We start from the raw sequence: 115,343 nt of genomic DNA, 5'->3' as shown, positions 1-115,343 counted from the left end.
GGGTTCAATGCTGCACCTTGTCCAGCTACTGGGCCTACTTCAGGCTGCTGCGCCTGTTCATTTTCCCTCATTTTTGCATCTTTTACTTTTTTCATAAAGTCAGAGGCTTCTTGCGTAAGACTATCTCCTGTTAAGATTTCTTTCCCAGGGTTTTCCCCTTTCTTTTTCTCAACATATTTTTCGACAGCCTTTGAAGTCTCAGCTTGTGATGCAGATTGATCAATTACCCCCCGTTGTTTTAGCGCTTCAGCCAAACGCTCCTCCGGTATTAAGTGCTCATCTATTGGTAGAGATGATGTTGGTGTCTCAGCATACGCTGCGTGACCTCCAAAAGCAAACGTACTACTTAGTACTGCTGCTGTTGTTAATACCGCTAATGGTTTTAATTTCTTTTTCTTTTTCAATGTATTTCCTCCCCAGTGTCTGCAAATTATCGTTTTTTGCCGATAACAACATAATATTCGTTATAATGCGAATATTCAATCTTTTTCAACAAATAAAATGTTGAGAAATATTTTTTTATGCAGGGTGAAATACATAAGATATAAAAACAAACAGACTCTCCTATAAATAACAGTGAACTTTTATATGTTCTTAGTTACAATCAAAATCCAGTAAATCTGGGATTCATACTTTTTTAATAAAAATAAGAATTAAATATTTTCTATACTATTTAATCTATGGATTACCATATTACTCACTATTCTCATTATTACAAGCTAATAGTGGTTCGTACATCATTATAGCGTGATTCTCTGTTACATATTGATCTTCTATTAACTGTTTCTGTTGATTATATACTTTACGTTGAATCACATTATGTCGTATATAACCGCCCCAGTATGCAGGTTGAATTGAGTGTTCTTTCTCATACACTTCATATTGATAAAGTTGCGGATAGACTGTTCTCCATTCACCAACTAAATGTTCATCTGTCATATAAAGGTGAAGTTGATACGGTTGGTCCGTTTCATTTTTAATTTGTAAATCCAAATAGTTATAGGAACAAGTCGCCCCACTCCCAAACGGTTGAGTTCGCCTAGAGTCAGGAAAGACATCAAAGCTATGACGATATCGTTCTGTTACTGTCAGTGGTGTATGTAAAGTCATCCAATATATTAAATTCGAAAGCTGACAAAGACCTCCTCCAATACCTGTTTGAAAAGATCCGTAATGTAATACCATACCTTCTACATACCCTTTTTTCCTCGTTGGCTTACCTATTAAACGCCAGTAAGAAAATGTTTCTCCCGGTCTAATGACGATACCATTTAGTTTTTTAACAGCAATTTTCAAATTAACAACCTTATTCTGTTGATACCACATATCTACATCTTTTAGCTTACGAAGTAATATCGTTCGGTGCTGAATTGCTGTACAAGGTAGCTTTTCTTGTTGGAACCTTTTTGCATATGTTTTTCCGTCTGCCAACCACTGAATGTACCTCTTTGTAGAGTAATACCACTTCCCTAGCATAATGCGATACTTAGACCGCTGTTTAGGACGTAAGTGCACTATATTCATTTTATTCCCTCTCTCTTTCTTCAAGTAAATTCTAATATATTTCTAATTCAATAAACTACAGTTTTCTTAGCTGCATAATAATTTCCACAAAAAAATAATAAATTTACTCTAGTGGAGATTTTATTTTGATGATTGCTTTATAATTATATAAAACTGAGCTTCAATACAATAAATTGAAATAAACATATTATAAATATAACGGATAACCTTAAATAAAAAATAATGAACATTAAAGAAATTCTAAAGTATTAATATATTTTTCGTAAATATTAATTGATAACACATTAAACTTTACTATATGTATAACTTCTTATTCTACAAAATGAAATTTTTTAATGTAAGAAAAAAATATAATTTCCCTTTAACATTTATACAAGTCTCATATAAAAAAATTACAAAACAATTCGAGCCCTTATATTTAGAATAAACACAAAAAATTGCCACCAGTTAGCTTAACTGGTTGGCAATTTTTTAACGAGAATGCTTTACAAATAGTTGAATTGCTTCTTCTGGTACATAGTACTTTCCATTACTCTCTACAATAATACTTCTTAATTCATACCCTTTACCATTGATACGAATTATATTTTTGTTACCAAATAATTGTGCTTCTACTTTATTATGTTTTACTACGAGTAACGGGTTTGCTCCTTCGGTTTTGTCGGCTGTTACAGTTGCACCGATTTTCTTAAAGGCTTGTTCACTCTCTAAAAATATTTTATTCGTTACTTCTTCTAAGTTAAAGCCCATCGCTTTCGCCATCGTCTTCGCAATGTCTGTATTTTGGATTAAGCCTTCTGGTTTTTGAGGTCCATAAGAATGTAAGAATACATCCTCACCTGTATGTCCTCCTGTCGTAAAGCCGATATTTGCACGATTAGCCAATAATGTAGTAAAAATTCGTCCTACATCCATTTTCTTTTTTGCCACTTTTAATTGTTCTTTTTCATCATGAGTTAGATTATCCAAACCGTATAGTTTAGCTACATCTTCTACATTTGATAAATCAGATTTCAGTTTATTTATAGTTCCTTCAAGTGTCATTTTCGCCTTTTTCAATGGATCAATGTATACAGAAACCGGTGTAGTATTGTATCCTTTTGTCGTATTCCTATTCCCTATAGAGATGCCGCTGTTACCATGATCAGTTAAAGCGATGAGCATCGTATCCCCATCTTTCTTCGCAAATTGTAACGCCTTTGCTACCGCTTCATCAAATGCTAATACATCACTAATCATCCCAATTGGATCATTAGCATGAGCTGCCCAATCAGGCTTACTACCTTCTACGAATAAAAAGAAGCCATCTTTATCTTTTGATAATGTTTGAATTGCTTTTTCTGTCATTTGAGAAAGTGTTGGTTGTTCTGGATTTGTTGCTATACGATCCATATCAAACGCAAGAGCATGATGTGAGAAAGAGCCCCAAATTTTATTAGATTTGGAGTTCAATAACGCATCTTTCGTTTCAACGAAATCGTATCCTTTGTCTTGAATCACCTTTACTAAATTTTCACCATCTTTTCGGATTCCATTACTTTTCATAGGTAACAGCGCCGCTTTTCCCCCGCCTAATACGACATCTATATTTTGATATACTTGCTGCTTCGCAATTACGTCAAAATGTTTGCGATTGACATGGTGAGCAGAGAATCCGGCCGGAGTAGCATGCTGAATTTCAGATGTAGCAACAATGCCAGTTGCACGACCAGTACATTTTGCGCCTTCTAATACGTTTGCGACCGGCCGTAACTTTTCTTCTTCTTTTATTGGCTGTAAGCTAGGCGAACTTACAATAGAAGGTAATATACCTACATATCCTGAATTCGATTTATTTCCAGTTGCTAAAGCTGTTGCTGCTGGCGCTGAGTCTGTAATAGCTGATTCCGCCGAAAACGTACGAACACCTCCTGTTACAATTTGATCTAACGTAAGCGGTGCCCCTTTATACCAGCGAGCCAATGTTGTCGCCGTTGAACTCGTTCCGTCCATAACCATCATAATTATATTTTTAGGCTGGTGTTCTACTTTTTTCACCTTAGCTTTGGCCGCATGATAATTCATCATACTTTCCGTACTTAATACGCTTACTATTATAGCTCCCACTAATAGTAACTTTTTCATCTTCACACCATAATTCAACATGATTGTTCCTCCATAAACTTTGCATTCATTTCAATACACCTTATTTCCTTTTCCATACCAAAACCTACATATGTTTTATTAGTTCCCAATTCTCATAAAGCTAACAATAGTTACTTTCTCTTTCTTTAATTAAATATCGATATGTATCATTTATCTTATAAAAAAGATTTAACATCCTTTTCATTAATTACTTGTTTAACAATAAATCCTCGATTAAAAGAAATAAAAATTTATTGTTAAACAATAAATTTCATGTTAAATTAATAAGATATTAAATAAATGAGGTGCTTTTTATGAAACAAGGATCCACACTCTTTTTAAAGACCGTTGTAATTCTAATCGGAATCCCCGTTCTTGCTATGTGCATTTTTTTAGTCCCTAAAATAGGAAATTTTGCCGCAGAATTATATCCAGACATTGCATATATTAAATATCTTGTATTTATCAATTTATACGCAACAGCAATACCTTATTACTTCGCACTGTACCAAACATTTAAGCTTTTAAACTATATTGATAAAAATAACGCATTCTCAGAGCTATCTGTTCAAGCTTTAAAAAATATTAAGTACAGCGCATTGGCAATTAGTGTATTATATGTATTAGGTATGCCACTTTTTTATCTCGTGGCAGAGAGAGATGATGCCCCTGGCATTATTATTATCGGAATGATTATGATTTTTTCTTCAATGGTCATCGCGGTCTTTGCTGCCGTTCTCCAAAGACTATTAAAAGATGCTATAGATATAAAATCAGAAAATGATTTAACGGTCTGAGGTGAATAATATGGCAATTATTATTAATATTGATGTAATGTTAGCAAAAAGAAAAATGAGTGTAACAGAACTTTCGGAGAAGGTTGGAATTACAATGGCTAACCTTTCTATCTTGAAAAATGGAAAAGCAAAAGCAGTCCGTTTTTCAACTTTAGAAGCAATATGTAAAGCATTAGAATGCCAACCGGGGGATATTTTAGAATATCAACCTGAAGATACCGAGTAAAAAGAGTCCTTCATATGAGTAATGGGTTCAGTGTAGGAAGAGAAAAATGCTAATAACCATTAGAAATAACAAACTAAAACGCTCAGAAGATATTCTGAGCGTTTTTATTTCCTTATTCAACTAAAGCACCAGTTAGTGTAAAAAGCTATTTCACCATTTGTATGGCTAACTTATCTTTTAACATTGACCTATATGAGTCAATTTCATATTTTGTATTATTGATTTTTTCTTTTTTCATTTTTAACATATCGAATATTTCTAATTCTAAATTCCTTCTAGCTTCAAGAACTTTTATCGCTCCTTCTATACCTGAATGGTTATGTTCTTTTCCATAGCCTTGGTTAGTGTAATAGTCAATAATTCCTGTGGACCATTCTGGAGTTCTTTCTTTTAACGCCTTCCTAAATGAAAATTCAAGATTATCTTGTTCTACATACAATAACATTGGATTTAAATTCTCTATGATTTTTGCAACTTTCATTATATAATTTATTATTTTTTCTTTTTGTTCACCATATTTAATCATCCCAATAGTTAATGGATTTTGTATGAAACAACATTCAAAGATATAAACCTTATTGTCTTCTAGAGCGGTTTCAGCAAAGTCATTCCATTTATTAGCAATTAATTCAACATTTTTATCGAATGGTAATTCGTATATATCATTTTTAGAAATAATGTTAAATAATTCGTCCGAAAACTGGTCACCAAACTCATTTTTTATCTTTCTGTATGGTAATAAATAATTGCTTCCTTTTTTTAGAACTTTCTTAAGGAGCACTTCTTTAAAATCCCCACTGTTAGATAATAATCTATCGAACTCAAATTTATTAAAACAAGATACACCATCATAGTCGGCTGGGTGGTTCAAATTTCCTTCTAAAAATAGTTCAACTTCAATTTTATTTTGGCTTAGAATTTCATTTATTAGCTTTGCAGTGGTTGATTTTCCAAATCCAGGTAACCCTTCTACTATTATTAGTTTTGTATTCATAGTTATAAATGCCTTCCTTCAAAGTATTTAACTAAGATTAAAAAAATCACTTACTCCACTGCAATCACCCCTTCAAAATATGATATTTACCATTTCCTTTGAAAAAACCTTCTTAAAGTAACCTGACTGTTAGTTTAAGAACATTTTTTCATAATCTCTACAACTATTTTAACATAAATTTTCCATTTATCTTTTTATTTAGAACACTATTTAACTATATAAAAGTGCTTAAACACTATAATAACAATAAAAAAAGGGTGCTAAATCATATGTGATTTACATCCCTAATTTGTGTGTTATTTTATATTTTCTCTCCCGTAACTGAACCCGATATCATACGAGAAGGACTCTTTTTATTACACATTACGGCGCAAAACTAATTTGACCAGTAAACAATAGGATAATTGCTATGATCCAAAATATAAAAAATGATGAGGACAGTATTAATGAAAGAATAGCAATTCCCTTCTTCTCTGTTCTTTTCGTCATTGTGATTATTGAAAGCATGATACCTACACCTGTAAGGGCAATTGTAATATAATCCCCAACTATATTACCTGCATTGGCTATCCTTGTTGGCGTTATAAAAACGAATAGAAAACACAGAATGCCGATGAGTAAAGATACATAGCTTATTATACTGTACTTCTTTTTAGGAACTATTTCAGTTTTCATACTAACCCCACCCCTTCTATATAGCTATGAGTTCATATTAACATGAATAACCATAATTTAGTTAAAATAAACTGGCCACTTCCTTAATAAAGATGGACGATTATCCTTTAATCTCTAGTAATTATTATATACAGAAAATAAAGTGAAACTTTAATCAGTGGAGGTTTTGTTCACCCTCCACTGATTATTAGTTGAAGCAATCAGGCTGCCCGTTAATGCGGAATAAAATGAAAGAGTTCTAAAAAATAAAGACTGTACCTTTAAAATAAAAGATTCAGTCTTTATTAATAACTTCTTTTATAAAGAAAACTCTCTATCACTCACTACCTTAAAAAACTCCGAGTAATGTGATAAAGAATAATCCGCTACATCACAATTACCTTGAAACATACATGTTGAAATACCTAATTCTTTTGCAGGTAATAAATCTAATTCTCTATCTCCAATAGCTAAATCAATATTATGCTTTTTATGTAAATGATTATAAGCTAAAGAGTTGGGCTTTCGGGGAAAGCCATCGTCAATTGTAACCATATCTACAAAGTATTTTTCCCAGCCGTAATATTTTAAAATGTCCATAACTCCTGCCCTATGTTTATGGGTCATAATCACATTTTTATCTGCAAATTTCAAAACCTCTTCGACACCTGCAAAAGGTTTCATATCTTTTGGCGTGAATTTTCCCTTCAAAACTTTAATCTTTTCTTCCTGCTCGCATGAAATATTATAATACTGAATTGCATGAGAGTATGATATTTTTAAGTTTTTGTATATTTCTTGTTTTTCTACTGAGTCACCTAATATTTCAGAAAGCATTATTGTATATGCAGGATACGTATCAAATAACGTCCCATCAAAATCCCATAAAATATTCATTCTATTCACCTTCTATTTTCAAATCATTGGATGACTAAATCCGCCCTATCCCTCGGCAATTCCGTTTCTAAGTAATAATCCTCTGCTTTCCAATACCTATTTTCAAACTTTGAAAGGTTCTTCTGTGTCTCCTCACTCTCACGTAGAAACCTTGTCTCTCTTGGACAGTCCAAATAGACCATATAATGAAAGAAATCTCTCCATTCTTTTCGCTGCAGAAAAACTCCTTCAATAACAATTACGCCTACAATAGGAATCTGTACTTTTTCCATTTCACATATATCTGTTTCTTCATGAAAAAAAGGTAATTTCAATTTTGTTTCGTGTTGTAGCTTTTGAAAAAATTTCTGCCTTAGCCATTCAATGTCCCATTGTAAATAATAATACTCGTACCATTCTTCATATCCAGTATGATATCGTTTATTACGCTCCACTATATGATCATCAATATGGAAAATATGAAACGGAATGCCTTCTTGTTTCATATTTTCTTTTAAATTGGCTACAAATGTTGTTTTTCCAGATCGACTTAAACCATCTATACCTAAAATGAATCTATTTTCCCTATGCTTCTTCATAATCGTTATAAGTTCGTTTGTACTCATTACTTCTTCCACTCTTCTTTTAATAAAGAATATAAAATGGTATCATGAGCAACTCCATTTTGAATCATATGTTTTCGAAGTAATCCTTCTTCTTGAAATCCTGCTTTACTTAATAATTTTTGAGAAGCTTTATTTTCTACATATACAACAGCAGCAACTCTAATAAGTTGCAATGTTTCAAACCCGTAAGTTAAAATTGCCTGTAACGCTTCCGTTGCATACCCTTGTCCCCAATATGTATCGTCTAATTCATAACCAATTTCAGCTCGTTTATGATGATTATTAATTAAATGAAATCCGCACGTTCCGATTAATTGGCCCGTCCCTTTTTTCTCGATTCCCCAGCGAAATACACTGCCCTCTTCATAACGATTTTTAAACGTTTGAATCGTTGTTTTCGCTTGCTCAATATTTTCAAAAGAATCCATTCCGAAATAACGTATAACTGATTCTTTCGAGAAATATTGGAACAGCGTTTCTGCATCTAATAGTGTAAGTTCTCTTAGTCGTAAACGTTCTGTTTCTAGTTTCGGAAATCCCATCTCTCTTTCTCCCTCTATTCTAATGAACTGCAAATTTCAATATAATTTCCATCTGGATCAGCAATGTAGGCAATTGTTTGTCCCCACGGTTTTACAATAGGTTCAACTAAAATCTTGATTCCTTGTTCTCTAAATTGCTCAATCGTTTCTTGTACATTCTCAACAACGAATCCTAATTCGAAATGAGAAGACTGTAATTCACCTTCTGTAAGCGGTAGTCCTGTTAATTCTTTCACATCTTGCCGCGTATTCATCGCTAAAATGGTAGTTCCAGTATTAAATTCAATATATGTTCCGTGCTCTGCTTTTATAGGTAACTGTAAAATATCTTTATAGAACCTTAAACATGCCTCAAACTTTTCTACATATAAAATGATGTACTTCATTTTCAAATTCATTTTACATCCCCCTTTGTATCTATTCCTAAAATTTCGACAAAAGTCTCATAAAAACCTTGTTCCTTGTAGTAATGAGCAAAAAAAATGAGGCCGATTTCTCGGCCCCCCAGCTTATTGGCATAAAACAGGAGATTTGGTTTGGACATAACCAGTTCGTACTTTTATTATATTTTATTTTTTCTGAATTTTAAATACATTAAACACCTATTTATATTGAGAAAGTTTTTTGCTTGCATAAAATTAAAGATTTTAAGAAATGATACAAATGGAGGTGTATACATATGGAACCAATGCTATGTCCAAGTTGTAAAACAAACCGTACCCGCTTTAATATTCTTGAGCAACAAGTAAAACCAGTCAAATTAAATCCACAAACTGGTCAAGTAGAAGAAGAATACACAAATGAAACGATGAATGCTTTTCATATGGCCTATCAAGGACCTACATACCGTGTCCAATGCGCTGTATGTGGGCTTGTTGAAAACCCAGAACAATTTATTAAACCTGCTCAAAATCAGTCTTTCTAATAAAAACATGATTATCCCTTATAGAAATAGATTTTTCTATAAGGGATTTTTTCGTTTAATAAGTTAATTAAAAATGGATTTCTTCCTTATTATATGTTAAACTTCGCACTATTTTGCTAATATTCAAAAAAGGGCAATACATCAAGTAATATTAATATTTAGGATTTCGGATCATTTTAACTAGTGGTTTATTATTAAGAATCATTTCTTATTCATTTATGATTTTTATTTGGTTATAAGATTTTAATACTTAACTAGTAGTTCTACACCTTAATTGCATAGTTTTTATTATGTAAAAAAGAGTGAGCAAATTACGTTTATATAGAAACAAAAGAAGTTGATCTCGGTTTTCCCTCTCATCAACTTCTTTTAAACTCCACTCTTTATTATAATATTTCACTTTTTAATTTTCTGATTTTCCAAGAGAGTCTTATAAAAAAGTACATCCACATACAACCTGAAAGACCTGTCGTAACTTTCGCCCACATTGGCAATCTTGATTCCATCGGGCTTAAAAATAGGTTATACATTGATGGTAATATACTTGCTGATATAATAACAAGGAATAGCAATAATTCATTTAGTTTTTGTATCCTCGTCTCTTTTTCTGAGTAAATATCAGGCAATTCATTAACCTCTTCTACCTCTTTACAAAAATAATTCCATCTTGTGAAACTTGTTACGCGTTTCCAACCTGACATTTCGTATATTTCGAAATACTCTTGTTGTTGTTCTTTCGAATCTCTATAAACCAATCTAAAATCAGCTTTGTATATTACATCTTTTGGCTCAGTTTTCTGAAACGTATACATTAAATTATATTTTTGTAATGCCCAACCTTGCTGATGCATCTTTCGTAAAAAAGCTTCTTCTTTTTCTAAATTCCATGCCGTAAAAAATTTAAATACCCTTTTTGTCTCCATCTTCCATTCACTCCCCTAATATACTATTTCCATTCCTTACAGATCTCTGCAATCTGTTATATTCTAGCTCTAACACTTCTCTCCCAAACGCCGTTAACTCATAGCACTTCTTTCTATCTGTAGAGGCAACTTCAACAATTAATTTTTCTTTAAGTAATTTCGTCGTATTCCCGTATAAAGTACCAGGACCGAGCTTTACTTCCCCATTTGTCATCTCTTCTACCATTTGCATAATTCCATATCCGTGCATTGGTTTCACTAGTGATAACAATATGTAATATGTCGCCTCAGTTAACGGAATATATTTTTGCGCCTTCCCATTCATTATAACTACCTCCGATACATCGCCTTATGATATATCGACCTACGATACATCGTATATCGATATTGTATAATCATATTCCAAAATATGCAAGAGTAATTTAATAATTAAATATCCATTTCTTTGAATTAAAAAACCATACAAATTTTCTGAATAATTTGTTAAAATATAGAAATATTAGCTCTTTTATAATGAAAGGAATGGTACATATGATAAATAAATTGAAAGAAAACATCGGATCTGTGTTTGTTGGGAAAGAAAATGTTATTGATCTACTGCTCGTTTCACTTCTTGCTGATGGACATGCACTACTCGAAGACGTGCCTGGTACTGGGAAAACGTTACTGGCGAAAACCATTTCCAAAAGTATTGGTGGTAGTTTTTCTCGCGTTCAATTCACCCCCGATGTACTTCCAAGTGATATAACAGGTATTGAATACTTCAACCCAAAAACAAGCGAATTCGAATTAAGAATTGGACCAGTTATGACAAACATTTTGCTGGCAGATGAAATTAACCGTGCAATGCCGAGAACGCAGTCGAGTTTGTTAGAAGCGATGGAAGAACGACAAGTGACGCTCGAAAAACAATCTACGCCTCTGCCGAAACCGTTCTTTGTTATTGCGACGCAAAACCCAATTGAATCACAAGGGACTTTCCCTCTTCCAGATGCACAGCTTGATCGCTTTTTAATGACGATTTCAATCGGTTATCCTACTCCTGAAGATGAGCTACAAATGATGCGACGTTTTCGGAACGATTTACCATTAGAAAGTGTCACATCTGTCATCTCATTAGAAGATATTTTAGAATCTCAAAAACGAGTAAAAGAAATATTTGTTTCGGAACCGTTAGAACATTACATTATTAAACTTGCTCATGCTACAAGAAATCATGATTATATCGCTAACGGTGTAAGCCCACGTGCCACATTAGCTTTAGTACGTGCTGTTCAAGCTTTAGCCTTTTTACATGGGAGAGAATATTGCACACCAGAAGATATACAATTGTTAGTTCCTTCTGTTTGGAATCACCGTATCGTCTTATCAATGGAAGGTGCCCTGCGTACGACAAAAAATGATATTATGAAAAGTATTTTAAAAGAAGTTGACGTACCTGTGGAGATTGAGCAAGCATGAATGGACAGCGTGTTGTAACTGTGCCTTTATTTTTTCAACTCCATATTATTCAACTAACCGTTCCAATCGCGTTACTTTTCACATTCTTTTTCCCGCAACGAATGCTTATGTTTCTCTTTTTCTTCTATTATATATTTGCGATTTTTATTTATAAATATGTCGCTTTCATAGAGAAGAAGTTTCAAATCATAAATGAGAAACAAACTACACGGCTTTTTCCTGAGGAATCTGGACAGTTTTTTATTCATTTAAAAAATGGAGCCAGCATACCGCTCGTTAATGGTGTTTGTTACTTTCATTTAAATTCGTCCCTTATACCGCATAAAGAGCAAGGCATTGAACAAATATCAAAAACATTATTCTCTTTCCCATTTTCACAACCTGCACATTCGGCACAAAAATGGGGTTTAACATTAACCGCAACGAAGCGTGGTGTGTTTCAAATTGAACAGTTTGAATGTGTATTAAAAGATCCATTTCATCTATTAACTGTACATTTACCTGTTTTTGATAAATTAAGGACTGAAATTATTGTGTATCCTTCTCCTAAAGAAGTAGCAGGTTTGCAAGAACTTCAGCAACTTTTGAATGGATTTTATCGAACGAATTTTTCTTTTTACAATGATGAAACATCTATTATCGGTGTAAAGCGATATGAGCGTGAGTCTTTCCGCTCTATTCATTGGAAGGCATCTGCTAAAATGCAACAATTACAAGCGAAGCAATATGAACCTGTAAAAAATTATAGTTGGACGATTTGTCTTTCTTTAGCTGCCGATCGTGGATTTGGTTGGAAAGATAATGTAGAAGAACTTATTTCATATGCAACATACATTTTCCAGTACACAACGAAGCACCACATTCCGTTTGAATTGTTTATTAGTGTATTAGCAGAAGGCGGTGCATTACATGTACCGTTAAATGAAGGACAAACACAATATGCAAAAGCTTTAGAAGAATTAGCCCGTATTTCAGATGATAGTACGTTACTTCCGAAACAAGGATTCCTTCATTATGTAAAGAGAAAGAGAGAACGATCGTCTACAATGATATACATTGGTTTACAAAGAAATGAACTCCCTCTTCTCTCGCAGCCAACGTTTCTCATTACTAGTGAAGGGATGGTGGAACCAGTTGAAAACTTGGCTATATCACATTCATGATTTCATTCTGCTCCTCCTGCTTTCATTATTAACAGAAAGAGATGAACTAATTAGTATTGCAATATTTTTAACAACAGGCTATATTGGAGTATTTCTTATTCATAAATTTATGCAGAAAAAAACAACAGGATTTGTAATACTTTTAGTTCTTCAAATCGTTCTTTTCTCTTTATTTTTACCTTTTTCTCTTTTTGGCACAATCATATTACCACTATTTTTCTTTATCGTACATGTGGTCGGATCTGGATATCCAGTTCAAAAATCTTTAGGTGGTATTGTATGGTTTGTCGTTTCAGCTATATTTTATGCACCCTTTCCACCGTTGTGGAAACTATTAATGTTAGCCTTGCATCTTATGATTACATTTTGGTTAACCGGGGCAAATCGCAAACAACAACTATTACGTTTTGCTTCTATCATTACGATTGGCTTAATGAGTATATTAATTGTTCAAGTATTTCCTTTCATTCGACTTATTTTTGGTTTTATAACGGAAGTAGTCGCATTAGGCGTCGGCTATGCTTTAATGCCATTAATTAAAGCAGCGGAATTAAAAGATACTGAAGATGTTTGGGCAAATAAAGGACATCTCTTAAAACCCAAAATTGAAGACGGAAAAAAATTTCCTGATTTTGATCCAATACTCATAAATAGCGCTACAATAATAGTCTGTACAGCTATCGCTATTTACGTCGTTTGGAAAATAGTAAAAAAACGAAAACATTTAAGTTTACCAAATATGCCCGCCTTCGAATCTACTATCATTACTGATAAAGAAGGAATGAGCCAAAATCGTTTTAAACGAAATAAACCGCCGCATAACGAAATTCGGAAGGAAATTTTCAAGCTAGAGAGTAAGTTAACCCCTCCTTTAAATAGAAAACGGGGAGAAACTGTTGAGGCTTGGCTAGAAAGAATAAATGATAAAGAAGATGTAAATATTCAAAGTGATATTATTATAGATGCTTATAATACGGTGCGTTATTCAAATGGTAAAAGCATTGTACTTCTGCATGAATTTAAGGAAGAGGTTCATAAGCTTTATGCCTATCAGAAAAGTTTGAAGAAACGAAAGAAATAACGTAACAAAAAGACTCCTATATTCATAGGAGTCTTTTTATACTTCTACGTTGCTTTTTAAATGGAAGCATTCTTCCCTGCTTCAATTTCTAATGACTCTTCATGCCACCAAAGTGTTTCTTCAGGATCTTCTTTAGCGATTTGGTGTGCTTCTTTTTTCGTTTCTACTGTAGGATATGAACCTTTTAGCGCACGCCCTGAAGTCGTAACGAATAGTACACTAAATACAACTAATCCAATAATACTTACACCTGCTAAATAAAATGCCGGTGCGAGCGGGTTACCAGTTGCATGAACTAAGTATGAACATACGAGCGGTGTTGTTCCACCGAATATCGATACAGAAATATTAAATGAGATCGAAAGTGCTCGATAACGTACATCAGTGAAAAAGAGTGATGGTAATAATGAAGGTAATGTTCCTTCATATACACTTAAGAAGAAACCTAGTACGAAAATACCTGCAAATATAGCTGCAATATGTCCGTTACCTATTAGTAAAAATGCTGGAATTGCAAATACAGTTAAACCAAGTAAACCAATTTGCACAACGCGTTTATTACCAATTTTATCACTTAATTTACCGAAATATAGTGCTAGTGGAATCATAAGTGCCATCGTAATAGAAATAATTAATAAGCCTGTTGTTTCTTCGACTTTAAGTACTTGAGTTAGATAAGAAGGAATATACGAAAGAATCATATAATTTGTAATATTAAAGAAGGCGACAATTACTGTGCTTAATAAGAAGTCTTTTTTGTGATATTTAATAATATCCATAAATGAAAATTGTTCATTGTCTTCAGATTCCTCTTGTGCTTTTTCCATCTCTTCAAAGATTGGAGATTCATCTAGATGACGGCGTAAGTATAAACCGACCAAACCAATTGGTGCAGCTATTAAGAACGGAATACGCCATCCCCAGCTGAGCATTTGCTCATCTGTTAACAATAACGTCAAAATGGTAACAATTACCGATGCAGCAATGTAACCTGAGAGTGTTCCAATTTCAAGACCACTACCGAGTATACCACGCTTTTTATCTGGAGAAGATTCTGCGATATAAACCATTGCTCCTGAATATTCGCCGCCTGTAGAGAAGCCTTGAATCATTCGGGCAACTAAAAGTAGTATTGGTGCCCATACACCAATTTGTTCATAGGTTGGTAGTAATGCGATGAATAATGTAGAAAGTGCCATTAAAATAATAGTAGTACTTAACACGATTTTTCGGCCGTACTTATCTCCTATTCTACCAAAGAATACACCTCCGATTGGTCGAACGAGAAAGGCTGCTGCAAATGTACCGAATGTAAGTACAAGTTGCAATCCACTATTATCAACACCTGAGAAGAATAATTGACTTAAAATTACCGCTAAATACGCGTATAATCCGAAGTCAAACCACTCCATTGCGTTCCCTATACCAGTAGCAATTACTGCTTTCCTGGCTTGTTTAGGATTGACAATATTAACGTCTTGAGGTTCAAAATTTAAATCATTATTTTGTTGCATATAATAAAACAGCTCCTTATTTAATTTAACTTCTTTAAGCACACCTTCTCTTATTGAATAAAATTAATTCGAAGCACTTAAGGAAAAACAACGTCTCCTTATCTGTTATTATTATTTCACATAATTAATTATTTGTCCAATTAAATGCTCTTTTTATATAAAATTAAACCCTGTTTAACTTGTTATAAAATGACGTTTAGCTTATATAATATATACCTTTACACTACAAATGAAACTTTCATTTATTTATATTTATAACGTTTCTATAATTGCTTCCTCTAACTTAGAAATCAGTAACTTTTACTTAAGATTTGCATATATTTAAAAAGTGAACTCATTAACTCGAATTCTGTTTTATTACATTTAACTATAATATTATTATAGTTTTAAAGGAGGCTCTTTTATGTTGGAAATAATACTTTTACTTACTACTGTTTCTTTTCTCTTCATTATTTCTGGATTTTTCATTACCTTAAAACAATATAAAGAAATAAAAAATATAAAGACTATATTAACTACAAAAAAAGAAAATGAGAAAACTACATCCGAAAACTCAATCCCTATGCAATTAGACCTTAGCGTTCTCAATAATTTACTCGCGTCTGGAATAAATAAAGGTTCCAATTCAAGTAATGAAAATTCTAAGTCTGATAAAACTAAATAGTCGTTACGTATATAATAAAATATATATCTCCTATTTTATCTAACCTTATTAATAACTACCTCTGATTAAAAAGGAGACTACTTATGTGTAAAAATCCAATTTCTATTATTATTCGTATACAGCATAACATAAAAGTTTTACCTGAAATTTTGAAAGCCTGTGAACAACTACAGCCTTTAGAAATTATCCTTACTATTAACGGATGTATCGATGATTCCATTGATATTGCACAATCTTACAATTGTAAAATTATCACATTAGAAGAACCGACAGAATCAAATAATTGTTATGTAATTGGTGCCAAAAAAGCAAAAGGTGAGTACCTCTTATTTTTAGATGCAAATTACAATATCCCCCCTTCCTTACTTAAACAATTTCTTCAACCATTACTAGATAAATCAGCTGACTTAGTATTAAACAATTTAGATGATTTTTTTTATCAAAAGCAAAAGCCAACTATAGAAATGATTTGGCAGCAAGTTACGAATCATTTCTTTCATCGTCCAGATTTACATGTTAACTCACTATTATTTCCTCCCTACGCGGTAACAAAGAAAATTCTTGAAGCAATTACTCCAGAAAGTTTATTAAATCCGATATTAGCACAAATGAAAATTATTAAAAATAATTTTCGCATTAGCAATCATTTTAAAATTTCTATACCGCAAATTCCCTCCTTCCCCTCAAAACAACTCATTCGTTATCACCTAGAAGCAATTGAAAATTGGGTAAATATATTACAAGATTCAAGAGGAAACCATACTGATAATAATCGAAGGCGGGATATTATTTTAGAACTTCAAAACGGCGAACAAAGAGCTATATCCAAAATAATTACAGGTAAAGAGTTTTATTCAAATACTTATGGAAATAAACAATTATCCATCATTATCCCTGTTCAAAATGAAGAAAAAACGATAGAATCTATCATTTTTGAGGTGCAGAAATTAAAACCTTTAGAAATCATCATTATTGTTAATGGATCAACAGATAAAACAGAGGAATTGGCGAAGAATTGCGGTGCAACAGTTATTACTTACAAAGAAGCACTCGGCATTGATACCGGACGTGCCGTTGGTGCATATTTTGCAAAAGGTGATATATTATTATTTATTGATGGTGATTTCTTAATTCCTAGTTCTGATTTATTACCATTTGTACAATCTGTTCAAAATGGAACCGATTTAGCTTTAAATAAATTAGAGCACTACTACATGTATCGTGTTCCTTATACTATCGTAACTGCATGTAAGCATGTTGTTAATTTAGCATGTAATCGAAAAGATTTAGGTATGGGCTCCACAACTGCTGTCCCTCATGCTTTTAGTCGAAAATGCATTGATACAATTGGGTTTGCTTCTCTTCTTTCACCAACCTTAAGTCAAGTTAAAACAATTTTAGCAGGATTGCATGTACAAAATGTTCATTCTATCGACGTTGACAAGATAAATCGAGTTCGACCAGAAAAACACTTCTCGCAGGAAGGCTACCTTTCATTAGCAACGCAACAAATCATTGGTGATCATATAGAAGCAATTTCTTACCTCATCGAACAAAAAAGAAACACTGAATGCTTTTAATTGTATATTCTTACCACCAAATAATATATGAATTTATTTTAAATATATAGCAAAATAAAAAAGATGGTTGTAACCATCTTTTTTATTTTCACATTAGATCAAAAGAAAAGTAGCAGGCAGGCTTTTCATTTCTGTATCTTTCTTAAGAAGTTTGAAAATAGAGGCTTGTTAATGAAGAGTCAACACTTAAATCATCTTTTAGTGCAATTGAGAAACATGCAACTAATGGTAAAGTAATAACAATTGATCCACTAGGACTAATTACAATAGTAGGACTTGTCCCACATGTGCCTCCACAATCGACTACTGCATCAATTCCACTACCAGGGGTAATTGTAATTTTAAGACACACATCTAAACAAACATTATTCGTAGTACATGCCATAACTCTCCCTCCTTTCTTTTAACAATATATGCAGTTAATCAAATTCGGACACGACTCTCTTACTAAGTCTTGTAAATTAGATGCTATTTTACTATTCGTTTTATAGGCAATTAACGTTTTATTAAACTATCTAAATCAACTAAAAAACTCAAATCATCCTTTACTGAAATAGAAACACATATAATAAACGGTATTACATTAAAATTAGATAAACATTCATCATTGCACCTTACGAATATTTCTGCCCCACCATTTGGATTGACTTTAGTTTCTAAAGAAATATTAAAACAACTTTTATTGATGCAAGACAAAATATTCCCTTCTTTCTTATATCTAATGTCTATTTATCCAAAAATAAAAATACAACTTTATTTACCCTTTACCTTCCATACTTAAAATAAAAAAGATAAAAGCTTCTTCATATATAAAGAAGCCTTTACCTTTTAGTTACTTGTTCATTTACTATCAGTCAGTGAAACATGCTCTTCACTTGTACCTGAGCTAAAAATAATAAAAATTTTTGATTTTAGTTTCATTGCAATACTAAATATCGTCAAGTTGCATAAATGAAATGTTTAAGTTACTCATTCAATAGACAAATTTACCTTTTAAAATAAATCTTTAAAATCCTTATTCTTCAATAAATATGAAAGTCCTTCTAAATGATCCCCAGCAATTCTCAATGCAGCTGGTGGATGTCCTATCGTCGCAAAATGCTCTTGTGGCCGAATACGATTTGGTTTCATTACATCTACAAAATGGACACATCCGACTTTATACCCTTCTAATATTGCCTTTACTTGTGCAACACACGCTGTGTGAAGAGTGTCCCAGCCAATTCCCTCTAAACATTTTCTACTAATAGCATGGGGAACAGCAATTGTAGATCCTACCCCTAAATCTTTACGGTTACAAGCAATATTCAAAATATATTTATATAAACTTACAATATATAGAGGAAATCTAAGATTTAAATTTAAATCATTTAAAACCATATCAACACCATCCGCAACAGCTTGCGTTAACGGATGAAGATCTTTTGCTGGAATAGCAAAATCAGCATCAATAAAGAGAAGTATATCCCCTGTGGCTTCTTGTGCACCAATTGCCCGTCCTACATCATGCCCTAATCTTTCTTCATAAACAATGACTGTTGCCCCTGATTGCTTAGCGATTACTTCTGTCTGATCTGTTGACCCATTAATGACAACAATTATTTCTTTCGGTTCAATTTTTCTTGCCTCAAGAATAACTTCTTTAATCGTTGCTTCTTCATTTTGTGCTGGTATAATAATTGATAACTGTTTTCCATTATAAATTGATGAATTCATTCCCCATCCTTTATGGAAACGTGAATAATTCTTTTGTTTTTTTAACTGCTCTATAATTTCTCTTTTTCTTCCTCCATCTGTATAGTTACCTCTATCATCTTTTCGTTGTAACCAACTCTCCAAAGCTTTTATATTTTCTTTAATCTCATATACTTCTAATTTAGTTAATTCATTTTTATAGAAAGAGGTTTCGTTTGCGGGCATATTATTCAAGGAGGTGTTAGTGATGGCTGACGAGGATTGTAGTCGCCACCCTTTCTCAATAAGAGTGACTTGGGACAGAATAGGGTTCTGCAAGATATCATATCCAATGTCTTCAATTGCTTTTTTAGTAATAGCATATGGCATAGATAACATCGAATCATATTTTAAATCCATACGCCCCAATACATCGTTTACTATTTTTCTATACACCATAGCAATACTTGGCCATTCTACTCTCATCTTTTCAAAACATACGGAGTCTATGTTATTTAAGATTACATCCTGTTCCTTTTTCAGTATCGGTTCTATAAATCGCTCTAATTCTACCGAAAAAATAACATCTTCCCCATCTAAAAATAAGACTACATCACCATTGGCGATTTTTGCCCCATGAACTGGTGCTTTCCGTTTACTTTTCTCCTCAATCACAACAACGTTACTTTCAACAAATGTTGGTATAGATTGTATCGCACTCATTCTATCATCAGCTACAATAATAATTTCTATTGGTTTTATATGCTGCACTTTATTTAAAATTTGATTCAATTTTGATTTTTCTTCTCCTAAAACTATAACGACTGATAGGTCCACTTCTTTTTGTTCTTCTTTTACAGTCTGATTAGGTTTTACTTTTTTTATATATTCAATTGTTTCACTCTTCCCTACAGCTGCATGTCCTGCTTTTTTATCAAAATATAAGTCAATTATAATTTGATTTACTTCCGTGTCTTTATCAAGTTGCTCTAATTCGGAAATAAATGGTAGCAAATGATTTTGCACATCAAATTCACACGCGAAATTTTGCAAAAAATAAATATTCGGTACATATTTAATGTGATTAAAAAATTTCACAACATTAATTCTTTCGCCAAATTTCTCCTCAACTTCTTCTCTTGATAAATTTGGATAAGACAAATCGAAAACTAGATTTATTGGTACAGGTATCCATTTTAATAAATTTGTTTGAGGATTATTAATTAAAGCTGTGGAGCCCTTAACGAATCCAGCTAAAATTAAAGACATAAATCCTCCCCCGGAACTGCCATAAAACAACACATTTTTCGAATCAACTTTTAACTTTACAAATACTATTTCTAAAATATTTGCTATATCTTGTAAATAAAATCTATTTAACTCTCCCTGTCCCCAGCCTAAAGATAATTTTCCAAGATATAACGTAGGGTCATTATAATATATAACAGTATCTTCAAATTCATCCATCCAAGAATGTCGATGAAAAATAGGTGGACCAATTGGCTGTTCTTGAAACCCACCTGCTCCGGATCCAAAAACAATAGTGTTAGAAGCATCGGGCTTAATACGAATTAAAAATTCATACGTTACTTTATCCCAATCAACCTTGAGTATAAATGGTTCTGTAATTTGAAAATCCATTTGCCATAATTGTTCATATGAAATGTTAATTTTTTTGTACTGGTCTAACAGTTTAATCACCCTTTCCATCTATTTCAAGATGTTCTATTAAGTAAGAGAGAGCTTCAACGTGATCACCAATTATTCTTAATACTGCTGGAGGATGTCCATTGTGACTTACATTCTCCATTAAACGAATTCTATTCGGTTTTACAACATCAACGTAATGTACACATTCTACTCTATACCCTTGTAATATAGCTTTTACTTGTGCAAGACTAGGGCATAGTAAGCTTTCCCAGCCTATTGCATCTAAACATGATCTACTCATAGCATGTGGAATTGCTACTAATGAGCCATTGCTTAATTCTGGACGATTATATGCTAAATTAAGCATATATTTTACGACGTCTACAACATAAAACGGAGGATGTAACATCGGATTCAAATCATTTAATGCTATGTCTACACCAGCTGAAACTGCTTTTGTAAAATGATGCAAATTACTTCCTGAAACACTAAAATCACCATCAATAAATAAAAGAATATCTCCTGTAGCTTCAAGCGCTCCAATAGCACGTCCAACATTATGACCAAGTCGTTCGTTATATTCAATAATAGTAACACCAAGTCTTTTAGCAATATTAGCCGTTTGATCTGTCGAACCATTTACAACGACAATTATTTCTAGTGGTTCTATTTTTCTCGCCTCAAGTATTACTTGTTCTATAGTCTCTTCTTCATTTTGTACTGGTATAATGACAGAAAGTTGTTTCCCGTTATAAATTGAAGAATGCATTCCCCAGCCTCGATGATACGAAGGATACTGCTTGCTTTCACCTAATCTTTGAATAATATCTCTTCTTTTTCCTGCATCAGTAAATCCTACTCTTCTTCCCTTTTTCTCTATCCATTTGGATATACCAATTAAATATTTTTCCACTTTCTCTTTTTCATTTTCTAATAATTCTTTTTTAAATAAATACCCTTCTTCTTCTAACATTTCATCTTTAGATAACGTTCTTATTGCATATTGATTGTTAATCCGCCAGCCTTGATTCACTATGTTCATATGAGCTAGAACGATATCTTCCATATAATTAAAGCCGATGTTTACCACTACTTCTTTCGTAAGTGCATATGGTAATGAAAGTATTGAATTGCTTTTTAAATCTGGTCGACTTAAAATTTCATTTAACATTTTTCTCCAAACAATATCCATATTCGGACATTTACCAACTTCTATAAATTTATCTATTTTGTTTAATACTACATCCGCCTGATTTGTAACAACTGGCTCAATAAAATTCTTCATTTCAGTTGAAGATAATAAAAAATTACTATCTAAAAATAACAATACATCTCCTTTTGCTGCCTTTACAGAAGCTTCATACCCATCATAATACGTACTATATTTATCCATCAAAACAATATGGCATTTATGTTTCTTTGCTATTTCATACAAATTACTTCTATCGTTAGGAACGAAAATTATAATTTCAAGAGGATTTAACTTCCATATAGATTGAATTGACTCTTCTAACATTTGCTCTCTTTCACTGTACAAAATAATAACCGTTAACGATTTCATTACACGCCCCCTTTACACATTATGTGACATAAAATATTAAGTATTACCATTTCCTATGAATTTGCTACTTTATTAACATATTCAAAAGTGAATTATACTGTGTAAAAACAACCGTCTATTTTTAAAAATATAAGTTCTGCACTTACCTCCTTTCTCTTATCATTGTTTGTTACAACTCTCACCATAAAAAACAAAAAAAGTCCTAATTTCTTTAGGACTTTTTTAAATAAATTTATCAATATTATTAATTTTATATACTACCTTTTTCCATGTTATACCGCGATCTTTTGTAGTAAATATTTCTTTTTTATTACACGCCCAACCTTTACGCCGATTAAAAAAATGCAAACAAAATACATTTTTTAATAATGGATTGCTTGATACTTTAATCCATTTTGCTCCTTTTTTTATTATTTGATACACACTCCCATTTTCACTATTTATAACCCAGCCATAATAGGAACTAAAAAACGAAACAGCCACTTTACTAGTATTCATTGTTTTATTTGAAATATGCCACGAATTCCCCTTATCAAATGAGTAATTCATTAAAAATACATCATCATTCATTTTAGTTGGTATTACTAATAAGTTATTTTTATAGATTGCTTTATAAGCCATAGCAGTCCCATTATTAATTCCTTCAAGACTTGGAATATCTTTTATAGGATGCCAACTTTCCCCACCATTTATTGTTTTAAATACCGTTGATGTTTCATAATGTTTTTGTAGTGAAATAAACCCAATTAGATCGTTTATAAATGTTATCCCTGAAATACTATCACTAATACTTATATTTTTTATTATTTTCCATAATTTTCCTTTCGTTTTCAAATAGTATAAATTATGTTCAAATTTATTTGATGCAAGCTTTCTAGATAATACAATCCATATACTATCCATATTCGTAGCATGCAATTGAACTTGAACATCAGTCGATTTCTCCCAATCTTCTTCAACCGGTAAAATAAACTCACTCCATCTTTCTCCTCTATTAACTGTATAAAATATAGCTGGCAATAAATCGTCATTCTTTTTTGTTAAACCATATGCCCAAGAGCTTCGAGCGTTTATTGGATACCCAAATAATACAATTGAATTAAGAGGATTGACAACATCCCATTCTACTCCTCCGTTTCGAGTATATAAGATAGCCTGCTTTTTATTTGTATATTGAATACTAGCCCAACCATATTTATCCGTTCTCATTTGTAAAGAAGTAAATTGAATATCATTATTTTCCAATATATCACCTCATTCTTATTATTTATATATTCGTATGCTACTATTTTCAAAACGTTCTATCATTAGTTATTTAAACCACCCGCTTTATCTACTATCTTTATACTTACTTTCCCTTTTCTTCACCACTCAAATATAACGAAATTCCTTCTATTTTTCCGTTATCATATACAAACGACTGTATTTTACAAAATTCAACTATAAAAAATGCACCCCAATTGTAAACTATCCCCAACAATTAGAGTGCACTTTATATAAAATATAGCTTTTAATTTTTAAGCACTTACTACAGTAGCAACCTTATCCATACAAGTAATAAATTGAGTAATAAATGCATCAATTTCCTCTTTTGTAATAATATACGGCGGAAGTAATCGAATAATATTCCCTTGTGTTACATCGACTAACATTCCTTTATTCATTAGCTCAACCTGTAATTTCTTCACATTTTCATTCGTATCATTCAGACTAATTCCAAACATCATGCCAGCATGACGCACTTCCTGAATATAATAAGAATTTTCTTTCTGAATGTCTTGCAGTTTGTCATTCAAATATAGTGACGTTTCATAAGCTTCTTGCATTAACCCCTCATCAAGTAATGTATTTAATACAGTTAAACCTAAAGCTGTTCCCATTGATGAATGAGCAAATGTTGTTCCATGATCTCCAGGTGCAAATACATCACATAGCTTTTCACCTACAATAATTCCTCCTAGCGGTATCCCGCCTCCTGCTCCTTTACCAATTTGAATAATGTCCGGTGTGATATTAAAATTTTGATACGCAAACAGTTTCCCGGTTCTCCCCATACCACTTTGAATTTCATCAACGATAAGTAGTAGATTGTATTTCTCACATAAGTTTTGAACGCCATGTAAATATTCACGCGATAAAGGATAAATCCCCCCGCTTCCTAAAACCGGCTCTAGCATAATCGCAATTGGATTTTCATGAATAATTGTTTCTTCTAATTGCTCTATATTTTCGCGCTCTACTTCATATACAGGAATCGATGTTTTAGGGAAATTTTGATATACACTTTCTTGTCTCGTAAAATGAAGTGCCCCTAACGTACGCCCATGGAAACTATTCTTCAGCACTACAATTCCTTCACGTTCTTCATTCGTATTAGTTCTATATTTATCAATTAATTTCAAAGCTGTTTCTGTCGCTTCCGTACCAGAGTTTGTAAAAAAGACCTTTCCGTTTTTTAATGAGCAATCCACTAATTTCTTTGCATACTCAATCGCAACTGGGTTTAAAAAATGAAACGGCAGATGCAACGATTTTGTAACTTGCTCCATTGTCGTTTGTACAATTTTAGGATGATTGTATCCTAATACATTTACTCCTACGCCAGAAAATAAATCTAAATACTCTTTACCATCTACATCATATAGTTTACATCCTTCTCCTCTTTCTATCGCAACCTTCGTACGACAATACGTAGACATCATATATTCTTTATCTAATTGAAACCAATCCGACATGTTAAATTCCTCCTATTTATTTTCCCTGTTTATTTCTGTTCATTCTCTATAAACTCATGTATAAATTCATTTTTCAGATTAAAATTTTAATAGTAATTTTCTTCACGATATTCATTTTTCCATAATTTCTTCTATTTCAACAGGTCCACTACATACACGTTTTTTTCATCTAGCGGTCTGTTACTACTTTGCATATCATACATAATCAAGATTATAAAATCATATTTAGTAACAATAGACGAAATAAATTTGGAGGCTATATCGATGAATGAAAACTATGATAAACAGGGGCAATCTTTACTAGGGAATCACTTTAATAAAAAAGGCGAACGTAATGAACAAGCTACCCTTCACTCACAAACAGTTGGTTCACGTGGACCTGTTCTAGAGCAAGATAGTGTACTTCACGAGACGTTACAAGAATTTATTCATGAAAAAATTTTAGAAAGACCTGTTCATGTAAAAGGATTTGGTGCGTTCGGTTATTTTCAAACGATATATTCGATGTCTGAACATACTAAATTAAGTTTTTTACAAAATTCTAATGAGAAAGTTCCTGTTATGGTGCGATTTTCGTTAGCTGTTAGTACGAAAGGAACACCGGATACTGCTAGAAATGTACGCGGTTTTTCTACAAAATTTTATACAAAAGAAGGCATTTTTGACCTTTTATGTAATCACATTCCTGTTTTTTCTGTCCGTGATCCGATGCGTTTCCCTGAAACGATTCAAGCATTATTGCCTTCACCTAAAAATAACTTAATAGACCCTAATAGATTTTGGAGTTTTGTCGCTAAAGCACCTGAATCTATTCATTTTGTTGTCCGTTTATACTCTAATAATGGTACGGCCAAAAGTCTTCGCCACATTCCAGGACATAGTGTTAATACATATGTATGGAGAAATGCGGAAGGTAATCGAAAGTATGTAAAGTATCATTGGTACCCGTTTGAAGGTGTACAGTACATTACTAGTAAAGAAGCAATTAAACTAGCTGCCGAAAATCCTGATTATAGCGGGAAAGATTTATATGATGCTATTGAAAATGGTAAACCAGTGGAGTATGGTTTATACGTCCAGCTCATGGATCCGAAAGATGAAGCGCACCTTTCTTATGATCCTTTAGATGACACAAAAGTATGGGATGAACAGACGTATCCTCTCATACCAGTCGGGAAAATGGTATTAAATAAAAATCCTGAAAATTTTATGGAACAAGTAGAAAAAGTCGCATTCTCTCCTTCTAATTTACTGGATGGTGCAGAACTATCAGATGATAAAATGCTGCAAGGGCGCGCTAACATTTACAGTGATTCACAAAGAAGAAGAATTGGTCCAGAATTTCGCAAATTAACGATTAACCAGCAGCAAGATTGGACACCTGCTAATCAAATTACAACCGGTGAAGGAAGGTACGTTGAAGGTAAACTTGAAAGAGCTTCTATAACGAAACAGGATGACTTTACACAAGCTGGTGAATTTTATACGAAGTTACAGCCAATAGAAAAAGAACATCTCGCTGAAAACTTAGCCAGTGATTTGAAAGTTATATCCGATGATATTAGGGAGATTGTTTTGGGGTATTTCAATCAAGTATCAACTGATTTGAAAACAAGCATTGAGACAAAAATGAAAGAGCATTAAGAAGATTAAAACATGCTTTACGAATGAGAATTCAGATGTATATTAATTATTTTCTTATCAAAATCCAATGAGGTTATTTAATTTAAAAATATAAAGCCAACATATCCCTGTTCTATAATTAGAACAGGGATATGTTGAATTAGTTTAATGTTTAACATTAAATACTTTATTTCGCTACAAAATGTAATAAGTAGCCTTTCAAAACAAACTATAGTAAACTATTTTACTTGTACCGTATAATTCCCTGTTCCACCACCATACTTATATACACTTAAGTAATATTTCCCTGGCTTTGCATTATAATTTCCAAGCAATTTGTTTCCATCACGTTTTGTTGCATAAGCTACATAATTATTTAAATCTGATTCAGAATATAATACCCAGTTCAATCCAAGATTTTGTTCGTTCGTAACAGAAATTTGTAAATCTTTTTGATCCTTTACATCAATAACAAATTTATCCCCCTGATCTTGATCGCTCAAGGTTCCTCTTAACAAAATATTCAAAGATAGTGGGTTTGCTGTTTCAAATGAATTATTTGGTTCTTTTTCTACAGCCGTACCTTCTTCCGTATTCACTCCGCTAAACACAACATCATATTCAAATTGCCCAGCATTATTTACACGGTAATTTACAAAATAAGCAGTCAATGTTTTATATCCAGTCCACTCTTTTCCTGAAAGACGTTTCAACATATCATTCGTTGCTTCATTCATCACTTTCCAGTCCTCAACTTCTCCTTTAGCCGCACTTCCTGTATATGTCCCCTGTAGTGTAAATGTATTAAAGAATTGTGATTTATTCTTTGTTACTTTCACATCTTTTAATTTCGCTTCATTCGTAATATCTGAAGTAACGTCCGAAAGCGATTTTGGATCATGCTGAGTTAAATACTCATCTGATACTTGTGGAATTGTATACTTATCACGATTATCAATAAGCATTTGCATATAAGATTGATATTCTTCATTTAACTTATTATCTTTGCTTAATGTAGCACGGTATTCATCGTAACTTGAAACATCATTTGCGCGAATTAAATCATGTACTTTATCGAACATTTCTGGGCGCTTATTATACATATATGATTGCAGTGCAAACGAATAATTATAAAAATCCCACGTTCCATATTTCGCATTTAATGTTTGTGATGCTGTATAACGTTTTGCAGGATCATTAGATAACCCACCAATTATACTTTTTCGTGGTACTACACTATCTAATCGCGTTGCACCTGCAAAGAACTCTGCATTCCCTTCTTCAAACCATGTTAAACGTTCATTTTGATACATTTCCCCTTGGCCCCATAATCCCTGAACTTCGTACCTTCCCTGTAAGTAGTGCGTAAATTCATGGCGGAACAATTCTTCCAGACTATAAATACTTTGCTCTGGTGTACGTTCATATGTAAAGAAAGTCCCTGTCCCTTCAATATAAATCCCACCATTATTCGTTTCATATCCGTACAGTTGACGATTAAATTGATACTCATCTGGGCTATTATAAATAACCATCGTTAACACATCATCAGCATGTCCACTTTCAAGTGGTTTATCGCTACCAACTGTACGATAAAATTGAGAACGCACCTCTTTTGCCGCCCAGTATAGACGTTTAATTTTCTCTTCGCTAACTTTATCCCCAGCTTTAAAGACAATTGCACCATCATCAAACGTATACGTTTTCGGTAAATATTTCTTTTTCCCCTCTTCTCGAATTTGATCTAAATTTACAGTTTTTCCATTCGCATCTATTCCTCCATAATTTGTAGTAATTTGTTCTGCCGCAACAAAGTATTGCTCTCCTAAATATGGATAAATTCGCATTGTATCTGTAACAACTTGTTGTCCTTTTGTGGGCGTGCTATGAAGCTTGCCCAATCGGCCAGCATAGTAAATTCCATTATTAATTAACCATCCGTTTTTATTTGTTACTGTACCAAGTAGTGCAAAACGATTTATTTCATTAATAAAGTTATCAATATTTCGAAACCACATCGTATCTTTTGGCTCTTTTCCAGTCGTGTACATATCCGTCTGAATATCAAAGTCAATTCCCTTCATCAACTCATATATAGCGTCTCCTTTTGTTCGGTCTTCAATGAAAGTTGCAAGATTATCGTTATATTGTTTAAAAATTTCACCTGCATATAAAACCGTTTCAACATCTGCTGATGCATTTCCAATTAATTTTCCATATGATGCAATTACTTTATTTTGTTCTGATGTACCAAGTTTGAAATTTGGATTTTTTGCAATTGTTTTTAAAGCTGGTAAACATTTATCATGGTAGCTACGCTCATTTAGTTTGCTTAATTCATCATGGTAAAAACCTAAATAAAACGCTGCACGTAGAGCTTCTACTAATGTTTCAATCCCTTTTGAATCATCTTGCGTATAAGCTTGTCCTTGTTCTGCTAGTTTATTAATAATCGCTTGCATTCGGCTATCATCTTGATAGAATTTAAGACTATCACTATTAAACTGAAATAATTCCGGAATTTGATACCATTTAATTGTCACAAGAAGGTCAGTTAATTGTTTATTATTTAATTGATTTAACTCAGCCATCGAATACTTTTTTTCTTCACCTAACGGCTTAATATTATCGGTTGGTGCTAGTGGACGCTGCGATAAATCCGCTAATTTTAACCGTTTTGTAAAAGATTCATTTTCTTGTACTTTTGAAGGGTGCGCCAATTCATCAACAGATTTCTGTATTCCTACCGGCTCCATTTGTAATACGTTCTTCACATTTTTCTCTTTTGTCTCTGCTTGAATTTGCAAACCATTACATGTTATTGTCACTAGTCCAACACCAAGAATCCACTTAGAAATTTTCGAATATTTAACCATACCATTGCCCCCTAATGATTTAAATGAAAATTCAGAATTTTAAAATCAAAAAAACCCACTTATTTGTATGTATTTACAGTTCCCCTATAAATACAACTATGATTAATAATGCAATAGTAGCTTGTTTTATACTATTACGAGTACAGATTCCTTACATACAATCTCCCTTCCTTACATGTAATACAAGCAAAAACCGTGCCAATCATATTTCTTATGAATAGCCAACATTCTTTTATAAATACTGTAGAATAAAATATACATAGGTGTTTCGGCAATGTATAAATCATTTGACACAAAATCTAATGTTTATGAAGAACAAATTCATTGAATGTTATAAATTCATTAGGCAGTAAATAATCCCCAATTATTAAATCTCTCAAAAAAAGGTAAACAAACATATTCCATAAAGCTAATATGTTCGTTTACCTTTTTCTATTTCAAATCAACAGCAAAATATCGTTGAATAAAAACAGCATGAATAAGTATTTTGTTATTCATTTCTCTTTTTCATATAATCTTTTTCACATTGCAACGGCTTAAATTTCACTTTTTTCCCTTTCTTCTTTTTCGTTTTTATAACGAGCCATTCCCCTTTTTCAACGTCTAGTTTTAGGCGTTTCATTACATTGATATTATCTTTTTCTTTATAAAGTAAAAATGCTTCTTGCGCCCTCACAAATAGGCTGGGCTGTTCGCTAAATCCACCACTATCATAAATTTTAGTTAGCGAAGTATAATAAGAATCATTTTCCTTTCCACCATACATCAAATGAGCAGCCTCCAGATCTCTTTTACTTACTTCCCAAAAACTATGTTCATCAATATTTAAATTAAATGTGGATTTAATGTCCTGTATTATATTCTTCACATACTTTTCATCTCTAACTTTTCTTTCTTCGAGACAATCCGAAGATAACTCTGGTGCGTCTGATTGGGAATGTACAACGTGTTGTATCGATACACACAGAATAAATACGCTTAAAATGTAAAATATTTTTTTCATATTTACATATCACCTCAAATGATTTAGATACTATATCATTTGAGGCTTACAATATTCTTATGCTAATAATAAGAAAGATCCTATAAAATAAAATTTTTATAGGATCTTTCCTTTTAATATTGCTTTATCAAATTCACGGGCGGGGCAACTACCTTACTACTTTTCACATCATATAATCCTATAGGTGTTACTCGTATAAAAGGCAAGTGCGTCGCAGAAAAGAATAAAATTGTAAATGCTGGATCATCATACGCGTAGCCACGCTCTTGTAGTAATTTCACCATCTGTTTCTCTTCCTGTATTAATTCTCTCATTTTTAAATTAGACATAATCCCGAGCAATGGTAATGCTATTTCGTGTAACACTTCATTGTTTTCTACTATGACCATTCCACCACCGAGCTCTTTTACTCTACGAAAAGCTGTAAGCATATCTTCTTTTCTTTTTCCGATAAGAATGATGTCACCTGTACCAGAATAAGAGCTAGCAAGCCCACCTAGTTCTTTTGCAAAACCTTTGACAGCTATATTCACTTGCCAACTGCCATCACGAGCAATCATCATAAGGAAACATTCATCATGATCTGTGGACAATTCATCACAGTCTATATTGATTTCACTAGTGTATGGTTTTGTAATAACGTTATTTAATAAGTGTATCCCCGTTTTATTAGAGAAAATCATATCCTCTTTTTCTATTGACCAATCTAATGATAATTGAGTTACTTTATGTTTACTCCAGTCTATATGTAATGCCTCATGTGTATTTACACCGTCACGCTTCACCCATTTCCCCTTTGCAAGGACACTAATTGGTACTGGGTTTTCTTTACTTTCTAAAATATTGATATTAGCAATTCTACCTGTCGCAATCGAACCATGTACATGTTCCATATTATAATAACGAGCAATATTATAACTTGCCATATCGTATGCATCTATTACTGGCACTCCTTGTTTTATCGCGGTAGAAATCATAACGTTTGTCATTCCATTCTCATAAAACGAAGGATGTGAGCCGTCTGTTGTAAAAAAGAATCTATCAAACTGCTTTACGCCTAGTTCCAACAATTCTTTCAGTAAAACTTCTAAATCTGGGCGGATTGAAGAATTTCTTAGGGAAACAGTGTAACCTTGCATAAGACGAGTAAAAGCTTCCTGCCCTGTCATCGCTTCATGATCACAATCTGTACCTAACAGTTTTAACTTCGCTAAAGTCGTTTCAGATGCACCTGGAAAATGTCCTTCTACTTTCTTCTGCAATCGCTTCGTTTCCTGCATCCAAGTTAACATTTCATCATCGCCATGTAATAGTTTTGGCCACGCTGTTAGTTCGCCGCCTTGAAGAACTGCTTTATGCTTAAGCCATTCTATTATTTCTTCACGATTAAATAAAGTTTCCCCGTTTTGCAATTCAGTTTGTCCATCAAAACGACACCACCAATACATACTTGCTGGAATCTTTTCAAATTCATCTAATAAACGAAATGCTTCTTCACGCTTTAATGTGAAAAATAAAGTTAAATTATCATTAATAAAAGTTGTTGTCCCAAACTGCATCGCATGATTCGCTAAAGTTTCAGGATTATATAATTGATATGGATGTGCATGAGGTTCTATGTAACTTGGAACTACATACTTTCCATCACAATCAATGACTTCACATTCATGCAGTTGCACTGGCAGCTTTTCCCCTACATAAACAATCCGGTCATCATAGATCCAAATATTTGCTTGCATCCACTCGCGCATATAGGAATTTAAATAAGTTGCGTTCTTACATAAAATGTGCGGACTTCTTTTACCATCTATTACTTCAACATGCTCTCGTAATTGTTTATTACTCCATTTATAATGATTTTCCCCCATTGTATTCAACTCCAAATCAACTCATAATTATTTTGATTAAAACGAGAAATACTTAACTAACTAAAGTATTTTCCATTCATAACTCCCCAATTGGCGCCCCTATATCCTTCATTATATTTAATAATTTTAAAAATAACAATTTTCAGAACTACATACATACCTTTTTTATCCAAAATAAAAAGAATGTCATGTAACTGACATCCTTTTTATTTTTATCGTAAGCATTAAGATTGATTTTCACTTTGAAATACACTTGATTCCATATCATAAATGCAACTACTGTCCATAGTTGCGAACTTAAAAAAGCACCTCTTTTAAATATAACTATAACAAAATTCCATTCACTTTCTTTTCATCTATTTATTAAATTCAATTTGCATCATTTTATTAAACTGCGGAACAATATCGACCCCACCTATAGAGTTGAGACTGATAGCCAATGTATGTTTGCCTCCAATTACTCCCCCAGCAAAAGTTGTAAATCCAGGAATTCCTCCTCCATGCCCCCAAACTGAAACACCGTTTGGAAGTTTAGTCTCATAGATTCCAAGACCGTATGCGTCACCAACCCCTTTTCCTTCTATAGGAACTGTAGTAAGCATTTCTTTTAGCTCGCGTTCCTTCAGTAACTTACCACCGAGTAAAGATGAAAAGAACTTATTTAAATCATCCGCATTAGAAATCATATCTCCAGCTGCATTAGCTAAACTTGGATTATAATACGTAATATCTTTCAACTCGCCTGTTCCTTCTATTTTCACATATCCACGAGCATGATTCTTTCCTGGGATGACGGGTGAATTTCCTGGTAAAAACGTATTTGATAGGTCCAAAGGTTCAATAATTCGCTTTTCGATTTCTTCCGCATAACTATTTCCAGTTATTTTTTCAATAAGCATTCCTAGTATTACGTATCCTGTGTTTGAATACAACCAGTCTTTTCCCGGCGAAAAATCTGGAGGCAGCGAAAGACCTATTTTCACTATTTCTTCTGCTGTATACGTTTTTTTCGAATTCATTATGTCCGCGTCTTTTGACTTTAAGTATTCAGCGATACCACTCGTATGATTCAAAAGTTGTCGTATCGTAATTTGATTACCATCATACCCATTTCCTTGCACGAGACCTGGTAGCCACTTTTCAATTGGATCGTCAAGTTGTAAGCGATTTTCTCCTACTAATTGAAGCACAGTCGTCGCAGTAAACGTCTTCGTCACACTACCAATTCGAAAGCGATAATCCGAATTCACCGGTTTCTTTGTACTTAAGTCCGCCACGCCAGCAGTAAAACTACTAGTTTTTCCGTTGTTAGACGCCTTAGCTAATATTCCTACAGCACCAAGCTGTACTGTTTCCTGCATTACTTGTTTCCAGCCATTACGATTCTTTTGATCATGTACTTGTGACGAACTAGAAATATTTTGAGTTGACTCTGCAGTCACAGTAAAACCAGGTGTAAATAGAGCAGTACCCGCTAATAAAACTGCAAAACTTGCTAACTTAATTGAATTACATTTTTTCATAAGGCTTTCTCTCCTCCATTAATATCGGATTGATTCAAGCTATACTTTCATCCTATATGATAAATCTCTCTTTTTTCTTATCCATTCCTTACGAAATACTTACGTTTAAATTTAAATACGGTAAACTGAGGAAGAGTTATGCATGCAAATAAAAAGAGAACATGTTTTCATTTTTTATGTAAACATGTTCTCTTAAACATTTAAAATTCTATATCAACTTTTCATCCTATTCTTTACACAACTAATTTATATTCCTTTTTACCAGCCCGCACTAGCATTCATACCATTTCCAATAATAGAAAGTAATAGCGGCCATAATACTGGTCCTAGTGTAAGAAATACATTTAGAAGTATGAGCATTCTATATCCAACGGTGAAATTGTGATTTTTACGATTAACAAATACTAAACTGATTAATGATATTATAGTTGTTAAAAATAATACTAACATTAGCAACCAATACCACACCATTAAACTAAGACTCCATGGTGTTAATAGCTCATGTATGATACAAAATGAGATTCCTAATACAGAAAAACTAAAACTAGTCACCGCTGTTTTTATAAGCCATTTATTTATTTTTTTATCGTATGTATTTTTACAATATAAATCTATTAAAGTATATAAAGATAAATATGCCATTAATACACCTATCCAAGACAATAACCAGTCTCCGTCCCCTTTGAATAATACGTACAGTAACCAACACATACCTACTGCTGAAAAAACAAAGGAAATAAGTATGCTTTTTAATACCGATTTCATTACATTTTCACACCCTTAAAAAATCAAAAATTAATTATAATTTATAAAAATTAAGTATAGGTTAACATGTAATGAAGTATAAGTAAATAAAGTTAATTTTGTTTATCTATTTAAATACGGTTTCATATAAGAAAATAATTCATGTTAATCAAATTTCCATATAAAAAAGAAAAGGTGAATATTTATATATCCACCTTCCCATCTCCCTCTACCCACTTCATTATTTCTTCCACATCTAAATCCGTATACGTCTTTTCACCATAACGAACAGACTCATATAACGAGATAATATCCCTTGTTCTACAAATTCTTTTTAACCATTGTTGCATCGTTTCATAGGATCTTCTCTGTTCATGAAATGGTAATGTTCTTTCCCATTCAACTAACGTTTTTCTTATCTTATCTGTCGGTAACGGCTGTTCTAACTGATGAATGACTTTTTCATTCTTTATGCTTCTTACCGCAGTGTGCTTTGTAACCAATTCTTTCTCCTGTACTATTTCTGTTTTCGTCAATTTTTTCCTAATATACTTGTAGATGGCATATATAATTGATATTGCAATTATCACATAAAAAGCTATAGTAATCCATATATTTGAAAGAACAGAAAGCACGTCACTCCATAGACTTTCTCTTTCGAAAGGTTGAAATTTTTTACCCGTTTTCGTTCTTATACCTGTATCTTCTACTTCTTCATATTCATCTTCATCTATTTTGGAATCATCGAAATTTTCACCTATACTAGTAAAATCATAATTTCTTTCCGATATTGTCTTAGTCTTACTGAAAAAACGCTCTTTTACTATGTCTTGTACATACACAACACCTTGTGATAACGTTATCGCACTAATCGCAAAGAAAAGTATGATTAAAGTTCTTACACTCCATAACTTCACTTTCATATGCCGCTTCTTATTCACCATGACATAAGCCCCTTCTTATTCTTTCATTACAATCCATTTATTCGTTCTACTGTATTTCTTTGGTGAAGTACCGATAATTAAAGGAACCGCATCCAGTTCCTTTCGACGAAAGCCTGCTGTGTAAAAGTAAGAAGAAGATATAGGCGTATCTTGGTCTGATATCGAGGCAAGTACCTTTAATACATTTTGCAAATGTTTCCGATTATCCCCATTTTTTATATGTAGCAAACCGTTATCTTTTACACTATTGATCCATACTTCAAACGAACAGTTTTGCATAAGAAGTTGTTTGCATATACCTGCTGTTAATTCAATTAGTTCCTCTATATCATTTCGCAAAGAAACACCACTTTTATTTTGCAAGTTGAGATAAATCGCGTATTTATCACATTGTGTTCGCTCATACTTTTTCGCAGTTATCGTCCCCGTTTTCGCTGTTGCACTCCAGTGGATGGAACGAAAATCTTCATTTTCATAAGACTTTACTCCCATTACTTTCGTTTCATCATATAAGGGTGAAGACATCGCTTTTCGAAATCCTCGTGACCATTCTTGTAATTCAGGAACTTGTATTTTCGGAACAGCTGGTAAGACTAAATAAGAGGGCGTATCAACTTGTTTATATGTTATATGGTTCGTTATAAATCCAAAGAGATCAGTAATAACAATTTCAACTTCTTCCCATTTCGCGATGCCTCTTTTTAACGCTACAGCTTGCAAATCAAATGAAACTGACTCCCTTCCTTTTAAATTAAAATTCATATAATAATTTGAACCTGTACTATGATTTTTGTTTATTTCATCATGATTCCAAGTTAGCTTATTTTCACATTTAAATCGAAATACGATATTAAGAATAGGAAATATCGACTTGTTTGAAATTTTCATTTTGCACATATTCGTTTCACCTATAAAAACGTTCGAATTCCCTTGACTGTATTCCCATTCAACACGAGATACTTTACGTATATATACATGCATAGCACCTATTAAAATTACATATAAAAATACGAGAGATAAAAACAGTAGATTACTTGAAAATACACTTAAAATAACTGCTACAACTGACATAACCCCCATTACGAAAGGCTCCGCTAAAGATGTATACGCAAGCTGTTGATTCATCGTACATTCTCCACTGGCACACTAATCGTATGAAGAATTTCTTTCATAATTTGTTCTTTCGTCGTTTTCATCTCTCCCTCAATCGTTAACGTTAAACGATGAGCACAAACTGATGCAGCGAGCGTCTTAATATCATCTGGCGTACAGTAATCTCTTTCATTTAATATTGCCCGTGCTTGAATTGCTCTCATAAATGCCAACGTTCCCCGAGGGCTTACACCAATTTCAATTAACTCATGGTTACGAGTTGCTTCAATAATTTCAAGGAGATAATCTTGCACATCATTCCCTACTAACACTTCTCTTGCACGCTTTTGCATCGTAATAATTTCTTCACTTGAAATAATAGAATGTAACGTTTCTAATGGATCATTCATTTGAAACCGATTCATCATTTCCTTTTCAGCTTCTCTCGTAGGATAACCTTGGCGTATTGTGAGTAAAAACCGGTCTAACTGAGCATCTGGTAACGGAAATGTGCCCGCTGATTCGAGTGGATTTTGCGTTGCTATAACTAAAAAAGGTTCTGGTAATGAATGTGTCTGTTTCGCAATTGTAACAGTACGCTCTTCCATAACCTCAAGTAACGAAGATTGTGTTCTCGGTACAGCTCGATTAATTTCATCCACTAATACGATATTTGCAAAAATCGGTCCTAACCTTGTTTTAAAATCCGATTCCTTTACATGAAAATATTCAAGACCAATAACATCTCCAGGCAAAGTATCCGCTGTAAATTGTATTCTTTGAAATTTAGCGTCCACACTTTTAGCCAAACTTTTCGCTAATGTTGTTTTTCCTGTCCCAGGTACATCTTCTAATAAAATATGTCCCCCTGCTATTAGAGCAATGGCTGCTAGTTCTATCGATTCGTCTTTTCCTATAATAACCTTCGAAATATTATTAGTAATTTTCTTTAATGTACTCATATAGTAATCTACCACCTTTTAATCATCTAAAAATTAAGAATATATTTTTTCCAAATTATAACATGTAATTCGAAGATGAAATAGAGTGAAAATAAATCTTTTATTTTTTCTTCATTGCACGCAAAAAAGCACCTATTGTCGTATATTGACAATAAGGTGCTTAACTCAATCCAACAGCCTTCTTTCCCTCTAATTTTTAGTAACAATACATCCTTTTTTCTGCCACGCATGCATTGTTTTCAATTAACTAGTAAAATGCATTCTAATATTACATATAATAAAAACCATTTCGATTTGCTCGTTATAGAACTTCCTCTACATCGACACTCTCAATCTTCACTTCATACATATTTGGGATGTTTGCTTCTTTTGGTACCCATGCATAATAATTTTGATCATTCTCTAAAATAAATTGAATTAACTTTGTTTCTGATCCATTCCAGAAATTTTTAAGATTATCAATGTAGTCCTCTAAATCCTCTTTATAATCCAATTGTAATATATAATCTCTTACCGTCAGGGCAAACACAATTAAACTTCCTAATAGATTTTTTTGTTCATTCTCTTCTTCATACTCTTGTGGTAAAAACCATACTTGACCTATTCCTATCGTTTTTTTGTATTTTTCATAAAAACTACTATCATCCATATTCTCATAATCATGTATTAATTCATTGACCAATGAATGCCATCTTGGCGGAATAATATTTTCCAATGTAGGATTATGTTCAATTCCTTCTACTATATCCTCGATTTCTTCTGTCTCATCTTCATAGTGATATTCACTTAGGTCTATATGCTTAAATTTCATTTCATTTTTATAATGTGCCAAATCATATGGATAATGGTTATTACCTTTTAAACTTGTATCATCAAGTCCGAGTATCTTTACTATTGCAGCTGTCTCAAAGCTCCAATACCCCACATATCCAGGTTCTTTATGGGCATTTTTCCATTCATAATCATAATGACCTTTAAACCATTCTTTCTCCATGTACGTTTGTAATCTTTTAGATGCTTCTCTTTTATCTGTTTGTGCAAGTTCTATAATCTCTTTCGTTTTTGCATATGGATTTTCTTTATAATATCTGTTCGTCATTTTTGTGTATCCGATATCACTAGCGCATAAGAGGAAATCGATTACTGCGTCGTTCATATTTTCCTTCTCAACTAGCTTGGCTAAACTTACAAGATTCTTTTTATCCGTTTCTAATAAAATCCCTAGAGATATCATCCAAATTAGATTTAAATATCCAACTTCTCTTTCCCCTATATGCCCCAAATCAATAAGAGCGTTGTCAAAATCTCCTTCTATTGTATGGATAGCTTCTCCTAGGGAATATTTTGCAATAATATCCTCTAACTCATAATTAAAGCTTGATAAGTAGGTTCCTTCTATAATACTATTATTATCCTTAGAATATCTTTGAATTCCCTTTTTCTCATCTTCTTCTAAACTTTTAATATCCTCTTTATTTTCTTGAATAAACTCTTTATTATATTCAATTCCTTCTCTACATTTTTCTTCTATAATTAAATAATCTCTCATTCTATTTGATTCCTCCTAGCTTCTAAATTATGGCCATTCTCCAATAATATTTCCCTTTGCATCTAATCTATATGTTTTTACTTTTCCGGTACTATCGACTTGTGATAGTACTCTTTCTACTTGATTTCTTTCCAGCGCTCTTTTAATCTTATCTGCCAATTTCTTATCTCCATCAACAGCTTTAAATATTCTACTTTTTTTGGTCTTCGCACCATTCAACCAATCATTTGACATTTGTCGTCCATCTTTAGTTTTCCCCAATTGTGAACTACCAAACTTAGCTTCATCTATAACGTATTTGATCTTTGACTCTGCATTTGCATTTTCGTATAATCCATCAATTCCTTTTACTATTTTATCATTTATGCCTGATGGTGCACTTTTTCCGACTGGCTTTAAATCAAATCCAGCTTCTTTTAAACTTTGATTATTCAATAAATTGTCACTAGATTTTATTTCACCATAATTACCTTTTTGCTTATTTGTAGCTGTTTTTGCATCAAAATTATCTACATTTGTGTTTTTGTTACTGCTAGGTTTACCGTTAGCCGTATCCTAAGTATCATCCTTAGCCCCTTTAACTCAACCAATTTCTTCCTAAAGCTTTGAAATCTTACTTTGAGTATAGGCTTTCGTGTCTTTACGACTTAGGGTGATTGCCTCTTCAAATATTAACTACTATAATTACAAGTAAATTAAAACAAACTTAAAAGGAATGAATTCTTTACTATACAGAATTCATTCCTCACTAGTTGCTTAAAATATTTATCTAACTCTTTAGTTTCAATTCACATTCAATGTCCCCTAAACATACATTAAATTTCCCTCCATATTTTTAAATTCCTAAAAATGATGGAAAGCTAGCATACCCTGCAAGCTTATGCTGAATACCACTCTTCCGTAGAAAAATTATCAGCATTTGAATTTCCTTCTAACTCCCATTCGCTAATAAAATTAATTATTTCTCCTAAAATTAGATTTATATCATGATTTTTTATAATCAAACCTCTATGATTATTCCAAGTCAAATCAATTTCGATATTTATATTCAACTCATCCTCACATTTACTTAAAAAGTCATTCATTACTAAGGTAAAACATAAATTTACAAAATTATCAGAAACCCAAATTACGGATGAATCATCATTAACCTTCTCTATTCTAAATCTTAAATTATTGTATGCAATCCACTTTATATTACCTTGTATTTTTTCTTCTTTCATAATTATTTTCCTCCCATACTATGAAATAATCCTGTCAAGACATCCATTGCTGGATTTGTTTTTAAACTGCCATATATCACATCTTCCCATGAACCATACTTTTTATAAAGTTGTTCAGGTGTAGGTCCTTCTGCCCTGCCATATTCAAGAATATTTCTTTCTTTCATTGCATTCAATCCATCTAAATTATTAGATTTTATATACGTTTCCATTCTTCCTTGATTTCGCTCTTCGACTTTCAATCTAGCAATTTCCTCCATAGATAGCCCATCATTTTGAAGATTTTTAATATCTTGTTCTAGTTGTATTCTTTTTTGTTGTATTTTTTCATGATACTTTATTCTTTCGCTTCTTGCATAAGCAACTTCATCACCATTTGTCCAGTCTACCCCAAACTTATTTAAGGCAGATTCCTTCTTAGGTGAATATCCATATACAGCTTCAGTATTTCCCTCAATCTCCTTTGCTATCTTAGGATTATCTAATGGATTTCGAAGTTTAGAATTTATTTCTCTTCTGGTACCACCAGCCTCGACTATATCATCAAGATAATTGCTTACAGTTTTACCCGTACCCTTACCACCATCTTTAGACTTCGCAAACTTATAATAAGCTTCTATCAATTCACCGTGTGGTATTTTGGTTATAATAGTTCCACCAACATTAGAGAATGCATAGGAAGCCTCTTTCTTAAATGATTGTAACATTTCAAGCGTAGGCTTCAATTCTTTTGCTAGTTTTACTGCATTAGCAAATGTACTTACTCCACTTGATGCTTTTGCTCCTTTTGTGATATGGCCTACTTTATTTAGTGCCCTATCGCCTAATATTGTGGTAGCTATTTGTGTTAATCCATAGGTAGTCAATTCTGTACGACTCTCTGCATCTCCCTCTATCATATCTCGTTTTATTTTATTTGAAAATGCATGCCACATATTTTTTGCAGTTTCATCCAAATGGAAAAGTGCATAGGTTACATTAATAAAAGTTCCTATGTCCATATTACTTAAAGCTATTGCGGACTCGATTTCATCACCAATAGCTTTCCCCGATCCTCTTTGAATAGCTTCCCACATCTTTTTCGCTGTTTCAAACGTGCCAACTATACTGTCTGTCGCATCGTCACAAGCATTTCTAACCGGAGATTTCTTCTCAATTATGTTATTTGTTTCTATATCTTTAATTGACTGATCATTTTTTCGAGCTGTTTCTTCTATAATCCCCTGAATCGAACTCACCCAATCCATATTCAACCCTTGTGTACTAAACGTACCACTCACAGGACTAAATCCTTTCCCACTTTGCACTTCAGCGAGTCCGGCTGTGATGCTAGCTGCTAATTGGAGAGCGGTGCTGTAGTTGTTGCTGGATGAATGATTGAATTCATATAAATGCTCTAGTTTTTCTTCCAGTTTTTTTCTCATTGCACCTAATACCGTTACAATTGCACCTACTCCGGGCATTGGTGTAAGTACTTCTATTGCTTCTATACTTGTAATCGATTGATTAATTCCCCTTATTTGTTCTCTTATTTCTTGTTCAATCACATCTGTCGAAGCAACTTTCGCTTGGAACTCATTTGGAAATGCTTCATTTTGGCGAATTAATTCTTCACATAAGCATATGATTCCTTGCGCTAATGGCCGAAATGTTTGGACAAGGTAGGCTTTTGCACTACTGTATGTTTGTCCTTGTAATACTGTGTCTATCGCAAATGCATCAATAGATTGAATGGCTTGTTCCATACTTTGAATCGTAGCATTACATATAGCGTTCATACTTTGAGTTTGACTTTGTACTTCTCCCAAATACATGTTTAAACTCATGTATTGGCCTCCCTTTGTAGTTGCTGCTGTTCATAGGAAAGGTCGTTTTCTTTCTCACTGAGATGCCGTTTTTCTTTAAGCAACGTCTCTTTTTCATTTTCTAATTCGAATGTAAGTTTTCTTTCATACTGTCCGATTTCTTGCCGCATATTCGTAAAAAGGTGAAACACTTCTTTGTCGCCGTGCCAAGTTTCTAGTATTCGGTTAAATAAACGATTACTTCTATTTTTCCATTCATGAAAACTAACCTCAGCTCGTTCTTGATTTTGCAGCGCAATTCGGTTTTCATTTTGTTCTTCAAATATAATTCGTAATTTTTGATTACATTGACTGATTCTCGTTTCAATTTCTTGACTCATCTTTTCTCCCTACCTTTTCCCCTTTACGTAGGTTGTTATATTATTGAAAAGTCTTTTGAAGTCCTGTATCCATTTTCTCAAATTCATTTGCTACGGAATGGATATTATCAATTGTTTGTTGAAAAGCAGTACAAAATTGTTTCGTGATCTGTAAATTTTGTTGATTTGCCTCTTGTGCTTGGAAGTTCACAGATAGTGTCGTACGCGTTGCCTTATTTATAGAGCGACTAGTAGCACTTTGCATTCTATCTGAAGCATTTCTCATTTTCGTTGCAAGTTGCGTTGCCGTATGCAAATTACTTTGAAATTCTCCCATTACTTACTCCCCTCTACCTTTTATTTACAAGAAAATTATACCACGGAAAAATATCCCAATAAACCGAATGTTCGAATTTAACATACAATTCAGCACTGTTACTGAGGATGCGAGCAACGCTTATCTATCAACATAACTGAGTCCAAAATGGATTCTACTTATACAAAAAAGATGACTTCAGCCATATGCTAAAGTCATCTTTTTCTACCTTATTATTTTACTAATTCTCCATTATAAGCTTTTATATTAAGCGGAGCAGTTAAAAATTGTGCTGCTTTACTAACGAAAGATGTGAAGTGTTCACTCGTATTATGGCTCGCAACTGCTGCTTCATCTTTCCATACTTCTACCATCGTATAAACACTTTCTTTTTCTGTATCTTTATATAAGTCATAAGATACATTTCCACTTTCTTCTCTTGAACCATGAATGAGTGGCTGAATTTCTTCTAAAAATGCTTGTTGTTTTGCTGGGTCTACTTGAAATATTGCGTGAATAATAATCATGGTGTTTCCCCTTTCATATTCCATATATTTCTATGATCTAATTAGATTACTTCCACTCAGCAACTTTGTCAATTGGAAGACGTACTGATTGGTAACCACTGTCAGCAGCTTTCCCGATTGAAATTAGCATTACTGGTACGTAGCGTTCTTTATCTAGTCCAAACGCTTCTGCGATTTGGTCTTTTTCAAATCCACCAATTGGACAAGTGTCATAACCGTGCGCACGAGCTGCTAGCATAAATTGCATCGCTACAAGACCACCGTCAATTAATACTGTATCTTTCATTACTTCTGGTGTAACCATAGAGAAGTAAGCTGAAAGTTTTTTCATTTGATCTTCTTTTACTTCTGCTGGCATAAGTCCACGCTCTACTGCTGTACCATAAATTTCTTCTGCGTTATCAAAGTTGTTTAAGTCACCAAATAAAGCGATCATTGCTGAAGATGTTTCTACTTGAGATTGATTGAATTTTGCAAGTGGCGCAAGTGTTGCTTTCGCTTCGTCACTTTCAATCACTACGAATCTCCATGGTTGCATGTTTACTGAAGATGGTGCAAGTGTTGCTTCTGTAAGAATTTCTGTCATTTCTTCTTTGCTAATTTTCACTGAAGGGTCGTACTTACGAATTGAACGACGTCCTGTTAAAATTTCGTTAAAATCATTTGTTTTTACTGAGTTAGTCATAGTTGTATTCTCCCTTTTTTATAATTCTTTTATATTTTCTTGAATGTGATTTAACATATTTAAAAGATTATCGCGTTCTTCCTCACTTAATCCTTTAAATGCAGATGCTGCAAAACGTTCTTTTTCCTCTTGAAATGCTTGAATTTTATTTCGTCCCTCTTCAGTAAGAGAAACTAACGTAATTCTGTTATCATCTGGATTTTTACGTCTTACAATCATTTCATTGGCCTCAAGCTGCTTTAAATGCCTTGTTATCGCAGCATTATCAATATTCACTTCTTGTTGAAGTGCTTTTTGACTAATTTCACCTACTTCATATAACTGAAGTATAAGCTCTAATCGAGACTGGCTCATACCCGTACACCCTTCAAATTTCGAACTTACTTCTTTATTTAGAAAGTGTAATTTATATAAAATAATCGCTTCTTTTGAGCATGAACTTGTCAAATTAACCCTCCTTTACAATCAAAATAAAAACATTTGATGTATCAATAGTTGATATGTCAATTAATATAATCTATATCGATTTAGAATGCAAGCATTTTGTTTTCATTTTATTTTTTCCAAATTAAGGCGCTTTGTAGCGTTACAAATAATGTTAATTGCACTATAATAATACTAATTTAAAGAACTGGAGAGTGATTGATAATGCGGCAATATACAAATAGAAATGAGGAATTGAAAATGGAAAATGAAATGAGGATATTCACAAATGACAACAATAAATATAGGGATTGTCGCGCACGTAGACGCTGGCAAGACGAGTTTGACTGAGCGTATTCTTTATGAAACGAATGTGATTAAAGAAATTGGCCGAGTAGATAGTGGTAATACACAAACTGACTCAATGGAATTAGAAAGACAACGCGGAATTACGATTAAAGCATCTGTCGTTTCTTTCTTTATTGATGCTGTAAAAGTAAATGTCATTGATACACCTGGACACGCTGATTTTATCGCTGAAGTGGAGCGATCATTCCGCGTTCTAGACGGTGCGATTTTAGTTATCTCTGCCGTTGAAGGTGTGCAAGCACAAACAAAAATTTTAATGCGCACATTACAGAAACTAAACATACCGACTATTTTATTCGTTAATAAAATTGATCGTAGTGGCGCAAACAGTGAAAAAGTTATGAAACAAATAAAAGAGGTTCTTTCAAATGAAGCATTCCCCTTCTACTCTGTTCTAAACGAAGGAATGAAAGAAGCCCGGATCATTGAATACAAATCATATGACGATTGTATGGAACTGTTAGCACCATTTAATGAATCATTACTTGAATCATATGTAAATAACGAAATAATACCGGACGCACTATTAAGAGAAAAACTAGAACAGCAAATACAGCAAGCGAATGTGTATCCAATCTTTTTCGGTTCAGCAATGACTGGTATGGGCGTAACAGAACTTCTTGAAAAACTTCCGGCTCTCATTCCAGCTCTTACATCGGCACAAGAGGAACCATTATCCGGTGTTGTTTTTAAAATTGAACGTGAACCTTCTGGAGAAAAGGTTGCTTATATAAGAGTTTTTTCAGGTAGCTTACATGTTAGAAAATATGTTAATATACAGCGCAGTAAGTCTCTATTCCATAAAGAAAAGATAAAAAAAATGTGCCTATTTCATAATGGAGATACCGTTCAAACTTCTACCGTTCCTAGCGGTGAGTTTTGTAAAGTGTGGGGGCTGAATGATATTAAAATTGGTGATATTATCGGTGAACGTACGGATTATATAAAAGATATTCACTTTGCCGAACCACAAATGGAAGCTGCCATTGATGCGGTACCTAAAGAGCTAATTCATAATTTATACGCTGTTCTTATGGAACTCTGTGAAGAAGATCCGCTCATTAAAGTTTGGAAAGACGATGTTCATAATGAACTATATATTCGCCTTTTCGGTGAGGTACAAAAAGAAGTAATTGAAACAACACTTTATGAGAAATATAATTTGCAGGTTAATTTTTCAAATACGCGAGTTGTATGTATCGAGAAACCAATTGGCGTAGGCAATTCTGTTGAAGTAATGGGTGAAAAAGAGAATCCATTTTACGCAACAATCGGATTCAAAGTTGAACGTGGTGAACTTAATTGCGGTATAACATATAAATTAGGTGTTGAGCTCGGCTCACTACCTTTAGCATTTCATAAAGCGATTGAAGATACGGTATTTCAAACGTTAAAACAAGGATTATATGGGTGGGAAGTTACAGATATTATCGTCACGTTAACACATACTGGTTATGCTAGTCCTGTTACAACAGCGAGTGACTTTAGAAACTTAACACCGCTCGTTTTAATGGATGCTTTAAAACAAGCTGCAACATATGTATATGAACCAGTTAATGCGTTTGAATTAACTGTACCGGAGCAAGCAATTAGTACCGCAATGTATAAGCTCGCTGCCGTTCCAGCAACTTTTGCAGAGCCTATATTCAATAACAATTCTTATCAGTTAACAGGATCATTACCTGTTGCGAAAACAGAGAGTTTCAAACGAATACTACATTCATTTACAGAAGGAGAAGGCATATTTACAACGAAGCCAGCTGGTTTCACAAAACTTATGGCTCCCTTCCCTACTCGAAAACGTGTTGATTATAATCCGCTGAATCGTAAGGATTATTTACTTCATGTTTTGAAGGCTTATTAAAGTAAAAGAGGTGCAATTCGCACCTCTTTTGCATGTATTAATAGGTTAGTTTGTCCTAACAACTTCTTTAAGTTTTCCTATTATTTTCGCTATAGCCTCAATTGAATTTTCCGTTTCATATCCCCCAACATTTACAGAATGATTTGCATTTTTGACAACTTCAATCTGTAAATTCGTTTTATATAACTGATCAATTTGATCTGCATTGTATTGGTGATCTTTATCCCCAATAACTAAAAACCCTTCGTGTCGACTATGTAAGATAGAATCAAAAATTGTATCAAACGTCAGTAAAGGTGTAAGTAGTATCATTTTTGACTGCGCGAATTCTTCTCTCTTCATTAAATCATTTGCAATCGGAATTGTTCCGAGTGACTTCCCTAAAAACATAGTCTCGTTGTATTGCTCATCTTTTAATACTTCATTTATTACAGGATTAATATCATCCATCATTACTTTCGTTACTTCTTCCATTGGTTTATTCATTAATTGTCCATCATAAGAATAATGAATATGTACAACATCTATTTTATGTTCAAGCATTAACATCGTTGCGTAATAAAATAACGGCTTATCATAATTGTATCCTGAACCTGAAAACATAAAGCAAACGGTACTAGAGCCTTTTTTGATATGTGTGTAACGAATTACTTTGTCATTTATATGTACCTCTTTTTTAGTTCCCTTCACCATTTTCCCCTCCGAATACATTTACTTTTGTAATACGATATGTTCTGTGTGAACTGATACATCCTTTACTTTCTCTTTTATAAATGCAGGCTGTAAGTTATATGTATGCAGTTCTTCTACTGGCACCCATCTAAACAAATACGTTCTACCCTCTTCTTCCAAAATATATTGATCCGTTCCACTCGCAGGTAACTCATGTAGCTCTACTTCATAATAAAAACTAATTTCATGAAACTTTCGCTCAGAAAGTGTAAAGAAATTTTCTACTGACCATATTAATCTCTTCCCTTTAATAGGAACACCTAGTTCTTCTGCAAGTTCTCGTTGTAACGCATCCTCACTATTTTCTAGCATTTTCACTCTTCCGCCTGGTACATACCAATAATGTTCCCCTTTGTTTTGAAGAATAAGTATTTTATTATCCAGTTTACAAATTGCTCCGACGCGGTAATTAAAACATGTTTCCTCTACTTTAAACGTAAGATCCAATCTTAACGCCCCCCTTATACAAATATTGAATTATTACAAAACAATTATGTAATTGCTGTACAAATAAGGTTACTAAATTTATTCACTTCATTCAATCATTTCCTAATTTTCTGAACCATTACTTTTCATCGTTACAAGTGTATATACATATGTTACAATCAAATTGCACACTAGAAAACATTATGGGGGTACGGATGGAAACGTTATTAATCCAGCAAACTGAGAAATCAAATAAGTTTTGGAAAATCGTTGTGAAAGAAAAAGACTATGTTGTGTTTTACGGAAAAATCGGCACAGCTGGCAGTGTGAAAGCGAAAGAGTTTGAAACAGAAGAAGAATGTATGAAAGAAGCTAACAAACTAATTGCTTCCAAACGTAAAAAGGGATATACAGACCCGTTGCCTGGGGAAGATTACATAAAAGAAAAAACGATAACAGAAGAAGAATTTTGGGAACTACTTAATCGTGCAAAAACGAAAGGTGAAGACCAAGAAGAACAAATAGAATGGCTTACTTCCCACCTTGCTAAACGTACAGTACATGAAATTGTAGCTTTTGATACGCATATGCATCGTCTTTTGAAAGATTCCTATACCTCCCGTTTATGGGCAGCAGCCTATATTATTATGGGTGGTTGTTCAGATGATACTTTCGATTACTTCCGCGGATGGTTATTATATCAAGGAAAAGAGACATACGAAGCTTGTATTGAAGATCCAGAACGATTAATTCCTGTATTAGAAAATTTGAGTGAGTATGACGTCCCAGAAATAGAAGAACTTTCTTTATATTTCGGTTTCACTGTATATGCAGAAAAAACTGGTGACGAAGATGATACTTACTTTACACTTTACCATGTCTTATCTAATGAAGAATTCGACGATGTAGATTTTGAATTTGACTGGAATGAAGATGATGAAGAAGGTTTAAAAAAGATGTTTCCTAAGCTATGGGAGATGTACGGAGAAGAACCGATTGAGTGGTAGATTAATTATTCGTGAAAAAGTGCCTTGTTTCTTTAGTAACAAGGCACTTTTTTTGATACTATATTTAAATTATCATCTTTCCACTCTCCCACCACTCCATAAAAGTCTTTAAAGAAGGAGCAACCCACGTTCTACTATCATTTTCATGGTTCCATACATATATATCATCTCTTTGTACTTTTCCATTCAAAATGGAATAGCCAAACAAATCACTATTTCCCCCATCAGCAAAAAATAATAAACAGTCAAAAGGCATGTATAAATCCTTAAAATCAACTATATTTCTCATACTCATATTTTCAGTTTTAATTTTTGAAGCAGACCATATAAAGTCACCGTATTCACCTTCTATACCGTTTGTTTCCTGTAATAATTGATATAAATCATTCGGTAACTCCACATGTAAACATTTTTGTATATCAGTAAGTTCATCCTTCGTAGCTGGGTTTTTCAAGCTTAAATTTGATGAGATACTGTGAATGGTGTCTTTCCACATCACCTTTTCCTCCTTATGTGCAATCAAGCATATTCAAAGAACTCCGCTAAATTTATTGATACCATCTTTCTAACAATTCCTTCTCCCTCTCGCCTGAAATACCTGCTTTTAATTCCCATTCTTCCGTACTCTCCATCCACTCATACACATCTGTAACTGTCTCGTCTATTCTTTTAAAAGTAAGCCCTTCATTAACCGCACTTTCGATACAAATAGAAAACCCGCCTCTCCACGGCTTCGTCTCACCATCTAATGGGAAAGTTTCTGGAATCCACAAAGGCATTTCTGTCCAAGGCTGCACATTGTGTTCACTCATAAACGATTCGTCTACCCAAACAAATTCAGCATCGCTATTCGTAACTTTTTTACACGTATTTAACAGCTCTTCCATCGTCAATTCATCATTCGGACCTGTTATATTGAATGTACCTGCTTTATTATTTTCTGCCATGTTGAGTCCAAATCTCGCGACATCTTTTATATCAACTATCTGCACTGGACGATTTTTTCTTCCTGGAACTAACACGTTACCTCCTTTTGCTACACGCCCGATCCAGTATGGAAGTCGATCTGTATAATCGAACATTCCTGAAAGAAGTCCTGCTCTTACGTGTAAAACACGCCCCGGCCAATACTTCTCTGCTTCTTTTTCGCATAATACTTTCAGCGCACCATAATGCTCATAAGGAGATATTTCACCATTCTCTACAGCCTTTATTTGCTCTTCCGTCGGTTCAGGTTGTAATATATAGTCTTCTTTTATGTCATGCGGAATCCAATCTTTATATACGGAAAGGCTTGAGAAGAATATATAGTGTTCAATATTATCTTTAAGTACTTCTCCAACATTTCTAATGTGATGCGGAGAAAACCCACATGTATCCACAACAACATCCCATTTTCGATTTTCTAAACTTGATACATCACCATTTCTGTCACCGATCAGCTGCTCCACTTCAGGAAAAACTTCTTTGTTTGTTCCGCGGTTAAATAATGTAACTTCATGCCCTCTGTTCAAAGCCTCTTCTACAACAGCTCTTCCCAAAAATCGTGTACCACCTAGTATTAAAATTTTCATTGTTCTCCCCCATTCCTCATTAAAAATCGTTTCTTTTGTTAAACGAATTTCTATCATAAAAAGTTACGGGGGATTTGTTGTTTTACTTTAATCCTACAAATAAAAAGAATCCATCTTGAAAAATTAATCAATACGGATTCTTAAATTAGATATAATTGTTGAATTACTAACTCCGCACAACTTCCCCATCAACTAACTCAATAATTCTATTACACTTATTCGCTACTTCTATATCATGGGTTACAATAATAATCGTTCGTCCTTCTTCATTCAGTTGTAATAGCAAATTCATAATTTCTTCTCCTGTTTTTCTATCTAAATTCCCTGTCGGTTCGTCAGCCAATATTAATTCTGGTTCACCTACTAACGCTCTTGCAATTGCGACGCGCTGCTGTTGTCCACCTGATAGCTCGTCCGGTGTTTTATGCATATATTCTTTTAAACCTACTTTTTCTAAATAGAACTTCGCCTTATTTTCTCTTTCTCGTTGCTTTAGCTTTCTATATGTGAGTGGTAGCACTACATTATCTAGTACAGTATGTTCTTTTAACAATGCAAAATATTGAAATATAAATCCAATCATTTCATTTCTTGTTTTATGAACTTTATTTGCTCTAATTTCAGTTAATGATTTTCCATTTAACATATATTCACCCTCATTTGGCATATCAATTAACCCTATAACATTTAGTAATGTACTCTTCCCTGAGCCTGATCGCCCCATTACCGCTATAATTTCGCCCTTATTTATCGTTAAATTTATACCGTTTAACGCGAACGTATTATGATTCTTATTACTATACACCTTCTTAATATCTTTTAGTTCAATTAACCCCATTATTCCATCCCACCTATTAATGTTTTCGGTTCAAGCTTTCTAATAAATAAGAAGACAATTACATTCGAGACAACGATGATTAATAATAAGAATAGAAATACTAAAAACAATATAGGCATATCCAATTTAAAGTCTAATACCGTTGCTTCCTTTAAATCCTTCGACATTTGTAATAGAACCCCATACCTCCATGAAAAGTAAGTTATCGACATTCCTAAGCCAGTTATTGCTACAATAATGTTCTCTAAAACAATTTGAATAAACATACCAAATTTACTTTCGCCAAAAGCTATTTTTATACCAAATTCCCGCTTTCTCATCAAGATAGAAACAATGGTCGTTACTACAATTCCGACGATCGAGAATACAACGAATAAGATTCCTACTATAAGTTGAGGTATTTCCGAATAGCCGTTAAGAGTAACATCTTCATTTATTTCATCACCTAAACTTTTTAAATGAAACGTACCGCCGTTTCCTTTAAGTTGAATTGATTCTTCTAGTTTCTTTACATCTGCACCTTTTTGTAAATATAAAACTGTACTTTGATGTAGTCTTAAAAACATTGCTTCATATTTTTCAAATCTATCAAATGACATAGGCATTATCATTGCGTAATCCAACTTCAAATATGTGTTCGGCGTATTATTATTTACGATAAATTTATTTTCTGGCAAATACCCTATAATTGTATATCGATCATTAATTGTATCTCCAACTTGAAAATATTTCTTAAAGTAAGAACCCATTAAAACTTTTGTTTTTTCTTCACTATTTTTTTGAAAGTCATCATGCGAGAAACCTTCTTCAGGTTTTAAAGGTAAACGTAACATTTTATAGTAATTTTCATCTACAAAAATTGTTTTAATAGTAGGTCTTTCATCGTGAAACGTTTTATGTTTCAAATCAGTAATCATACTGTTTTGAAATGGTCTATTACTTGACTCTATTTCAATAACTCGCTCCTCGTATGTACCATACGAAATCACATCTTTATTTTGATGAATTGTATTATAAACCGCTTGAATTTTCTCTTTATTAAATTGATTGCTTTGTAATCTATCTGTCGTCATTTCAAAAGTAACTAAATATGTTTTATCCACATTTAATACCGAGCTGGATTTATCGTTTAGATGGTGTAAATTATAAAATACATTAATTGAACTCGTTAGAGTTGCTAATCCAAATGTAATCTGTATTAGAAGAAGTACGGAAAATAGAAATCTCTTTTTTAATGCTATGAACGCACTTTTTATTCTCATCATTTTTACTCCTTTAATGCTTTAGCAGGTTCACTTTTAAGCACATATACAAATGGTATTACAGAGAGGATGAAAGCTATAGTAAGTGAAAGAAATACACACATTACAATATGAGTAGACTGTAAACTAATACTATAACTTGTAAACTCTATAATATTTTCACTCAAAATGCTAAAAATCCATTGTATGCATATTGCACAGGCTGATGCAGTGATTGCACATAAAAATAATTGACTAAATATAAAAATAAAAAAATTTATATTACTTGCTCCCAAAGCTTTCCTTAACGACAAACTTTTTTTCTTCGTATAAATCCAATAATAACTTACTATTATATTGGTAATGAAAGCTATACATAAAAGCCTATATGGAAAACTGAGTAACTCTTCTACGGCTTCACTTGAGTTTTTTTCCTTTTCATAGTTCTCTTTTTCACTAATCACTTTGGCATTTATATCTTTATTGTTCTGTTTCATATGCTGTATGAAAGTTTCTATTTCCTTGATAGGGTTTTCATTAGAACGAACAATCATTTGGAATGTATTATCTTTTTGTATCATCTGTTTCACCTCATCTGGCATGTCATTTAGAGAGACGAAAATTTTAATATTATACTCATATCCAGTATTTTCTCCAGCTACGCCTTTAACTGTATATTCCTTATTAAATAATTTTATTGTTGCCATATCCTTATAAATTTTCTTCCCCACTATTACACTATTTTTTTCATCTTGTTCCATCTGAGAACCTTTTAGCAAAGGTGGAGACCAATTTTTATTAAGGAGACCATTCATTATTACGTGGCCGATATCCGGAATAGTAATACGAATATCATTTGTAATAACACTAGCGTTTTTAAAATCAGATTCTATTAACGTCTGAAATTGTTCGAAATTGATTTCCCCCATATTAGTAAGTTGAACTGAATAGTAATAATTAAAATAACCATTTTTACTATCATAAAATTTCTCATCATAATAATCTCGCGTCGACATTGCGATCAGGATTGGCCATATTGTCAATACAAATCCAATAAATAGCATAATGAATATTGTTTTGTTCACCACTATTTCTTTTAATACTAGATTCATATATCCTCCTCATTTTAAAAACCGTGAAAAAGGTATGTATCCTTTTTCACGTTTTTTGTTGATTTTTATTTAATTACCATTTCCTTAGAAGTGTACGCACTATCCCCTACCATTATCCATTCATGACCCGAATAACCTCTGGTCACCGGTCCTTTGGATGCAACGCTAACGTTTATACGATCTGAAATTTTAGCATCATACAATGCTAACTCTTTAGAAGTCCCATCATCAAAGCTAGCTCTTACAGTCATCTTGTAAAAATGAGGTTCGTCCTTTTTTGCAGTATAGGCAGTTGCCTTAGCTTTTGCTCCGCTTCCTGTCCACGTTGCATTATTATCCCAACTAATCGAAGCAAATGAAACGGAAGAAACCATACCTAATAAAGAAGCAGTTAATCCTGTAACAGCTAAAGTTTTTGGAAGTAAGCTTTTCATATATCCTTAATCTCCCTTTTTAAAATATTCACTTAAATATTTAAGTATTTTTAGGCCTTGTCCCCATTATACATAAAGAAAGACTTTTTATATTAAAAAACCCTAATATTTACACTTTTAACAAAACCCTTACATTCCCATGAACTTTACGTCACAAAACAAAAAGATGGTATAAAACCAAAATTCACCCCATCTTTTTACTACCATTATTGATTTGACTGTATGCCAGGAAGAATATATTTCACAATCAATTCCCATCTATCCCGTGCATTCGGCATAGCTTCAGAAGCAATTACTACAACCAAATCCTTCTCTGGAATACAACAAATCATATTCCCACCGTCACCCATAGCACAGTATGAAAAGATTCCATCTTCTTCTCGAAACCACCATAAGTAACCATATTGATTTTGGTTCATTTCTGTTGATTCTTTTATCCATGATTTTGATAGTATTTGTTTTCCATTATGAATACCTTCATTCAAATACATCTGTCCAAACTTAGCCATATCCCTAACAGTTAACGTTAGTCCCCATCCGCCTGTCGAAATACCATTTGGATCGTGAACCCACCCTTTCACATCTTTTCCGAATAAGTCATCGAATCCAAATGCTTTCATATTATAGTTTGGAATTTCTCTCATACCGAGTGACTGAAATAGCTGTTCATTCGCAAATTCACGCGCACTTTTTCCTGTTACGCTCGTAATAATTGCTGATAATAAATGAGCTCCTGCAGATGAATATTTAAAAGATCCAATTTCTCCGCCATTCCCCATCCTATTAAGTGTATACTGTACCCAATCCTGTTGTGTACATAATTCTTCTAACGGTTCCTGCCAGTCTACAAAAGGATATGGCGCTGTCATTGTAAGTAAGTGTCTCACTGTTACTGCAGATGCCGTACGTTTATATTCAGGGAAAAACTCTATTACTTTTTGATCTACACTTTTTATATAGCCTTTATCTACACATATCCCAATTAACGCAGAAATAATCGTTTTTGTGACAGATGCTACATGAAATGCATTATCTGGACCTTGGCCGTTATAATATTTTTCAAAAACAATATTACCTCTCTGTACTACTAACATACCATTAATATTTTTGTATTCTTCTTTTATAATTAGATCTAACTTTTCAGCAGTTTTCATTATTCATTCCCCTTTAACCTATGATTAAAAAGGTTCGATAGGTACATATATATCAACTATATGTTTATTTTCCTGGTGCTGCCTTGGGTCATTTTTATACATTTCAAAAGGATAGGAATCTCTCGGTTTATATCCGCTATTTGGAAGCCACTCACCATATAAGAAATCCCACGCTCCTTTATATTCATCTTGGAATATTTCAAAATGACCTACCGCATACTTTCCAGAAGGTATTACCATTATTCCAATGTCGTTCGTTTCTACTGCAGGCTCATTCGGAATTGTTATACATAAACTAGTTCTTAAATGATTGTCCTCCGTAAATTCATGATGATCGTGGTAAATGGTTAATACTTTCGTATCCTCAAATACATGATAGTTTTCCCCCGCTGCGTAATGAAATAATTTCTCTATCATTTTTGGAAAAGCTATAGCTAACTCTTCATATGTACCTGTATGTCTTATGTATGCGACGTTTATATTATCCGCTGTTACAATTTCAACATTTCCTCGAACCTTCTTACATTCATTGTATTGAGGAATTCCCCTTACGTCTTTGCAATTCTTGCTATTATCGTTTCGATATTGAGACGGACTTACGCCGTAATAATTTTTAAATGTTCGGGAGAAAACTGCTGAATCTGTGAATCCGAAGTGATACACAATATCTGTAATCGTCATATCTGCGCGATATGTAAGTAGATGTGTTGCCCTTTCTAGTTTCAAGCGATTCACATACCGAGATAATGGCTCATCAACTATTCCTTTAAAAATCCGATGAAAATGATACTTCGAAAATCCTGCTATATCAGCTAGCTCTTCAATGGATAGTGAACTGTCTATGTTTGATTCTATATAATCTTGAACCTTATGTATGCGTCTTACATACTCATTTCTACTCTGTTTATTCTCCATACTCTTTATCTCCTCACAACAAAAAGAACCATCCTAGAATACTTTTAGGACGGCTTTCTATTCGTAATAGATTCTTCCATATTCTATTGTTAAATCGATATAATTTCACTATATTTTTTAAATTGATGGTAATGTGGCAGCATCCCGATTTAATTGAAAGAAACAACTATTTTTTTATAGCCCTACGCAAATTAATAATATTATTGGGATTTAGCTCCCATTGTCTCATAAGTTCTTTTTGTCTTGTTTTTAAGTCTTCAAATGGTTCTTCCACTATGTCGATTTTATTAAATTTCCCTTCGAAAACTAAAGCATTTTTTATCTTTTTATATCCACCAAAACCTAAGTCATCATTTAGTAACCAGACTACTCTCTGTATTTTTGCGAATAAAATACCTCCTGTACACATTGGACACGGTTCCAACGTGCTATAAATAGTAAACTTCTCATTTTTTATTTTTGCATCAAACATTGCTTCCCCTGCATTGCGAATAGCGTCTATCTCTGCGTGAGCTGTTATGTCTTTTTGTGGATGCACTCTATTTCTTCCTCTTGCAATGACATTATTATTTCCATCAACAATAACTGCTCCTACTGGATATGTATTTTCTTTTAATGCCATTTCAGCTTCTTCCAATGCCATCTGTAAAAAATATCTATCTCTTTCAAAATGCATATAAATCCCCTTCTTTTGATGAAATTATTTTACAGAAATTGCTTTTGACATCCCACTCACTTCTATCAAATTAACAAAAAAAAAAAAGATATCATTATGTCTGCAACAACAGGGCAAGAATGGTGTTTTGATATAAACTTAATTTAATAGAATTTGTGATACAATCCAATCGCCATTAAGCTAAGAAAAACAAATACCCTAAAACGAGAAATTTTAAGGGATCATAAAATTTTCAAATTTTTAATTCTTGTTTTGACGTTTCTTTTGTATGCTCCCTATAACCCCAAATACAATCGCTACTGCTAAACATACGATTGAGAAAGTTTGTAATACGTTTGTCGAAAAATAGCCTACCCCTAACACTACTGCTAAAACGATTCCTGCTACTAACATTCTCCGTTGCTGCATATCCATGCAATCATTCCCCTTTTATCTACACATTTTTCAAAAATAAAACTCTACTCCCGCCATTCCCATCATAATTTGTATGTACCGATACACCCTCTACCTCATCATCCCCAGCCTCAATTCGAAAACCAATTTCTTGATGAAACTGTATCGACTTTTTATTAGTTGGTGACGTAATTGCTTTTACAACTGTACGATTATTTGCACGAGCGACATCAAAGAAATAAGAATACAATGTCGATGCGATTCCTCTTCTTCTATACTTCGGATTTACACCGATAAAATGAACGTATGCTTCATCTTTATATGTTTGTGAAAAAAATCCGCATAAGAAACCTAACGTTTCGCCCTCTTCTTCAATGATAAAACTCGTTTCTTGAAAGTGAACAAAAAACAATTTTGGCAACATGGCAACCATGTCTCTCCCGCCCCACCAATCATTTAAAACTGAATGAATCTTTACATAATCTTCCCCTTGGATATTTCTTACTCGCATATGTTTCTCCCTCTCACTCACTTCATTTTTTCATAAATTTTAATGACTGTTTCTACTAATAGGATGAATACCCATATCCCGCAAAATACAAGAACAGACTGGAATATGGATCCAATTATCATAACACCAACTGTACCTGTTATTGAAAAAGATATTCCACCAAGCCCTGGATCTTGTATAAATGCTCCAGCAGAAAAAGCAGTTATAATTGATACTATTAAATAAATAACACTCGTTATTTTTAATATCTTTATAGAAAGATACGAGGTTTTTTCTTGTTCCACTTGTGATAATTCGATTTCCCCGCTCTCAATTCCTTTTTGCAAACAGTCTTCACATAGAAATTCTTCCTTAATTTTTTTACCACCGTGCATCGTACCTGTTATTTCTTTACATCTTGAACATTTTCGATTTATCATGTTGTTATCACTCCAATCTGTTAAGATTATACTTATACAATTCTGCATTTACCTTAATATTCCTTTTATGTATTTTATAGAGAAAGGTCGTGTTTTATGATTTCAAAACTCACATTTGGCTCTAAAAAAATTAACGTTCATTATACATTAAGGCCTAGTTGTTATGCGATTATTTTTCAATCATCTTCTTCAAAGATTGCTGTTATCCAAAAAGGAGACCGTTACTTTTTACCTGGTGGCGGTATGGAAGGTAATGAAACAAAAGAAGAATGTTTGCACCGTGAACTACTAGAGGAATTAGGATGGGCAATTAAAATTGATCAGTATATCGGTAATGCGGCTCGATATTTTTATGCAGAAAAGGAAGATATATATTATTTAAACGATGGATTTTTTTATATTGCGAATATGGTGCAGAAACAAACTGAAAACTGTGAGGAGGATCATGTTCTAAGGTGGATGTCTCCATTGCATGCTATAGAGCTTCTCATACACGATCATCAAAAATGGGCCGTTGAACAAGCGCTTTTATTACAAATACAAAAATGATCTCCTTCTATATGAAAAAGATCATTTTTACTGTTAACTTACTTTTTTCAAATTGAGAGCTGGCTTTTTGATTCCACCTTTTTTTACAACATATAAACCGATGAAGATAATAAGCCCGCCAACTAGTTGCATCAAATTAATTTGCTCTCCAATGGTTACTGCCGCAAAGATCACTGCAAACAATGGCACAAGATACATATAAACCATTACTTTCGTTGAGCCTATTTTACTAATACCGACATACCACATTGCAAGTCCGAATATGGTCGCAAAGACGATTGAATATGCTAGTGATCCCCAGCTTGGCATATCTACTGGCCACGTTAGTGTGCTTACATTGAGTAAACAGTATATAACGAGAGGTCCAATTCCAATTAAAGTAGACCATGATGTAACTCTCATTGCGGAGTATTTTGTAATGAGTGGTTGCGCTAAAATTGGATACCATCCCCACGCAATTGCTGCGACTAATCCAATTATATTTCCGAGCCACGCATACTCGTAAGTAGCTCCTCCTGTATGTCCTGTTAATAAAACGAATGCTGCACCAATAAAGGCTACGATTGAGCCAATTTGTACTTTCATCGAAAAACGTTCTTGTTTATGCAATACTGCTAATATCCCTGTAAAAATAGGTGACATTGCAATTAATAATGAAGCGTTCGTTGCTGAAGTATATTTCACAGATAGCATAAACATCGTTTGATACATTGTCGTTCCAACGATGCCGACTGCTACTAATCGTAACCAATCTTTTCTTTCAATACGTAATGAGCGTTCCATCATAAAAGTAATAAGTAATAATACCGGTGATGCTACTAAAAATCGTAAACTATTAAATTGAATGGATGACATATATGCCACGCCATACTTTCCTATTGTATAATTTGCTCCCCATACTAATGCAACAGATACTAGGAGCCATTCCATTTGCCATCGTTTCATCCGAATCTCCCCTTCCATATTTAGCATAGTAAAATTGGCTGGATATAACACCGTCCAATTGGCTGTTTTTTTACCCAGCCAATTTGTTATACTGAATGTATATAAGAGATGCGGAGGCGTTTGTATGGAATGGAAGCTAGATAACGACAGTAAAATCCCCATTTATCAGCAAGTTGTTGACTTTATTGAAAAACGTATTACATACGGAGAACTTCCTCCAGGAAGCTTCCTACCTTCCGAACGAAAATTAGCTACACAGTTAAATGTAAACCGAAGTACAGTAACGACTGCTTATAACGAACTACGTGCTATGGGAATTGTAGAAAGTACGACTGGTAAAGGTACACGTGTAAGTACACATATGTGGGGCGTTTCTCCAACATTAACGCCGAACTGGAGAAATTTCGTAGAAGGCGGTACGTTCTTACCAAACTTACCGTTACTTCGCCATATTCGGGCAGAAGTACAACAAAATGAAAACATTATTGATTTTGCAAACGGAGAGCTCGGTTGTAATCTCTATCCTCATGATCAACTACAAACGATTTTACGAGAACAACCGTTAACGCATTCATTAAGTTATGATCATCCGCAAGGCTATCTCCCGCTAAGACAAGCGATCGTAAAATATATGAAAGAATATTTAAAAGTTGAGGCAACTGAACAATCCATTATGATTACATCTGGCGCACAGCAAGCCTTACACCTTATCGTGCAATGTTTATTAAATCCAGGTGATGCCGTCGCTTTCGAAAGTCCATCGCACTGTTATTCCTTACCGCTATTCCAATCAGCAGGTATTCGTATTTTCCCGTTACCTGTTGATGAACATGGTATTAATCCAGACGATGTGCAAGAATTATATAGAAAGCATCGTATTAAAATGATCTTTTTAAATCCAAACTTCCAAAATCCTACGGGAACGATGCTTCATCCAAACCGTAGAAAAAAACTATTATCACTTTGTGCAGACTTACGAATTGCGATCGTTGAAGATGATCCGTCCAGTTTACTTACGCTAGAAAAGAAACAACCTTGCCCTACTTTAAAATCAATTGATGAAAATGGAACAGTTATTTATGTACATTCTTTATCAAAAATGATTGCGCCAGGATTACGAGTCGGCTGGCTCGTTGCTCCGCAATCTGTAGTAGAAAGATTATCCGACGCACGGCACCAAATGGAATTAGGTATGAGCATATTCCCGCAGTGGCTTATGCAGCAGTTTTTCGAAACTGTACCATTTCATTCTCATATCGTACCGTTACGAAAACAATTAGCAGAAAAAAGAGACGTTATCGTTCACGCCCTAAACGAGCAACTTCATGATAAAATCTCTTTTTCAAACCCGACTGGTGGTATATACATATGGGGAAAATTAAAAGAACCAATAAATGAAAAGCAACTTATTATGCAAAGTTTAAAACAAGAAATCGCCTTTATGCCCGGTAGTATTTTCGGTGCGAAAGATGGTTATATTCGTTTATCTTATGGAAAAGTGGATATTGATCAAATTGAGGAAGGTATTTCTCGTTTGCAGGAGGCTATTTTGGTTTGTGAAAAATAACTTTACATAAAGCCCTATCGTTTGACAAAAGAAAAATCTACCATTATTATCAACACGAACCTAGTTACCCCGCATTAACGGGCAATAAAACTCCCAGCTCAAAATTCAGCTGTAACAAAGAAGTTAGGTGGGAGATTAACTGCCCGTAAATGCCCGATTGGTTCAACTAATAATCAGTGGAGGATGAACCCCCCACTGATTAAAGTTTCACTTTATAGGAGTGGTAAAAATGAAAATTTACGTTGATGCAGATGCTTGTCCTGTAAAAGATGTAATTATTTTTGAAGCTACGAATGCAGAAATCCCTGTAACGCTCGTTACTAGCTTTTCTCATTATTCTAATGCTCAGCAACCTAAAGGTGTGGAAACAATATATGTTGATTCCGGAGCAGATGCTGCAGATTACCGAATTATGCAGTTAGCAAAAAAAGAAGATTTAATCGTAACACAAGATTACGGTCTTGCTTCGCTCGCTTTAGCAAAAGGCTGTATCGTTCTACACCATAAAGGCTATAAGTATACGAATGATAACATTGAACAATTGTTACAAACACGATATTTAAGTGCAATGGTTCGAAAAAGTGGTAAACGTACAAAGGGACCGAAACCATTTACAGCAGAAGATAAAGAGAAATTTAGAGAGCTCTTTAAAAGTATGATCGCACTTTAAAAATGAATCGTCTATTTGCAAGGAAAACTTCGCAAAACAAAGAAGAGAATATCGTAATGAACATTCTCTTCTTGAGGTTTACCCTTTAAAATGAAGGTAAATTATCTAAGTTATTTTCTTTTATTCCATCAGGTTCACTACGTATAATATCTCTGCCATACTTATGAAATACGTCCACATGAGCTAACTTCCCTGATTTTGCTTCACTAAGAGCAGTCGTATAATCTAACTCTCTCCCGCTACTTGTTTTAAAAGCAATCAAATCACCTTCATCATTTTTACGAACAGCAACAATTTGTTCTGCTCCTGAAGTAACTTCCTGAGCTATTTCAAATTGAGCTTGCTCTTCCCCTTGATGTAAATAATCATTATATACTTTTTCAAAGTCTTTTTTGTCCATTAAACTCACCTCCAAAACATTTTATTAGTATGGTTGGGAGGTGTTGGTTTTATGTACTTTTCTGTTAGAAAAACGAATTTTTAATACCTACGCAAACCCTTTAAAGTCTCCAATATATCATCTGTAAAGGCTGTACTACCCTCTGTCTCTAAAGCTCTGAAATATAAACTTCTTAAGAAAGCTCTAATATTTTGTACTAAAATATCATATTGAGGATGCGGGATGTCTTCAACAATTGCTATACTATGTAACCAATTGCTCCACTCTTCTTCAGTTAAAAGATTTTGGTTACGTAACGACATAATTGGTGCTACTAATCTCTCATCCTCAAAGTGAATGTATACGTAGTCATGTAAGCGGACCTTCTGACGAACGGCAGCTAGTATTGCATATGAGAACTCACGATTTTGGATTGTACGTGCTAAAGCATCGAGTGCATCTGCTGCATGTGCAGTAGAGTGCGCCCAGCCTTTCCCTTCTACATAGCCCCTTACATCTTCTTCTAAATATACATATTCCAGCACTTGTTCTGCTACACTGTACAGTTGTTCTTCGGATAACAACGGTTCTCTTTCATGAACAGATAAAATAAGTGGTGGAATTAATACGGAGAATGCACGTTTAAATACAGAGTCTGTTCCCTTTTCACCAATTTTATAAAATAAATAATCAGGACTAATTGCTTGTAACATTAATCCTCTTAACTCTTTTTGTCTAAATACATCATTTGTAATCCATGTGTGAAGCGTACTATAAATTAAATCATCACGTAATTCAGCATCTGGTGATCCGATATAATCTAGCATCCACTGCGCATATGGATATGCATCTACGTCTTCTGGTACAGCATAATTATTATTTTTAATTTGTAGTAGTTCTTCTTTTAGTTCTAGTACTTCTGTCATTTTTTTATCCCCTTTAAATTTCTCTTCCTAAATTATTCCCTATTAGTATCATAAAATTAAACCCATTCTTAACGCAATATAAAATGGAATCATTAATTATCTTCACTATGTAACAGTTCTTCCAATGTTGCTTTAACTTCTTCTTCTAATTCATTAATCGTTCCGCTATAAAGTGTTCCTATGCTACTACTTTTTCGATATCCTTGGTAATAATACCAAAGCGAAATAGTACAGACTTCCCATGATTTTGAAGCATCATATTCAAAATTAATTTCTGATCTATATTCATACTCTAAACAATTCTTAGATGTTAGTTCTTCTAATTCATCACCGTCTATATCTCTTTTAATTGACAGCTTCAAATTTAATTTACCATTTTGCGCAAAACGTTCTTCATATATTTTTTGATACTTACTGCAAATGTCTTCACTTATACTCTCTAGTTCCATTATTTTTTGTTTTAACTGTTCATTTATCTGTTCATTTTTGATTTCTAAATATTGTCCATCCTTCTCTTCATTCACTTTATTATTTTTTTGAAACCATCTAAACAAATGTTCATTCCCCCTATATAAACTGTATTAATGTCTTTTAAATAGAACTACTGGATCATCAAATTTACTATTTTCAAATAAAACATCTGCAAGTTCTTTCGGATTATGCTCATCTATATACATTTTACAAGCCGCGTGATACCTGTTTAAAAACATCTTCTCTGCTTCTTCATAACTTCCAAAAGCTTCAGTTTCCCGCTTAGCACCACGTTTTCTCGCAATCTCAAAATTTGTATCTACAAAGATTTTGTAATCAAATAAATGCGCAGCGTCTTTTTTCAATAGAAACGTTCCATCTACTATTAATATCATACTTTTCGTGGCCAATAGCGGCTCATTATGTACAGGCATATCCGTTATTAAGTTATGAGAAATCGTTTCATATTGTAAATTCCCGTTAGGTCCTAAAGGCATTAATAATCTTTCTTTGAAAGCTGTATAATCGTGTGCATCTTCATAATACCCTCTTGCAGATTCTTTTCCTTTTGCATAGCGAATCACTCTTGGATTATGAAAATCATCAATGCTGGCGCGTGTTACTGGTAATCCTCGTTTTTTTATTTCTTCCGCTAGTTCGTTTGCAAATGTTGTTTTTCCTGAGGCTGTAATACCGCTTACTCCAACTCTTATTGGATGGGTTAAGTTTAGCTTTACAATATGATCTGCAATTTCTTTGATTCGTTGTTTTCGGTTCATGATATCTCCCTTTATAATTAGTTGACATAATATAATTATAGATAATAATTCATGTCACTATTTGTCAGTAAATTGATATCCTTTCTCGAATCGCTGATATCTCGAAAAAATCATTGATATATTTTAAGTTATGATAGATATATTTGAAAAATCGTTGATATATTATTAGCTTACTTTCCCTTAAACCCTCGATATAAAGCAGTCCGTAATTCTTGTTTGTATTCTTCAATTTCTGGCATTTCGAGTTCTTCTGCTAGTCTGATAGCTAATTCAATATCATACGGTACTCGTACAAGTTGAATAGAAAAGCTCGCTGCTTCTTTTTCATTGTAAGTCCCTTCAAATATTAAATAGGAAGCTTGCGTTATTTCAAGCGGGTTTCCTACGCTACCGGCATTACATAACGTTTTCCCTCTGAAATTTTGAACGAACGCTTGGTGAACGTCACCGTAACAAACGACATCTGGTTTTCTTTCCCCTTCTATATTTTCCGTCAGATCACTATTTTCGAACATACTAATACGTTCTTCTCTTGAAGCGTGTGGTTGAATTCTTTCATATAAACTTCTCGGTGAAGCGTGAAACATACGAATGAATTTCCCACTCATATAAAACTCGATTGAAAATGGTAAGTTTCTTAAATAGTCATTTTGTTCTTCCGATAATTGTTTTTGATGCCATTTCAATGCTTCAAATTCAGTCGGCTTTGTAATAAAATCATCCCAGTTTCCCATTACGACTACTTCACATTGTTTACGAATGATTTCAATTGCTTCACTGGAATGAGGTCCTTTTCCTACTAAATCTCCAAGGCAAATAATGCGCTCGATCCCTCTTAATTTAATATCATTCAACACGGATTCTAATGCTTGAATATTACCGTGAATATCTGAAATTACTGCTATTTTATCCATATAAATTACTCCTTTATTTATTAAATTCGCTTGATTGATACCATTTTGGAATATAAGATGAAAAATGATTATGATCTTCTAAAATTCCATTTAATCTTTCCTTCATATCATCTACTAAATGCGGTGTACTTCGATTCGTCCAAACGATATCCGCTGGGAATGTCATCGCGACGTACAATGTATACAGTTTCCAAAAATGAAGCGATGGTTCGCCTCCGAAATAACCGTGAACTTGTCCAACCGCAAATGGTTTACTTATTCTTATAGTAAAAATCGCTACGTTATAAAAATCGTGTATTGGATCACCAAAATCATATCCACCAAAATCGATAACGATAAATTCCTTATTATGAATCATGCTATTTGCTGGATGGAAGTCATCATGTAAAAATCTTATTGGACGATTTTCCAATAAATCTTTATGATTTTCTACAAAGGTTAATACTGGCTTCAAATCCAGAAAATTCACCTCGTAATCTGTTAGTGCCTCTATGTATCTTTCGTATTTATTCCATCTAGATGTTTCCCATTTATTACTTGCACTTTCTCTTTCAATTGAGTGAATCCTCTTTAATACTTCCCCTGCTTTTCTTCCTGCCATATACTGTTCTTCCACCGATAACTTCGTTAAACCTTCTTCACCATTTATACCTCGGGTCCATTCAAATACTTGAACACATTTATTTAATTTCTCAATTATTATGAAATGAATTAACTTGGGTGTTGGAATATGTAATGACTCTAATTGTTTCATATACGTATATTCTTCTTGTTTACGTTCAAAATGAACAGCATCACATACTTTTACAAAATAGGTTTCTTGATTCTTTAATTCAATTTTATACTTCTCTTCATGTGAAAAACCTTTTGAAATAGCTGTACACGTTGCAATACGAGGCCATTCTAGTATTCTCTCTATCTCTCTAAGTATTTCTTCCACAACGTTCACCTCTATTAATATATGTACAAACTACCTAGCACTTCATGTTCTCGTTTATTTCCACCTTTAAACTCTACTGCAAATGGATTTTCGCCATTCTTATTCAAATGTTCTAGTACTAGCCCTTCTCCAATCGGTTCACAAAACTGCACATGAATATCTCCAAATACTACACTTTGACACTCAGCATTCCATTTTTCATTTTTCACAACTAAGCTTGTAGATAGCTCCATTACTTCTTTCCATTTCCGTACTGTTTCTCGAACATTTTTTACTGCGTAATGAATCGTTTCAATTTGTTGCACTTTGTTTTTATGTTCAGTAATCGTCCCACTGTTACGTAAATCGTTTCTTCTTTCTTCGTCCGTTTCATTCCACTGTATAAAGAAAGGTAATTTCGGTCCGTTCTCTTCTTGCTTAACGAATAACATTTTCCATTCTAAAAGTCGGCCATCTTTTCTCATACGTTTCCCTTCAAATGGCCCTATCGTATGTAAGCCGTACTTATTAAAGTTAACTGCTAGCTCCTCAATTGCATCTGTTCGGATCGCGATTTGTAGCATTCCTTCTCCATTTTGTAGTTTCACCACTGTTTCTTGTACTAATGGATTTTCTGCTTCTTTCGCTTTTTCTTCATGTTGAACTGCTAAAAATTCAATATATGATAAATCAAAATAACTTAAACTATTCCAAGTACCCCAATTCGTATGCTCTCCGCCTAATACAGTATGAAATCCAAGTTCCTGCATTTGTTTTGCCGCTTCCTCCGGTGTACCATGAACTGCGTGAACGAGATGATCAAATCGTAACATGTCTTTCTCCCCTTTCTCTCCATCCTTTTATTGTATATTTTATTTTTCTTTCATTCAATTCAAAAACTTTAAAACCTAGTTGATTTATACGATTAATATGTATTATAATGAAACAAATTTAATTATTGCTGATTGGAAAAACCAAAGGCACTTTTCTCATACGGGAAAAGTGTCTTTTTCATTTATTATTACAGGGGGATTATTTATGCAGAAATTAATTGTCTTTGCTATTATTGGATTTTTCGCTCAATTGATCGATGGAGCACTTGGAATGGCGTATGGAGTAACGTCTTCCTCTTTATTATTAATGTTTGGTATTGCACCAGCTGTTGCATCTGCATCAGTTCATTTAGCTGAAGTCGTTACAACTGCAGCTTCCGGCGCATCTCATATCAAATTTGGAAACGTTGATAAATATACAGTTTCCAGGCTTACATTACCTGGGGCAATCGGCGCATTTGTTGGGGCATGTTTTTTAAGTAATTTGCCCGGAGATGTAATCAAACCATACATTTCCGTATTTTTATTTACTTTAGGGGTTTATATTTTATTACGATTCATCATTCAAAAACAAATTGTCACTTCAAATAAGCGTATGTCTGCAAAACAACTTGTGCCGCTTGGTTTATTCGCTGGATTCGTTGATTCAACTGGTGGCGGTGGTTGGGGGCCCATTACGACACCTGTTCTTCTAGCAAGAGGAAATGAAGCTAGAAAAGTTATTGGATCTGTAGATACGAGTGAATTTCCTGTTTCACTCGCTGCAACAATCGGCTTTTTCATTTCACTTGGCTGGGAACAAGTAAGCTGGGTTTGGGTATTTGCCTTAATGCTCGGCGGTATTGTCGCAGCTCCAATTGCTGCATGGTTAGTCCGCATCGTTCCACCCCATTTACTTGGCGTATTAGTTGGTGGTCTTATTATCTTTACAAATATTCGTACACTGCTTACTACATTTAAAGTGGATCCAACTGTTATTTCACTTTCTTACGTTGCAGTTGGTCTTGTCGTTATTATTTCTATTTTCATTGCTGTTCGAAATCATTCCAATCGTCCTAACGCATCAACGGCTGAGTATCCAAATGATCAGAAGCAAATGCTACCATAACTATAAAAAATACCGCTCAATTTAGAGCGGTATTTTTTATTTTTCTATTTTCCAATTAATCATCGTTTCTGTAGCATTTACTCTCTTCATATGTAACTTTTCTAAAACACGCATCGAACTATAATTATCTAGAAGTGTCTCTGCAATTATTGTTTCTACCTCACCTGTTTTGAAAGCCCAATCGAATAGTTCTTTTACAGCTTCTGTTGCATAGCCCTGATTCCAATATTTCTCAATGAATCCATAGCCAATTTCTACTGTTTGATCCTCGTTTGGTTTCCCTTTAAATCCAATATCACCTAAAACGCTATCATCTTCTTTCCGAAGAACATACCACGCCCCCCATGGTAATAAAGCCTCATCTTGTTTCACATTCTCTACATGCCCTACAATATGCGGACCGCTATTATATCCTTGCTCGTTAGCAACTTGAATACTCTCTTCTGTACACGGCACTATATAGAGCCTTTCTGTTTCTAATTTCATTTTGATTTCCCCTTTTTGCTTAAACGTTACTCTAATTATAACAAATAATATGACTTTATCATGAATGTCGAATTATATTTTTCTGAATTTTCTTTTTATTTAGAGGGTTTTTCAATATTTTTTGCGAAACATTTGTATAACAATTTTTTCTTTGCTTATTGCTACATAATAGTAGGTTCGGGTGGAGTTTTGCAAGCGTTTCCTATACAATAACCGATATTTTTTGACTTTTCCTAACAAAATATCTTGCAATATATTCAGAAAGTCATTACAATTGCCATATATTAAAAATCTTAGCAATATATAAATCCTCATCAATCCGATGAGGTAGAGGTTGCGACTTTTAAGAGTACGACGGACGAGACACAGAGAATGTCAGCTGACTCCGTTTGAAAGGAAAAGTTGCCGAAGTTTATATTTCTTCTCTGGAAATATGAGCTGGGGCTGTCTCCGAAAGGAACAGAACTGTCACGTTTACAAAATTACCGTGTAAACGTGGGGTGCTATCTTAACGGAAGGGTATGATGGGGTGGTTATTTGTGAAACGTTCCGCCAAATTCCTTTGGCGGTTTTTTGTATTTTTCTCCCCCGCTCCTTCCTAACCTACAAGAAAAGGAGTGTTGAACATGAATAGCGCAACAAATCAATCTACCTCTAAAACGCAAACTACACAAGGACAAGGTGAATTAAAACGCGGATTAAAATCGCGTCACCTTACGATGATTTCTCTCGGCGGTACAATTGGTACCGGACTATTTCTTGCCAGCGGTGGTGTCATTCATTCAGCTGGTCCTGGCGGCGCATTAATCGCATACGCCGCAATTGGAATTATGGTATATTTCTTAATGACAAGCTTAGCTGAACTTGCAGCTTACATGCCTGTTACTGGATCTTTTAGTACGTATGCAACAAAATTTGTTGATCCATCACTTGGTTTTGCACTTGGATGGAACTACTGGTATAACTGGGCGATTACAATTGCGGCAGAACTAGCGGCCGTAACATTAATTATGAAATTTTGGTTCCCAGATACCCCTTCTCTTATTTGGAGCGGATTATGTTTAGCTATTATTTTCCTTTTAAACTATTTATCTGTTAAAGGGTTTGGTGAATCTGAATATTGGTTCGCACTTATTAAAGTAGTTACAATTATTATCTTTTTAATTGTCGGCTTTATGATGATTTTCGGAATTATGGGGGGCGAAACTGTTGGCTTCAAAAACTTCACTGTTGCTGATGCACCATTTAACGGTGGTATCATGGCAATTATCGGTGTATTTATGGCAGCTGGTTTCTCCTTCCAAGGAACTGAATTACTTGGGGTAGCTGCTGGTGAAACTTCTGATCCAGAACGTAATATCCCGAAAGCAATTCGTTCGATCTTTTGGCGTATTCTTTTATTCTATATTCTTGCGATTCTCGTTATCGGTTTATTAATTCCTTATACAACTGAAAGTCTTGCCGCAAGTGATGTAACAGTAAGTCCATTTACACTTATTTTCGAAAAAGCGGGCGTTGCCTTTGCAGCTTCTGTTATGAACGCTGTTATTTTAACTGCTGTACTATCTGCTGGTAACTCTGGTATGTATGCATCAACTCGTATGCTTTGGGATTTAGCTCGCCAAGGAAAAGCACCAAAATTTCTTGGTAAATTAGATAGCCGCGGTGTACCTGTTAACGCGTTAATCGTAACATCGATTGTCGGTAGTATTGCTTTCATTGCTTCTTTATTCGGTGACGGTGTTGTATACATTTGGTTATTAAACGCATCCGGAATGTCTGGCTTTATCGCATGGGTCGGAATTGCAATTAGTCATTACCGTTTCCGTAAAGCGTATATCACACAAGGAAAAGATTTAAATGACTTACCATATAGAGCAAAATGGTTCCCATTCGGTCCACTCTTCGCATTTACTCTTTGTATTATCGTAATTTTAGGACAAAACTATGGCGCATTTATGGGTGAATCAATCGATTGGAACGGCGTACTTGTTTCTTACATCGGTTTACCACTCTTCTTAGTACTATGGTTAGGATATAAATTTACGAAAAAAACAAAAGTGATTCCACTCGATAAATGTGAACTAAAATAAAGTGAAACGAGCAAACAAATTTGTTTGCTCGTTTTTTGTTGCAAACCTCTTTGCTTCCCTATTGCTCCTGTTTTTGCAATAATAAAGGAAATATAAATAAAGGTTGGGATACAATGAACATTCGCATTACTGATGAAGCAAAAGCAGCTATACATAGATTAGAACGTGAAGACAAAAAGATCATTCGCATTAGAGGGACAATGACAAACTCTTGTAGTATTTTCGTTGATGTCGATTTAATTTGGGATACATATAACGCAGATGATGTTGTATATGAAGATGCAGATCTTATCGTACAAATGGATTCATTCACGAAAGACTACACTGGTGATACGGTGAAACTTGATTATAAGACGACAGGTTTTAGTATTACGACTCCGAGTGAGACGTTAGTTTATGGATTGTCGATTAAAAAATAAAAATTGTTTTCATTTGACCACCGAGGTGAAAAAATGGGTAAATATGTTCCGTTAAAATTTTTATTTAACGAAGAATTAGCAGAAAAAATAGCTGATTCTATTTGTAAATACGATCCGAATTTCTCTAAAAAAAACTTTGTATCCTCTGTAACATGTAAAGTTGAAGGTTTAGGGTTAAAACAACGTATTGAAGTAATAGCAGATGAATTACATAATGCATTACAAAAAGATTTTAATGAAGCAATACATATATTACTAAAAACATTAGGCCCAGAAAATACAACAGAAGTAGGCACATTTACAAACGGATATATGTACATGCCTCTTGCAAAATACATTGAAAAATATGGACTTAACGACTTTGAAACCTCATTCAACGCCATGTATGAAATAACAAAAAGGAATACTGCTGAATATGCCATTCGGCCTTTTCTTCAAACATACCATGAAGACACACTAAACATATTACAAAAGTGGATTCATGATAAAAACAGCCACATTAGAAGATTAGTTTCTGAAGGTACGAGACCAAGACTTCCTTGGGCTAAAAAAACAGGAGCTCTAAAAGGTGATTTTAAGTACAATTTACAGCTTCTTGAACCATTAATGAATGACCCTTCTAAATATGTTCAAAAATCTGTAGCCAATCATATTAACGATATTACGAAAGAAGATAAAGAACTCGTTTTTCAGTGGTTACAGCAATTACGTGATAAACAGCATCCTATTAATCCTTGGATTATAAAACATGGGCTAAGAACAGTAATAAAAAGTGGTACTTTACCAAAAAATTTTTCTTTTTAAGTATTTTAAACAAAACCGCTTATGCTTCAAAAATGAAGCATAAGCGGTTTTCCTTTTGAATACAGAAATAACAAACATAAAAAGTACTTTAAATTTCTTCTTTATATCATTATTTTACTAACTCTTCTATGTTATTACTTTCCTTAATTTTTTCGGATGATAGCCAGAGTGAATAACTTGTTCCATCCTTGTTCCTTAAATATATGTTAAATTCCTTATTATATAGTTCTTCTTTAAGAATAGTGACTACCTTTCTCAAATCATCTATTACATATGGATCATTTCTATATTTTATCTCACTGTCATTGAAAACTAAAGTCAATTCATACTCTAGACAATTGCCGTCTTTCGGGTGTGGACAAGTAATATCCTCAATTACAAAACGATCATTTTGAATTTCATTTAACCTTACGCCTACTTTTGTTTCAGTTTGAATCAAATATGTCCAATAACCGCTTACTGTGTTTTTCATTGTTAAAAGCAGTTCTTCTTTCGTTATAGCTTTTTGCACATTTTGAAAAGGGAAACCTATAGATTCACCATTATAATCCTCAATTTCAAGTGTTGTTATCTTTCTATTACTCTTCTGAATGAATTGAATTAGAGCATATAAACGATCTAATTCTTTTGATTCAAATTGACTGTAATCAATCTTGTCACTCGTTTTTAAAGTTAATAATAACTTATCCGTTGGTTTCTCCTCTATATCATCATCCACTATATATTGAAAAACATTTTTATTTTCAGGTTCCACGTAACCTAATTTTTTAATTTCTTCTAGCATTGGTTTAAATTTCTTATATTCCTCATATGTTTTTTTTCCGTATTGATATTCATCACCTTTTATTCTTGAATATAAAAAGCCATCTACCTCTACTCTAAATTGAATATTTTTGTTATTTTTTGCTTGAACAGTATGATATGTATGCCCCATATTCCCTTCGTTTATAGCACCCCAATGTGTTACAATCACATCAATTCCGTGCTTTTTTTTCACATATTTTTTCACCTGATCGTCATCTTTATAATTACACCCACTTAAACATAAGAAACATAACAATACTAACATTACATTTTTCATTCTTTTCATATAGCACCTTGCCCTCTTTTCGCATAAACAAAATATTCCATATATAAAGAATACTAAATCGCTGAATGTTTTCAAAGAATTAAAATATTTTTACACTCGGTTTATATATCTATTTCTTTTATTAATGGCTCTAATAAGTTTTAATATTGATAATCGAATATAATAAAAAGAAACCTAAATTTAAGGTTTCCCATTTTTACCAACAATTTAAATTTTAATAGATATTTTTTAGCCAAGTAATAATTTGTAGTACCTGAAACGACTCAAACCAAGTAATGAAAAACAGGAGAACAAAGAAAGAGATAAGTGATATGAATTTTAATCTTCCATCTTCACGTCTAGCAATCGCTATAATACTCAGAACCACTCCAATTAAAAAAGAAATATACCCTAATAGGATAATAGGCTCAGAATAGCTATCTATTATCCTATTTAATCCAAATAATAACATTCCAAAAGTCATCAAGGTTATTGAAAATACACTGAATTTTTCCATAATTCAACCTCCAATATAATTTTACTATTTTATGGAGAGAATAATTTTTTTATGCGTATGGATGAACAATTACACTATAAAATTAGATAACTCAATTTATTTTTTCATTAAACAACTGCCTTCTTTTATACCCTCAAAGGATTTTCACTCAATTAACCCGAATATATAAATAACAATTCTCACAAGGAGTAACTTTATATGAATCTATTCGAACACGAAACATAAAACCGTTCCACTTTAATAAGAGGTCCTCCCTTTTTCTTTTCTCATCATATCATCCATTAAAAAAATAGGAGGACATAATTATGAAACGTGATTCATTATTTTTAACTTTATTAGAAAGTGCAAATACACATTTTAGCGGCTGGGATTTTTCTTTCATTTCAGAAACAGGTCGAATGAAGAGCGAGCCTTTATCGTGGTCATACGGCAGTACTGCTTTTCAGCTTATGCAACGTGCAGAATCAATGCTCGATATGGGTACTGGCGGCGGAGAGTTTTTATCTATGTTACAACCGTTCCCGTCAACTATATTCGCTACTGAGGGCTACGCTCCAAATGTGCCAATTGCTCGAAAGAAATTAGAGCCTTTAGGGGTTACCGTTGTAGAAGTGACCGATGATACTGCTTTGCCATTTCAAGATGGTCAATTTAATTTAATTATAAATCAACATGAATCGTATGCTGCTTCTGAGGTAAACAGAATTCTTTCTCCAAGTGGCGTTTTTCTTACACAACAAGTTGGCGGTCTTGATTGCGCGGAACTTAATGAGCAGTTTGGCTCACCACTAAATAGCGAATTTGCAAGTTGGTCTCTCGAAACCGCATGCAGTGAGTTAAAGCAAAATGGATTTACTATCTTAGATGCAAAAGAGGAATTCCCTTTCCAACGCTTTTATGACATTGGCGCTATCGTCTATTATTTAAAAGCAATTCCGTGGCAAATTCCTGATTTTACTGTTGAAAGGTATTGTGAGGAATTATATCGTATACATGAAATCATCTTACAAAAAGGTTATTTTGATGTGAAGCAACATCGTTTTATGATTAAGGCGATTTGTAGCTAACAAAAAGAGGTGGCAAAGCCACCTCCTTTTTGCTCCGTTTACATATGTTCTCTACTCTTTCATAATAAGAAAAGTTATATCATGCATATTACAATTATGACCAATGAATTGTATTTCTGAAACATATAATCACCTCGCATATATGATAAGAGCAAAAACGTGATTTTTCACTTTCCTCTTCTATTGAGAAATGAGTTGTTTTTCATATCGCTTGTTCGCATTATCTTCTGTCAAACATGCAGTTGTGTAATGAATAATATTCCGGTTATCATACGTAAACATATGTTCTAACTTATTTTCTTCTGTTAATACTGTCGGTAAGTATTTTGGTAAATTGCTAACTACTCCTCTATTATCACCATCTAATATCCAATCAATTTCTTTCCATTCTAATAGACCTTCAGCCGTACGTAATGGTGTATTCATTTGCATTCCATCTGGCAAATCAGCAACGAACACATACATTCCTTCACTAGCCTGGGGCTCATCTTTACCTTTAAAACCAACAGTCCCTTTATACGTTACACTTGAAAGTTCTATGCCCGTTTCCTCAAATGTTTCTCTAATTATTCCTTCGTATGGCGTTTCATTATCTTCTATTTTTCCTCCAACACCATTCCACATCCCCATATTCGGCTTTTTATTTCTATTTAACAGCAGTATTTTATCGCTTTTTCTAATAAAGCAAATTGTGTATTTGTACATACGATCATTTCCTTTCATTTTCCACATGAGTTATTTGGCTTATTTTCAAGTAAAAACACTCGCCTTACAATTCCTTACTACATAATATATAGTACAACTTTCATGCGTAAACACTTTACGTCAAACGAGAGAATCCTTTTTAGAAAGGAGAATTTAAAATCGATAATATAAGCAATGAATTTCTAAACCAATATTACAACAGCCTCGTATGGTTAAACGATACACACTGGTTCGGGGTTCCAATCTGTAAACTTCCCTCTGATCTCTTTTTGTATCAAGAAATCATTTATGAATTAAAGCCCGATTTAATTATTGAATGCGGGACTTTTCACGGTGGTAGTGCACTGTATTTAGCTTCTATGTTAGATTTAATTGGAAAAGGTCACGTACTTACTATCGATATAACTCCGCAGCCAAATCGACCATCACATAATCGGATTACGTATTTAACAGCATCTTCTGTTTCTGTGCAGGCCATCCAAACAATAGTAAGCATGCGCAAACCTGATGATGTGGTTTTAGTTATTTTAGATTCTGATCATAGTAAAGAGCATGTATCCAAAGAACTATTACTATATAAATCTATCGTCACTACTGGCAGTTATATGATTGTAGAAGATACCTCCATTAATGGACATCCGCTTCTTCCCGATTGGGGTCCTGGCCCGATGGAGGCTGTGGATGAGTTTTTAACTAAAAATAATAACTTCATAATCGACGAGTCTAAACATAAATTTTTCATATCATTTAATCCAAAAGGTTTTTTAAAGAAAATAAAGTGAAACTTTAATAAGTGGGGTTTTGCTCCTCTCCCACTTATTCTATTATTTTCATTTTTGAAAAAGGATAATATACAAATTCCACCTTGCCAATTATGTTATCTTCTTCAATATATCCTAAGCCATTTCGACTATCTCTACTTACTTCGCGGTTATCTCCCATTACAAATAACTTATTTGGCGGAATTTTTGTCTTTTGAAAGTTATAAAACACTTGTGTGTTGTTAAATAAATCTTTGTTTGTATATGGTTCTTCTTGCTTTTTATCGTTCACATATACCTTTCCGTTCGTTATGTTAATTACATCACCAGGAAGCCCTATTACACGTTTCACATAATATTTCGATTCATCCGCTTCCTTTATAATGACAATTTCTCCGTGTTGTAAATTAGAAAGACGTACTACTGCTTTATTTACAAATACGTAATCTTCTTCATATAAAGTCGGCTGCATCGATTCCCCTTCCACCTTACATAAAGTAAAAGAATGGTAGCCTATGACTATCACCAATATAAATAGTATGTACTTGCCCCAGCCTCTCTTAATCTCCTTTTTCATATCCATTCCCACCTTATAAAGCGCTTTTTAACTCAAAAAATATATCACTGCACAATATGTTTCCATGCAGTGATACTATTTTTACTGTGCCTTGTTCGGTTGTTCTACTGGAATTGAATTTGCATTTGATCTATTTGTTTTTAACTCAAAATACGCATCCAAAATTTCTTTACCAATCGCAGAATTAATTCCTGATTTATCATCATTCACCCATGGTACAACAACTGAAAAAGCTACTTCCGGATCAGCATCATATGGTGCATAACCGGCAAGAGTTAAATTATAACATTTTTTTCGGTTGTTGTTCTCATCTCTTCCAATATCACTTTCTCCACCATATACTGTCTCAGCTGTTCCTGTTTTTCCCGCTGGTTTATATGGTAGACCTTTAAACGTTCCGGTACCTGTTCCGTCAGCTTCTTGAAAAACTCTTCTAAATCCTTCTTTTACATGATTAATGTACGAAGTGTCCATATCCACTCGATTTAATACAACTGGTTCAATCGACCGAACGACTTTTCCTACATCCTCTGGTCTATTCGGTTGCTCTCTAACTTCTTGTACAATTTGTGGTTTCATTCGGTAACCGCCATTTGCAATGGTTGAAATATATTGTGCAAGCTGAAGCGGCGTATATGTATCATACTGTCCAATCGCGTAATCAAGTAAAAATCCGGGTATGTTATCAGTTCTACCTACTTGACCAATTGATTCATTTGGCAGGTCAATACCAGTCGACACACCTAGGCCAAATTGTCTAAAATAGTAGCGCATTTTATTAAATGTTTCTTGTTTAATGTCTAATGGATTGTTTGGGACATAATTAATGCCTGCCATTTTTAAAGCCGTATTAAACATGTAAACGTTCGATGACACTTGCAAAGCTCTTAAATCATCAATATCCCCAAATTCTTTCCACGATTTCTTCGGCTTAGAACTTCCTTTAAAATACATTGGTGCATCAAAGAAATGTGTATACGGCTTAATCGCTTCTGTTTGATATCCAGTTAATAAAGTAGCACCTTTTACAGTTGACCCTAACTCATAAGAACTTGTCATCGTTCCTAATGCATAATCTTCTATTTGCATACCGCCATCTTTATTTACAATTTTCTTTCCTGCCATTGATAAAATTTGACCGTTTTTCGGATTCATCATTACTACGAACGCACGATCCATCATCGGCTCTGCAGCATGAAAGGCTTGTAAATTCTTTTCAAGGCTTCCCTCTACTCTTTTCTGTAAATCCATATCGACTGTTAACATCAAGTTATTTCCACTTTTTCCTTCAGTCACTTTTTCTGTTCGAACAATCTTCCCTGCTTTATCCGTAATATTTTTAGACTGTTCTTTCGTTCCGTGTAGTGCATCTTCGTATTGTTTTTCGATGTAACTTTTACCAATACGGTCGTTTCGATTATAATCACGAACTAAATAATAATCTAATTGTTCTCTTGGCAACCCTTCATTTTCATTAGAAACGCTACCTAGTATAGAGCGCAGTATTTTATCATTTGGGTATTCACGTTCCCAATCTACTGTTGTATCTACCCCCGGTAAACTTGCCAACCTTTCACTAACGACAGCATATTCATTTTGACTTACATCTTTTTTAACGATTTGCGGCGTCATTTTATATCCCGCATTCATTTTGCTTTTAATGGCTAGTACTTCTAGGTCTTCTTTTGAAAGTTCACTTAATTCTTCTTGTGTAATTCTTTCCCTACGTAACTCTTCAACTTTTTTATCTAATTCTTTCCCTTCTATCTCCTGCTTTCTAAATTTACTCTCATCTTCTTTCGTTACTTTCGCTGCTGCCCGCTTTTCATTTAACTGCATCCAAAAATCCTTTTTATCTGTTTCTGTTAACTTGTCTATGTCCTCTTGCGACATTTCAATTAGCTTAGCTAAATCTCTTGCTACTTGTAAAACTTCTTTCGAGTCTACTCCTCTCATTTTCGTATATGTAACGGTTCGCAATGGTTTATTATTTACAATAACGTGACCTTGCCGATCAAACATTTTCCCTCTAGGAACGGGAGTGCTTACCGTTACATCTTCCTTTTTATTTACTTCATTTCTATACGTTTCTCCATCAATGATTTGTACTTTACCTAATTGAATTATAATAGCTGAAAATAAAAGAAAGACAATAAAAAATAGTACATTTAACCGAAATGGAATATGAGTCTTTTTCTTTTTCGATAGTTTTTTCTGCTCCTTTTTCTGTCTCATTTCGCTCCCTCGCTTCATTCTATTAACATTTCTACGCAAAGTCATTATGTATCAAATTTATTTATATGATATATATAGAATTTTATATTAATTATAAAAGAAATAAAAGATTTAATTTTCAGTTTTTTATTTTTATATCCTATTTATTACCATTCCCTGAATGCAAAATAACATGAATATTATTCTAAAAGAAAAATGGGGCAAATTTATTTTTATACCATTAGTTTACATTTCTTTGTATACTAAAGAAATAAATTTATAAAAGACATTACTTAAGGAGAGAACGAAAATGACAGATTCGTTTATCATACATACTAAAACGCCACATTGTTTAAACTTTATGATCTACATTCAAAATATGTATCTCAACCAAAAAGAGAAAAAAGGAAATTTACGTTTTCCTTACATAACAAAAACATTACATTTCTCAAGTGACTTTGAAACAAATTTCAAAGAATTATGGCTGACTCTTCGTAAGCAAACTGCTAACGACAGATATGATTTACAAATTTTCCACGAGGAGAATCATATATTTTATAAGAAACTTTTTGACGCTAATTTATGTGATGAGGAATCATTTAAAGAATTAATATGTAGCTTTAAAGTATGGTGGACTAGCATAGTAGGTCAGCTTTCAATAGAATGTTCCGTAAGTAATTATAGTGAACAACTTTATAATGACTTAGTTTTATACTTAAAGCAAAACGAAATAGAGCCTTTACAACAGCTACATATTAGCTTACTTTATGACGATTGTGTATTCACTAAAGATAATATTACTTCTTACTCTGCTATTTTACCTATGAAACAATTTTTTATAAATTATAGAGGTGTTGTTACTACATTATCAAAATGTTTTCATATGGCTTAAAACAGCGAATACTCAAATAAAAAACTGAGGTATCTACCTCAGTTTTTTCGATAACTTATTTCATTAAAGATACCTCTTCAACAAATTCACCAATTTTATTTTGAAAAACATAATCAAAGTTATATTCCTGTCCTGTTAACTCTTCATTTACTAAAATAGTTGTTTCCCCTACTTCTCTCTTTGCGATTTCCGGAAATGAAGCGACAGGTTGTACTTTTAATGACGTTCCCATAACGAGAAGTACATCTGTTTCATATAAACGTTTCATCGCATTTTGATATTGAGGCAGTGTATCTCCGTATAAAACAACGTCTGGATTTAAAATGAAATTACACTTCTGACAGCGCGGCACTTCATGATCAATCATATACTGTAAATCATATCCCGCTTTACACTTCGGACAATGTGCTGTTTGAAGTGTTCCATGTAAATCAATGACATGTTTACTGCCACCTAATTGATGTAAACCGTCAATATTTTGCGTTAAAATCGTAATATCTTTCCCTTGTTCTTCTAGCTCAGCTAAAAAATGATGTCCACGATTTGGTTTATATTGATGGAACGTATTAATTTGAAAGATTTCTTTATAATGCTTCCAAAATTCTTTCGGACTTCGGTTATAGTACCCTCTTGATAAGTACATCTCCACATTCGCATCAGCATACAATCCATTTGCTGAACGGAAATCTGGGATACCACTTTCCGTACTTGCACCAGCGCCTGTTAATACTGTAATTTTCTTCGCTTTTTCTAAAATTGAACGTACCTCTTCAAATTGTTGCACAAAAATCACCTCTATGTATTTTCCTATTCTTATTATACCAGTTGTTTACAGGAGGTGTTGTACAATTCATTTTACTTAATGCGTTGCGCCCCCAATCTCTACAATATCTCCTTCAACTGTCATCGTTACTTCAATTGCCAATTCTATTCCCTTACGAATAGTAGAAAGTGACATACTCGGTTGCCCTGGATAGTTACTCGCTTGTTCTGGTAAAAACGGAATATGAATGAATCCGCCTTTTATTTTCTTATCATGTTTCTCTAGTTCATGCATAAGTCCATAGAATAAGTGATTACAAACGAATGTGCCTGCCGTCTGTGAAACAGATGACGGTATGCCCTCTTCGCGAAGTTTTTTTACGATTGCTTTCATCGGAAGTGTAGACCAATACGCAATCGCTCCTTCTTCTACAACCGGTACATCTACTGGCTGATTCCCTTTATTATCAGCAATTCTTGCATCATCAATATTAATTGCGACACGTTCTATCGTAATATCTGGTCTGCCCCCAGCTTGTCCGATACATATAATAATTTCCGGCGCTAGTTCTTCTATATACTCTTTTAATACGCTTATTGATTTATGAAATACAGTTGGTATTTGTTTGCTTATTATCTTGTATTCTCCAATTGTTTTTTCATGCAAACCTTTTGCGACTTCCCAAGCTGGATTGATGCTTTCTCCGCCGAACGGATCGAATCCTGTTAATAATACTGTTTTCATAGTTTTATCCTCCTAATTAGAAACGATATACAAGGCCGTACATAATAAACATATTAATAATGAAAATGGAAAGAGCAATTGGTACTTGCGCTTTAATAACCGCATTTTTATCCTTTAGCTCTAAAAGCATCGCAGGTACGATATTAAAGTTTGCTGCCATTGGTGTAAGCAGCGTTCCGCAATATCCAGCAAACATACCGAGTGCTGCCATAATTGCTGGGTTTCCGCCGTGCATTTGAACTATTAAAGGTAAGCCAATTCCGCCAGTAATAACAGCAAACGCTGCGAATGCATTTCCCATTACGACTGTAAATAGCATCATGCCTAAACAGTACGCCATAACAGCAACGAACGGATACTCTGTCGGTAACACTTGTCCGACTAAATCAGAAACGACTTGTCCAACGCCCGACTTCGCAAAAATACCGCCAAGTGCCGCTAACATTTGTGGTAAAATAACAGCCCAGCCGACAGCTTGTAATAGTCTGCTTCCTTCTTGAACAGGCGTTGTTATTTTCGATTTTGTAATACGCATCGCCGCGACAAATGCGAGTAATGCACCAAGCGCTAATGCAACTAAAGTTACTTTATCTGGATCAACAAGAGAGACATTTCCCCATTTAATTTTCCCTAACGTCAACGTACCGATAATTGTAAAAATAGGAATTAATAGTGCAGGCATAAAAATTTTATTTTTTAATTTCTCAGCATGTTTTACACGTTCTTGTACTGGAACTTCTTTTTCCTCTGATTTTGTCACTTTATTTAGCGAGGCTAAAACGACCATAGCGAGCACGATACAGCCAACGTAAAACGAAGGAATTACATTTCCAAATAAAAATGTAACTGCAAACAATGCCCAAAATAAACTAGAACCGAATCTGTTTGGATGTTCACGATCGAATGCGATACGAACAGCGATAAAAGCAACAATTATCCCTAATACATAATAGATTGTATCCATTGTGATGATGTTCATATTAGATTGCCTCCTTCTCTTCTTTTCCTTCTGCCTTCATTGTTTTCTCTATATATTTATCAAACCTTCTAAATCTAATCCAGCTTACAATAAGTGCAGATATTGCTGTCGGAATGCCCCAAAGTGCCATATCCCATACACCGACATGCATACCTACTGAATCGAAGAATCCTTTCATTAATAAAATAGCACCAGTTGCGATGAAAATATCTTCTCCGAAAAACCAAGCTGTATTTTCCGCAGCAGCTGCGTTTGCTTTAATCTTTTCTCTTAATTTTTCAGGAAGTTTACCGTATTTACCTTGCGCAGCCCCTTCTGCCATCGGTGCAACGAGCGGCCTTACTGTTTGCGCATGCCCACCAATATTAAGCCCTAGTGCTGCTGATGATTCTCTTATCGTAAAATATGACATTAATACTCTTCCAGTTGTTGCTCCTTTTGATTTCGTTATAAGTGCTTCGGCTCTTTCTTTTAAACCGTAACGCTCTAAAATTCCGATTACCGGTAAAGTTAATATAATTGGCATAGACATATATCTATTTTCTATGAAAAATTTACCGAACATGCTGATCACATCATAAAAACTTAATCCTGAAACCATACCAGTAACAATACCTGCAACCATAACTACTAAAAGTGTATTTAATCTAAATAAAAAGCCCACTGCCACTAATAATATCCCGATTAATTTCACCAATTCCAACACTTCCCCTCATTTTTTATTTCGGTGCACATATAGAAATACCATCATGTCCGAATGTTCTGTATATTCTTTCTGCAAATTGCACTGCTTTTTCCCCATCACCGTGTAAACAAATCGTTTGCGCCTGAACTGCTACTTTCTCTCCATTGATCGAATTTACATGGCCTTCTTTCACCATTTGAAGTACTTGCTTTATCGCTTCGTCTTCATCTTTTATAAGCGCATTTTCTTCTGTACGGCTCGTTAATGTACCATCTTGCTTATACGTACGATCCGCAAAAGCCTCTTGCACGAGAGTTACTTTGTATTTTTCTGCAGCCTGTATAAACGCCTCGCTATTTGCTAATCCGTAAAGTAATAGACTTGGATTTATATGATAAATTGCCTTTGCGATTGCATCTGCAATTTCCGGATTAGACGCCGCCATATTATATAAGGCACCGTGCGGCTTTACATGATGCATCTTCCCGCCAGCCACTTTTACAAACCCGTCTAATGCGCCGATTTGATATAAAACATAATCGTATACTTCACTTGCTGAAACATTCATGTTTCTTCTACCAAATCCAATTAAATCAGGAAATCCAGGATGCGCCCCTATTGCTACGTTATACTCCAAAGCTTTTTCAACAGTTTGACGCATAATAGACGGATCACCCGCATGAAAACCGCAAGCAACGTTTATAGAGGAAACGAACGGAAGAATTTCATCATCATTCCCCATTTTATAAGCTCCAAAACTTTCTCCTAAATCACAGTTTAAATCGATTGTAGTCACAATGTATTCCTCCTAATTCCAGCTTCGTAAAGCGATGGATTTCTTTAATAGATTCATATTTACTTCTTGTTCTATGTACAATTGTTCCGCTTCTTCAAGCGTAATTTTCTCAAAAGAAACATAGTCCCCCGGCTTTAGCTGGGCAAGAAGAGGTAAATCTACTGAAATGATATTTCCCATTCTCGGATAGCCACCTGTCGTTTGCCTATCTGCCGTTAATATAATCGGCTGTCCGCCATTAGGAACTTGAATGGTTCCAAATGTAACAGGACTCGATAAAATCTCTTTTTCTTCAATCCTATTTAAAACTTCTCCCTCAACCCTATAGCCCATACGGTCAGCATAATTAGATACCTTATACTCTTTCGTAAAAAATGCCTTTCTACTTTCTTCTGTAAATTGATCGTATTCAAAGTCAGCTATGACACGAAGCTTAGGATGTTTCTTATACTTTGGTAGTACGCTGTTGCTAATTACCCATTTCGTTTTTATTCGCTCATCTTTTTGTAAGTCTTGAATGAAACGATTCGCCATTTCTGAGTACGTACCAATTTGAAAACAATCTCCTTTTTTCAGCATTCTTCCTTCTATACCACCAATCGCAGCACGTATGTACGTACTTTTGCTTCCCATTGTACGCTCAATATGTATACCACCCGCAAAAGTCACATACGCTCTACAACCACTTTTCACTTTTCCAAAACAAAGCATACTACCTTCTTCCGCTAAAATGGGACGCCATAATGGGATACGTTCTCCATTTAACAACGGTTCCATGTCTGCTCCGCCAATCGCAAGTAAAGTCGTTTTCTTTATTAACAATTTAGGTCCCATAATCGTCATTTCGAGTCCCGCTTCATTCTCTTCATTACCAACTAACATATTGATCATCCGAAGTGCACTTTGATCCATCGCCCCGCCAACTGGCACACCGTATTGTTGATAATGAGATCGCCCTAAATCTTGGACTGTTGTAAACATTCCCGCATGCAAAACTTCTACATCCATTCTTTAACCCCCTCAAGTGATACGTACTCTTCCTTCGTTATTGGAATAAATCGTAAATACATACCACTTTGAATATATGTTGGTATTTCTTCTTCCGGATTAAATAATGAAATAGGAGTTCGGCCGATAATATTCCATCCACCTGGTGTTTCAAGCGGATAAATACCTGTTTGATTTCCGCCAATACCTACTGAACCAGGAGAGATTTGTAATCGTGGTGTTTCTTTTCTAGGTGTTTCTAATTCTTTTGATAGTCCTCCTAAATACGGGAACCCTGGTGTAAAACCAAGCATATATACAAAATATATAGTTTCACTATGTATTCGAATCACATCTTCTACTTGTAAACCGTGATAATGCGCGACCTCTTCTAAATCAGGTCCATATTCTCCCCCGTAGCACACTGGTATAGAAATATGTTTCACATCCTGTTTTACTTCTTCTTTATAAGAATCACACAGTTCCTTTATATACTGGCGAACGTAATCATATGACCTTTCACTTCTCTCATTTCTCTTCCATACTTCGTATACATTGTAGTAAACAGCTAATGAAGTAAACGATGGAACACACTCAATCATTCCTGCAAACGGATGTTGCTGCAGTGCTTGAAATAACCGCTGTACTTTCTCATATATATCCATCTTAATTTCTTCACCAAATGTAACAATAATTGCTTGATCCCCTAACGCAGAAAATTTCATCCTACTCCCTCTTTCTATGCCAAAAAGCCGAGTTCTTTCGAAATGCGATGCGCTGTTTCTTTCACCTTCGCAATAAAATATGAAATGTTACTTTCGCTGTACTCAATTGCTAATCCTGAAATACTAATGCCTGCTACAACCGTTCCATCGCTCGCGAAAATGGGTGCTGCTATCGCGGCTGTATGATTTTCTAACTCAGAATAACTAATTGTGTAGCCTTCCTTTTTTGCCATTTGCAACACTTCTAACAATTGTTCCTTATCCACGATTGTTCCATCTGCAAACTGTTTTAAATCCACTTCCTCTATGTATCTCCGTTTCTCTTCCTCAGAGAAATACGATAGTAAAATTCTTGGACATGCACCAGCATAAAGCGGTGCTCTTCTTCCAACTGCCGTATACACGCGTACTGGCTGAACACCTTCCATCTTTTCAACATAAATTGCGTCATTACCATCTTGAATTATTAAATTAACTGCCTGTCCTAAACTATCTCTAAGTTCTTTCATATAAGGAATTGCTATATTTCTTACTGATAATCGGTGTGAAACAAGTTGACCGAACCGTAAAAATACGACCCCTAAACGATATTTCCCCTTTTCGTTTTTTTGTAAAAACTCCATCTCTTCCAACGAACCAATTAAACGATAAACAGATGTTTTCGGCATATTTGTAAGCTGAACCATCTCAGTTAAACTTAGCTCTTCATGCTCATAAAACAACTCTAAAATATCCATTGTCTTAACTGCCGTTTTATTTATACTCATTCTATCTCCCTTTCGTTCCGAATTACGGAACTTAAATTCCGTTTTTCGAAACAAACATATAATTTAAAATTATAAAATATTCTTTCAATTCAATCAATAGATTTTAAGCAAATAAAAAAGTATGGAAGAATATCTCTCCCATACTTCACCACACTTTATAACGCTCTTACTTGTTCCAACGGCCAGAAAACAGCTTGTCCTTTTCCGACAATTTCATCTTCTGAAATAAAGCCAAACATGCGACCATCCTTAGAAACTTCACGATTATCCCCTAAAACAAATACTTGGCCTTCTGGCACTTTCGTTTTCCCAGTGATTTGTTCTAACGTAAAGTCTGGAGTTAATACACGACCTACTGCTTTTTCTTTAAACTTTTTTAAATATGGTTCTTCCATCGCTTTTCCGTTTACATATAAAACATCATTTTTATACTCAACTGTATCGCCTGGCAAACCAATTACTCGTTTTACTAAATCGTATCCTTCTTTTCCGTGGAAGACGATAATATCAAAGCGATCTAATCCACTTATACTATAACCAATCTTATTCACGAGAACTCGTTCGTTATTTTTTAAAGTGGGCATCATTGATTCACCTTGCACTAAAGAAGGTGTAAATAAAACACCGCGAATAATAGCAATTAATACAAGGGTAAAACCTATCGTTTTAGCCCAAGAGAATAATTCTTTCTTTGTATTTTCCTTCATCGTTTCTCCTCTTTCTTAAGCACTTATTTTATTATTTCAACTAATTCTTGTACTAAATTAGGATCTATTTCAGAAAAACATGATTTTCCTTCTCTTACCGCTGTACCGACATGCGCCTGCGTGATTCCAGTTTCATCTAGCAATCGCTTTATATTTTCTTTCGTCACGCCAGCTCCAGCTACAAGCTGAATTTGACCATCACTTACCTTTTGCATTTCTGTAAGCACCGGAATATTCTCTACTATATTTCCTTGTCCACCTGAAGTTAAAACGTGAGTCACTTTATGAAACTTCTTTAAAGTTCTCATCGCTTCTACTGGATTTTCTATATCATCTATCGCACGGTGGTACGTTACATTTATTCCATCTACAACAGATAGTAAGTCCGCTAATTTCTCTTCATCCACTTCATTTCGTTCATTTAATACGCCCAATACTACACCAGCTGCTCCTAACTTCTGTGCAACTATAATATCTTCTTTCATCATTTCAATTTCTTCTTCCTTATATGTAAAAGACTTCGCATGCGGACGAATCATAACATGAATTGGGATACTTACCGCTTCTACCGCTTTTTTTATAAAAGCATAACTCGGTGTTAAACCACCTTCTGTATAAGATGAAATTAATTCAATCCGCTTCCCGCCAGCGCTTTCAATTCGTTTTACATCTTCTAAACATGTTGCAATAACCTCTAGCATGAGATGACCTCTTTTCGTGCTTTTTTCTTATTATAACATTAGTAAAAATAAGAAGCCTAGCTTTCTCCTTTAAAACTTAAAAAAGAAGAATGAAAAGAAAGATTTTTTAATCAATATGTAAGAACATAGCTTTTTCTTTTATAGTTTTTATTCTATCTATGAAAAGTGTTAATATATTTCTTATGAAAAAGCCTCCCTTTATACTTACTTTATTTCGGTTTCTTATTTTTTACATTTTACCATTTAAAAATATACACCAAGTTTCCCATACATCTATCCCTAACGACTCAATTTATTACTATTTCATCAATTCTAAATGTAAAAATACCTATTAATCTTTAAATTTTGTTGATAACGATAATTATATTATCAACTTCAAATTCATCAATATCCCCTGCTTATTTTGAGTTAAGCAAGGGATCTAATTAGCGAATCAATGAATAACTCTTCCATCTTCTTATAATGTTTAATATTAAATGTTCTCTATTCAAAACCCACAACAATTTATAGCATCAAATAAAATGTTCTAAATCATATCTTACTACATCTGGTATATACGTGGATTTATTTAATATAGTATAAGAAATTTGACGACTATCTCTACAAACAGAATATTTTTTCTCTTCTTGTATTGACATTAAATCATAAACTAGGAAATAATCACTATCTTTTAATGAAAGTGCACATCCTATTTCCATAATAAGAAATGGGTCAATATGATAAGGAATAAACAATTCAAATCCCGCAGAAACTACAAAAGAATTCTCATTCCAACTAGGGTGACTTATACCTTTAGCTAAACACCATCCTTCCGGTGTTAACCGTACAAATTTTCGACTTTCCTTCTCTATCTGCTCAACCAATCCATACCGAATTGCCAAACTATACCCTAAGTTTTCAACTGATAAAATATTTAGGTCAATCCATTCCTCTGGACTCTCTTGATATTGCCCTACGCTTTGTAGCCAGGATACAGAAAAGTTAGGACTTAGTTTCTGATAGAATCGTTTTAAATTTGTAGCAATATCTCTTTTTCTCCAAATCAATAGCCCATCATCATCTACACTGTACTTCGAATCTTGTTTTTGTAGAACTCCAGTACACACAAAATAGTCTAGGAATTTATAAATCCACACTCGTTCCTCCTCGCAAAAATATAAGCTTTGTATTGCTTTTCTAACAAATTTATCATTCTTTGTTTGCTTGCATACAAATTGTGGAACCTTTGCAACATAAGAAAAAAACAACATACATTTCAAAAAAGGTGTATACATTACCTTTTTTGTTTCTTCTGCGAAAACTTTTATCACATACGTCCTACTTTGTTTTCGTATTTCTTCTTGTATATCTGATGGGATTTTTTTATTAATTACTATACCAAAACGAGATAACTCTCGAATACTTACCTCCGATAGTAACTGACTCCTATAACTATAAAATATCATTTCGTTCTGCACCTCACTAGAGAGACAAGGAAAAACAAACTTTTGCAAATAATTTATGCCCGTTAGTTTATTTGCAATTTGTGATATTATCCACTTTGTTGAAAAATTATCATTTTCATTCATAAGCTTCAACTCTTTGGCAATACTAATAATAACTGATTGATCTAACTGCTTTAATGCCTCGGTTAGATTCATATCATTTCTCCTCCTGTTTTCCTATCCATCCCGCTTTGTGTACCTTATATGGAAATCCATAATGAAGAAGACTAACCCTCCTCTTTCTATAATCGTTTTCTTCAATAGTTCCATCTGACACAAGAGAATATAAAAATCCCTCTTCTTTCCCCTCCTCCTTCGGGAGAAGTTTTCCAACCCTTAAATATTCTTCCCTTTCAGATCCTTGTTGATACGATGTGGCAATAATAACCTCCACTCCTTTTAATAGGACTTTTTCCGCTTTTAAAGAAGAAATATTGCAACAACTAATCTGCCTATCATTGAACTGCTTAATCAATACTTCGTTTTGTTTTTCATCACTCTTCCCATATATACTATCTATGTCAAAAAGTTTTCTATACTTCTCTATTAACTCTGTACGATAGGATGTAATTACCGTTTGTTTTTTTGTATATTTCATTAATAATTCTTTAACAATATTATCTTTTTGGGTATTAAACGCAGCTAATTCCCTTTTTTTATTTGTATTATTACCATAACTATTATATTGTTGCTTCATTTCTGTAGAAAGTGGTATACGCATTTCTATACAAGTAATAGGGACACTATACCCTTTTCTAATCAATTCTTGATGCAATATTTCATACCATTTTGGTCCAACTAAAGCAAAAACCTTAGCCCCTTGTTCATCCGCTCTTGCTAGCGTAGATGCTAGTGCCAACCTATAACGTGTTTGAATCTCAATTGTCCTTTCATAAGTTTTAGCAGGTAACTTATGCGCATCATCATAGATGACAAAACCATAACCATTAAATATATCCATATTTTTAACAATATCTGCGTATGTACCAATAGTAACAGGATATTTTTTTTTGTTTTTCAGTTCATATATCCCAATATAATGTTCTGTAAGATCCGTCTTGTCTAATAACTCTTGTTTCCAACGTTCTGCACTTTCCTGATTTTCAACAAGTATTAAGGTCATAGTCTGAAAATATTCCATTATCTTAAGCGCTACAATCGTTTTTCCAGCTCCAGGTGGCATAATAATTGTCCCACCTCCACTAGCTTTACTCTCATATTTCCGAAATGCTTCAGCAGCATCTTTTTGATAATCTCTTATTATGAAAGTCTTGCCACCATATGTTCGAGAAACTAAGTGAACACCTAATGGCTCTCCTGGGTTGAAAGTATAATCTTTGACGAACAAATCATGATTAAATAATATTTTTTTTATTTCTATTCGATGACGCATTGCAAACAATTTGGAATAAGAGTTTGGATTCCCAATTACTTTAGATTCAATAGATTTAATACCTTGAATTTTCTTGATAACACTTTCATGTTTGGCTACAAGTAATAAATCACCACACTCTTCATGAAACTCCAGTGTCCCATACGCTTGCATATATCTCCGAATTTCCTCTTTAAACGTAACCGAAATTTTCGTATAAGAGTATTCATCTAATACTTGCAGAATATCCTCAGTTACTAAACCTTTGGCAGCAGCCGTCCACAAAGTAAAAGGGGAAATAAGAAAAGTGCTTACTCGCTCAGGGGTTTGAATTACATCAGTAAATGGTAAAAGCTTATTCATTACTTCTCGCTCGGGATCAAGCCAGTCTAACACATATAATTTTTTACTTTTTGCATGAACAATAAGCGGTTTGTTATACATTTCACATCGCTCCAATTCTTATAATCATGCTACTGAGTAATTGGATTGTTGAGTATACAAAGGAAAGGGCCAATCCATTTATTAATAATAAAACAAAACTAAACATAGCTATCCAAAAAATCACATTTTCAAAAGAAGAGCCTACCTTAAAAGTAAATGGAGCTTTATAACGCTTATTATCAAATGGAAGAAATAAACGTACTCCTTGATGAGTAAAATAATCTCCCATAAGATGAAATAAATATCCCATGCTTATTCCTAGCAAAAAAGAATACTGGAAAATAAAATACAAAAGAGAGATAATAATCCAGGCCACAAAAGAGTGAGTAAGACCTCTGTGTCCAAGTTTCTTTTTTACAAATTTTGCAACGCCCAAAGAATGTCGCCCTATGTATGAATTTGGTTCATCAATATCTGGCAAAAGACTTCCTAACAATATTCCTGTTACATATCCAAATGAAAAAGGATAACCTGATATAAATGAAAGTGTAGCCCCTATTGCAACAGATGTAGCCATATGTGTATCATAACGCACTACTCTTTCCTCTCCCTTATAAGAAAATATAGTAATACTTTTATTACAATATGAATGCTACATATATACTATGACAAACACTATTTATACTGTACTTTTAAGTTGTATCTTATAAAAGTATTCAGCAGCGTTAAGTAAAAACAGCAACTGATTTAATTCCTAAACATATTTCAACAAAAATAAAATACATTTTCCATTGTTACTTGTATCTAACAATCGAAAATGCATTTTATCTAGAGGTTACTTTACTTTTAACTAATAAATAGTAACCTTTTATTTTTTCTTCTATTTGTAATTCTCTGCATTCGATTTTTTAATCGCTGATAACCATGGGTGAATCATTACAAAAATATCCATAAATTCACAACGATATTTTTGTAAGTTTGTACTTTACCAAATTTTATTTGTTTGCAATTAAAATTTATTTCAGCTGCCTTTTTAACTTAAATACAAAAAACTAAACTCAATAATTATATCAAGTTTCTCATCACCTTCTAATGTGACTTCCATAATTATTCTATACTACATATAATAAATAAACCCTGAAGTACAGCGAAACAGAACAAAAATAGCAGAACCTAAATGAATTAGGTCCTGCTATTTTTGTTGAATCCCTAAAACATCACGACCGAAACGCCGCATCCGCCAGCATAGACAATGTTGCATCATCCATCGGTGGATTATGCAGTCCTGCTCTGACGTTTAAATAGTAACGATGGAGCGGATTTTTTTCTGATAAACTTTTTGCTCCTACGATGCGCATCGATTTATCCACTATAGATATCGCCGCATTTGTTGCAGCATATTTCACGGCTGCTAATTCTGCTTGCAGTGATAGTTTATCTTCTGCCTCATCGTACTTTTTCGCAATTTGATATAAAAAGACGCGAGCTTGCATAAGCTCGAGTTCTAATTCTCCAACTAATCTTCTAACATTCGGCAATAAACTAATAGAATGGTTTAAACTGTTTGGCTTGTATGATTCCGCAAATTGAACTGCATAATTTCTTGCTGATTGTGCAATTCCTAAATAACATGCTGGTATATGTAGCAACCAGCCAACACCCTTTTGTTTTACTTTCCCGCCTTTTATATCTGTAAAAAAGCGACTTTCTATCTCTATATTTTGTAAGACAAGGTCGTGGCTAGCAGTCCCTCGCATTGCAACGCTATCCCACGTTTCTTCAATAGATACACCGAGTGTATTTCTTGGAATAACAAACTCACCAACTTCTTCTTGGCCTTCCATACTTGCTGAAATAATAAAATAATCAAGTACTGGCGCCATCGTTGTAAAAGTTTTTCTTCCATTTATAACCCACTTCTCGCCTTGTTGAACCGCTATTGTTTCTGGTTTGCCGCCACGCGTCGGACTCCCTGTTTTCGGTTCTGTTGCTGCCCTGTTAAAGAGCGCACCATTACGTACTTCTTCGCAAAACCATTTGAACATCTCATCATTCCAAGAGCGATTTTCCGCTAGCTCTTTCACAATGCCAAGATGCCAGCCAATCGATAATGCAGTAGCTCCGCAGCCTTCCGCGATTTTCTCTTGAAATAAAACAAAGTCATATAAAGAAATCGCACTACCACCAAATTCCTTCGGTAACGTTAATTTCGTATATCCGATATCTTTCAAATCATTTATATTTTCATACGGAAATGATCCCAATTCACTTAGCTGATGCTCCCTTTCCATGAACTTCGGAATCAATTTATTTATTTGTGCAATAATGAAAGATTGTTCTTCTGTTTCAACAAATGAGAGTGCCATACTATAATCTCCTTTATGTTCGATTCATCAACCGCTCACTTTTTCATTATGATTATATGAAGCTACCTCTCTATTGTTTCACTATTCCGATAAAAATACAATGTTTTTGACTAATAAGAAAAGTTCCTATTTAAGGATAGGTTCTTTTCTTATGTTAATCTCCCTTCAATGCCTTTAATGGCAAAGAGGTTACATATCCAATATACGAGAATAATTCTTTAAAGAAGAATGGAATTTCTGTGTCTAACGTTTTATATGCTGATGTCGGCGTTGGTGAAGCATACGCTTCAATATTAATATGTTTTGCAATTCTCATTGCGCGTTTCATATGAAGTGGATCACTTACAATCGTGTATGTGCGTATTCCGTTCTCTATTCCAACTTGCTTCGCATTTTTTAAATTTTCTTCAGTGAAAAGGGATTTAGTTTCAATTAAAATATCTTCCTCTTTTACACCTTGTTTCATTGCATATACTCTTGCAGTACGTGCTTCCTCAAGTTCTGCCTCGAACTTTGTACCACCTGTAAAAATAATCTTTTTAATATTTCCGTTCTTATATAAAGAAATCGCATGATTAATTCTTTCTTTAAATACAGGAGATGGTTTTCCGTTCCACGAAGCTGCTCCTAGTACGATACCAGCATCCGTTTTCACGTCATCATTTGCTTTAAAACGATAACTCCAAATATCGTAAGCTGCATAACTTACATATAAAATAGCAGAACAAATCATTAGTAAAAATACTTGAAAGATTCGTCTTTTCTTACTCTTCTTATTTTCTTTCATTTGTAATTGCCTCCGTACATCATCCATACTTCTATAAAAACATTTATATCAAATCGTTTTGTTTGAGTTTATTTAAAAGAAGGAACTTTACTTGTTATTTATGTATAAAAGGGTTTTCATTTAAAATTGAGGATTATCAATTCATTTTCATTTGCGGTTTTCATTACATTTTTTAAATTCCTAAGTTTATTACCATACAACTACATTGTAACGAATTTTTTCTCAGAAGGGAACGATGAAACAAAAGGAATTAAAATAAAGTAGCATTTTGTAAGAAAAAAGGTATATTTTTCATGTCTCACGAACAATATACCTTTCAAAACACGAATTATAACTTTTCTTTATATAACTCTAATTTTTCTAACAATTGTTCTTTTACGCCTGGCCATTCACTCGAGATAATACTGTACACCACCGCATCTCTCACATAACCATTCGGTAATTTTCTTTCATTTCTAAGCACACCTTCTTTTACTGCGCCTAATCTTTCAATTGCTCGTTGTGCTTTTTCATTTCTTGCATCCGTCTTAATTTGCACTCTCAGCATATGCAGTTTTTCAAAAGCATACTGGAGAAGCATATACTTACACTCTGTATTTATACTCGTACGTTGTACACTCGGATGATACCACGTTTGCCCTAACTCAACTGTCTTATCTTCTACTGAAATATTATATAAACGTGTACTTCCTACAATCTTATTCGACTGTTGATCTACGGTTACGAAAGGTATTTGATTACCTCTTCCGTAACCTTTTATCGCTTTTTGAACGTATTGTTGCATATCTTGCACACTATCCATTTTAGAGATTAAATACGCCCAAATATCCCGATTTCCTTCTACAATCGAAAACAAAGTTTCGACATCAGTATTATCCATTAACCGCAACTTTGCTCTTTCGTGAATAATTTCCATTTTTAAGCCCCCTTTGTTGTTACTATATCACAAGAACAAAAAAACGTATTATAATAATATAAAAATATAGAGCGAAGAATTCTTTTCAAATATATTCTTCTCGTATAAGGTAGGAAGACTCATCAGTAACCCTCAAAAAAAATAATTTTTTGATAATTTCCAATAAATTCTATATAATGATAAACGGGAGGGGATAAAAAATGCTAGATCAAATTACTTGGGGAACGCCAGGCAGCTTATTATGCTTAGGGTTCTTTTTTGCGGGACTAGGAATCTTCTTAAGAAGCGTTACGTCGTATACGAAAAATAAATAAGAATATCCCGCTTTTAAACAAAAGAAGCCCTCTTTTTACAGACGGCTTCTTTTTTATAACTTTATCTTATTAAAACTTTAAAGCAATAAATAAGCAATCGGCGTAATAATAAGTAACGTTAAAATCGTTCTCTGCACATATAAAATAATAAGTTCAGATACTTTTAATGGAATATCTGTTGATAATATACAAGGAATGGAAGCGGAGAAAAACAAAATAGATGATACGGAAACAACTGCAATGACAAACTTTGTCACAATTGGTGCACTTACTACTAATAATGACGGTAAAAACATTTCTGCAATACCAACTGATGCGGCTTTAGCAGCTAATTCTGCTTCCGATAATTGTAATAGCCATGTAAATGGATAGAAACTATAACTAATCCAATCAAATATTGGCGTGAACTTCGCTAAGACGATACCAATTAATCCTACTGACATAATAGATGGTAAAATTCCCATCGTCATAATAAATCCATCTTTTAAATTCACTGCAATATTTTTCATAATGCTCGGTGCAGACTTTGATACTTCTAACGCATCTTCCCAAGCACGTTCTAACATTTTCTCTTTATAAACAGGCTCTGGGAACCCTTCTTCTGTTACATATGTATCTGGTTTTCTACTGAGGGGCGGGATTCTTACGGTGATAGCAGTCACGATGAATGTTACAACAAGTGTAGTCCAAAAATAAACATTCCATAAATGCATAATATCTAATGTTTTTGCGATGATAATCATAAATGTAGCGGATACTGTAGAAAATCCTGTAGCGATAATCGCCGCTTCTTTTGTCGTATACTTTCCTTCTTTATACACGCGGTTCGTAATAAGAAGGGCAAGCGAATAACTTCCAACGAAGGACGCAACTGCGTCGATTGCCGATCTCCCCGGCGTATTCCATAATGGCCTCATAATCGGACGACAAAATGTACCGATAAATTCAAGCAATCCATATCCGACTAATAACGCTAAAAACGCCGAGCCAATTGGAACGAGCAAACTTACTGATATGACTAGCTTCTCATATAAAAACGGTCCAACATCTGGCGCAAAGAACCAAGCTGGTCCTACTTTTAAACAATATAATATGCCAAAAACAACGCCAACTACTTTTAAAATAGAAAAACAAATGTCTATGATAGATGCATTCCATTTCTTCGTATAAAATGGATAAATCGCACCAATCGCCATAACGAACAATGCATAATAAGGTACTACGCCTGGAACCGAAGCCCTAATCCACGATACGATATGATCAATCATAATAGACGATGCACCGTTTATCGTAACAGGAACGAAAAACATAAACACTCCAACGAGACTAGCAAGTATAAACCGAAGAATAATTCCCTTCTCTCTCCCTGTCTTAATTACATTACTCTTTAATTCAATTTCACTCAAAATTCGACACCTCCTATTATCTAAATATTCTGTATAATAATGTTATATTCCTTCTTTCCATTTCTACTATTTAATCATATGAAAAAGCCTATTTTAAAATAGGCTTTTCTATTACCTCTCATAATCATCCACAATCACTTGAATGATACGATACGATTCTTCTGCTACTTTTTCATTACTATCCCTATTCGTATCATATGTAATTAACGCCTTCCAAAGTGCCCATCCTCTTGCTCTATTCCATGTTTCTTCATTCATACGTAACACTTCTTTAAATACGTTTCTGCTATTCTTATCAAAAAAAGTCCACGCCATCGCTGCATCACAAGCAGGATCTCCTACACCTAAAATACCAAAATCAATTACAGCACAAAGTTTTCCCTCTTTAACGAGTAAATTCCCCGGTGCTACATCTCCATGAATCCAAACTGGCTTACGGTCCCATGTTGAACTAAGTGCTACATTCCAAAGGTGCTTTAATAATGCCTCGTCAAAAACATCCTTATTATTTTCAATAGCAACTCTCGCCTCTTCATCATATATAGATATAAGTCCGCCTCGGTAAAAATTATGTGTTCCAGCTAAAGGTCCGTTACTCGCATTAATAGATTGCAATTCTACTAAAAAAGATCCTAAGTCCGCCGCAAATTCATTTAAATCCCGAACGTTTTGTTTCGTAACTGTTTCTCCCTCTATCCACTTATTAATAGACCAAGGCAATGGATACGCTTCAGACGGATTTCCTTTCGCAAGTGGGGTAGAAATCGGTAAAGAAAGCCCCTTACTTAATATAGGAAGCCAACTATTTTCTTTCTCTACTTGCGGTGCATATGTCACATCACTTGGCAATCTTACACTCATCTCATCCCCTAAGTGAAACGTCCTATTATCATGCCCACTAAACTTTACAGGTTTCACTTCTAAATGGGCCCATTCGGGAAACTGTTCCTGTATTAACTTTTCAACTAAACTTACGTTAATTGGATGCATTCACATTCTCCTTTTCTTTTGAAACTTACTAAGCCCATCCGTACTTCCAACATATTCAAAATTATTTTTCTTATAAAAATCATTCAACGTACGATTATGCCCCACGCAATCTAACTTCAAATACTCTTTGTCATGTTGTACATTCTCTTCTATCCACTGTAAAATCCATTCTCCAATTCCGTTCCCCTTATACTTCCGTTTCACCGCAAATCTATGAATATATAATGAATTAGAAACTTCCTCTTTACCAAAAATATGTTCATCCCATTCATTTTGTTTAGGAGAAACTGTAACCGTACCAACTATTTCATCTTCTTTCAGAACAACATACGTATATTTCTCTCTTATACATTCTAGTATTTCAGCCGTAGCTTCCTCTCCTAAAAGATACTGCCACTGATCCACTTCTTTATATTGTAGCCATTGTGCTACTTCTTTTAATAGAGTAATAATGCTATCGCTTTCCTCTTCAGTAGCAGTTCGAATTGTATATTCTTTAACTGTATTTCTCTCCATATCGCTGTTCCCCTTTCCTATCGCTATCATACTGATAAACGCGTTCTACCGTCATTTTCGTCGGTAACGTATTCAACATAATAACCTTGATTCCTTGCGTTTTCATACATCAATTCAATCTGTTTTTGATCTTTAGCGTAAATTGTGACGTATGTACAATCCGCAACTAGTAAAACTAATTCACACTTACTCTCTTTAAATTCTTCATATGTTTCAATATCTACTACTTCCTCTCCTTTTGAATACGCTTTTAAATCTGCAAAAATAACATAATATATATTGTCTTTAAATAATGTTTTCAAATCTGATCCTTCCACTATACTTGGTCCTTCTGGAAATAATGCCTCATCCAATCCACCACGTGCTATTAAGTATGACTCCTCACTCCCTACCCACCAATCATATGAAGAAATATCAATTGGCTTTAACACTTTCCAAAGTAAATTATCATATTCATTTGGAATATCTACTGTAATTCCTCTTTTCATTTATTTGCTCCTAGCTTATTTATTTTCGTTTTCATTTCATACATTATATACCAAATTAAATTACCATATTTTATCGATATCTATGTAACTTGTATTTCACCGCGAAAAAAAACCGTCCCACTACTTATGAAACGGTTTCTTTATGCTTATTAAGTTTTTCATGCAATTGTTGCACTGCGCTTTAAAATAACTTCTAATATATTCACCACATCAGTCATTCTTAATGCTCACTTCGACTTCACAAAATAATATAAAAACCATACCGCATGATTTTGTTCATCCGCAGCTATTCTCCGTAACAAATCTTTCAGATGTGCATCCGATGTCTCATCTGAAATTTCCAAATAAAAATCTACTGTTTTTTGTTCATCTTGTATAGCGAACTCTAATCCTTGTAAATACGTATTTGGGCAGTCTTCAGTAATTTGTGGTTTCGGCTGCCTACCAGTTAAGTTCGTATAAATTTGTACAAAGTTGTGGAAATGCTTTATTTCATCATTACGAATTTCAAGAATTTGTTTTTGTTCTACTTGATTTGGAGCCATATTCGCTAATTTTGCATAGCAGCTTATGGCGCTATACTCTCCATTTATAGCTTTTTCAATATCACTTATCAACTTATCATTTTGCCTATACCAATCATAATAATTTGAATTATACATCGTATCCCCCCATACTTTCGCTTAACATTTTATGCATTTAGAAATAGTAGGAGCCTGTGTATTTAACGGGACGGCTTTAGAATGAAAGAAAAGTTTGAGAAAAGGGTCTATTTTGCAAAGGAATTGCTTATGCATAAAATAATACTATTGTATACTGTTGCTATAAACTCTCGCGGGAGTTAGGAAAATAAATTCGCGAATCAACGATTGGTTCAACATGATGCGGTGCGAAGCTATTATGAGTTAAGTGACATAATTAGGAGGTTCCACTATGCCATCTTTATTTAAAACTATGGAGTTCCAGCTAAAAACCGAACGACTTGACCTGAGTATGTGGGAGGAATCCGATTCAGTTTGGATGAGGAAATTAATTGGCGAACGTGGTGTGGACATGCCGACCCTCGACTCCGTTCATAACCGGCTTATTGAGATGCGTAAGAAGGCAGATGAAAATGGCATTTCCCTTCTCACTATTCGAAGAAGAGACGAAGGCGATTTCATCGGATACTGCGGCTTGATTATCGGTCGTTCCACACTTGAAGAGCCGGAGATTGCATACGAGTTGTTCCGCAGCGCTCATGGTAAAGGTTATGCGACTGAGGCGGCATCTGTTGTACTGGACGCGGCGATTGCTACTGGGCGCCAAAGACTTTGGTCGACTGTAGGTGCTTGGAATATCGCTTCCCTCCGGGTACTAGAAAAGATAGGATTTAAGCGTCATCACAGTACGTGGGATGACGAACGTGGTGAGATTGTCTGGAATGTACGTGACCTTTAGAGATCCCGACTTAATTCTAAACATAACACTTTTCAACAATTAGGTGTTTACATTGAGGAAAAGCCAGAAAAATTAACAAACTTTATTATCAGCAAATATTCATTCTTCAGCTTATAGATTTCATCAAAAAAAGCCGTTTCACTAATTAGTGAAACGGCTTTTTTTTAAGCATTCAATTCTGTTTTATGCCCTTTTACTACACTACGTTTGAATGCAGTTGCTAATATAGTAACCATACTTACTATACCAATCCAAACGAGTACAGTAACAGGAGTATTCCAACTTAACCCTTTTCCGAAGAAGAAGATTTCTCTTAGGCCTTCAATCATAAATTTCATTGGTAACCATGAGTAAACCCAGTCTTGATAAAACGGAGACAACATCTCAGGTGCTAATGATAGTAACGGCGCCCCGAAGAATAGTAATAAAGCGAATAAACCGATTCCTTTTAGCCCAACCAATGAAAGTACCGCAGATATCATTAAGAAGAAACTAAAAGAAGTAATGGATAAGAATAGAGCTGTATCCGTGAAGTTCGAAATATTTAACCCTACCATCCCATCCGCAATCCATGTAAGACCAAATCCAATTACAAGTGTCGCAATAGCTCCTGTTACGATTTGGTTTACTTTTAACAGAAAGTTTTCTTTTCTTGAGCTTACTGGCATTTTACTAATCGCAATAAAAATAATCGCTGCACTAGCTAAACTTGCAATCCATAACGGCTGGAACAATGATATTGGTGAGTTACCGTTCGCACTATTTTTGCCGACCTCATTCATATTTTTCACGTTCTTTACAATAGGTGTTACTAATTTCGCAGCTTGATCTGTTGTTACAGTATCTCCTTTTGCTTTCAATCCTTCTAATAGTTGTGTACGAACAGTATTGTTCATATTATCAACAATCGCCTGTAATATTTGTCCTGCCATAGTTGATGCAGCCGTATTCATTCCTTGATTAATATATATTTCTATCTCAGGTGAAGATGGCTGTGGTGTTCGTAACGACGCTTGTTTTGCGCTAAATTCTTTCGGGATGACTAATGCCGCGTAATACTCTTTATTGTTTAATCCCTTTTGAACGGCTTCTTTATTTTTTACTTCTACCCACTTCACTGCGAGTTCTTCCTCTGATTTCGCTGTTTTTTTCATGTTATCAACGATCGTTTGCCCCATATTCATTTTCGGTTGATTTGGAATTTCTACACCTTGATCCTCATTTACAATTGCAATTGGCAAGTTTTTCGGCTTTGGTTGAACAGTTGGAAATAACGTTAATGAAAAAATAAAAACAACAAGTAGTGCAATAACTGGTGATAACAATAAAAGTTTATTTTTAAACATTTTCTTTTCTCCTCCCTTAATTCGATCTATAATAACCAACAACGTGTTGTTTATTTATATTTTGAATTATATGTTCGAGTTGAACCTTATACAATAATCAAAAATCGTGAATGTGTTGGTTATAAGACACATTTTCTAAATGTGTTGAGTAAAATTAAGGAGGGATATGCTTTGCGCGATAATAATTTAGATTTGCGTGTTGTTCGTACAAAAGCTGCCATACGAAATGCATTGGTGGAGCTAATTGAAGAAAAAGGTTTTGACGCCATTACAGTGAAAGATATTACAACGAAAGCAAACATTAATCGCGGTACTTTCTATGCGCACTATCAAGATAAATTTGATTTAATGACAAAATGCCAAGAAGACATTATGTACGAGTTTTCTAACATTGCTAAACAGAAATTCCCAGAAGTTATTGCTGACCTTGGATCAAATCCTTCTCCAACAATGCCATTTATACTTATCACTTCTATTCTTGCATTTCTAAATGAAAATAGTGATTTTATGAGAGCTGTACTAAGTCCGAAAGGAGATTTATCTTTCCAAACAAAACTGAAAGACTTTATGTGGAAAACATTATTTGAAGATACGAATGGTCCTCTCATTAATAAGGAGAATTTACTTGTTCCAAGCGAATACTTAACTTCTTATATGGCATCTGCGCATATAGGTGTCATCCAACAATGGTTAAATAATGGACAAAAAGAAACACCTGAGGAGATTGCTCGCTTTTTATCAACAATCGCAGTTCATGGACCTTTTTATGCGGCTGGCTTAAAGAAATAAGTCAGCTATATAATAAAAGAACATCCACTATAATAGCGGATGTTCTTTTATTTCATTACAACACTTCAATATACCCTTCTGTTCCATGTACCCGAATTCGTTGTCCGTCTTTTATTAATTTCGTAGCATTCTCTACTCCAACGACTGCTGGTAATCCATATTCACGTGCGATAACTGCTCCGTGCGTCATAAGTCCGCCAACTTCAGTGACTAACCCTTTTATAGACACAAACAATGGTGTCCAGCCAGGGTCAGTAAAAGCCGTAACTAATATATCTCCCTCTTCTAAATTCGCATCTTCCATGTTTAAAATAACGCGAGCTCTCCCCTCAACTACTCCAGACGAAACAGGCAGACCTGCAATGGCGTCAGCTGGGAGGTTTTCTCGTTTATATTTACCTGTAATGATTTCTCCATCAGACGTCATTATACGAGGAGGCGTTAGTTTTTCGTATAATTTATAATCATTTTTTTGTTTATGAATAAGCTCATAATTTAGTTTATTCGTGCGAATAACTTCGTGAAACTCTTCAAAAGTTAGATAGTATATATCATCAACTTCATGAATGACACCGCTCTGCACAAGTTGCTCAGCTTCTTTCAGTAACGCTTGCTTATATATGAAATAACGATTAATCATACCGTATTTTGGATATTCACGATAGCCGATAAAATTACGGATATTACGAATCATTCGCTTCGTTTCTTCTACTTTTTGTTTTCCACCCGATAAGTGCTGTAATCGATCTACTAACTCTTCTTCTTTTTTCAAAGCTTCTTGCAGTCCTTCTTCAAATTTCCGCTTACTCGCACCATATTCAAAATCTCTTATATTATTTAAAATCATCGGGATAATTGTAGTTGGCTTTTCACTCCAGCGCGTTTTCGTAATATCTATTTCGCCACTACATCTCATTCCGTATTTATTTAGAAAAGCATCGATTGCCTCTCGAGCTTTTTCCCCGCCTTTAAACTGAACTAATTCATCTAAAAAGCTTTCATTTTCTACATGTTGTAAATACGCAATAACTTCTTCGTACGGCCGAATCACATCAGCGACATCCATTAATGCTAAACCCATTTCAGATGTAATATTATTTTGTACGGATTGAGAAAGCGTGTCTGCTGCATTTTTTTCACCTAACCATTGCTCCATCTTTTCATTTATCCATGTTGAAGCATTCATACCAGCCATAATGACAGCGATACTTTGCGGGTTAAACAATACTTTCTTTAATTGCTGAATATCTTCCAAAATAAAATCAAGTACGTCCACTCCTGATTTCAGTTGCATATTTTGTTTTAACTCTTCAAGTGATGCTTCACTATTCTTTATTAATTCCGTAACGATTGCTGGATCATTTTCGATTTCTGGTTGCGTGCTTGCAGGTGGCACACCTTTACCAACACTCTTTTCTTTTTCATCATCCGGTAACAATGTAATAAAATTATCTCGCTCGACTACAGTCGTTAATGCATCTCTTATGAGCGGATCTGATTTTCCTAACGTATTTATTAAGTAATCTCTGCTAGCAGGTGATGCTAATCTTTGTGTAGCATCCACAAACAGCCTTCCGCCCGCTTTACGCATTGGGGCACTTGTCGTTAACAGGAAAAAAGATAAACCTAATGGTTTCATCGCATCGGTCATCATTTGTTGGTGACCAACTGATATATACACGTGATTTTCCCCATCATTTACTTCTGGAATTGGATATAAAGTCGTAATCGGTCTGCTTTGGACTATATAAATTGTATCATCAACTAAGCACCATTCAATATCTTGCGGACAACCAAAATAAGCTTCGATTTGTCTTCCGATGCGTGCTAGTTGTAAAATCTGTTGTTCAGTAAGTGTTTGAACTTTTTGCTTATTAGGAGCAATTTTCTTTCTCTCTGTTCCGCCTTCTTTTCGTCCATAGATGGCTAATTTTTTCGTTGCGATGACCTTTTCGACGATTTCATCTTCTTTTACCTTATAATTATCGGCAGAAACCAATCCAGATACTAGCGCCTCGCCAAGTCCAAAGCTGGCATCGATTGACAACACCTTCCTATTCGAAGTAATCGGATCCGCAGTAAATAAAATCCCTGAAGCCTCAGGGAAAACCATTTTTTGAATGACAACACATATAGAAACTTGATTATGTTCAAAACCATTTTGCATGCGGTACGTAACTGCTCGCTCTGTAAATAAAGACGCCCAGCACTTTCTTACATGCTGTAAAATCGCTTCTTCTCCGATAATATTTAAATACGTATCTTGTTGACCTGCAAATGAAGCATACGGTAAATCTTCAGCCGTAGCACTAGAGCGCACGGCATACGCATGTTCATTTCCAAAACGTGAGAGATAATGAGTTACCGCTTCCACTACATCAGAAGGGATTTCTACTGCCATAATAACTTCTCTAATCTTCTTACTTATTTCACCAATTTGAGCTCGCTCTTCCATTTTCAACTTTGTTAGCTGCTGCAACAAAGTTTGAAGATCCTCATTTTGCTCGATAGCCTTTTCATATCCTACCGTTGTAACACAAAATCCTTCGGGTACTTGTATACCTTGAACGCTTGATAACTCCCCTAAATTCAAACCTTTTCCACCAACGAGTGAAAGCTGCGTTTTTTCTATTTCTTGAAAATCGAGAACGAAAGAACTCATGTAACATCTCTCCTTACTATGCATGTGTTCTTGATTGTAGCAGGAGTCAATACGAATAAACAGTCTATTTCGAACTTGATTTACATGATATAATTAAGTTAGGAAGAGATAACTATTTTTATTTCTCCCCCTCTAATCCACTTCAATTACATCTCCAAACTTAAACATTCTTTGATTATGAAAAGCATCCGTACAAGTAATCGTCTTATTTAATGGATTTATATTAGCTACTGTTATGTAATTTTTATATAGATAGCCATTCTCTAAAATTTTTATAGTGTAATCCACTTTCAATAAAAGTCAAAAAATATGTTCGTCAATTAAATCTTCACAAATATTTAATGCTTATAAATTAATATTCATCTCATATATAAGTTCTAAGAAATTTAGATAAAAAAGACATTATTTTTGATGATCTAAACTAATTGAAACTTTAATTAAATTATATATCTATAACAACATAGAGCAATGTCATAACGAATTGAAACCGAAAGTTTCTTAAAGTAGAAAATTCGGCTTCTTTTATATCGAAATTTGCTTAGCGTATATTTTCGTTAAAATGCGGGTAGTACCCCATCGCTATTGAGCTAAGCTCATACACCATCAATTATAGTAGAGGCTACGTGTAAAGAATTTAAAGACCCCTCAGGGATTAATGAATTCCTGAGGGGTTGCCTACGTGATATAACATATTTACAATTATGTTACGTTTAAAATACGTATCTTTTTCATTTACCTTATAACCACCCTATTTAAGTTTATAAGAACTATGCTTTTGAGATAAAAGTCATTACTTGTTTTATAAACTCATAACCAAAATAACCACTAAATCCGAATAGGACTATTGCGGCAAATATAGATACTCTTTTAATAAAGGTTGGATTTAAAAACGTCTAGTAAAATGAACAAAGCTTAATAAGATCATATCATGCATAAAGATACCTAATAAAATACCTACAGCTATTAATATAAATGTAGATGTACTTGCATTACCTAATGAAGAAACGAGAACCGGGCCAAAGACCCCTATCCAAAATACAATATTAGCCGGTGATATAGCAATCATAAAACCAGATAAATAAGCTGATAATAAAGATTTATTAGGATCTTCTCCATCTATGTTAACTTCCGACTTTGCTTCTTTAATGCTTTCTATTCCAATAAACATTAAAAATATAAAACCTAGGAGCCACATAACTGTTTCTACCCATGGATTGGTTAATACACTAGAGAACCCTAGATAAATCAGGACTATTAAAGATAAATCTACAGTCATTCCTCCTATACCTACAAACCAACCATGTACGAAACCATTTCTCATTCCTTGTTTCGTCATTTGGACTGTCATAGCACCTGCGGGTATTGCTAAAGATAAACCTAACAAAATATATGTGAAAAGTGTTATAATCATAAAAATTCTCCTATTATAAGTATTGTAATAATCAAACCCTTTTTCTTTTTCCTCGGGTTCAGCAAATAGAACTAGAGCACGGCGACTTTTCACATTACTTCTAGCAAGCATCAAAAACTCATAAGAAGATAAATGCCTAAAATCCCATAAGATCCTTTACATGTTCAGCATTCTTTTTAGATGTTAATTTTTCAAGTAATAAAAACGCAACATCAAAAGCTGTGCCTGGATTTGATGATGTAATAATATTTCCATCTTGTACTATTAAATCATTTTGTACGATTGCACCGAAATTCTTTAACTGCTCTTTTCGTTTACTCGTTGGATGACTGTATGTGGTAGCTTTTTTACCTACAAGAATTCCACTTTTTCCAAGCGTTAATGATGCAACACAAATACTGGCAATAGGCTTCTGCTTGGCATAAAAATGTTGAATAACATGTAAGAATTCTCTACTGTATGCATCCCGATAAAAACCAGCCTCTTCAAATCCTCCTGGAATAGCTAGTGCATCAAATTCATCTAATTGAATATCATCAACCGTTTTTTCCGGTATGACAGTAAAATTCCAAGTACAAGTTAATTTATTCCGAAGACCAACTGTTACGACCTCGGTTGATCCATCTCCCTCCCATTTATTCCAGCCTAGTACATCTGTAAATACACTAGCTTCTACTGCTTCAAACCCGTCAGCTAATAATAATAAAATCTTTTTCATATCGTAAACCGCCTCCTTCTACCCTTATTTTATAGAAGTATAGAAGGCTGATAAATAAGTTCAATAAGGATATTTGATTGTTTTTCTTTATTTTATAAAGAATTTAGGTTATTCTATTTTATAAAAAAAGGTTGGATAATTTATGGATCAAATTGATAAAAAAATCGTGGGACTATTACAGTCAAATGCAAAAATTTCAATGAAGGATTTAGCGGAAGCGGTTCACTTATCTTCCCCGTCAGTAACTGAGCGAGTACGAAAGTTAGAGGAACAACAAATTATTGAAGGTTACCATGCACATGTTTCTCTAAAAAAAATAAATCGTCCAATTTCTGCACTTATACTGTTTAAATCAACAAATTGTAAATCATTATCTAACTTTTGCTACAATCATCCAGATGTACTTGAGTGTTACAGAGTAGCAGGAGAAATTAGCTATATTGTCAAAATAGCAACACATTCTGTAGAAAGTTTAGAACAATTTATTGATGATTCAATGCAATATGGTACGCCATCAACGAATATTGTGTTATCTTCTTATGAAAAAAAGATAATTACTCCTTTTATTAGTGAAGAATAAAAATACTGGCATAATCAATTAACTATTGCTTATGCAGAAGGATAATTTTTGTATGTTATATTAAAAAATAAAGACGTTATATTTTTTTAAAAGGAGTGTAATTACAATGGATTTTTCTAATAAATCAGTGATCATAACAGGGGCTGGAAATGGAATCGGGAGAGGAATTGCTTTACATTATGCAGAAAAAGGGGCCAATGTTATTTTAGCAGATATAGACGAAAAAGCAGGTGCAAAAACAGTTACTAAGATGAAAGAACAGGGTAAAGAAGCACTTTTCGTACAAACAGATGTAAGGCTGGAAACAGATATTATTCGATTAATGGAAGTAGCTAATCAAACATACGGTCAGATAGATATTTTAATTAATAATGCAGGAAAAGAGTTATTCAAGTCTCCTTACGATATTTCGCTAGAAGAATGGGACGATGTAATAAGCACAAACCTAAGAAGCGTTTTCTTGGGTTCACGTGAAGCAGCAAAGTATATGCGTCATAACAAAGAAGGTGGATCTATCGTGAATATTGCCTCTACAAGGGCGATTATGTCTGAGCCAAATTCAGAATCTTATGCTGCCACAAAAGGTGGGATCGTTGCTATTACACATGCGCTCGCAGCCTCATTTAGCGAAGATAGGATTACCGTGAATGCTATTTCCCCAGGTTGGATTGAAACAGGAGATTATTCAAAATTAAGTAAAATTGATCATGAACAGCACCTATCAAAGCGTGTAGGAACACCAGATGATATTGCACGAGCCTGTCTGTATTTAACAGCCAGCGAAAATGATTTTGTTACAGGTATAAACCTTGTCGTAGACGGTGGAATGACGAGGAAAATGATGTATGAGGAATAGGCGGTAATCAATCAAGAAATACAGATTCGCTATCAATAAAGCCTACTTTATCCAAGGTGATTTACCGAATCATCATGTGAATTTGAAATACAATTGAACTGTTTATAAAAAAGATGAACCGGAATTTCCTATCTCTAATAAAGAAGGGATTTCCGTTTTTCTTTCGGATGAAACATGTGAAAATGAATAAAAACCATGAAGTACTTAATGCAAGGACACCAGCTACACTAAGAGCGTTAGTTAGATAAAAAATAGAATATATCATATAGCTAGTAAGAGATATTAGTATCACTGAACGGGCTGTTAATAGCTATTGAAAAGCATAATTTAATCAATCTCAATTACATCACAAAACTTAAATATCCTTTGATTATGAAAAGCATCGGTACAAGTAATCGCCTCATTTAATGAATTTCTATTAGAAACTGTTCTGTATTCTTTATAAACCTACGTTAAAATATTCAGATGAACCTTTTATTAACTCATAACCCCTCCTCAAAAAATAGTAAAAACTACACTTGTGAAATCAATATTTTCTGTTTGCACTTTATATAAATCGATATGTCTCCACCTTAATTTTTGTTTTTTGTAATCCCCACTAATTCTTTTCTCAAATCCCCCAAAATGGATTTGAGAAATTAGGGAACTATAATGTCGTATTGAAACATATTAAGGGGGACAAAAGGTGAACAAGGAAATGAATTATGGAAGTGATTACAAGTTTATTCCAGCAACTTCAATTGAAAGTGGTCACGGCATCGAAGTATTACCTGATTTATTTTGCTACACGATTCAAATCGTCAACATATGTTTTGTTGGGAATCCGCATACCGATGATTTTGTTTTAGTTGACGCTGGAATGCCTAAATGTGCAAATGAAATTATCTCTGTTACTGAGGAGCGATTTGGTACAAATAGCCGTCCAAAAGCAATTATTTTAACTCATGGGCATTTTGATCATGTTGGAGGAATAATTGAACTCATTAAATATTGGGATGTTCCAGTCTATGCCCATCAAATGGAGATACCGTTTTTGACTGGACAACAAAGCTATCCTGAACCAGATCCAACAGTTGAAGGTGGTATGGTAGCGAAAATGTCTCCCCTGTTCCCTAATGAACCGGTTGATTTAGGAAATAGCGTAAAAGCACTACCTATCGATGGAACTGTTCCCCATATGCCAGAGTTTAGATGGATTCATACACCAGGGCATACTCCTGGGCATATTTCATTATTCCGAGAGAAAGACCGAACTTTAATTGCTGGGGACGCTTTTGTTACAGTGAAACAGGAGTATCTGTATAAAGTAATAACTCAAGAACAGGAAATAAGCGGACCCCCTCGTTATTTAACAACAGACTGGAAAGCAGCTAAAGAATCAGTCATTAAATTAGAAGAATTAAAGCCTCTAGTCGCTATTACTGGACATGGGATACCAATGTCAGGTGAATTGCTATCAACAAGCCTCAAAACACTCGTTCAAGAATTTGATAAAATTGCTGTACCTGATTACGGAAAATATATAGATAAAAAGATGCATTAAATGCGGAAATACTTTGTTTATTTTTATATTAATGAATCAAAACACCAACGAATATTAAGTTTAATATGAAAAAACACTGTACTTAGGCAACATCTCTATTATAAGAATGGAACTACCCTTTATGAATAAAGCTCGATATTCCGCAAATACTATCCATAGTATAAGCCTGCTTCTTACCCAGGTTGTACTTCTTACCATTAAGGGGTGATTAAAACGGGTTACGCTATATAAAAGCATAATCCGTTTTTAATGAAATATTGTATTCCATATACGTTTAAACAATGGAGGAAAATGATGAAACATATTGTTGCCTTATTAATTAAATACACAGCGATAACTGCAGTATTGCTAATCATGCTCAGTATCTTTCAAGGCATTTCAATTCCTAGAGTATTACTAATTTCTCTTTTTCTTACGGGAGCTGCCTATTTAATCGGAGACCTCTTCATTTTACCTAAATACGGAAATATGATTGCTACAATGGCAGATTTCGGCTTAAGCTTTTTCGGAACTTGGTTACTAACATCCTTGTTTACTAATTTAGATGCTACTCGTAACATTGGACTTTCTTCATTTATAGCCGCTTTAATTATTGGTGGAACAGAAGTTTTCTTCCATATTTATATGAAGAGGCTAGTGCTACGTAACGACGATGAATTAAAAAATCGCAATCATATTCATCATGATAAATATGCTATGGAAATATCAGATGAATATATAGATTCTTCCACAATAAATAAATCCAAGCTTGAGGATACATCTAAAAAATAAAAAAGTGGCCAATGCCACTTTTTTATTTTTGTTTATTAAGCTTGATCAGAATTTCTTACATGTAACGGAGGTGGAACTACCCACCCTTTTTTCTTACTTAAACGTAGCAGAGTTACACCTGCCTGCGCTTTTTTCATATGAAATTGGCCAAATAGCATCCCTACATCTTCTCGAAGACATTTTCCCATCACTTGACTACATGTCACAAGTCCAGCTGCTAATCCTGCAGAAACAGCAGCAGCAATTTCAACATCATTAATACGTGCTCCCGGAGGAATGTCTTCGATAGATGCAACTGGTCGTTCTGGAGGAGCAGGCGGTAAAGCGACCCCATTAATCTTTAAAAGAGCTTTTAATTCTTCTATTTCCGAATTCATATCATTTTCAATTAAGCCTTCTAAAAACTTCTTCAAGTCTTCATCACCTGTATGATTCATAAATACTTGATGGCTTGCAATCGCACCCTGTGCAGCAAGAAGATAGCTCCAAATGTCAAATACTTCACCGTAATGTAACGGTTCATTTTGAGGATTTCCACTTAATATACCCATTTTTAAATTCCTACCTTTCGAAAATATCATAATAAATATTGATTTCAATATTGAAATCAAATTTTTAAGTATGCTTTTTCCTGCAAAAGATTTTCTACTATGCATGGAAAACACCTTTCCAACACCGCGTGTTTATTGTTTAGGAAAGTAGTTTACAAATTAAATACTCAAAGATTATGAAAGAAGATTATCAATAATCTTTGAGTGAGTATCTGTTTAATATAAGGTTTTTTATTTTTATGAATACACAAAAGAAATTGATTTACATATTTGCTATATTTTAAGCCAATTTACTTAGCGGTTAGCTCTACCACCAAGTTGTTGTTCTGCCATTGCTACTAAACGTTTTGTAATTTCGCCACCAACAGATCCGTTTGCACGAGCTGTTGTATCTGCACCAAGTTGTACACCAAACTCTTGTGCAATTTCATATTTCATTTGATCAAGAGCTTGTTCAGCACCTCGAACTAACAATTCATTACGACTTCCACTATTATTGTTTGCCATCTTATTTCACCTCCGATGTTTTTAATATGCTACAAATTATGAAATAATAATTATCCTTTTTATGGAAATTAGATTATGAATAAAAATTGATTTTTTTCTTAAAGTAGGGCAAAACATATAAGAAAGAATAACTGATATAACATACTTTCATAACAACACTATGTATATTTCCTAATTCCCTTCAGTAAATAAAAGAAAGATTTCTATTTCACCAAGAGATTAAATAAAATTATGTTTTGAGACATAATCCAAAAGGAGATATGAGATGAAAGCTGTAACCTATCAAGGACCAAATCAAGTACAAGTTAAACAAGTTGATGATGCAAAGTTAGAGAAAAAAGATGATATTATTGTAAGAATTACTTCAACCGCTATTTGCGGTTCTGATTTACATTTATATCAAGGTAACATGCCCTTACCTCAAGGATACATTATCGGCCATGAACCAATGGGAATCGTTGAAGAAGTCGGGCCAGATGTCACTAAAGTGAAAAAAGGCGATCGTGTTGTCATCCCCTTCAACGTTTCTTGTGGACATTGTTTCTATTGCCAACATGAAATGGAAAGTCAATGTGATAACTCAAATCCTCATTACGATTCTGGTGGATACTTTGGTTATACGGAGAAATTTGGTAATCATCCAGGCGGACAAGCAGAATATTTAAAAGTTCCATTTGGCAATTTTACTCCATTTGTTATACCGGAATCATGCGAGCTTGAAGATGAATCCCTACTATTTTTATCAGATGTTTTACCTACAGCCTATTGGAGTGTAATAAACGCAGGCGTTAAGCCAGGTGATACTGTTATCGTCCTTGGTTGTGGACCTGTTGGATTAATGACACAAAAATTTGCTTGGATGCAAGGTGCTAAACGTGTAATTGCAGTGGATTACTTAGATTATCGGATGAATTATGCAAAAAAGATTAACAATGTCGAGGTATTTGAGTTTACAAAATTCCCCGATATGGGAGAACATTTAAAGGAAATTACACATGGTGGTGCCGATGTAGTTATTGATTGTGTGGGGATGGATGGAAAAAAATCGCCACTAGAATTTCTGGAACAAAAATTGAAATTACAAGGCGGAACTCTCGGCCCTATTCAAATAGCTACGAAAGCCGTAAGAAAATATGGAACGGTTCAAATGACTGGCGTTTATGGTGGCAATTATAATGCATTTCCACTCGGAGCATTTTGGGTTAGAAATATTAATCTTAAAATGGGACAAGCACCTGTCATTCATTTTATGCCAGAACTATTTAAAAAAATAACAAATAAAGAATTTGATCCAAAAGAGATTATTACACACAAAATCCCCCTTGAAGAAGCGAGCTACGGTTATCAAATTTTTAATAATCGTGAAGATGATTGTATAAAAGTCATTCTGAAGCCTTGAAGCTACAATTCATTATTCTTAATGAAAAGATAAGATTACATTTCGTAATCTTATCTTTTTTTATTAAATGCTAAGTATCTATCCCCTATTTTCATCTCACATCTAAAATAGTTATTTTCAAAAATTTTTCATTTTGAGATAATAATTAATTGGTAAAAACATGAATTAAAGTATTAAGTAACCAAACAGCGGACACGATAACAATGTTAACTAACTTAAAAGAGGTGTACTTTAAAAAACTAGAATTTATGAAATGAGTTCCAATCAAACTTTTAGAGAAACACTTGCATTTTTAATTGTACGTGATAATGCACATCAAAATGCTTTCGCAAAAGCTTTAGAGACATTGGGTGTTGAATGGGGGAAACTCTTCCCTGTGCCCAACTATGATATTAATAAATACCCAGAGTGCAGAAAGTATGTAGACATGGGATTCCATAACGCACAATTTAATTTTAGTTTAGATCCAACAAGAATGGGAGAAATATTCCAAGGTGAATCACCAAGTAGAAACAAAGGAACATTAGCAGTAACTGACCCGCCAAAAGGTTTTCCTGTACCAGAACTTCCTGAAATACCAAATGAGCATAGTCCTGGATTAAAAGATATGGGTCTTTAAGATCATTATGGCCAACTATTGATTCATGGTTGGTCATAGTTATTTATAAAGATTCATGTAAACTTGTTGTTAACATGATAGGATATTTTAATAAATCCTCTTTATTTAAAAGTGGTGTTGATCATATTTCTGCTCCTCTTAATGTTGTTTCTATGAACCATTAAACGCCACTGTATACTTACTTATAATCTCCCTACCTCTATTCACGTATAACATCCCTATATTGTAAACAAAGAGGAGGGACTTGTCCCCCCTCTTCTTTTAATTTTTCTTTAAAAGAATTGCTCCTGCAATCCCTGGGTGTGTCATTTCGAATGGATCTAGAATTAATTCTAAGTCCTCTTGTGACAATACACCATTTTTCACACAAAGTTCTCGAACGGATTGCCCTGTCGCGATTGCTTCTTTCGCAACGCGAGCTGCTGCTTCATAACCAATATGAGGGTTCACAGCTGTAATAATTCCTACACTTTTCTCAACATACTCTTTTAAGCGCTCTTCATTCGCTTCAATTCCTTTTAAGCAATTATCTGTAAAGGCACGGAAACCGTTATTCATAATGCTAATCGATTGCAGTAAGTTGAAAACAAGTACTGGTTCCATCACGTTTAATTCTAATTGTCCTGCTTCTGAAGCAAGGCAAATTGTATGATCATTACCTATTACTTGGAACGCAATTTGATTAATAACTTCTGGCATAACAGGGTTTACTTTCCCTGGCATAATAGATGAACCTGGTTGACGAGCTGGTAACATAATTTCCGCTAAGCCAACACGTGGACCTGATGCCATTAAGCGAAGGTCATTCGCGATTTTAGACATATTCATCATACATACTTTAAGTGCTGCAGATACTTCAGTATAAGCATCCGTATTTTGCGTCGCATCTACTAAATCTTCTGCACCAACAAGCGGTAGTTCACTAATTGCAGCTAAATGTTTTACAACTGCTTCAATATATTCTGGATCTGCATTTAAGCCTGTACCAACTGCAGTTGCCCCCATATTTACTTCATATAAATGTTGACGCGATTGTTGAATTCGTTTCATATCACGTTCAAGTACGCGAGAGTATGCTTTAAACTCTTGTCCAAGACGAATTGGCACCGCATCTTGTAAATGTGTACGC

At 34.0% G+C, this 115,343-nt stretch carries 118 protein-coding genes, 3 pseudogenes and 1 riboswitch (1 of these 122 running past the window's edge); of the genes and pseudogenes, 29 read left to right on the top strand and 92 right to left on the bottom strand.

Annotated features, from left to right (window positions below):
• From ACK1U5_RS03600 to ACK1U5_RS03590, 3 genes are all read right to left on the bottom strand, one after another.
• Positions 1-404, bottom strand: partial view of an immune inhibitor A domain-containing protein gene (locus ACK1U5_RS03600; protein ID WP_000727449.1) — the start only. The gene continues 1,984 nt to the left of window position 1, outside the view; 404 of the gene's 2,388 nt are visible here — the first part of the coding sequence; the start codon lies at positions 402-404; its stop codon lies off the left edge, out of view.
• Positions 405-693: 289 nt separating this feature from the next.
• The gene (locus ACK1U5_RS03595; RefSeq protein WP_001028242.1) at positions 694-1,524 is read right to left on the bottom strand and encodes a VanW family protein; all 831 of its coding nucleotides are present in this window, start codon (positions 1,522-1,524) and stop codon (positions 694-696) included.
• Between the two features lie 471 nt (positions 1,525-1,995).
• Positions 1,996-3,669 carry an alkaline phosphatase gene (locus tag ACK1U5_RS03590; RefSeq protein ID WP_097842506.1) on the bottom strand — a complete coding sequence of 558 codons (1,674 nt, stop codon included), beginning with the start codon at positions 3,667-3,669 and terminating at the stop codon, positions 1,996-1,998.
• A 293-nt stretch (positions 3,670-3,962) separates the two neighbouring features.
• Here ACK1U5_RS03590 and ACK1U5_RS03585 point away from each other — a divergent pair, with 293 nt between their 5' ends.
• Positions 3,963-4,445: a DUF2975 domain-containing protein gene (locus tag ACK1U5_RS03585; RefSeq protein WP_000809119.1), complete on the top strand. Its 483-nt coding sequence runs from the start codon at positions 3,963-3,965 to the stop codon at positions 4,443-4,445.
• 10 nt (positions 4,446-4,455) lie between these two features.
• A complete protein-coding gene (locus ACK1U5_RS03580; protein WP_000974619.1) occupies positions 4,456-4,671 on the top strand; it encodes a helix-turn-helix domain-containing protein in 216 nt (71 codons plus the stop codon).
• Between the two features lie 145 nt (positions 4,672-4,816).
• Here the strand turns inward: ACK1U5_RS03580 and ACK1U5_RS03575 are convergent, their stop codons facing one another.
• The 6 genes from ACK1U5_RS03575 to ACK1U5_RS03550 all read right to left on the bottom strand — a co-directional run bounded on the left by ACK1U5_RS03575 (position 4,817) and on the right by ACK1U5_RS03550 (position 8,761).
• Positions 4,817-5,665: a PRK06761 family protein gene (locus ACK1U5_RS03575; protein ID WP_069605300.1), complete on the bottom strand. Its 849-nt coding sequence runs from the start codon at positions 5,663-5,665 to the stop codon at positions 4,817-4,819.
• A gap of 363 nt (positions 5,666-6,028) precedes the next feature.
• Positions 6,029-6,340, bottom strand: a complete 312-nt coding sequence (locus tag ACK1U5_RS03570) for a hypothetical protein (RefSeq protein WP_000845560.1) — start codon at positions 6,338-6,340, stop codon at positions 6,029-6,031.
• Positions 6,341-6,637: 297 nt separating this feature from the next.
• Positions 6,638-7,216 (bottom strand): HAD-IA family hydrolase, encoded by a 579-nt coding sequence (locus ACK1U5_RS03565; RefSeq protein WP_001024221.1) that lies wholly within the window; start codon positions 7,214-7,216, stop codon positions 6,638-6,640.
• Between the two features lie 23 nt (positions 7,217-7,239).
• The gene (locus ACK1U5_RS03560; protein ID WP_000106112.1) at positions 7,240-7,821 is read right to left on the bottom strand and encodes a kinase; all 582 of its coding nucleotides are present in this window, start codon (positions 7,819-7,821) and stop codon (positions 7,240-7,242) included.
• A complete protein-coding gene (locus tag ACK1U5_RS03555) occupies positions 7,821-8,363 on the bottom strand; it encodes a GNAT family N-acetyltransferase (protein ID WP_000506676.1) in 543 nt (180 codons plus the stop codon). Before ACK1U5_RS03555 ends, ACK1U5_RS03560 begins: the two co-directional genes overlap by 1 nt.
• Before the next feature lie 14 nt (positions 8,364-8,377).
• Positions 8,378-8,761, bottom strand: coding sequence for a VOC family protein (locus tag ACK1U5_RS03550; RefSeq protein WP_001049847.1), 384 nt, complete (start codon positions 8,759-8,761; stop codon positions 8,378-8,380).
• Between the two features lie 281 nt (positions 8,762-9,042).
• Between ACK1U5_RS03550 and ACK1U5_RS03545 the strand changes: the two genes are divergently transcribed.
• Positions 9,043-9,288: a hypothetical protein gene (locus ACK1U5_RS03545; RefSeq protein ID WP_000433609.1), complete on the top strand. Its 246-nt coding sequence runs from the start codon at positions 9,043-9,045 to the stop codon at positions 9,286-9,288.
• 386 nt (positions 9,289-9,674) lie between these two features.
• Here the strand turns inward: ACK1U5_RS03545 and ACK1U5_RS03540 are convergent, their stop codons facing one another.
• On the bottom strand, positions 9,675-10,211 hold the full coding sequence (locus tag ACK1U5_RS03540) for a DUF2812 domain-containing protein (protein WP_061139151.1): 537 nt from the start codon (positions 10,209-10,211) through the stop codon (positions 9,675-9,677).
• Between the two features lie 7 nt (positions 10,212-10,218).
• The gene (locus ACK1U5_RS03535) at positions 10,219-10,536 is read right to left on the bottom strand and encodes a PadR family transcriptional regulator (protein ID WP_001013433.1); all 318 of its coding nucleotides are present in this window, start codon (positions 10,534-10,536) and stop codon (positions 10,219-10,221) included.
• Between the two features lie 206 nt (positions 10,537-10,742).
• Here ACK1U5_RS03535 and ACK1U5_RS03530 point away from each other — a divergent pair, with 206 nt between their 5' ends.
• From ACK1U5_RS03530 to ACK1U5_RS03520, 3 genes are read left to right on the top strand one after another with little or no spacing between them, the layout of a single operon-like run.
• Positions 10,743-11,672 (top strand): AAA family ATPase, encoded by a 930-nt coding sequence (locus tag ACK1U5_RS03530; RefSeq protein ID WP_000608776.1) that lies wholly within the window; start codon positions 10,743-10,745, stop codon positions 11,670-11,672.
• The gene (locus tag ACK1U5_RS03525) at positions 11,669-12,835 is read left to right on the top strand and encodes a DUF58 domain-containing protein (protein WP_001014390.1); all 1,167 of its coding nucleotides are present in this window, start codon (positions 11,669-11,671) and stop codon (positions 12,833-12,835) included. Before ACK1U5_RS03530 ends, ACK1U5_RS03525 begins: the two co-directional genes overlap by 4 nt.
• Positions 12,807-13,916: a DUF4018 domain-containing protein gene (locus ACK1U5_RS03520; RefSeq protein WP_069605299.1), complete on the top strand. Its 1,110-nt coding sequence runs from the start codon at positions 12,807-12,809 to the stop codon at positions 13,914-13,916. The genes ACK1U5_RS03525 and ACK1U5_RS03520 overlap by 29 nt, the downstream gene beginning before the upstream one ends.
• A gap of 56 nt (positions 13,917-13,972) precedes the next feature.
• On the opposite strand, the gene ACK1U5_RS03515 is transcribed toward ACK1U5_RS03520, so the two are convergent.
• A complete protein-coding gene (locus tag ACK1U5_RS03515; protein ID WP_001186926.1) occupies positions 13,973-15,430 on the bottom strand; it encodes an MFS transporter in 1,458 nt (485 codons plus the stop codon).
• A gap of 403 nt (positions 15,431-15,833) precedes the next feature.
• Here ACK1U5_RS03515 and ACK1U5_RS03510 point away from each other — a divergent pair, with 403 nt between their 5' ends.
• Both ACK1U5_RS03510 and ACK1U5_RS03505 read left to right on the top strand, forming a co-directional pair.
• A complete protein-coding gene (locus tag ACK1U5_RS03510) occupies positions 15,834-16,094 on the top strand; it encodes a hypothetical protein (protein WP_000889747.1) in 261 nt (86 codons plus the stop codon).
• A gap of 83 nt (positions 16,095-16,177) precedes the next feature.
• Entirely contained in the window at positions 16,178-17,674 is a 1,497-nt protein-coding gene (locus tag ACK1U5_RS03505; protein WP_061139148.1) for a glycosyltransferase family 2 protein, read from the top strand.
• A 142-nt stretch (positions 17,675-17,816) separates the two neighbouring features.
• Here ACK1U5_RS03505 and ACK1U5_RS03500 read toward each other — a convergent pair whose 3' ends face one another.
• The 6 genes from ACK1U5_RS03500 to ACK1U5_RS03475 all read right to left on the bottom strand — a co-directional run bounded on the left by ACK1U5_RS03500 (position 17,817) and on the right by ACK1U5_RS03475 (position 25,294).
• Positions 17,817-18,059 (bottom strand): hypothetical protein, encoded by a 243-nt coding sequence (locus ACK1U5_RS03500; protein WP_000752474.1) that lies wholly within the window; start codon positions 18,057-18,059, stop codon positions 17,817-17,819.
• A gap of 110 nt (positions 18,060-18,169) precedes the next feature.
• Positions 18,170-18,370, bottom strand: a complete 201-nt coding sequence (locus tag ACK1U5_RS03495; protein ID WP_002103272.1) for a hypothetical protein — start codon at positions 18,368-18,370, stop codon at positions 18,170-18,172.
• A gap of 297 nt (positions 18,371-18,667) precedes the next feature.
• Positions 18,668-20,989: a glycosyltransferase family 2 protein gene (locus tag ACK1U5_RS03490; RefSeq protein ID WP_113710838.1), complete on the bottom strand. Its 2,322-nt coding sequence runs from the start codon at positions 20,987-20,989 to the stop codon at positions 18,668-18,670.
• 52 nt (positions 20,990-21,041) lie between these two features.
• The gene (locus tag ACK1U5_RS03485; RefSeq protein WP_000839316.1) at positions 21,042-22,559 is read right to left on the bottom strand and encodes a glycosyltransferase; all 1,518 of its coding nucleotides are present in this window, start codon (positions 22,557-22,559) and stop codon (positions 21,042-21,044) included.
• Positions 22,560-22,781: 222 nt separating this feature from the next.
• Positions 22,782-23,804, bottom strand: a complete 1,023-nt coding sequence (locus tag ACK1U5_RS03480; protein ID WP_069605298.1) for a hypothetical protein — start codon at positions 23,802-23,804, stop codon at positions 22,782-22,784.
• A 272-nt stretch (positions 23,805-24,076) separates the two neighbouring features.
• On the bottom strand, positions 24,077-25,294 hold the full coding sequence (locus ACK1U5_RS03475; protein WP_448814767.1) for an aspartate aminotransferase family protein: 1,218 nt from the start codon (positions 25,292-25,294) through the stop codon (positions 24,077-24,079).
• Positions 25,295-25,558: 264 nt separating this feature from the next.
• Between ACK1U5_RS03475 and ACK1U5_RS03470 the strand changes: the two genes are divergently transcribed.
• Positions 25,559-26,938, top strand: a complete 1,380-nt coding sequence (locus ACK1U5_RS03470; RefSeq protein WP_044797309.1) for a catalase — start codon at positions 25,559-25,561, stop codon at positions 26,936-26,938.
• Positions 26,939-27,156: 218 nt separating this feature from the next.
• Here ACK1U5_RS03470 and colA read toward each other — a convergent pair whose 3' ends face one another.
• The 17 genes and pseudogenes from colA to ACK1U5_RS03385 form a co-directional block, all read right to left on the bottom strand.
• Positions 27,157-29,793 carry a collagenase ColA gene (gene colA, locus ACK1U5_RS03465; RefSeq protein ID WP_069605296.1) on the bottom strand — a complete coding sequence of 879 codons (2,637 nt, stop codon included), beginning with the start codon at positions 29,791-29,793 and terminating at the stop codon, positions 27,157-27,159.
• Positions 29,794-30,283: 490 nt separating this feature from the next.
• Positions 30,284-30,796 (bottom strand): hypothetical protein, encoded by a 513-nt coding sequence (locus ACK1U5_RS03460; protein WP_000719378.1) that lies wholly within the window; start codon positions 30,794-30,796, stop codon positions 30,284-30,286.
• A gap of 113 nt (positions 30,797-30,909) precedes the next feature.
• On the bottom strand, positions 30,910-32,664 hold the full coding sequence (locus ACK1U5_RS03455; protein ID WP_061655721.1) for an adenine deaminase: 1,755 nt from the start codon (positions 32,662-32,664) through the stop codon (positions 30,910-30,912).
• Positions 32,665-33,020: 356 nt separating this feature from the next.
• On the bottom strand, positions 33,021-34,187 hold the full coding sequence (locus ACK1U5_RS03450; RefSeq protein WP_113710666.1) for a serine hydrolase domain-containing protein: 1,167 nt from the start codon (positions 34,185-34,187) through the stop codon (positions 33,021-33,023).
• A 258-nt stretch (positions 34,188-34,445) separates the two neighbouring features.
• The gene (locus ACK1U5_RS03445; protein ID WP_000843833.1) at positions 34,446-34,952 is read right to left on the bottom strand and encodes a DUF3902 family protein; all 507 of its coding nucleotides are present in this window, start codon (positions 34,950-34,952) and stop codon (positions 34,446-34,448) included.
• A gap of 182 nt (positions 34,953-35,134) precedes the next feature.
• Positions 35,135-35,875 carry a hypothetical protein gene (locus ACK1U5_RS03440; RefSeq protein ID WP_069604879.1) on the bottom strand — a complete coding sequence of 247 codons (741 nt, stop codon included), beginning with the start codon at positions 35,873-35,875 and terminating at the stop codon, positions 35,135-35,137.
• Positions 35,876-35,890: 15 nt separating this feature from the next.
• A complete protein-coding gene (locus tag ACK1U5_RS03435) occupies positions 35,891-37,000 on the bottom strand; it encodes a DUF58 domain-containing protein (RefSeq protein ID WP_003312283.1) in 1,110 nt (369 codons plus the stop codon).
• Complete coding sequence (locus ACK1U5_RS03430) at positions 36,997-37,929, bottom strand: AAA family ATPase (RefSeq protein ID WP_000105650.1); 933 nt, start codon at positions 37,927-37,929, stop codon at positions 36,997-36,999. Before ACK1U5_RS03430 ends, ACK1U5_RS03435 begins: the two co-directional genes overlap by 4 nt.
• 301 nt (positions 37,930-38,230) lie before the next feature.
• The gene (locus ACK1U5_RS03425; RefSeq protein ID WP_069604878.1) at positions 38,231-39,478 is read right to left on the bottom strand and encodes a PoNi-like cognate immunity protein; all 1,248 of its coding nucleotides are present in this window, start codon (positions 39,476-39,478) and stop codon (positions 38,231-38,233) included.
• A 27-nt stretch (positions 39,479-39,505) separates the two neighbouring features.
• Positions 39,506-40,033: pseudogene (locus tag ACK1U5_RS03420) on the bottom strand (hypothetical protein); the annotation flags it as partial.
• Positions 40,034-40,356: 323 nt separating this feature from the next.
• On the bottom strand, positions 40,357-40,701 hold the full coding sequence (locus ACK1U5_RS03415; protein WP_000656836.1) for a hypothetical protein: 345 nt from the start codon (positions 40,699-40,701) through the stop codon (positions 40,357-40,359).
• A gap of 2 nt (positions 40,702-40,703) precedes the next feature.
• Complete coding sequence (locus ACK1U5_RS03410; RefSeq protein ID WP_069604672.1) at positions 40,704-42,527, bottom strand: T7SS effector LXG polymorphic toxin; 1,824 nt, start codon at positions 42,525-42,527, stop codon at positions 40,704-40,706.
• Positions 42,524-42,886 (bottom strand): DUF3958 family protein, encoded by a 363-nt coding sequence (locus ACK1U5_RS03405; protein ID WP_000076595.1) that lies wholly within the window; start codon positions 42,884-42,886, stop codon positions 42,524-42,526. The genes ACK1U5_RS03410 and ACK1U5_RS03405 overlap by 4 nt, the downstream gene beginning before the upstream one ends.
• Before the next feature lie 40 nt (positions 42,887-42,926).
• The gene (locus ACK1U5_RS03400) at positions 42,927-43,202 is read right to left on the bottom strand and encodes a TIGR04197 family type VII secretion effector (RefSeq protein ID WP_000503641.1); all 276 of its coding nucleotides are present in this window, start codon (positions 43,200-43,202) and stop codon (positions 42,927-42,929) included.
• A 212-nt stretch (positions 43,203-43,414) separates the two neighbouring features.
• A complete protein-coding gene (locus tag ACK1U5_RS03395; protein WP_000583805.1) occupies positions 43,415-43,708 on the bottom strand; it encodes a putative quinol monooxygenase in 294 nt (97 codons plus the stop codon).
• Between the two features lie 46 nt (positions 43,709-43,754).
• Complete coding sequence (locus ACK1U5_RS03390; RefSeq protein ID WP_000185390.1) at positions 43,755-44,393, bottom strand: nitroreductase family protein; 639 nt, start codon at positions 44,391-44,393, stop codon at positions 43,755-43,757.
• A gap of 18 nt (positions 44,394-44,411) precedes the next feature.
• Positions 44,412-44,840: a MarR family winged helix-turn-helix transcriptional regulator gene (locus ACK1U5_RS03385; protein ID WP_000204172.1), complete on the bottom strand. Its 429-nt coding sequence runs from the start codon at positions 44,838-44,840 to the stop codon at positions 44,412-44,414.
• 265 nt (positions 44,841-45,105) lie between these two features.
• Here ACK1U5_RS03385 and ACK1U5_RS03380 point away from each other — a divergent pair, with 265 nt between their 5' ends.
• Positions 45,106-47,049 (top strand): elongation factor G, encoded by a 1,944-nt coding sequence (locus tag ACK1U5_RS03380; protein WP_069604671.1) that lies wholly within the window; start codon positions 45,106-45,108, stop codon positions 47,047-47,049.
• A gap of 45 nt (positions 47,050-47,094) precedes the next feature.
• Here ACK1U5_RS03380 and ACK1U5_RS03375 read toward each other — a convergent pair whose 3' ends face one another.
• Positions 47,095-47,760, bottom strand: a complete 666-nt coding sequence (locus ACK1U5_RS03375) for an alpha/beta hydrolase (RefSeq protein ID WP_113710665.1) — start codon at positions 47,758-47,760, stop codon at positions 47,095-47,097.
• The gene (locus tag ACK1U5_RS03370) at positions 47,761-48,228 is read right to left on the bottom strand and encodes an NUDIX hydrolase (RefSeq protein ID WP_069604670.1); all 468 of its coding nucleotides are present in this window, start codon (positions 48,226-48,228) and stop codon (positions 47,761-47,763) included. It lies immediately after the preceding gene.
• A gap of 194 nt (positions 48,229-48,422) precedes the next feature.
• Here ACK1U5_RS03370 and ACK1U5_RS03365 point away from each other — a divergent pair, with 194 nt between their 5' ends.
• Entirely contained in the window at positions 48,423-49,214 is a 792-nt protein-coding gene (locus ACK1U5_RS03365; RefSeq protein ID WP_000449110.1) for a DUF4240 domain-containing protein, read from the top strand.
• Positions 49,215-49,278: 64 nt separating this feature from the next.
• Here ACK1U5_RS03365 and ACK1U5_RS03360 read toward each other — a convergent pair whose 3' ends face one another.
• The 12 genes from ACK1U5_RS03360 to ACK1U5_RS03305 all read right to left on the bottom strand — a co-directional run bounded on the left by ACK1U5_RS03360 (position 49,279) and on the right by ACK1U5_RS03305 (position 58,481).
• Complete coding sequence (locus ACK1U5_RS03360; protein ID WP_061139139.1) at positions 49,279-49,710, bottom strand: SMI1/KNR4 family protein; 432 nt, start codon at positions 49,708-49,710, stop codon at positions 49,279-49,281.
• A 52-nt stretch (positions 49,711-49,762) separates the two neighbouring features.
• Complete coding sequence (locus ACK1U5_RS03355) at positions 49,763-50,788, bottom strand: SDR family oxidoreductase (protein ID WP_061139138.1); 1,026 nt, start codon at positions 50,786-50,788, stop codon at positions 49,763-49,765.
• A gap of 166 nt (positions 50,789-50,954) precedes the next feature.
• Positions 50,955-51,626, bottom strand: coding sequence for an ABC transporter ATP-binding protein (locus tag ACK1U5_RS03350; protein ID WP_113710664.1), 672 nt, complete (start codon positions 51,624-51,626; stop codon positions 50,955-50,957).
• On the bottom strand, positions 51,626-52,891 hold the full coding sequence (locus tag ACK1U5_RS03345) for an ABC transporter permease (RefSeq protein ID WP_223277244.1): 1,266 nt from the start codon (positions 52,889-52,891) through the stop codon (positions 51,626-51,628). Before ACK1U5_RS03345 ends, ACK1U5_RS03350 begins: the two co-directional genes overlap by 1 nt.
• Positions 52,892-52,893: 2 nt before the next feature.
• The gene (locus ACK1U5_RS03340) at positions 52,894-53,979 is read right to left on the bottom strand and encodes an FtsX-like permease family protein (RefSeq protein WP_050821933.1); all 1,086 of its coding nucleotides are present in this window, start codon (positions 53,977-53,979) and stop codon (positions 52,894-52,896) included.
• 65 nt (positions 53,980-54,044) lie between these two features.
• Complete coding sequence (locus ACK1U5_RS03335; protein WP_000838682.1) at positions 54,045-54,413, bottom strand: hypothetical protein; 369 nt, start codon at positions 54,411-54,413, stop codon at positions 54,045-54,047.
• Between the two features lie 206 nt (positions 54,414-54,619).
• On the bottom strand, positions 54,620-55,567 hold the full coding sequence (locus ACK1U5_RS03330; RefSeq protein WP_000844643.1) for a serine hydrolase domain-containing protein: 948 nt from the start codon (positions 55,565-55,567) through the stop codon (positions 54,620-54,622).
• Between the two features lie 24 nt (positions 55,568-55,591).
• Entirely contained in the window at positions 55,592-56,482 is an 891-nt protein-coding gene (locus ACK1U5_RS03325; RefSeq protein WP_069604668.1) for an AraC family transcriptional regulator, read from the bottom strand.
• Between the two features lie 166 nt (positions 56,483-56,648).
• Positions 56,649-57,158, bottom strand: a complete 510-nt coding sequence (locus ACK1U5_RS03320; RefSeq protein ID WP_000545361.1) for a nucleoside deaminase — start codon at positions 57,156-57,158, stop codon at positions 56,649-56,651.
• A 240-nt stretch (positions 57,159-57,398) separates the two neighbouring features.
• Positions 57,399-57,572: a hypothetical protein gene (locus tag ACK1U5_RS03315; protein WP_000367555.1), complete on the bottom strand. Its 174-nt coding sequence runs from the start codon at positions 57,570-57,572 to the stop codon at positions 57,399-57,401.
• 19 nt (positions 57,573-57,591) lie between these two features.
• Complete coding sequence (locus ACK1U5_RS03310) at positions 57,592-58,062, bottom strand: GNAT family N-acetyltransferase (RefSeq protein ID WP_001266065.1); 471 nt, start codon at positions 58,060-58,062, stop codon at positions 57,592-57,594.
• A 17-nt stretch (positions 58,063-58,079) separates the two neighbouring features.
• Positions 58,080-58,481, bottom strand: coding sequence for a DUF3980 domain-containing protein (locus tag ACK1U5_RS03305; protein WP_000610500.1), 402 nt, complete (start codon positions 58,479-58,481; stop codon positions 58,080-58,082).
• A 96-nt stretch (positions 58,482-58,577) separates the two neighbouring features.
• Between ACK1U5_RS03305 and ACK1U5_RS03300 the strand changes: the two genes are divergently transcribed.
• Positions 58,578-59,030: an NUDIX hydrolase gene (locus tag ACK1U5_RS03300; protein ID WP_048568590.1), complete on the top strand. Its 453-nt coding sequence runs from the start codon at positions 58,578-58,580 to the stop codon at positions 59,028-59,030.
• A gap of 33 nt (positions 59,031-59,063) precedes the next feature.
• Here ACK1U5_RS03300 and ACK1U5_RS03295 read toward each other — a convergent pair whose 3' ends face one another.
• A complete protein-coding gene (locus ACK1U5_RS03295) occupies positions 59,064-59,975 on the bottom strand; it encodes a DMT family transporter (protein WP_069604667.1) in 912 nt (303 codons plus the stop codon).
• Between the two features lie 124 nt (positions 59,976-60,099).
• Here ACK1U5_RS03295 and pdxR point away from each other — a divergent pair, with 124 nt between their 5' ends.
• Positions 60,100-61,542 (top strand): MocR-like pyridoxine biosynthesis transcription factor PdxR, encoded by a 1,443-nt coding sequence (gene pdxR / locus ACK1U5_RS03290; RefSeq protein WP_069604666.1) that lies wholly within the window; start codon positions 60,100-60,102, stop codon positions 61,540-61,542.
• 229 nt (positions 61,543-61,771) lie between these two features.
• Positions 61,772-62,212, top strand: coding sequence for a YaiI/YqxD family protein (locus ACK1U5_RS03285; protein ID WP_000708769.1), 441 nt, complete (start codon positions 61,772-61,774; stop codon positions 62,210-62,212).
• An 85-nt stretch (positions 62,213-62,297) separates the two neighbouring features.
• Here ACK1U5_RS03285 and ACK1U5_RS03280 read toward each other — a convergent pair whose 3' ends face one another.
• From ACK1U5_RS03280 to ACK1U5_RS03250, 7 genes are all read right to left on the bottom strand, one after another.
• On the bottom strand, positions 62,298-62,612 hold the full coding sequence (locus tag ACK1U5_RS03280; RefSeq protein ID WP_000358164.1) for a DUF3892 domain-containing protein: 315 nt from the start codon (positions 62,610-62,612) through the stop codon (positions 62,298-62,300).
• A gap of 80 nt (positions 62,613-62,692) precedes the next feature.
• Complete coding sequence (locus tag ACK1U5_RS03275) at positions 62,693-63,517, bottom strand: DUF2785 domain-containing protein (protein ID WP_000141230.1); 825 nt, start codon at positions 63,515-63,517, stop codon at positions 62,693-62,695.
• Between the two features lie 92 nt (positions 63,518-63,609).
• Positions 63,610-64,071 (bottom strand): hypothetical protein, encoded by a 462-nt coding sequence (locus ACK1U5_RS03270; RefSeq protein WP_000490271.1) that lies wholly within the window; start codon positions 64,069-64,071, stop codon positions 63,610-63,612.
• A 27-nt stretch (positions 64,072-64,098) separates the two neighbouring features.
• On the bottom strand, positions 64,099-64,767 hold the full coding sequence (locus ACK1U5_RS03265) for a uridine kinase (RefSeq protein WP_069604665.1): 669 nt from the start codon (positions 64,765-64,767) through the stop codon (positions 64,099-64,101).
• 170 nt (positions 64,768-64,937) lie between these two features.
• Positions 64,938-65,681, bottom strand: a complete 744-nt coding sequence (locus ACK1U5_RS03260) for a metallophosphoesterase family protein (protein WP_000357660.1) — start codon at positions 65,679-65,681, stop codon at positions 64,938-64,940.
• A 13-nt stretch (positions 65,682-65,694) separates the two neighbouring features.
• On the bottom strand, positions 65,695-66,621 hold the full coding sequence (locus ACK1U5_RS03255; RefSeq protein ID WP_000391244.1) for an aminoglycoside phosphotransferase family protein: 927 nt from the start codon (positions 66,619-66,621) through the stop codon (positions 65,695-65,697).
• A gap of 14 nt (positions 66,622-66,635) precedes the next feature.
• Complete coding sequence (locus ACK1U5_RS03250; RefSeq protein ID WP_000943349.1) at positions 66,636-67,433, bottom strand: VOC family protein; 798 nt, start codon at positions 67,431-67,433, stop codon at positions 66,636-66,638.
• A gap of 205 nt (positions 67,434-67,638) precedes the next feature.
• Here ACK1U5_RS03250 and ACK1U5_RS03245 point away from each other — a divergent pair, with 205 nt between their 5' ends.
• On the top strand, positions 67,639-68,541 hold the full coding sequence (locus ACK1U5_RS03245; protein WP_001170721.1) for a sulfite exporter TauE/SafE family protein: 903 nt from the start codon (positions 67,639-67,641) through the stop codon (positions 68,539-68,541).
• A gap of 36 nt (positions 68,542-68,577) precedes the next feature.
• On the opposite strand, the gene ACK1U5_RS03240 is transcribed toward ACK1U5_RS03245, so the two are convergent.
• Complete coding sequence (locus ACK1U5_RS03240; protein WP_069604664.1) at positions 68,578-69,027, bottom strand: GNAT family N-acetyltransferase; 450 nt, start codon at positions 69,025-69,027, stop codon at positions 68,578-68,580.
• Positions 69,028-69,347: 320 nt separating this feature from the next.
• Positions 69,348-69,541: riboswitch (Lysine riboswitch) on the top strand.
• A 112-nt stretch (positions 69,542-69,653) separates the two neighbouring features.
• Here ACK1U5_RS03240 and ACK1U5_RS03235 point away from each other — a divergent pair.
• The 3 genes from ACK1U5_RS03235 to ACK1U5_RS03225 all read left to right on the top strand — a co-directional run bounded on the left by ACK1U5_RS03235 (position 69,654) and on the right by ACK1U5_RS03225 (position 72,343).
• Positions 69,654-71,120, top strand: coding sequence for an amino acid permease (locus tag ACK1U5_RS03235; protein WP_001083388.1), 1,467 nt, complete (start codon positions 69,654-69,656; stop codon positions 71,118-71,120).
• A 113-nt stretch (positions 71,121-71,233) separates the two neighbouring features.
• Positions 71,234-71,539, top strand: coding sequence for an iron-sulfur cluster biosynthesis family protein (locus tag ACK1U5_RS03230; protein WP_030026273.1), 306 nt, complete (start codon positions 71,234-71,236; stop codon positions 71,537-71,539).
• Positions 71,540-71,572: 33 nt separating this feature from the next.
• Positions 71,573-72,343, top strand: a complete 771-nt coding sequence (locus ACK1U5_RS03225) for a DNA alkylation repair protein (RefSeq protein WP_069605088.1) — start codon at positions 71,573-71,575, stop codon at positions 72,341-72,343.
• A gap of 109 nt (positions 72,344-72,452) precedes the next feature.
• On the opposite strand, the gene ACK1U5_RS03220 is transcribed toward ACK1U5_RS03225, so the two are convergent.
• Positions 72,453-73,433, bottom strand: coding sequence for a hypothetical protein (locus tag ACK1U5_RS03220; RefSeq protein WP_047386416.1), 981 nt, complete (start codon positions 73,431-73,433; stop codon positions 72,453-72,455).
• Between the two features lie 214 nt (positions 73,434-73,647).
• Positions 73,648-73,929 (bottom strand): hypothetical protein, encoded by a 282-nt coding sequence (locus ACK1U5_RS03215; RefSeq protein ID WP_000410606.1) that lies wholly within the window; start codon positions 73,927-73,929, stop codon positions 73,648-73,650.
• A 305-nt stretch (positions 73,930-74,234) separates the two neighbouring features.
• Here ACK1U5_RS03215 and ACK1U5_RS03210 point away from each other — a divergent pair, with 305 nt between their 5' ends.
• A complete protein-coding gene (locus ACK1U5_RS03210) occupies positions 74,235-74,996 on the top strand; it encodes a class I SAM-dependent methyltransferase (RefSeq protein ID WP_050821944.1) in 762 nt (253 codons plus the stop codon).
• 180 nt (positions 74,997-75,176) lie between these two features.
• On the opposite strand, the gene ACK1U5_RS03205 is transcribed toward ACK1U5_RS03210, so the two are convergent.
• Positions 75,177-75,701: an NUDIX hydrolase gene (locus ACK1U5_RS03205; RefSeq protein WP_069605089.1), complete on the bottom strand. Its 525-nt coding sequence runs from the start codon at positions 75,699-75,701 to the stop codon at positions 75,177-75,179.
• 158 nt (positions 75,702-75,859) lie between these two features.
• Between ACK1U5_RS03205 and ACK1U5_RS03200 the strand changes: the two genes are divergently transcribed.
• Positions 75,860-76,483, top strand: coding sequence for a cephalosporin hydroxylase family protein (locus ACK1U5_RS03200; RefSeq protein WP_080481888.1), 624 nt, complete (start codon positions 75,860-75,862; stop codon positions 76,481-76,483).
• Between the two features lie 34 nt (positions 76,484-76,517).
• On the opposite strand, the gene lepB (ACK1U5_RS03195) is transcribed toward ACK1U5_RS03200, so the two are convergent.
• Positions 76,518-77,039: a signal peptidase I gene (lepB, locus tag ACK1U5_RS03195; RefSeq protein ID WP_001986493.1), complete on the bottom strand. Its 522-nt coding sequence runs from the start codon at positions 77,037-77,039 to the stop codon at positions 76,518-76,520.
• 81 nt (positions 77,040-77,120) lie between these two features.
• Positions 77,121-79,274, bottom strand: a complete 2,154-nt coding sequence (locus ACK1U5_RS03190) for a peptidoglycan D,D-transpeptidase FtsI family protein (protein ID WP_069605087.1) — start codon at positions 79,272-79,274, stop codon at positions 77,121-77,123.
• Between the two features lie 289 nt (positions 79,275-79,563).
• Here ACK1U5_RS03190 and ACK1U5_RS03185 point away from each other — a divergent pair, with 289 nt between their 5' ends.
• On the top strand, positions 79,564-80,145 hold the full coding sequence (locus ACK1U5_RS03185; protein WP_069605086.1) for a hypothetical protein: 582 nt from the start codon (positions 79,564-79,566) through the stop codon (positions 80,143-80,145).
• Between the two features lie 55 nt (positions 80,146-80,200).
• Here ACK1U5_RS03185 and ACK1U5_RS03180 read toward each other — a convergent pair whose 3' ends face one another.
• From ACK1U5_RS03180 to ACK1U5_RS03080, 21 genes are all read right to left on the bottom strand, one after another.
• On the bottom strand, positions 80,201-80,929 hold the full coding sequence (locus tag ACK1U5_RS03180; protein WP_113710662.1) for an NAD-dependent protein deacylase: 729 nt from the start codon (positions 80,927-80,929) through the stop codon (positions 80,201-80,203).
• Between the two features lie 75 nt (positions 80,930-81,004).
• Positions 81,005-81,652, bottom strand: coding sequence for a pyroglutamyl-peptidase I (gene pcp / locus ACK1U5_RS03175; protein ID WP_069605084.1), 648 nt, complete (start codon positions 81,650-81,652; stop codon positions 81,005-81,007).
• Between the two features lie 16 nt (positions 81,653-81,668).
• Positions 81,669-82,631: a DUF979 domain-containing protein gene (locus ACK1U5_RS03170; protein WP_001021658.1), complete on the bottom strand. Its 963-nt coding sequence runs from the start codon at positions 82,629-82,631 to the stop codon at positions 81,669-81,671.
• A gap of 1 nt (position 82,632) precedes the next feature.
• Positions 82,633-83,328, bottom strand: coding sequence for a DUF969 domain-containing protein (locus tag ACK1U5_RS03165; protein ID WP_000239809.1), 696 nt, complete (start codon positions 83,326-83,328; stop codon positions 82,633-82,635).
• Between the two features lie 22 nt (positions 83,329-83,350).
• A complete protein-coding gene (gene pxpA / locus ACK1U5_RS03160) occupies positions 83,351-84,112 on the bottom strand; it encodes a 5-oxoprolinase subunit PxpA (RefSeq protein WP_087875520.1) in 762 nt (253 codons plus the stop codon).
• Between the two features lie 12 nt (positions 84,113-84,124).
• Positions 84,125-85,120, bottom strand: coding sequence for a 5-oxoprolinase subunit C family protein (locus ACK1U5_RS03155; RefSeq protein WP_087875521.1), 996 nt, complete (start codon positions 85,118-85,120; stop codon positions 84,125-84,127).
• On the bottom strand, positions 85,111-85,824 hold the full coding sequence (pxpB, locus tag ACK1U5_RS03150) for a 5-oxoprolinase subunit PxpB (RefSeq protein ID WP_113710661.1): 714 nt from the start codon (positions 85,822-85,824) through the stop codon (positions 85,111-85,113). Before pxpB ends, ACK1U5_RS03155 begins: the two co-directional genes overlap by 10 nt.
• Before the next feature lie 14 nt (positions 85,825-85,838).
• Complete coding sequence (locus ACK1U5_RS03145) at positions 85,839-86,591, bottom strand: IclR family transcriptional regulator (protein ID WP_044784030.1); 753 nt, start codon at positions 86,589-86,591, stop codon at positions 85,839-85,841.
• A gap of 155 nt (positions 86,592-86,746) precedes the next feature.
• Positions 86,747-87,298 (bottom strand): signal peptidase I, encoded by a 552-nt coding sequence (gene lepB, locus ACK1U5_RS03140; RefSeq protein WP_000662498.1) that lies wholly within the window; start codon positions 87,296-87,298, stop codon positions 86,747-86,749.
• Between the two features lie 23 nt (positions 87,299-87,321).
• Entirely contained in the window at positions 87,322-87,999 is a 678-nt protein-coding gene (locus tag ACK1U5_RS03135) for a copper homeostasis protein CutC (protein ID WP_048568578.1), read from the bottom strand.
• 512 nt (positions 88,000-88,511) lie between these two features.
• Positions 88,512-89,639, bottom strand: coding sequence for a hypothetical protein (locus ACK1U5_RS03130; RefSeq protein WP_065703778.1), 1,128 nt, complete (start codon positions 89,637-89,639; stop codon positions 88,512-88,514).
• Position 89,640: 1 nt separating this feature from the next.
• Positions 89,641-91,299, bottom strand: a complete 1,659-nt coding sequence (locus tag ACK1U5_RS03125) for a DEAD/DEAH box helicase family protein (protein ID WP_065703776.1) — start codon at positions 91,297-91,299, stop codon at positions 89,641-89,643.
• Between the two features lies 1 nt (position 91,300).
• Positions 91,301-91,834 carry a metal-dependent hydrolase gene (locus ACK1U5_RS03120; protein WP_113710660.1) on the bottom strand — a complete coding sequence of 178 codons (534 nt, stop codon included), beginning with the start codon at positions 91,832-91,834 and terminating at the stop codon, positions 91,301-91,303.
• Between the two features lie 622 nt (positions 91,835-92,456).
• The gene (locus tag ACK1U5_RS03115) at positions 92,457-93,605 is read right to left on the bottom strand and encodes an acyl-CoA dehydrogenase family protein (protein WP_087875524.1); all 1,149 of its coding nucleotides are present in this window, start codon (positions 93,603-93,605) and stop codon (positions 92,457-92,459) included.
• Positions 93,606-93,759: 154 nt separating this feature from the next.
• A complete protein-coding gene (locus ACK1U5_RS03110; RefSeq protein WP_000662216.1) occupies positions 93,760-94,392 on the bottom strand; it encodes a YdcF family protein in 633 nt (210 codons plus the stop codon).
• 328 nt (positions 94,393-94,720) lie between these two features.
• A complete protein-coding gene (locus ACK1U5_RS03105) occupies positions 94,721-95,308 on the bottom strand; it encodes a GNAT family N-acetyltransferase (RefSeq protein ID WP_000402584.1) in 588 nt (195 codons plus the stop codon).
• 391 nt (positions 95,309-95,699) lie between these two features.
• A complete protein-coding gene (locus ACK1U5_RS03100) occupies positions 95,700-97,028 on the bottom strand; it encodes a YjiH family protein (protein WP_113710659.1) in 1,329 nt (442 codons plus the stop codon).
• A gap of 111 nt (positions 97,029-97,139) precedes the next feature.
• On the bottom strand, positions 97,140-98,018 hold the full coding sequence (locus tag ACK1U5_RS03095) for an aminoglycoside phosphotransferase family protein (RefSeq protein ID WP_048568574.1): 879 nt from the start codon (positions 98,016-98,018) through the stop codon (positions 97,140-97,142).
• Positions 98,019-98,534 carry a GNAT family N-acetyltransferase gene (locus ACK1U5_RS03090; RefSeq protein ID WP_000440851.1) on the bottom strand — a complete coding sequence of 172 codons (516 nt, stop codon included), beginning with the start codon at positions 98,532-98,534 and terminating at the stop codon, positions 98,019-98,021. It lies immediately after the preceding gene.
• Positions 98,535-98,560: 26 nt separating this feature from the next.
• A complete protein-coding gene (locus ACK1U5_RS03085; protein ID WP_448814766.1) occupies positions 98,561-99,022 on the bottom strand; it encodes a DUF2691 family protein in 462 nt (153 codons plus the stop codon).
• 227 nt (positions 99,023-99,249) lie between these two features.
• Positions 99,250-99,684, bottom strand: coding sequence for a ferritin-like domain-containing protein (locus ACK1U5_RS03080; protein WP_087875525.1), 435 nt, complete (start codon positions 99,682-99,684; stop codon positions 99,250-99,252).
• A 271-nt stretch (positions 99,685-99,955) separates the two neighbouring features.
• Between ACK1U5_RS03080 and ACK1U5_RS03075 the strand changes: the two genes are divergently transcribed.
• Positions 99,956-100,462: a GNAT family N-acetyltransferase gene (locus ACK1U5_RS03075; RefSeq protein WP_087875526.1), complete on the top strand. Its 507-nt coding sequence runs from the start codon at positions 99,956-99,958 to the stop codon at positions 100,460-100,462.
• Between the two features lie 164 nt (positions 100,463-100,626).
• Here the strand turns inward: ACK1U5_RS03075 and ACK1U5_RS03070 are convergent, their stop codons facing one another.
• A complete protein-coding gene (locus ACK1U5_RS03070; RefSeq protein WP_087875527.1) occupies positions 100,627-101,808 on the bottom strand; it encodes a YhgE/Pip domain-containing protein in 1,182 nt (393 codons plus the stop codon).
• A 171-nt stretch (positions 101,809-101,979) separates the two neighbouring features.
• Between ACK1U5_RS03070 and ACK1U5_RS03065 the strand changes: the two genes are divergently transcribed.
• Entirely contained in the window at positions 101,980-102,597 is a 618-nt protein-coding gene (locus ACK1U5_RS03065; RefSeq protein WP_048568571.1) for a TetR/AcrR family transcriptional regulator, read from the top strand.
• A 55-nt stretch (positions 102,598-102,652) separates the two neighbouring features.
• Here the strand turns inward: ACK1U5_RS03065 and ppsA are convergent, their stop codons facing one another.
• The 4 genes and pseudogenes from ppsA to ACK1U5_RS03045 form a co-directional block, all read right to left on the bottom strand.
• The gene (gene ppsA, locus ACK1U5_RS03060) at positions 102,653-105,259 is read right to left on the bottom strand and encodes a phosphoenolpyruvate synthase (protein WP_087875528.1); all 2,607 of its coding nucleotides are present in this window, start codon (positions 105,257-105,259) and stop codon (positions 102,653-102,655) included.
• 132 nt (positions 105,260-105,391) lie between these two features.
• Complete coding sequence (locus ACK1U5_RS03055; protein WP_015382330.1) at positions 105,392-105,553, bottom strand: YolD-like family protein; 162 nt, start codon at positions 105,551-105,553, stop codon at positions 105,392-105,394.
• 473 nt (positions 105,554-106,026) lie between these two features.
• Positions 106,027-106,670: pseudogene (locus ACK1U5_RS03050) on the bottom strand (LysE family translocator).
• Positions 106,671-106,806: 136 nt separating this feature from the next.
• Positions 106,807-107,388: a DJ-1/PfpI family protein gene (locus ACK1U5_RS03045; protein WP_000722336.1), complete on the bottom strand. Its 582-nt coding sequence runs from the start codon at positions 107,386-107,388 to the stop codon at positions 106,807-106,809.
• A gap of 142 nt (positions 107,389-107,530) precedes the next feature.
• On the opposite strand from ACK1U5_RS03045, the gene ACK1U5_RS03040 reads away from it, so the two are divergent.
• The 4 genes from ACK1U5_RS03040 (at position 107,531) to ACK1U5_RS03025 (ending at position 111,138) form a co-directional block, all read left to right on the top strand.
• The gene (locus ACK1U5_RS03040) at positions 107,531-107,968 is read left to right on the top strand and encodes an Lrp/AsnC family transcriptional regulator (RefSeq protein WP_000372089.1); all 438 of its coding nucleotides are present in this window, start codon (positions 107,531-107,533) and stop codon (positions 107,966-107,968) included.
• A gap of 106 nt (positions 107,969-108,074) precedes the next feature.
• Positions 108,075-108,824 carry a glucose 1-dehydrogenase gene (locus ACK1U5_RS03035; protein ID WP_000347901.1) on the top strand — a complete coding sequence of 250 codons (750 nt, stop codon included), beginning with the start codon at positions 108,075-108,077 and terminating at the stop codon, positions 108,822-108,824.
• Positions 108,825-109,509: 685 nt separating this feature from the next.
• Positions 109,510-110,367: an MBL fold metallo-hydrolase gene (locus ACK1U5_RS03030; protein WP_087875529.1), complete on the top strand. Its 858-nt coding sequence runs from the start codon at positions 109,510-109,512 to the stop codon at positions 110,365-110,367.
• Between the two features lie 294 nt (positions 110,368-110,661).
• A complete protein-coding gene (locus tag ACK1U5_RS03025; protein WP_000680670.1) occupies positions 110,662-111,138 on the top strand; it encodes a YndM family protein in 477 nt (158 codons plus the stop codon).
• A gap of 35 nt (positions 111,139-111,173) precedes the next feature.
• Here ACK1U5_RS03025 and ACK1U5_RS03020 read toward each other — a convergent pair whose 3' ends face one another.
• Both ACK1U5_RS03020 and sasP read right to left on the bottom strand, forming a co-directional pair.
• Positions 111,174-111,689 (bottom strand): DUF3231 family protein, encoded by a 516-nt coding sequence (locus tag ACK1U5_RS03020; protein WP_002101091.1) that lies wholly within the window; start codon positions 111,687-111,689, stop codon positions 111,174-111,176.
• A 294-nt stretch (positions 111,690-111,983) separates the two neighbouring features.
• Positions 111,984-112,196, bottom strand: a complete 213-nt coding sequence (gene sasP / locus ACK1U5_RS03015; protein WP_000002840.1) for a small acid-soluble spore protein, SasP family — start codon at positions 112,194-112,196, stop codon at positions 111,984-111,986.
• Positions 112,197-112,461: 265 nt separating this feature from the next.
• Here sasP and ACK1U5_RS03010 point away from each other — a divergent pair, with 265 nt between their 5' ends.
• Positions 112,462-113,595, top strand: coding sequence for a zinc-dependent alcohol dehydrogenase (locus ACK1U5_RS03010; RefSeq protein ID WP_000649093.1), 1,134 nt, complete (start codon positions 112,462-112,464; stop codon positions 113,593-113,595).
• Positions 113,596-113,830: 235 nt separating this feature from the next.
• Positions 113,831-114,214, top strand: a pseudogene (locus ACK1U5_RS03005) (manganese catalase family protein); the annotation flags it as partial.
• Positions 114,215-114,475: 261 nt separating this feature from the next.
• Here the strand turns inward: ACK1U5_RS03005 and ACK1U5_RS03000 are convergent.
• The coding region (locus ACK1U5_RS03000) for a lyase family protein (RefSeq protein ID WP_448814765.1) at positions 114,476-115,343 on the bottom strand (868 nt) is incomplete at its 5' end.

This window comes from Bacillus sp. XB1 (assembly GCF_053557995.1).
The sequence above is the reverse complement of the archived record's forward strand: the minus strand, read 5'-3'. Positions and strand labels throughout refer to the sequence as shown.

Coding starts and splice junctions, on each gene's coding strand:
- ACK1U5_RS03595 (WP_001028242.1), bottom strand. CDS start 1,524: ATGAATATAGTGCACTTACGTCCTAAACAGCGGTCTAAGTATCGCATT.
- ACK1U5_RS03590 (WP_097842506.1), bottom strand. CDS start 3,669: ATGTTGAATTATGGTGTGAAGATGAAAAAGTTACTATTAGTGGGAGCT.
- ACK1U5_RS03585 (WP_000809119.1), top strand. CDS start 3,963: ATGAAACAAGGATCCACACTCTTTTTAAAGACCGTTGTAATTCTAATC.
- ACK1U5_RS03580 (WP_000974619.1), top strand. CDS start 4,456: ATGGCAATTATTATTAATATTGATGTAATGTTAGCAAAAAGAAAAATG.
- ACK1U5_RS03575 (WP_069605300.1), bottom strand. CDS start 5,665: ATGAATACAAAACTAATAATAGTAGAAGGGTTACCTGGATTTGGAAAA.
- ACK1U5_RS03570 (WP_000845560.1), bottom strand. CDS start 6,340: ATGAAAACTGAAATAGTTCCTAAAAAGAAGTACAGTATAATAAGCTAT.
- ACK1U5_RS03565 (WP_001024221.1), bottom strand. CDS start 7,216: ATGAATATTTTATGGGATTTTGATGGGACGTTATTTGATACGTATCCT.
- ACK1U5_RS03560 (WP_000106112.1), bottom strand. CDS start 7,821: ATGAGTACAAACGAACTTATAACGATTATGAAGAAGCATAGGGAAAAT.
- ACK1U5_RS03555 (WP_000506676.1), bottom strand. CDS start 8,363: ATGGGATTTCCGAAACTAGAAACAGAACGTTTACGACTAAGAGAACTT.
- ACK1U5_RS03550 (WP_001049847.1), bottom strand. CDS start 8,761: ATGAATTTGAAAATGAAGTACATCATTTTATATGTAGAAAAGTTTGAG.
- ACK1U5_RS03545 (WP_000433609.1), top strand. CDS start 9,043: ATGGAACCAATGCTATGTCCAAGTTGTAAAACAAACCGTACCCGCTTT.
- ACK1U5_RS03540 (WP_061139151.1), bottom strand. CDS start 10,211: ATGGAGACAAAAAGGGTATTTAAATTTTTTACGGCATGGAATTTAGAA.
- ACK1U5_RS03535 (WP_001013433.1), bottom strand. CDS start 10,536: ATGAATGGGAAGGCGCAAAAATATATTCCGTTAACTGAGGCGACATAT.
- ACK1U5_RS03530 (WP_000608776.1), top strand. CDS start 10,743: ATGATAAATAAATTGAAAGAAAACATCGGATCTGTGTTTGTTGGGAAA.
- ACK1U5_RS03525 (WP_001014390.1), top strand. CDS start 11,669: ATGAATGGACAGCGTGTTGTAACTGTGCCTTTATTTTTTCAACTCCAT.
- ACK1U5_RS03515 (WP_001186926.1), bottom strand. CDS start 15,430: ATGCAACAAAATAATGATTTAAATTTTGAACCTCAAGACGTTAATATT.
- ACK1U5_RS03510 (WP_000889747.1), top strand. CDS start 15,834: ATGTTGGAAATAATACTTTTACTTACTACTGTTTCTTTTCTCTTCATT.
- ACK1U5_RS03505 (WP_061139148.1), top strand. CDS start 16,178: ATGTGTAAAAATCCAATTTCTATTATTATTCGTATACAGCATAACATA.
- ACK1U5_RS03500 (WP_000752474.1), bottom strand. CDS start 18,059: ATGGCATGTACTACGAATAATGTTTGTTTAGATGTGTGTCTTAAAATT.
- ACK1U5_RS03490 (WP_113710838.1), bottom strand. CDS start 20,989: ATGGATTTTCAAATTACAGAACCATTTATACTCAAGGTTGATTGGGAT.
- ACK1U5_RS03485 (WP_000839316.1), bottom strand. CDS start 22,559: ATGAAATCGTTAACGGTTATTATTTTGTACAGTGAAAGAGAGCAAATG.
- ACK1U5_RS03475 (WP_448814767.1), bottom strand. CDS start 25,294: ATGTCGGATTGGTTTCAATTAGATAAAGAATATATGATGTCTACGTAT.
- ACK1U5_RS03470 (WP_044797309.1), top strand. CDS start 25,559: ATGAATGAAAACTATGATAAACAGGGGCAATCTTTACTAGGGAATCAC.
- colA (WP_069605296.1), bottom strand. CDS start 29,793: ATGGTTAAATATTCGAAAATTTCTAAGTGGATTCTTGGTGTTGGACTA.
- ACK1U5_RS03460 (WP_000719378.1), bottom strand. CDS start 30,796: ATGAAAAAAATATTTTACATTTTAAGCGTATTTATTCTGTGTGTATCG.
- ACK1U5_RS03455 (WP_061655721.1), bottom strand. CDS start 32,664: ATGGGGGAAAATCATTATAAATGGAGTAATAAACAATTACGAGAGCAT.
- ACK1U5_RS03450 (WP_113710666.1), bottom strand. CDS start 34,187: ATGAAAAAATGTAATTCAATTAAGTTAGCAAGTTTTGCAGTTTTATTA.
- ACK1U5_RS03445 (WP_000843833.1), bottom strand. CDS start 34,952: ATGAAATCGGTATTAAAAAGCATACTTATTTCCTTTGTTTTTTCAGCA.
- ACK1U5_RS03440 (WP_069604879.1), bottom strand. CDS start 35,875: ATGGTGAATAAGAAGCGGCATATGAAAGTGAAGTTATGGAGTGTAAGA.
- ACK1U5_RS03435 (WP_003312283.1), bottom strand. CDS start 37,000: ATGAATCAACAGCTTGCGTATACATCTTTAGCGGAGCCTTTCGTAATG.
- ACK1U5_RS03430 (WP_000105650.1), bottom strand. CDS start 37,929: ATGAGTACATTAAAGAAAATTACTAATAATATTTCGAAGGTTATTATA.
- ACK1U5_RS03425 (WP_069604878.1), bottom strand. CDS start 39,478: ATGAGAGATTATTTAATTATAGAAGAAAAATGTAGAGAAGGAATTGAA.
- ACK1U5_RS03415 (WP_000656836.1), bottom strand. CDS start 40,701: ATGAAAGAAGAAAAAATACAAGGTAATATAAAGTGGATTGCATACAAT.
- ACK1U5_RS03410 (WP_069604672.1), bottom strand. CDS start 42,527: ATGAGTTTAAACATGTATTTGGGAGAAGTACAAAGTCAAACTCAAAGT.
- ACK1U5_RS03405 (WP_000076595.1), bottom strand. CDS start 42,886: ATGAGTCAAGAAATTGAAACGAGAATCAGTCAATGTAATCAAAAATTA.
- ACK1U5_RS03400 (WP_000503641.1), bottom strand. CDS start 43,202: ATGGGAGAATTTCAAAGTAATTTGCATACGGCAACGCAACTTGCAACG.
- ACK1U5_RS03395 (WP_000583805.1), bottom strand. CDS start 43,708: ATGATTATTATTCACGCAATATTTCAAGTAGACCCAGCAAAACAACAA.
- ACK1U5_RS03390 (WP_000185390.1), bottom strand. CDS start 44,393: ATGACTAACTCAGTAAAAACAAATGATTTTAACGAAATTTTAACAGGA.
- ACK1U5_RS03380 (WP_069604671.1), top strand. CDS start 45,106: ATGACAACAATAAATATAGGGATTGTCGCGCACGTAGACGCTGGCAAG.
- ACK1U5_RS03375 (WP_113710665.1), bottom strand. CDS start 47,760: ATGTATTCGGAGGGGAAAATGGTGAAGGGAACTAAAAAAGAGGTACAT.
- ACK1U5_RS03365 (WP_000449110.1), top strand. CDS start 48,423: ATGGAAACGTTATTAATCCAGCAAACTGAGAAATCAAATAAGTTTTGG.
- ACK1U5_RS03360 (WP_061139139.1), bottom strand. CDS start 49,710: ATGTGGAAAGACACCATTCACAGTATCTCATCAAATTTAAGCTTGAAA.
- ACK1U5_RS03355 (WP_061139138.1), bottom strand. CDS start 50,788: ATGAAAATTTTAATACTAGGTGGTACACGATTTTTGGGAAGAGCTGTT.
- ACK1U5_RS03350 (WP_113710664.1), bottom strand. CDS start 51,626: ATGGGGTTAATTGAACTAAAAGATATTAAGAAGGTGTATAGTAATAAG.
- ACK1U5_RS03345 (WP_223277244.1), bottom strand. CDS start 52,891: ATGATGAGAATAAAAAGTGCGTTCATAGCATTAAAAAAGAGATTTCTA.
- ACK1U5_RS03340 (WP_050821933.1), bottom strand. CDS start 53,979: ATGAATCTAGTATTAAAAGAAATAGTGGTGAACAAAACAATATTCATT.
- ACK1U5_RS03335 (WP_000838682.1), bottom strand. CDS start 54,413: ATGAAAAGCTTACTTCCAAAAACTTTAGCTGTTACAGGATTAACTGCT.
- ACK1U5_RS03330 (WP_000844643.1), bottom strand. CDS start 55,567: ATGAAAACTGCTGAAAAGTTAGATCTAATTATAAAAGAAGAATACAAA.
- ACK1U5_RS03325 (WP_069604668.1), bottom strand. CDS start 56,482: ATGGAGAATAAACAGAGTAGAAATGAGTATGTAAGACGCATACATAAG.
- ACK1U5_RS03320 (WP_000545361.1), bottom strand. CDS start 57,158: ATGCATTTTGAAAGAGATAGATATTTTTTACAGATGGCATTGGAAGAA.
- ACK1U5_RS03315 (WP_000367555.1), bottom strand. CDS start 57,572: ATGGATATGCAGCAACGGAGAATGTTAGTAGCAGGAATCGTTTTAGCA.
- ACK1U5_RS03310 (WP_001266065.1), bottom strand. CDS start 58,062: ATGCGAGTAAGAAATATCCAAGGGGAAGATTATGTAAAGATTCATTCA.
- ACK1U5_RS03305 (WP_000610500.1), bottom strand. CDS start 58,481: ATGATAAATCGAAAATGTTCAAGATGTAAAGAAATAACAGGTACGATG.
- ACK1U5_RS03300 (WP_048568590.1), top strand. CDS start 58,578: ATGATTTCAAAACTCACATTTGGCTCTAAAAAAATTAACGTTCATTAT.
- ACK1U5_RS03295 (WP_069604667.1), bottom strand. CDS start 59,975: ATGAAACGATGGCAAATGGAATGGCTCCTAGTATCTGTTGCATTAGTA.
- pdxR (WP_069604666.1), top strand. CDS start 60,100: ATGGAATGGAAGCTAGATAACGACAGTAAAATCCCCATTTATCAGCAA.
- ACK1U5_RS03285 (WP_000708769.1), top strand. CDS start 61,772: ATGAAAATTTACGTTGATGCAGATGCTTGTCCTGTAAAAGATGTAATT.
- ACK1U5_RS03280 (WP_000358164.1), bottom strand. CDS start 62,612: ATGGACAAAAAAGACTTTGAAAAAGTATATAATGATTATTTACATCAA.
- ACK1U5_RS03275 (WP_000141230.1), bottom strand. CDS start 63,517: ATGACAGAAGTACTAGAACTAAAAGAAGAACTACTACAAATTAAAAAT.
- ACK1U5_RS03265 (WP_069604665.1), bottom strand. CDS start 64,767: ATGAACCGAAAACAACGAATCAAAGAAATTGCAGATCATATTGTAAAG.
- ACK1U5_RS03260 (WP_000357660.1), bottom strand. CDS start 65,681: ATGGATAAAATAGCAGTAATTTCAGATATTCACGGTAATATTCAAGCA.
- ACK1U5_RS03250 (WP_000943349.1), bottom strand. CDS start 67,433: ATGTTACGATTTGATCATCTCGTTCACGCAGTTCATGGTACACCGGAG.
- ACK1U5_RS03245 (WP_001170721.1), top strand. CDS start 67,639: ATGCAGAAATTAATTGTCTTTGCTATTATTGGATTTTTCGCTCAATTG.
- ACK1U5_RS03240 (WP_069604664.1), bottom strand. CDS start 69,027: ATGAAATTAGAAACAGAAAGGCTCTATATAGTGCCGTGTACAGAAGAG.
- ACK1U5_RS03235 (WP_001083388.1), top strand. CDS start 69,654: ATGAATAGCGCAACAAATCAATCTACCTCTAAAACGCAAACTACACAA.
- ACK1U5_RS03230 (WP_030026273.1), top strand. CDS start 71,234: ATGAACATTCGCATTACTGATGAAGCAAAAGCAGCTATACATAGATTA.
- ACK1U5_RS03225 (WP_069605088.1), top strand. CDS start 71,573: ATGGGTAAATATGTTCCGTTAAAATTTTTATTTAACGAAGAATTAGCA.
- ACK1U5_RS03220 (WP_047386416.1), bottom strand. CDS start 73,433: ATGAAAAGAATGAAAAATGTAATGTTAGTATTGTTATGTTTCTTATGT.
- ACK1U5_RS03215 (WP_000410606.1), bottom strand. CDS start 73,929: ATGGAAAAATTCAGTGTATTTTCAATAACCTTGATGACTTTTGGAATG.
- ACK1U5_RS03210 (WP_050821944.1), top strand. CDS start 74,235: ATGAAACGTGATTCATTATTTTTAACTTTATTAGAAAGTGCAAATACA.
- ACK1U5_RS03205 (WP_069605089.1), bottom strand. CDS start 75,701: ATGTACAAATACACAATTTGCTTTATTAGAAAAAGCGATAAAATACTG.
- lepB (WP_001986493.1), bottom strand. CDS start 77,039: ATGAAAAAGGAGATTAAGAGAGGCTGGGGCAAGTACATACTATTTATA.
- ACK1U5_RS03190 (WP_069605087.1), bottom strand. CDS start 79,274: ATGAGACAGAAAAAGGAGCAGAAAAAACTATCGAAAAAGAAAAAGACT.
- ACK1U5_RS03185 (WP_069605086.1), top strand. CDS start 79,564: ATGACAGATTCGTTTATCATACATACTAAAACGCCACATTGTTTAAAC.
- pcp (WP_069605084.1), bottom strand. CDS start 81,652: ATGAAAACAGTATTATTAACAGGATTCGATCCGTTCGGCGGAGAAAGC.
- ACK1U5_RS03170 (WP_001021658.1), bottom strand. CDS start 82,631: ATGAACATCATCACAATGGATACAATCTATTATGTATTAGGGATAATT.
- ACK1U5_RS03155 (WP_087875521.1), bottom strand. CDS start 85,120: ATGGATGTAGAAGTTTTGCATGCGGGAATGTTTACAACAGTCCAAGAT.
- pxpB (WP_113710661.1), bottom strand. CDS start 85,824: ATGAAATTTTCTGCGTTAGGGGATCAAGCAATTATTGTTACATTTGGT.
- ACK1U5_RS03145 (WP_044784030.1), bottom strand. CDS start 86,591: ATGAGTATAAATAAAACGGCAGTTAAGACAATGGATATTTTAGAGTTG.
- lepB (WP_000662498.1), bottom strand. CDS start 87,298: ATGAAGGAAAATACAAAGAAAGAATTATTCTCTTGGGCTAAAACGATA.
- ACK1U5_RS03135 (WP_048568578.1), bottom strand. CDS start 87,999: ATGCTAGAGGTTATTGCAACATGTTTAGAAGATGTAAAACGAATTGAA.
- ACK1U5_RS03130 (WP_065703778.1), bottom strand. CDS start 89,639: ATGAATCTAACCGAGGCATTAAAGCAGTTAGATCAATCAGTTATTATT.
- ACK1U5_RS03125 (WP_065703776.1), bottom strand. CDS start 91,299: ATGTATAACAAACCGCTTATTGTTCATGCAAAAAGTAAAAAATTATAT.
- ACK1U5_RS03115 (WP_087875524.1), bottom strand. CDS start 93,605: ATGGCACTCTCATTTGTTGAAACAGAAGAACAATCTTTCATTATTGCA.
- ACK1U5_RS03110 (WP_000662216.1), bottom strand. CDS start 94,392: ATGAAAGAAAATAAGAAGAGTAAGAAAAGACGAATCTTTCAAGTATTT.
- ACK1U5_RS03105 (WP_000402584.1), bottom strand. CDS start 95,308: ATGGAAATTATTCACGAAAGAGCAAAGTTGCGGTTAATGGATAATACT.
- ACK1U5_RS03095 (WP_048568574.1), bottom strand. CDS start 98,018: ATGCATCCAATTAACGTAAGTTTAGTTGAAAAGTTAATACAGGAACAG.
- ACK1U5_RS03090 (WP_000440851.1), bottom strand. CDS start 98,534: ATGGAGAGAAATACAGTTAAAGAATATACAATTCGAACTGCTACTGAA.
- ACK1U5_RS03085 (WP_448814766.1), bottom strand. CDS start 99,022: ATGAAAAGAGGAATTACAGTAGATATTCCAAATGAATATGATAATTTA.
- ACK1U5_RS03080 (WP_087875525.1), bottom strand. CDS start 99,684: ATGTATAATTCAAATTATTATGATTGGTATAGGCAAAATGATAAGTTG.
- ACK1U5_RS03075 (WP_087875526.1), top strand. CDS start 99,956: ATGCCATCTTTATTTAAAACTATGGAGTTCCAGCTAAAAACCGAACGA.
- ACK1U5_RS03070 (WP_087875527.1), bottom strand. CDS start 101,808: ATGTTTAAAAATAAACTTTTATTGTTATCACCAGTTATTGCACTACTT.
- ppsA (WP_087875528.1), bottom strand. CDS start 105,259: ATGAGTTCTTTCGTTCTCGATTTTCAAGAAATAGAAAAAACGCAGCTT.
- ACK1U5_RS03045 (WP_000722336.1), bottom strand. CDS start 107,388: ATGAAAAAGATTTTATTATTATTAGCTGACGGGTTTGAAGCAGTAGAA.
- ACK1U5_RS03040 (WP_000372089.1), top strand. CDS start 107,531: ATGGATCAAATTGATAAAAAAATCGTGGGACTATTACAGTCAAATGCA.
- ACK1U5_RS03035 (WP_000347901.1), top strand. CDS start 108,075: ATGGATTTTTCTAATAAATCAGTGATCATAACAGGGGCTGGAAATGGA.
- ACK1U5_RS03025 (WP_000680670.1), top strand. CDS start 110,662: ATGAAACATATTGTTGCCTTATTAATTAAATACACAGCGATAACTGCA.
- ACK1U5_RS03020 (WP_002101091.1), bottom strand. CDS start 111,689: ATGGGTATATTAAGTGGAAATCCTCAAAATGAACCGTTACATTACGGT.
- sasP (WP_000002840.1), bottom strand. CDS start 112,196: ATGGCAAACAATAATAGTGGAAGTCGTAATGAATTGTTAGTTCGAGGT.
- ACK1U5_RS03010 (WP_000649093.1), top strand. CDS start 112,462: ATGAAAGCTGTAACCTATCAAGGACCAAATCAAGTACAAGTTAAACAA.